This is a genomic window from Fervidobacterium islandicum (assembly GCF_000767275.3).
Taxonomy (GTDB): domain Bacteria; phylum Thermotogota; class Thermotogae; order Thermotogales; family Fervidobacteriaceae; genus Fervidobacterium; species Fervidobacterium islandicum.
Map to the genome: position 1 here is coordinate 1580459 of NZ_CP014334.2, position 115343 is coordinate 1695801.

The 115343-nt window shown below is 40.5% G+C and carries 100 protein-coding genes, 3 tRNA genes, 3 rRNA genes, 2 pseudogenes and 2 CRISPR repeat arrays (1 of these 110 cut by a window edge); of the genes and pseudogenes, 48 read left to right on the forward strand and 60 right to left on the reverse strand.

Annotated features, from left to right (window positions below):
• Window positions 1–68 precede the first annotated feature (68 nt).
• Window positions 69–1181: an ABC transporter substrate-binding protein gene (locus NA23_RS07640; RefSeq protein ID WP_033192089.1), complete on the reverse strand. Its 1113-nt coding sequence runs from the start codon at window positions 1179–1181 to the stop codon at window positions 69–71.
• Window positions 1182–1269: 88 nt separating this feature from the next.
• Window positions 1270–2388, reverse strand: coding sequence for an ABC transporter substrate-binding protein (locus NA23_RS07645; protein ID WP_033192090.1), 1119 nt, complete (start codon window positions 2386–2388; stop codon window positions 1270–1272).
• A 397-nt stretch (window positions 2389–2785) separates the two neighbouring features.
• Between NA23_RS07645 and coaBC the strand changes: the two genes are divergently transcribed.
• From coaBC to coaE, 13 genes are all read left to right on the forward strand, one after another.
• Complete coding sequence (coaBC, locus tag NA23_RS07650) at window positions 2786–3961, forward strand: bifunctional phosphopantothenoylcysteine decarboxylase/phosphopantothenate--cysteine ligase CoaBC (RefSeq protein ID WP_033192091.1); 1176 nt, start codon at window positions 2786–2788, stop codon at window positions 3959–3961.
• Entirely contained in the window at window positions 3940–4980 is a 1041-nt protein-coding gene (locus tag NA23_RS07655; RefSeq protein WP_033192092.1) for a PQQ-binding-like beta-propeller repeat protein, read from the forward strand. Before coaBC ends, NA23_RS07655 begins: the two co-directional genes overlap by 22 nt.
• A gap of 47 nt (window positions 4981–5027) precedes the next feature.
• Window positions 5028–5633, forward strand: a complete 606-nt coding sequence (locus NA23_RS07660; protein ID WP_033192093.1) for a CBS domain-containing protein — start codon at window positions 5028–5030, stop codon at window positions 5631–5633.
• A gap of 9 nt (window positions 5634–5642) precedes the next feature.
• Window positions 5643–6329, forward strand: a complete 687-nt coding sequence (locus NA23_RS07665) for a segregation and condensation protein A (protein WP_033192094.1) — start codon at window positions 5643–5645, stop codon at window positions 6327–6329.
• Window positions 6307–7020, forward strand: coding sequence for an SMC-Scp complex subunit ScpB (locus tag NA23_RS07670; protein WP_052107207.1), 714 nt, complete (start codon window positions 6307–6309; stop codon window positions 7018–7020). Before NA23_RS07665 ends, NA23_RS07670 begins: the two co-directional genes overlap by 23 nt.
• A 27-nt stretch (window positions 7021–7047) precedes the next feature.
• Entirely contained in the window at window positions 7048–8088 is a 1041-nt protein-coding gene (locus NA23_RS07675; RefSeq protein WP_033192095.1) for an AAA family ATPase, read from the forward strand.
• 136 nt (window positions 8089–8224) lie between these two features.
• Window positions 8225–8611: a DUF1292 domain-containing protein gene (locus NA23_RS07680; RefSeq protein WP_033192096.1), complete on the forward strand. Its 387-nt coding sequence runs from the start codon at window positions 8225–8227 to the stop codon at window positions 8609–8611.
• A gap of 88 nt (window positions 8612–8699) precedes the next feature.
• Window positions 8700–8776: transfer RNA gene (locus NA23_RS07685), tRNA-Thr, on the forward strand.
• A 201-nt stretch (window positions 8777–8977) separates the two neighbouring features.
• The gene (locus NA23_RS07690; RefSeq protein ID WP_033192097.1) at window positions 8978–9919 is read left to right on the forward strand and encodes an inorganic phosphate transporter; all 942 of its coding nucleotides are present in this window, start codon (window positions 8978–8980) and stop codon (window positions 9917–9919) included.
• A gap of 44 nt (window positions 9920–9963) precedes the next feature.
• Window positions 9964–10476 carry an adenine phosphoribosyltransferase gene (locus tag NA23_RS07695; RefSeq protein ID WP_033192700.1) on the forward strand — a complete coding sequence of 171 codons (513 nt, stop codon included), beginning with the start codon at window positions 9964–9966 and terminating at the stop codon, window positions 10474–10476.
• A 121-nt stretch (window positions 10477–10597) separates the two neighbouring features.
• The gene (locus NA23_RS07700) at window positions 10598–11959 is read left to right on the forward strand and encodes a glucose-6-phosphate isomerase (protein WP_033192098.1); all 1362 of its coding nucleotides are present in this window, start codon (window positions 10598–10600) and stop codon (window positions 11957–11959) included.
• Complete coding sequence (locus NA23_RS07705; protein ID WP_033192701.1) at window positions 11959–12177, forward strand: hypothetical protein; 219 nt, start codon at window positions 11959–11961, stop codon at window positions 12175–12177. The genes NA23_RS07700 and NA23_RS07705 overlap by 1 nt, the downstream gene beginning before the upstream one ends.
• Before the next feature lie 15 nt (window positions 12178–12192).
• Entirely contained in the window at window positions 12193–12726 is a 534-nt protein-coding gene (gene coaE / locus NA23_RS07710) for a dephospho-CoA kinase (protein WP_033192099.1), read from the forward strand.
• Between the two features lie 20 nt (window positions 12727–12746).
• On the opposite strand, the gene NA23_RS07715 is transcribed toward coaE, so the two are convergent.
• Complete coding sequence (locus NA23_RS07715; protein ID WP_033192100.1) at window positions 12747–13127, reverse strand: hypothetical protein; 381 nt, start codon at window positions 13125–13127, stop codon at window positions 12747–12749.
• Window positions 13128–13254: 127 nt separating this feature from the next.
• Between NA23_RS07715 and nadE the strand changes: the two genes are divergently transcribed.
• From nadE to NA23_RS07745, 6 genes are read left to right on the forward strand one after another with little or no spacing between them, the layout of a single operon-like run.
• Window positions 13255–14115 (forward strand): NAD(+) synthase, encoded by an 861-nt coding sequence (gene nadE / locus NA23_RS07720; RefSeq protein ID WP_033192101.1) that lies wholly within the window; start codon window positions 13255–13257, stop codon window positions 14113–14115.
• On the forward strand, window positions 14102–14617 hold the full coding sequence (locus NA23_RS07725; RefSeq protein ID WP_033192102.1) for a Mut7-C RNAse domain-containing protein: 516 nt from the start codon (window positions 14102–14104) through the stop codon (window positions 14615–14617). Before nadE ends, NA23_RS07725 begins: the two co-directional genes overlap by 14 nt.
• Window positions 14607–17339: a sensor histidine kinase gene (locus NA23_RS07730; protein ID WP_033192103.1), complete on the forward strand. Its 2733-nt coding sequence runs from the start codon at window positions 14607–14609 to the stop codon at window positions 17337–17339. The genes NA23_RS07725 and NA23_RS07730 overlap by 11 nt, the downstream gene beginning before the upstream one ends.
• A gap of 29 nt (window positions 17340–17368) precedes the next feature.
• Window positions 17369–17722: an aspartate 1-decarboxylase gene (panD, locus tag NA23_RS07735; protein ID WP_033192104.1), complete on the forward strand. Its 354-nt coding sequence runs from the start codon at window positions 17369–17371 to the stop codon at window positions 17720–17722.
• Window positions 17723–17769: 47 nt separating this feature from the next.
• Entirely contained in the window at window positions 17770–19155 is a 1386-nt protein-coding gene (locus NA23_RS07740; RefSeq protein ID WP_033192105.1) for a flagellar assembly protein A, read from the forward strand.
• Between the two features lie 27 nt (window positions 19156–19182).
• Window positions 19183–20037 (forward strand): type I phosphomannose isomerase catalytic subunit, encoded by an 855-nt coding sequence (locus NA23_RS07745; RefSeq protein ID WP_033192106.1) that lies wholly within the window; start codon window positions 19183–19185, stop codon window positions 20035–20037.
• Window positions 20038–20083: 46 nt separating this feature from the next.
• On the opposite strand, the gene acpP is transcribed toward NA23_RS07745, so the two are convergent.
• The 11 genes from acpP to cas7i form a co-directional block, all read right to left on the reverse strand.
• Window positions 20084–20335 (reverse strand): acyl carrier protein, encoded by a 252-nt coding sequence (gene acpP, locus NA23_RS07750; protein ID WP_033192107.1) that lies wholly within the window; start codon window positions 20333–20335, stop codon window positions 20084–20086.
• Between the two features lie 143 nt (window positions 20336–20478).
• Entirely contained in the window at window positions 20479–22218 is a 1740-nt protein-coding gene (locus NA23_RS07755) for a M3 family oligoendopeptidase (protein WP_033192108.1), read from the reverse strand.
• A 31-nt stretch (window positions 22219–22249) separates the two neighbouring features.
• A complete protein-coding gene (gene lepA, locus NA23_RS07760) occupies window positions 22250–24064 on the reverse strand; it encodes a translation elongation factor 4 (protein WP_033192109.1) in 1815 nt (604 codons plus the stop codon).
• Between the two features lie 37 nt (window positions 24065–24101).
• A complete protein-coding gene (locus NA23_RS07765; RefSeq protein ID WP_249477014.1) occupies window positions 24102–24902 on the reverse strand; it encodes a mechanosensitive ion channel family protein in 801 nt (266 codons plus the stop codon).
• The gene (gene trpS / locus NA23_RS07770; protein ID WP_033192110.1) at window positions 24903–25886 is read right to left on the reverse strand and encodes a tryptophan--tRNA ligase; all 984 of its coding nucleotides are present in this window, start codon (window positions 25884–25886) and stop codon (window positions 24903–24905) included.
• Window positions 25887–26351: 465 nt separating this feature from the next.
• Window positions 26352–29005: a CRISPR direct-repeat array (repeat unit 29 nt; unit sequence ATTTACATCCCACATAGTTAATATAGAAC).
• Between the two features lie 222 nt (window positions 29006–29227).
• Entirely contained in the window at window positions 29228–29530 is a 303-nt protein-coding gene (gene cas2 / locus NA23_RS07775) for a CRISPR-associated endonuclease Cas2 (protein WP_342636987.1), read from the reverse strand.
• Entirely contained in the window at window positions 29493–30470 is a 978-nt protein-coding gene (cas1b, locus tag NA23_RS07780; RefSeq protein ID WP_033192112.1) for a type I-B CRISPR-associated endonuclease Cas1b, read from the reverse strand. The genes cas2 and cas1b overlap by 38 nt, the downstream gene beginning before the upstream one ends.
• Window positions 30467–31003, reverse strand: coding sequence for a CRISPR-associated protein Cas4 (gene cas4 / locus NA23_RS07785; protein ID WP_033192113.1), 537 nt, complete (start codon window positions 31001–31003; stop codon window positions 30467–30469). Before cas4 ends, cas1b begins: the two co-directional genes overlap by 4 nt.
• 36 nt (window positions 31004–31039) lie before the next feature.
• Window positions 31040–33223 carry a CRISPR-associated helicase/endonuclease Cas3 gene (locus tag NA23_RS07790; RefSeq protein ID WP_033192114.1) on the reverse strand — a complete coding sequence of 728 codons (2184 nt, stop codon included), beginning with the start codon at window positions 33221–33223 and terminating at the stop codon, window positions 31040–31042.
• A 43-nt stretch (window positions 33224–33266) separates the two neighbouring features.
• Entirely contained in the window at window positions 33267–33953 is a 687-nt protein-coding gene (cas5b, locus tag NA23_RS07795; RefSeq protein WP_033192115.1) for a type I-B CRISPR-associated protein Cas5b, read from the reverse strand.
• Between the two features lie 6 nt (window positions 33954–33959).
• The gene (gene cas7i / locus NA23_RS07800) at window positions 33960–34880 is read right to left on the reverse strand and encodes a type I-B CRISPR-associated protein Cas7/Cst2/DevR (RefSeq protein WP_033192116.1); all 921 of its coding nucleotides are present in this window, start codon (window positions 34878–34880) and stop codon (window positions 33960–33962) included.
• A gap of 128 nt (window positions 34881–35008) precedes the next feature.
• Here cas7i and NA23_RS07805 point away from each other — a divergent pair.
• Window positions 35009–35937, forward strand: a pseudogene (locus NA23_RS07805) (DDE-type integrase/transposase/recombinase).
• A 119-nt stretch (window positions 35938–36056) separates the two neighbouring features.
• The gene (locus tag NA23_RS07810) at window positions 36057–36986 is read left to right on the forward strand and encodes a DDE-type integrase/transposase/recombinase (RefSeq protein WP_033192800.1); all 930 of its coding nucleotides are present in this window, start codon (window positions 36057–36059) and stop codon (window positions 36984–36986) included.
• Window positions 36987–37007: 21 nt separating this feature from the next.
• Here NA23_RS07810 and cas8a1 read toward each other — a convergent pair whose 3' ends face one another.
• Both cas8a1 and cas6 read right to left on the reverse strand, forming a co-directional pair.
• Complete coding sequence (gene cas8a1, locus NA23_RS07815) at window positions 37008–38738, reverse strand: type I-B CRISPR-associated protein Cas8b1/Cst1 (RefSeq protein ID WP_033192118.1); 1731 nt, start codon at window positions 38736–38738, stop codon at window positions 37008–37010.
• 1 nt (window position 38739) lies between these two features.
• Window positions 38740–39459, reverse strand: coding sequence for a CRISPR-associated endoribonuclease Cas6 (gene cas6 / locus NA23_RS07820; RefSeq protein WP_236938692.1), 720 nt, complete (start codon window positions 39457–39459; stop codon window positions 38740–38742).
• 677 nt (window positions 39460–40136) lie between these two features.
• Between cas6 and NA23_RS07825 the strand changes: the two genes are divergently transcribed.
• Window positions 40137–40301: a hypothetical protein gene (locus NA23_RS07825; protein ID WP_249477016.1), complete on the forward strand. Its 165-nt coding sequence runs from the start codon at window positions 40137–40139 to the stop codon at window positions 40299–40301.
• Window positions 40302–40740: 439 nt separating this feature from the next.
• Here NA23_RS07825 and NA23_RS07830 read toward each other — a convergent pair whose 3' ends face one another.
• The 3 genes from NA23_RS07830 to NA23_RS07840 form a co-directional block, all read right to left on the reverse strand.
• Window positions 40741–41325 (reverse strand): M15 family metallopeptidase, encoded by a 585-nt coding sequence (locus NA23_RS07830; RefSeq protein WP_249477020.1) that lies wholly within the window; start codon window positions 41323–41325, stop codon window positions 40741–40743.
• A 467-nt stretch (window positions 41326–41792) separates the two neighbouring features.
• Window positions 41793–42077, reverse strand: coding sequence for a hypothetical protein (locus tag NA23_RS07835; protein WP_062946238.1), 285 nt, complete (start codon window positions 42075–42077; stop codon window positions 41793–41795).
• A 50-nt stretch (window positions 42078–42127) separates the two neighbouring features.
• A CRISPR array of direct repeats spans window positions 42128–44444; the repeat unit is 36 nt; unit sequence CTTTCCATCTCTTTCAGAGAGAATCACCTTTCCTAC.
• A 608-nt stretch (window positions 44445–45052) separates the two neighbouring features.
• A complete protein-coding gene (locus NA23_RS07840) occupies window positions 45053–46492 on the reverse strand; it encodes a TIGR02710 family CRISPR-associated CARF protein (RefSeq protein WP_033192120.1) in 1440 nt (479 codons plus the stop codon).
• A gap of 588 nt (window positions 46493–47080) precedes the next feature.
• Here NA23_RS07840 and NA23_RS10720 point away from each other — a divergent pair.
• Window positions 47081–47247 (forward strand): annotated as a pseudogene (locus tag NA23_RS10720) (IS5/IS1182 family transposase); the annotation flags it as partial.
• A 461-nt stretch (window positions 47248–47708) separates the two neighbouring features.
• Here the strand turns inward: NA23_RS10720 and NA23_RS07850 are convergent.
• The 11 genes from NA23_RS07850 to NA23_RS07900 all read right to left on the reverse strand — a co-directional run bounded on the left by NA23_RS07850 (window position 47709) and on the right by NA23_RS07900 (window position 65042).
• A complete protein-coding gene (locus NA23_RS07850) occupies window positions 47709–49709 on the reverse strand; it encodes a S9 family peptidase (RefSeq protein WP_033192122.1) in 2001 nt (666 codons plus the stop codon).
• Between the two features lie 260 nt (window positions 49710–49969).
• The gene (locus tag NA23_RS07855; RefSeq protein WP_203225709.1) at window positions 49970–51706 is read right to left on the reverse strand and encodes an HD domain-containing phosphohydrolase; all 1737 of its coding nucleotides are present in this window, start codon (window positions 51704–51706) and stop codon (window positions 49970–49972) included.
• Between the two features lie 171 nt (window positions 51707–51877).
• The gene (locus tag NA23_RS07860) at window positions 51878–52255 is read right to left on the reverse strand and encodes a hypothetical protein (RefSeq protein WP_249477023.1); all 378 of its coding nucleotides are present in this window, start codon (window positions 52253–52255) and stop codon (window positions 51878–51880) included.
• A gap of 167 nt (window positions 52256–52422) precedes the next feature.
• Complete coding sequence (locus tag NA23_RS07865) at window positions 52423–52617, reverse strand: hypothetical protein (protein WP_033192124.1); 195 nt, start codon at window positions 52615–52617, stop codon at window positions 52423–52425.
• 278 nt (window positions 52618–52895) lie between these two features.
• Window positions 52896–53321: a M15 family metallopeptidase gene (locus NA23_RS07870; protein ID WP_249477025.1), complete on the reverse strand. Its 426-nt coding sequence runs from the start codon at window positions 53319–53321 to the stop codon at window positions 52896–52898.
• A 102-nt stretch (window positions 53322–53423) separates the two neighbouring features.
• On the reverse strand, window positions 53424–56864 hold the full coding sequence (rgy, locus tag NA23_RS07875; RefSeq protein WP_203225710.1) for a reverse gyrase: 3441 nt from the start codon (window positions 56862–56864) through the stop codon (window positions 53424–53426).
• Between the two features lie 10 nt (window positions 56865–56874).
• Window positions 56875–57903, reverse strand: a complete 1029-nt coding sequence (recF, locus tag NA23_RS07880) for a DNA replication/repair protein RecF (RefSeq protein ID WP_033192126.1) — start codon at window positions 57901–57903, stop codon at window positions 56875–56877.
• Between the two features lie 362 nt (window positions 57904–58265).
• Window positions 58266–59318, reverse strand: a complete 1053-nt coding sequence (locus tag NA23_RS07885) for a hypothetical protein (protein ID WP_033192127.1) — start codon at window positions 59316–59318, stop codon at window positions 58266–58268.
• A gap of 167 nt (window positions 59319–59485) precedes the next feature.
• On the reverse strand, window positions 59486–61801 hold the full coding sequence (locus tag NA23_RS07890) for a methyl-accepting chemotaxis protein (RefSeq protein ID WP_033192128.1): 2316 nt from the start codon (window positions 61799–61801) through the stop codon (window positions 59486–59488).
• 529 nt (window positions 61802–62330) lie between these two features.
• Window positions 62331–64118: a molecular chaperone DnaK gene (gene dnaK, locus NA23_RS07895; RefSeq protein WP_033192129.1), complete on the reverse strand. Its 1788-nt coding sequence runs from the start codon at window positions 64116–64118 to the stop codon at window positions 62331–62333.
• A gap of 159 nt (window positions 64119–64277) precedes the next feature.
• Complete coding sequence (locus NA23_RS07900; protein WP_033192130.1) at window positions 64278–65042, reverse strand: lysozyme family protein; 765 nt, start codon at window positions 65040–65042, stop codon at window positions 64278–64280.
• A gap of 170 nt (window positions 65043–65212) precedes the next feature.
• Between NA23_RS07900 and NA23_RS07905 the strand changes: the two genes are divergently transcribed.
• Complete coding sequence (locus NA23_RS07905; RefSeq protein ID WP_033192131.1) at window positions 65213–66463, forward strand: hypothetical protein; 1251 nt, start codon at window positions 65213–65215, stop codon at window positions 66461–66463.
• Between the two features lie 48 nt (window positions 66464–66511).
• Here the strand turns inward: NA23_RS07905 and NA23_RS07910 are convergent, their stop codons facing one another.
• The 13 genes from NA23_RS07910 to NA23_RS07970 all read right to left on the reverse strand — a co-directional run bounded on the left by NA23_RS07910 (window position 66512) and on the right by NA23_RS07970 (window position 80037).
• On the reverse strand, window positions 66512–67711 hold the full coding sequence (locus NA23_RS07910) for a pyridoxal phosphate-dependent aminotransferase (RefSeq protein WP_033192132.1): 1200 nt from the start codon (window positions 67709–67711) through the stop codon (window positions 66512–66514).
• 25 nt (window positions 67712–67736) lie between these two features.
• Window positions 67737–68339 (reverse strand): IMPACT family protein, encoded by a 603-nt coding sequence (locus tag NA23_RS07915; RefSeq protein WP_033192133.1) that lies wholly within the window; start codon window positions 68337–68339, stop codon window positions 67737–67739.
• Entirely contained in the window at window positions 68303–68902 is a 600-nt protein-coding gene (gene yfcE, locus NA23_RS07920) for a phosphodiesterase (protein WP_090223239.1), read from the reverse strand. The genes NA23_RS07915 and yfcE overlap by 37 nt, the downstream gene beginning before the upstream one ends.
• Before the next feature lie 38 nt (window positions 68903–68940).
• On the reverse strand, window positions 68941–69831 hold the full coding sequence (locus NA23_RS07925) for an RNA polymerase factor sigma-54 (RefSeq protein ID WP_033192134.1): 891 nt from the start codon (window positions 69829–69831) through the stop codon (window positions 68941–68943).
• A complete protein-coding gene (locus NA23_RS07930) occupies window positions 69786–70694 on the reverse strand; it encodes a pseudouridine-5'-phosphate glycosidase (RefSeq protein ID WP_033192708.1) in 909 nt (302 codons plus the stop codon). Before NA23_RS07930 ends, NA23_RS07925 begins: the two co-directional genes overlap by 46 nt.
• A gap of 153 nt (window positions 70695–70847) precedes the next feature.
• Window positions 70848–71675 carry a protease complex subunit PrcB family protein gene (locus NA23_RS07935; RefSeq protein ID WP_033192135.1) on the reverse strand — a complete coding sequence of 276 codons (828 nt, stop codon included), beginning with the start codon at window positions 71673–71675 and terminating at the stop codon, window positions 70848–70850.
• Window positions 71676–71713: 38 nt separating this feature from the next.
• A complete protein-coding gene (locus NA23_RS07940) occupies window positions 71714–73270 on the reverse strand; it encodes a GGDEF domain-containing protein (RefSeq protein WP_033192136.1) in 1557 nt (518 codons plus the stop codon).
• A gap of 268 nt (window positions 73271–73538) precedes the next feature.
• A 5S ribosomal RNA gene (gene rrf, locus NA23_RS07945) occupies window positions 73539–73655 on the reverse strand.
• 24 nt (window positions 73656–73679) lie between these two features.
• Window positions 73680–76605, reverse strand: a 23S ribosomal RNA gene (locus NA23_RS07950).
• A 35-nt stretch (window positions 76606–76640) separates the two neighbouring features.
• Window positions 76641–76716, reverse strand: a tRNA-Ala gene (locus NA23_RS07955).
• Window positions 76717–76721: 5 nt separating this feature from the next.
• Window positions 76722–76798: transfer RNA gene (locus NA23_RS07960), tRNA-Ile, on the reverse strand.
• Between the two features lie 41 nt (window positions 76799–76839).
• Window positions 76840–78347, reverse strand: a 16S ribosomal RNA gene (locus NA23_RS07965).
• Together the 16S, 23S and 5S rRNA genes with 2 tRNA genes alongside form the textbook arrangement of a ribosomal RNA operon.
• A gap of 490 nt (window positions 78348–78837) precedes the next feature.
• Window positions 78838–80037 carry an IS110 family RNA-guided transposase gene (locus NA23_RS07970; RefSeq protein ID WP_236938321.1) on the reverse strand — a complete coding sequence of 400 codons (1200 nt, stop codon included), beginning with the start codon at window positions 80035–80037 and terminating at the stop codon, window positions 78838–78840.
• A gap of 211 nt (window positions 80038–80248) precedes the next feature.
• Here NA23_RS07970 and NA23_RS07975 point away from each other — a divergent pair, with 211 nt between their 5' ends.
• The 3 genes from NA23_RS07975 to NA23_RS07985 are packed head-to-tail and all read left to right on the forward strand — an operon-like array spanning window position 80249 to window position 82763.
• Window positions 80249–80956, forward strand: a complete 708-nt coding sequence (locus NA23_RS07975; RefSeq protein ID WP_033192138.1) for a DUF429 domain-containing protein — start codon at window positions 80249–80251, stop codon at window positions 80954–80956.
• A complete protein-coding gene (locus tag NA23_RS07980) occupies window positions 80953–81348 on the forward strand; it encodes a GIY-YIG nuclease family protein (RefSeq protein ID WP_033192139.1) in 396 nt (131 codons plus the stop codon). The genes NA23_RS07975 and NA23_RS07980 overlap by 4 nt, the downstream gene beginning before the upstream one ends.
• Window positions 81349–81362: 14 nt before the next feature.
• Window positions 81363–82763, forward strand: a complete 1401-nt coding sequence (locus NA23_RS07985; RefSeq protein ID WP_236938346.1) for a deoxyribodipyrimidine photo-lyase — start codon at window positions 81363–81365, stop codon at window positions 82761–82763.
• Here the strand turns inward: NA23_RS07985 and NA23_RS07990 are convergent.
• The 3 genes from NA23_RS07990 to asnS all read right to left on the reverse strand — a co-directional run bounded on the left by NA23_RS07990 (window position 82760) and on the right by asnS (window position 85031).
• Window positions 82760–83338 carry a LysO family transporter gene (locus NA23_RS07990; RefSeq protein WP_052107210.1) on the reverse strand — a complete coding sequence of 193 codons (579 nt, stop codon included), beginning with the start codon at window positions 83336–83338 and terminating at the stop codon, window positions 82760–82762. The genes NA23_RS07985 and NA23_RS07990 overlap by 4 nt on opposite strands.
• A 1-nt stretch (window position 83339) precedes the next feature.
• The gene (locus NA23_RS07995; protein WP_033192142.1) at window positions 83340–83651 is read right to left on the reverse strand and encodes a LysO family transporter; all 312 of its coding nucleotides are present in this window, start codon (window positions 83649–83651) and stop codon (window positions 83340–83342) included.
• Window positions 83652–83732: 81 nt separating this feature from the next.
• Window positions 83733–85031 (reverse strand): asparagine--tRNA ligase, encoded by a 1299-nt coding sequence (gene asnS, locus NA23_RS08000; protein WP_033192143.1) that lies wholly within the window; start codon window positions 85029–85031, stop codon window positions 83733–83735.
• A 148-nt stretch (window positions 85032–85179) separates the two neighbouring features.
• Between asnS and NA23_RS08005 the strand changes: the two genes are divergently transcribed.
• From NA23_RS08005 to NA23_RS08055, 11 genes are all read left to right on the forward strand, one after another.
• Entirely contained in the window at window positions 85180–85722 is a 543-nt protein-coding gene (locus NA23_RS08005; RefSeq protein ID WP_033192144.1) for a C40 family peptidase, read from the forward strand.
• Between the two features lie 213 nt (window positions 85723–85935).
• Complete coding sequence (locus NA23_RS08010; protein WP_033192145.1) at window positions 85936–86529, forward strand: hypothetical protein; 594 nt, start codon at window positions 85936–85938, stop codon at window positions 86527–86529.
• A gap of 193 nt (window positions 86530–86722) precedes the next feature.
• Entirely contained in the window at window positions 86723–87733 is a 1011-nt protein-coding gene (gene glpX / locus NA23_RS08015) for a class II fructose-bisphosphatase (protein WP_033192146.1), read from the forward strand.
• Between the two features lie 186 nt (window positions 87734–87919).
• Entirely contained in the window at window positions 87920–88528 is a 609-nt protein-coding gene (locus NA23_RS08020) for a GNAT family N-acetyltransferase (protein WP_033192147.1), read from the forward strand.
• A 42-nt stretch (window positions 88529–88570) separates the two neighbouring features.
• Window positions 88571–89695: a ribosome biogenesis GTPase YqeH gene (gene yqeH, locus NA23_RS08025; RefSeq protein WP_033192148.1), complete on the forward strand. Its 1125-nt coding sequence runs from the start codon at window positions 88571–88573 to the stop codon at window positions 89693–89695.
• A gap of 31 nt (window positions 89696–89726) precedes the next feature.
• Window positions 89727–90317 carry a phosphate propanoyltransferase gene (locus NA23_RS08030; protein WP_033192149.1) on the forward strand — a complete coding sequence of 197 codons (591 nt, stop codon included), beginning with the start codon at window positions 89727–89729 and terminating at the stop codon, window positions 90315–90317.
• A 32-nt stretch (window positions 90318–90349) separates the two neighbouring features.
• Entirely contained in the window at window positions 90350–90538 is a 189-nt protein-coding gene (locus NA23_RS08035) for a ubiquitin family protein (RefSeq protein WP_033192150.1), read from the forward strand.
• A gap of 58 nt (window positions 90539–90596) precedes the next feature.
• Window positions 90597–91745 (forward strand): HD-GYP domain-containing protein, encoded by a 1149-nt coding sequence (locus NA23_RS08040; protein WP_236938348.1) that lies wholly within the window; start codon window positions 90597–90599, stop codon window positions 91743–91745.
• A 30-nt stretch (window positions 91746–91775) separates the two neighbouring features.
• Window positions 91776–92879 carry a DNA polymerase III subunit beta gene (gene dnaN, locus NA23_RS08045; protein ID WP_033192151.1) on the forward strand — a complete coding sequence of 368 codons (1104 nt, stop codon included), beginning with the start codon at window positions 91776–91778 and terminating at the stop codon, window positions 92877–92879.
• Between the two features lie 32 nt (window positions 92880–92911).
• Window positions 92912–93307, forward strand: coding sequence for a type II secretion system protein (locus NA23_RS08050; RefSeq protein ID WP_033192152.1), 396 nt, complete (start codon window positions 92912–92914; stop codon window positions 93305–93307).
• A gap of 26 nt (window positions 93308–93333) precedes the next feature.
• Window positions 93334–94176, forward strand: a complete 843-nt coding sequence (locus tag NA23_RS08055; protein WP_033192153.1) for an ABC transporter ATP-binding protein — start codon at window positions 93334–93336, stop codon at window positions 94174–94176.
• 29 nt (window positions 94177–94205) lie between these two features.
• On the opposite strand, the gene NA23_RS08060 is transcribed toward NA23_RS08055, so the two are convergent.
• Window positions 94206–95405, reverse strand: a complete 1200-nt coding sequence (locus NA23_RS08060) for an IS110 family RNA-guided transposase (RefSeq protein WP_062946239.1) — start codon at window positions 95403–95405, stop codon at window positions 94206–94208.
• 214 nt (window positions 95406–95619) lie between these two features.
• On the opposite strand from NA23_RS08060, the gene NA23_RS08065 reads away from it, so the two are divergent.
• The 5 genes from NA23_RS08065 to NA23_RS08085 all read left to right on the forward strand — a co-directional run bounded on the left by NA23_RS08065 (window position 95620) and on the right by NA23_RS08085 (window position 100369).
• Window positions 95620–96162 carry a GNAT family N-acetyltransferase gene (locus tag NA23_RS08065; RefSeq protein ID WP_033192154.1) on the forward strand — a complete coding sequence of 181 codons (543 nt, stop codon included), beginning with the start codon at window positions 95620–95622 and terminating at the stop codon, window positions 96160–96162.
• Window positions 96163–96200: 38 nt separating this feature from the next.
• On the forward strand, window positions 96201–96881 hold the full coding sequence (locus NA23_RS08070; protein ID WP_033192155.1) for a zinc metallopeptidase: 681 nt from the start codon (window positions 96201–96203) through the stop codon (window positions 96879–96881).
• 291 nt (window positions 96882–97172) lie between these two features.
• Window positions 97173–98438: an extracellular solute-binding protein gene (locus tag NA23_RS08075; protein WP_033192156.1), complete on the forward strand. Its 1266-nt coding sequence runs from the start codon at window positions 97173–97175 to the stop codon at window positions 98436–98438.
• A gap of 112 nt (window positions 98439–98550) precedes the next feature.
• The gene (locus NA23_RS08080; protein WP_033192157.1) at window positions 98551–99465 is read left to right on the forward strand and encodes a carbohydrate ABC transporter permease; all 915 of its coding nucleotides are present in this window, start codon (window positions 98551–98553) and stop codon (window positions 99463–99465) included.
• 34 nt (window positions 99466–99499) lie between these two features.
• Window positions 99500–100369, forward strand: coding sequence for a carbohydrate ABC transporter permease (locus NA23_RS08085; RefSeq protein ID WP_052107211.1), 870 nt, complete (start codon window positions 99500–99502; stop codon window positions 100367–100369).
• 23 nt (window positions 100370–100392) lie between these two features.
• Here NA23_RS08085 and NA23_RS08090 read toward each other — a convergent pair whose 3' ends face one another.
• The 3 genes from NA23_RS08090 to NA23_RS08100 are packed head-to-tail and all read right to left on the reverse strand — an operon-like array spanning window position 100393 to window position 102584.
• Complete coding sequence (locus tag NA23_RS08090) at window positions 100393–101208, reverse strand: Rossmann-like and DUF2520 domain-containing protein (RefSeq protein ID WP_052107212.1); 816 nt, start codon at window positions 101206–101208, stop codon at window positions 100393–100395.
• A gap of 2 nt (window positions 101209–101210) precedes the next feature.
• Complete coding sequence (meaB, locus tag NA23_RS08095; RefSeq protein ID WP_052107213.1) at window positions 101211–102179, reverse strand: methylmalonyl Co-A mutase-associated GTPase MeaB; 969 nt, start codon at window positions 102177–102179, stop codon at window positions 101211–101213.
• Between the two features lie 3 nt (window positions 102180–102182).
• A complete protein-coding gene (locus NA23_RS08100) occupies window positions 102183–102584 on the reverse strand; it encodes a cobalamin B12-binding domain-containing protein (protein WP_033192158.1) in 402 nt (133 codons plus the stop codon).
• A 455-nt stretch (window positions 102585–103039) separates the two neighbouring features.
• Here NA23_RS08100 and NA23_RS08105 point away from each other — a divergent pair, with 455 nt between their 5' ends.
• The 5 genes from NA23_RS08105 (at window position 103040) to NA23_RS08125 (ending at window position 108906) form a co-directional block, all read left to right on the forward strand.
• Window positions 103040–103798, forward strand: a complete 759-nt coding sequence (locus tag NA23_RS08105) for a hypothetical protein (RefSeq protein WP_062946240.1) — start codon at window positions 103040–103042, stop codon at window positions 103796–103798.
• Between the two features lie 29 nt (window positions 103799–103827).
• Window positions 103828–104613, forward strand: coding sequence for an AfsR/SARP family transcriptional regulator (locus NA23_RS08110; protein ID WP_033192160.1), 786 nt, complete (start codon window positions 103828–103830; stop codon window positions 104611–104613).
• A 39-nt stretch (window positions 104614–104652) separates the two neighbouring features.
• Window positions 104653–106023 carry a hypothetical protein gene (locus tag NA23_RS08115; RefSeq protein ID WP_249477027.1) on the forward strand — a complete coding sequence of 457 codons (1371 nt, stop codon included), beginning with the start codon at window positions 104653–104655 and terminating at the stop codon, window positions 106021–106023.
• A 256-nt stretch (window positions 106024–106279) separates the two neighbouring features.
• On the forward strand, window positions 106280–107428 hold the full coding sequence (locus NA23_RS08120; protein WP_033192162.1) for a hypothetical protein: 1149 nt from the start codon (window positions 106280–106282) through the stop codon (window positions 107426–107428).
• On the forward strand, window positions 107425–108906 hold the full coding sequence (locus NA23_RS08125) for an STN domain-containing protein (protein ID WP_033192163.1): 1482 nt from the start codon (window positions 107425–107427) through the stop codon (window positions 108904–108906). Before NA23_RS08120 ends, NA23_RS08125 begins: the two co-directional genes overlap by 4 nt.
• Before the next feature lie 7 nt (window positions 108907–108913).
• Here NA23_RS08125 and NA23_RS08130 read toward each other — a convergent pair whose 3' ends face one another.
• The 10 genes from NA23_RS08130 to secA all read right to left on the reverse strand — a co-directional run.
• On the reverse strand, window positions 108914–109171 hold the full coding sequence (locus tag NA23_RS08130) for a hypothetical protein (protein WP_033192164.1): 258 nt from the start codon (window positions 109169–109171) through the stop codon (window positions 108914–108916).
• A 238-nt stretch (window positions 109172–109409) separates the two neighbouring features.
• Window positions 109410–109847, reverse strand: a complete 438-nt coding sequence (locus tag NA23_RS08135; protein ID WP_033192165.1) for a hypothetical protein — start codon at window positions 109845–109847, stop codon at window positions 109410–109412.
• A gap of 98 nt (window positions 109848–109945) precedes the next feature.
• Window positions 109946–110398, reverse strand: a complete 453-nt coding sequence (locus tag NA23_RS08140; protein WP_033192166.1) for a hypothetical protein — start codon at window positions 110396–110398, stop codon at window positions 109946–109948.
• 171 nt (window positions 110399–110569) lie between these two features.
• Window positions 110570–111025: a biotin/lipoyl-containing protein gene (locus NA23_RS08145; RefSeq protein ID WP_033192167.1), complete on the reverse strand. Its 456-nt coding sequence runs from the start codon at window positions 111023–111025 to the stop codon at window positions 110570–110572.
• The gene (locus NA23_RS08150; RefSeq protein WP_033192168.1) at window positions 111019–111543 is read right to left on the reverse strand and encodes an OadG family protein; all 525 of its coding nucleotides are present in this window, start codon (window positions 111541–111543) and stop codon (window positions 111019–111021) included. Before NA23_RS08150 ends, NA23_RS08145 begins: the two co-directional genes overlap by 7 nt.
• Window positions 111544–111596: 53 nt before the next feature.
• Complete coding sequence (locus NA23_RS08155; protein ID WP_203225746.1) at window positions 111597–113135, reverse strand: acyl-CoA carboxylase subunit beta; 1539 nt, start codon at window positions 113133–113135, stop codon at window positions 111597–111599.
• Between the two features lie 47 nt (window positions 113136–113182).
• On the reverse strand, window positions 113183–113590 hold the full coding sequence (mce, locus tag NA23_RS08160; RefSeq protein ID WP_033192170.1) for a methylmalonyl-CoA epimerase: 408 nt from the start codon (window positions 113588–113590) through the stop codon (window positions 113183–113185).
• 92 nt (window positions 113591–113682) lie between these two features.
• A complete protein-coding gene (locus NA23_RS08165; RefSeq protein WP_033192171.1) occupies window positions 113683–114006 on the reverse strand; it encodes a Crp/Fnr family transcriptional regulator in 324 nt (107 codons plus the stop codon).
• Window positions 113993–114724 (reverse strand): cyclic nucleotide-binding domain-containing protein, encoded by a 732-nt coding sequence (locus tag NA23_RS08170; protein ID WP_033192172.1) that lies wholly within the window; start codon window positions 114722–114724, stop codon window positions 113993–113995. The genes NA23_RS08165 and NA23_RS08170 overlap by 14 nt, the downstream gene beginning before the upstream one ends.
• A 51-nt stretch (window positions 114725–114775) precedes the next feature.
• Window positions 114776–115343: the 3' portion of a preprotein translocase subunit SecA gene (secA, locus tag NA23_RS08175; protein WP_033192173.1), read on the reverse strand. 2045 nt of this gene lie beyond the right edge of the window; 568 of the gene's 2613 nt are visible here — the last part of the coding sequence; its start codon lies beyond the right edge, outside the window; it ends in the stop codon at window positions 114776–114778.

Consider the following 115343-nt stretch of genomic DNA (forward strand, 5'->3'; position numbering starts at 1 on the left):
AATTCAAGCACCTCCTTAAGCCAAATTAAGCCCTGCCCCACTTTAAGCGGGGCAGGGGATTTTTCTAACTACTGCAAATCTTTCGGCTCTATCCTTGTTTCGTACTTGAACTGTCCATTCTGAACCTTGACTATGATTACGTCTTTTATAGCATTTCCATTCTCATCGATTGTGATTGTTCCGCTGACTCCTTGGAACCCTTTTGTTGATCTTATGGCTGTGTTTATCTTCACAGGGTCTTTAGATTTTGCACGTTCAATTGCATCAACAATAAGCATATAGGCATCGTACCCGAGCGCTGCATTCATTGCCGGCATAGTTCCGTACTGTTTTTTGAAAGCTTCAACGAAATCTTTTGCGAGCTTCGTTGTGGCAGCTTCGGGAACATAGTGAGTTGTGAAGTAAAGCCCCTCTACAGCCTTGCCACCAATTTTTACAAGTTCCGGAGCATCCGCACCGTCACCTGCGATGAAATATCCCTTGTATCCCATAGAACGTGCCTGCTGGGCTATTAAAGCAATCTCGTTGTAGTATCCAGTCATCATGATGACATCACTTCCAAAAGCTATTGCCTGAGAAATCTGCGCGCTGAACTCCTGGTCACCTGATTTGTATTGAACTTTCAGTACTTGTCCTTTGTATTTCTTTTCAAATCTTTCTGTGAAGTAATTAGTCAAACCCACACTATAATCTTGCTCTATATCCACAAATATGGTGACCTTCTTAGCTTTTAAATTCTTTGCTGCGAACTCTGCGAGCGCAGTTCCCTGTAGCGGGTCGATAAAGCAGACCCTTGAAACAAATTTCTTGCCCTGAGTGACAAGTGGGTTAGTCGAAGTAACTGCAACTTGCGGAACTTTCCTTGCTTCCGCAATTTCGGCTGCAGCCATTGAGTTGCTACTTGCTATCTCTCCAATAACTGCAACAACCTTTTCCTTATCAATCAACCTAGCCATGGCGTTTGCCGCTTCTGTTTTTTCACTTCTTGTATCAGCGTACACAAGTGTTATCTTTTCGCCAAGAGCAGTACCTTTTTGCTTGTGTGCAAGTTCTATACCTTTTTTAGTCCAGTCTCCGAAAGCAGAAATACCGCCGGTCAGCGGTAACAATACACCAATCTTAATCTCTGCAAAGATACTGAGGGCAAGCAGAAGCACAATAAAGCTAAGTAGCTTCCTCATACACCACACCTCCATTTATAAAGATTTTGAGACTTTTTACCTAAAAATGGGGGGGAAGTCCCCCCATATTTTTCATACCACTGTTAAATTATTTCAGATCGCTTGCAGATATCTTAGCAGCAAATGCAAATTGCTGATTTTTGACTGTTAGAATGACAACATCTTTCGTGGCATTTCCATTCTGGTCAATCGAAATGACACCTGTTGCCCCTTGGAAATTCTTGATCGATCTGATAGCGGTAGCTATGAGTTCTGGCTTTGTTGTCTTTGCCCTTTCAATTGCTTCAACAACAAGCATGTATGCGTCGTATCCAAGAGCAGAAAGTGTAGATGGCTTCACGCCGTATTTCTTCACAAAAGCATCCACAAACTTCTTTGAAACTGGAGTAATCGGTGCATCCGGATGGTAGTGGTCAGAGAAGTACATTCCTTCTACAGCCTGACCTCCAATTTTTATCAATTCTGGCGCATCCGCACCATCGCCCGCAAGTATGTAACCTTTGTATCCCAGAGACCTCGCTTGCTGTGCGACGAGTGCTATCTCATTGTAGTATCCGGTGACAACTATGGCCTCGCTTCCAAACGCAAGAGCTTGTGAAAGTTGTGCGCTGAACTCCTGGTCACCTGATTTGTACTGAACTTGGAGGACCTGACCACCATATTTTTTGAATCTTTCTATAAAGTAATTCGAAAGTCCAACGCTGTAGTCTTGTTCAACATCAGTAAATACCGTTGCTTTTTTAATTTTTAACGTCTTAACGGCAAACTCTGCGAGTGCAGTTCCTTGGAGTGGGTCAATGAAACAAACTCTTGAGACAAATTTCTTACCTTGTGTCACGAGCGGATTTGTAGACGATGGACTAACCATTGGGACCTTTTTCTTTTCCGCAATTTCACCAGCAGCAATAGAGTTACCACTGATGACTTCACCTATAACAGCAACGACGCCTTCCTTATCTATTAACCTTGCGATACCGTTTGCCGCTTCCGTCTTCTCGCTACGCGTATCCATGTATACAACTTCTATCTTCTCTCCAAGAACTGTTCCTTTCTCCTCGTGAGCAAGCTCGATACCTTTCTTGACCAAGTCACCAAAAGCCGATACACCACCGGTAAGTGGTAAGAGCGCACCTATCTTGATAACGGCGAAAATACTAAGTGAACTGAGTAGAAGAGCGACCACCAAAAGTTTTCCGAACTTCCTCATACCTAACCCCTCCCTTGAAAAGATTTAGAAAAATTTGGAAGAAAAACCACTTCTTCCAATATTGAACGTATGGAAAAGTAACAGACTTAACTTTTTTGTTTGTATTTTAACACAAAGTACGGTTTTAAGTCAAGCTAATTTTATTGCAATAATGCATAATGCTAAGAAATAAGATAAAATAAACTTATGGACAACTTTTTCTATGAAAAAGTATTATTTTTCAAGAAAATCAGAGATACGAAATCTAAAATAACAACGTTACTCTTGCAAAGTGAACTTCTTTATGCTTTATTTGAGAAAAAGTATCCTATGATAAAGAAGTCCTTTCCAGGTGGTATAATTGAAACAAGGGTGCTTTAAATTCAAAAAAGAAAGTCGATCTAAGAGGTGAGCAGCGATGAATATATTACTTGGTGTTTCGTCTGGTATAGCCATCTACAAAGCTGTAGACTTGGCGAGTAAGATAAGAAAAGAAGGATGGAATTTGAAAGTGATAATGACAGAGCATGCAACAAAACTCATAAGTCCCATCGTTTTTTCATCAGTTGGCAACTGTGAAGTTTTCACTGACACTTACGAAATCGAACAAGGTTGGATCATCCATACGGAAGTTTCAAAGTGGGCAGATGTTTTACTTATCGCACCTGCAACAGCGAATACTATTGCAAAATTGGCACATGGGTTTGCCGATAATCTGTTAACAACAACGGCGCTCGCATTTAACAAATCCAACAAAGTAGTTGTTCCAACAATGAACACACGAATGTATGAAAATCAGGTAACACTGGAGAACATTGAGAAATTAAAAGAACATGGCTGGAAGGTGTTGGAACCAGAAGCTGGGCACCTTGCCTGTGGTGAAGTGGGGAAAGGTCGGTATCCCGAGAATGAGAAAATCATCGAATTTGTAAAAATACTCTCCGAAGAAAAACCCCTCTCCGGTAAAAAGGTATTGATTACAGCAGGTCCTACAAGGGAAGCTATCGACCCTGTAAGGTACATCTCAAACCATTCAAGTGGTAAGATGGGGTACTCAATAGCAAAAGTAGCCAAAAGACTCGGGGCCGAAGTATGCCTAATATCTGGTCCTACTTGCTTGGAGGTTCCTTATTTTATTGATTCATATATTCGTGTCGAAAGTGCAAAAGATATGTTCGAAGCTGTTTTGGAAAAATACAGAGAATATGATATACTAATAATGTGCGCCGCTGTCGCAGACTACACACCCACCCAAAGCTCACAAGAAAAGATTAAGAAGACTCAGGACAAGCTGGTACTGGAACTTTCAAAGACACCAGACATATTGGATTTCTTAGGTCATAACAAACAACCGGGGCAAATAGTTGTCGGATTCGCCGCTGAAACGCAGAACATCGTTGACAATGCGTATGAAAAACTTTTGAAAAAGGAAGCCGATGTTATTGTTGCAAATGATGCAAGAAGAGCCATGGGAAGTGATGAAAATCAAGTGTATTTAATTTTTAAAGATAAGCCTACGGTAGTGATCGAGGGCAAAAAAGAAGAAGTAGCAAAGGAGTTGTTGAAAAGGGTATGCGAGCTATTAGAGAAATGAAGTTGAGAAAGCCACAACGCCAAACATCTAAAAGTATTAAAGTTCTTGTGCTCGCTTTTATTGTCCTACTATCATTGATCTTCTCAGGTACAGCATTCAGTTTAGTAGTCGAAAAAGTTTACGTTGGTATCAAGTACTCATTTAGAAATTATCGAACCAACGGTGACGTTATTTTCATTGATCCATTCAGTAGAAAAATGGCACTTTACGAGCTTTCAAGCAAGCAAATTCTTGGTTTTTATAACTACATCGGAAATTTTGTAATTGCTGTATACGATTTAAAAGATAGCTACATTGTTGTGGATCGCACAGGTCCGAATCTTTCCAGAATGGCACTCAGCGGAGAATTGATTTCTAATGCAAAGTTTGATAGAAGGATACAAAGCAGCCTTTTCGATGGTGATAAAATATACGTGCTTCTTGAAGGAGGAACGGTCTACGCTTTTGATAAGAACCTGAACCAGATATTCAAAAAGTCATTTACTGGTTCTCCTGCTTATCTGTTTCTGTGGAGAGGGCAACTTTTAGCAACCTACCTCTGGAATGATAACTACGATGTGGAATTTCTCGGAGAACAACCAGTGAAGACTGGATTGACAACCCCGTCTATTCTTGCAAATGATTTGCTTGTTGATACAAGGGGAGGAAAGGTCTACAACCTAGCAACTGGTAAAACAACAAAGCTCGCAGCGTACATATCAAGTGCTCATTACGACAAAGATACTGGGCAATATTACATTTCATCAATGTCAAATTCGACTGTATACGTACTGAAAGACGATGCCGTAATGAACTCGTTCCAAGTACCTTATACACCAACGCAAGTTTCAAAGATAGGTAACTACATCGTGGTATTAAGTGCACCTTACAATAAGGTCATGGTAACAACAAATGGCAAGGATATTATGGTACTCGATACAGGTGACTATCCACTTGAGGTCTTCAAGATTGGGGCTTCAACAACATCGTTTGCTGTTTACTGTTCAGACAGCGGAGAAGTGTATTACTACTATTTCTAAAAATTTACCAACTCACAGTAAAGAAAACCAAAAGGGAGGTATAAAAAATGAAGGCAGTGAGATGGGTTAACACATTCTTTCCAAAGGTAAAAAACACACAAACGATAGCAGAGGCACTTCATGAAATGAGGAAACACTCATGCGACTACTGTATAGTGATCGATGAAGATGGTAAATTTGACGGCTTGCTCCACAAGTCTGTAATTAAAGAAGTTGAAATGGAAGAAAAAGTGGGTCCGTACGTTGTATTCCCAGACTTTTACATAGTTGAAGACTCAACAATTGAAGAAGCCGCCATGATGCTGATCGAGAACAAAGAAACAATACTACCCGTTGTGAATTCAAACAGTGAAGTAATAGGAGTACTAACCATTCAAGAAGTCCTCGAGGCAATGACCGAAATGGCAGCAATGGATGAGCATGGTATAAGAATCAACCTCACACTACCAGACAAACCTGGTGAGCTTAAGAAGGTCATCGACGTGCTTGCAAATAACAAGATTAACATTCTGTCGATTTTGACAATCAAAGATGGTGAATCAAGGCTGGTCTCGATAAAAGTTGATAGCAAGGATGCGGAAAGCGTTGCAGGTATTCTTGAGATTTACGAAATTGCATACGAATCCATAGTGGAGGAAGAAGGTTTCTTCTGATAATCGAACATGGAGCTACTTTTTAAACTTGAGCAACTCGAGTTTGAAGGACCGCTTGATTTACTCCTTTATCTAGTGCAAAAGAAAAAAATAGACATCCGTCAGTTGTCGATATCACAACTGGCGGATGAGTTTTTGTATTATGTCAACCAGATGGAGGAACTCAACCTCAACGTTACATCCGAATTCATCGCGACAGCTGCTTATCTTCTCGAACTGAAATCGAAAAGCTTGTTACCAATGAGTGAGAAAGAAAAGAAAGAGTATGAATACAAAAGAGAGTTGCTCATAAAACGCATCGAAGAATATGCAAGGCTCAAAGAGCTTACCGAAGAGATTATGACCAAAAGCTCTGCAGATCAATACCCTGTTAAGGTACCGTATTCGTTCCCAAAAGTTGATGAGAAGAAATTGGTCAAAATCGTCAAAGCCGCACTCCAAGAAGTCGAAGTTAAGCAGAAAGTGTATATCATAAAGAAGGAAAACTATTCATTGGAACGTATCATGGAAGAAATCGAGGAAAAATACGATGTCGTTAATTTATTGGAAATCCTTAGGGACAGCTCGTCCAAATACGAAATCATCGTGAAGTTCTTAGCTGTTCTGGAATTAATCAGATTCGAAAGATACATAATAGATGATGACCTTGTTTTGAGAAAAGTGGTGAGGCCAGATGTCTCGGGCATTCGAGCGTGAATTAAGTGATTTAGTGGATGAATCCACAAAAACCTTGCAACCTGATAAGATATCGCTTGTTGAAGCTATTATCTTTGCTTCAAGAGGCGTATCTAAAGCGACTCTCGCCGAATTAACTGACATCCCCGACGAGGAACTTGATAAAATCATCACTTATCTTAAGAAAAAGTACGATTCAGACGAACATGGCATCGAACTAAAACAGATAGAAGATTACTATCGATTCTACACGAAATCGAAGTTTGCCGATGTAGTGTCAAAAGTAGCCAAAAGAAGAAATCTTGGTAGCCTGTCACCTGCTCAACTTGAGATTGCAGTATTCCTAGCCGTTCGAAGACAAGCAACCAAACTTGAGATCGATAGCATGCGTGGTAAAGATTCCTCCAACTTGATAAAACAGCTACTCGTCTCCGGAGTTATCAAAAGAAGAAAACTCGGTCGAACGTTTGTTTATAGCCTAACAGATACATTCAAAGATGAAAGCATGATCGAAGAGTTGGTAAGGCAAGCCGGCGGAGCTTCATTTGAAAGCATAGGCAAAATGCTCTTTGAAACCCCCGAAACCATACAATCACAAGATACGCAACAAATCCAGCAAGATACTTCTAACAGTGATGAATCAAAAGATTTTCACAGCGATGCATTTGAGGTCATCCGAAAAGAAGAAATAGAAATCCCTCCTGAAGAATAAAATACGTGCTAAAAGAAGGTGGAAATTTTGACAGTCCGTGAAGCAAAGTATCTATCAAAGAAAATAATGGAGGCAGGGGAAATTCCCCTGTTGATTGGTCATTTTGGCGTGGGAAAGACCGATATAGCACGGGAAATCGCTCAAGAAACACAAAGAAAACTAATCATACTCGTTCTTTCACAAATGGAGCCGGGCGATTTGATTGGTCTGCCTGCAAGGGATGAGAACAAGACAAGATTTCTGGCTCCAGACTGGTGGCCAGAGGATGGGAACACCATAATCCTTTTGGATGAGATAAACCGCGCACATAGAAGCATCAGAAACGCCATTATGCAACTTCTTGTTGACAAAAGAATACACAACCACATCCTCCCGGATGGCACATGGATAATGGCTTCCATGAATCCACCAGACGAAAACTACGACCAAGTCGAGCTCATTACAGACCCAGCATTTCTGAGCAGGTTCTTCATTCTTGAGATCCATCCTGATCCAAATGAATGGGTCGAATGGGCGAAGAAAAACCACATAGAAGAGGAAGTAATAGACTTCATATCGAAATATCCGGAATTTCTTTCCGTTCACGAAACTGTATCACTCAAAGCGTCTATTAAGCCCAGTCCAAGAAGCTGGCACAAACTGAGCAGAGTGCTATCGCTTATGTCTGAAGACGACAAAAAAGAATATCTCTACATCCTTGCAAGCGGTATCGTGGGACCAGAAGCAGCAAAGGTGTTCATTGACAAAACCATTACAGGCCAACTCAACACTCCATCGGAGATACTCATAGAAGGTAAGATTCCAGAATCTTTAGACATCCACCAAGCAAACGGCCTACTAATTCGCTTGGTGGATTACCTGACAACAGTCGATGATAAGGAATTGGAGAAACTCTCAAACAATGTGGAAACTATCGCCCTGAACCTTATAAGACTCTCCAACGTCGTACCAAAAGATTCGTTCGAGGCATTCATTAGAATGTTGGTTAACCTATCGAATTTGCCAGGACTGAAAGGCGAGTTCTCTGATAAACTGCTTAGAAAGTTAGTCTCACAATCGAACAACTGAAAACTATAGACCACAAAAGCGCAGTGTGTATTAAGACAAACAAAACGTAATGTTAACTCAAACTTAAATAAAAAAATTCATTCTGTGGTATCATATGAACGTGTATTTTCATCTTTTTAAGGAAGGAGAGATTAACATGTTTGATCACGAACACCATCACCACCATCATCACGATCACGATCATGATCACGAACACGATCATGACCACATTGACGCATTCACTCTTATGGACGAGGAAGGTAACGAACATCACTTTGTTCTTTTAGGAGAAGTTGAAAACAAAGGAAAGACATACTGGGTATGTGAAGAAATCTTCGTAGAAAATGATGAGGTTTCCGAATTTGGAGATACATACCTTTTCATCAAAACAGAAGACGATGAAGGTAACGTCTTCCTCGACTCAATACAGAGTGAAGAAGAATTCAACGAAGTTGCAAAGCTTTGGGAAGACATGATGGGTGGAGAGGACTTCTTCATCGATTTAGATGAAGAAGACGAAGAAAACGAAGAAGACGAGCAGTAAGTTTTTTCAATCTCATCTTCACAGTCTTGACCAACCACTGAAGATTTGGTAAAATAGACTTCGGTCAAAAATCCAAAATTCAGCTGGTGCAGGCGTAGCTTCAAGCGGTGGAGCGCCTCCTTGGTAAGGAGGAGGGTGTGGGTTCGAGTCCCACCGCCTGCTCCAAAAGTGAGAAAAATTGCGAAAGAGGGTACAAAAGTGAAACGTACCCTCTTTTGTTTTTATATCCCTCGAAAAAACACTTGTAACCAAATCATTTAGGCTATCAGTGTTGTTCAAACGCCACAAAACACGTAGTATAATAGTCTTCCATAACCATTTACATAAGCAAGAAACGAGCAATCTAAGAGGGGGCAGTTATAAACAATGAACGTACTCGATGTTCTATTATTTTTACCTTCAATATTTCTTGGAATAATAATGGGTGGAAATGATGCAGGAAATACATTAGGAGTCACTATTGGAAATGGTGTGTTCAAAGCAAAAAAGGCAATAACAATTGCCGCTATTGTGGTGATCATAGGGGCTTTTCTTGGGGGTAAACCCGGTCTTAAGTTAGCCTCCGGAATAGTTAAGGTTGACTTAGCAGGGATGGTTATAATTAATCTGTCTGCAGCAGTTGTGACACTTTTCTTTCTAAGGAAAGGCCTTCCCATCTCTATGACGCAAGCAATCATTGGAGCAAACGTCGGCGTTGGTATCCTGCTCAAGAATATCAATACCCAGATTTTGTTGTACATAGTTTTAGGATGGTTCTCAACTCCCGTTGTGGCATTTATTCTTGGATTCACCCTTCAGAAAGTTTTATCGACTATGTTTAGAGGCATACGTAATTTGCAAGTTAGGTTCTACATTCTGAGGGTTTTCTTGTGGTTTTTTACAATTTACGGAGCATACTCAATGGGTGCAAACGATGTTGGAAAAATTACTGGAATACTCTACCAGAGAGGTTATAATTCTTATCTGCTCTTGTTCATAGGTGGATTGTCGTTAAGTGCTGGGATAGTTTTGTTAAGTAAAAAGACAATCTACACGCTCGGACGAGAATTGATTGCGCTTGACGATTTCACAGCCATGGTGACTGTAGCAACTCAAGCCTTAACTATTTGGCTTTATTCACTTGTTGGACTCCCAGTTTCACCGGCTCATGCGATAATTGGCAGTTTGGTTGGCGTGGGCTATTCAAAAGGTACAAGGCTACAGAATCCGAAGGTATTTCAGAAGATACTCTTCTCATGGATAGAAGCCCCACTATACGGTGGAATATTCTCCGCTTTGATGTATTCAATATACAAACTTTTGTGGTAGAATATATACGTGAAAATAGAAAAAAGACGGAGGTGTATATGGACATGGACTTGAAGTCATTCATCAGAGACATTCCAGATTTTCCACAAAAGGGGGTTATATTCCGCGACATAACACCGCTTATCAAAAACCCAGAGGCATTTAAGTATGCTGTTGATACTATAGTCGAAGAAGTTAAGAAATTCGATTTCGACCTCGTTGTTTGTCCAGAAGCCCGAGGATTCATCATCGGAGCTCCCATAGCGTATCTTTTGGGTAAGGGATTTGTTCCTGTTAGAAAACCTGGAAAGCTTCCGTACAAAACCGTCAGTGATACATACGAACTGGAGTACGGAAAAGCAGAGTTGCACATCCATGAGGATGCAATTCAGCCAGGTCAGAAAGTCTTGATAGTAGATGATGTGCTTGCAACAGGAGGTACAGCTTTGGCACTGAAAAGGCTCGTTGAAAAAGTCGGAGGAGAAGTTGTCGCAAGTGCTTTTTTAATTGAGCTCACTTATCTGAATCCAAGAAGATTGCTCAACAACCTGCCGATAATTGCGCCAATTAAATACTAATTCGAGTATAATAATATAAATAAAGACGAATTTCAAAAACAATCGGAGCAAATCAACGAAACAATCCATCGCTGAAAACAGTAAAGAAAAGCACCGTATGAATGTTGTGGAGGTGTGACTCGTGCTAAAATTTGATTTCACGTACACGCTTGCGGAAAACGTGCAAGGCGGGCTTGATACTGAGGAGATCGATTCGTATTCTGAAAAAGTACACGAATTTCTCAAAAAACTCGATGAAAACAAGCCGGGCTTTGTTAATGCTGTACTTACTCGAAAATGGGTTGATTCAGTCAATGAACTGAGCGATTTCATATTCACATTCGACAACCTCGTCGTACTTGGGATTGGAGGTTCCGCACTCGGCAATATAGCAATTCAAAACGCTCTAAGACCTGCGAACTGGAATTCGATGAGTGTGGATGAACGAAACGGATACTTAAGAATTTTCGTAGTCGACAACGTTGATCCGGACTTCTTGTCCTCTGTTCTTGACTGCGTTAATCCAAAGACCACGTTGTTCAACATCATCTCGAAATCCGGAACCACGGCAGAGCCCATGGCCAACTACCTAATTGTGCGCAGCATACTTGAATCGTACGGTCTTGACCCAAAAGAACACCTCATTTTCACAACAGACCCAGAAAAAGGTGTCTTGAGAAGACTCGGTAGGGCGGAAGGTATAAGAATGCTCGAAATCCCGCCAGACGTCGGGGGAAGGTTCAGCGTATTAACGCCTGTCGGACTTCTCTCAGCTAAAGCAGCTGGAGTTGATATTGAAGAACTCATAATCGGGGCTAAGGATGCATATGAAAAGACCATAAAATCACCTCTTTGGGAAAACCCGGCAGCAATGATCGCTGTGACACACTATCTGCACTATTTGAAGAAGAGAAACATATCGGTGATGATGGCATATTCTAACAGACTTTATTATCTTGCCGATTGGTACAGGCAACTGTGGGCAGAAAGCCTTGGGAAGATGTACGATAACGATGGAAACAAAGTAAATGTAGGACAGACACCGGTGAAAGCTCTCGGTGCAGTCGACCAGCACTCCCAAGTCCAGCTCTACAACGAAGGTCCAGACGACAAAGTAATAACGTTCCTCAGAACAGAGCAGTTTGACAGAGAAATATTAATACCAAAATTGCACGAAAACGAACCAGAGCTCGCTTACCTTGGTGGTAAGAAACTTTCCATGTTGCTCAACAGCGAGCAACTCGGCACACAACTTGCACTTGCCAAACACGGCCGACCTTCGTTAACTGTCACATTCCCGAAAATCGACGAATACCACATCGGTCAATTCATAATGTACTACGAGCTTGCAACCGTAATCGCTGGTCACTTGTTCAACATCAACCCGTACGACCAGCCTGGCGTTGAACTTGGAAAGAAGATAACTTACGCTTTGATGGGACGTCAGGGATTTGAAGAATACAACTATTCAGACAGTGCACAGAAAAGAGTTGAGGTCGAATGATGAAAGAATATGTAGAAATCCTTAAGAGCATATTCGACCCTATAGCGGTATTCTTGAGAGACGAAGAATTCATCGTCGTTGTTAAAGACGAGAAGAACTTGCAGCAAGCCATCTCTGAACTTTCCAAAAGTATAGATGACGATATAAGCTTAGTAGTACTCAGTAAAGAAGAGTACGAAAAAATGGAGAAACAGGACCTTGGTGAACGACTGATCTGAGCTTGGTGAACGAGCGTGGTAATCTGCGTAACCGGAAAGATAGCAACCGGTAAGAGCACAGTTTCACAGTTCTTCGCCCAAAGAGGTTTCGAATACATTAACGTGGACAAGCTCGGACACATCGCATTTGAAATGAACAAAGAGAATATAAAGCAAACTTTTGGAACCTGCGATAGAAAAGAAATAGCAAAAATCGTCTTTGCAGATCCACAAAAGCTCAAATTACTCGAAAGCATTGTACATCCAACGATGATGCGATTGCTAAAAGACGAGTTGGAAACAAGAAAAGGAAAAGATATCGTTATCGAAGCCGCAATCAAGCGTAGGTTGGGAATAGACTGCTGTGATATCACAATTACGGTGGTCTGCGATAAGAAAGTTATAAAAGAAAGGCTGAAAGAAAGATACGATGAAGATTTAATAGAAGAGATTCTTGAAAGACAGAGCGACATAGAGCCAGAAGGTATAGTTATTGAAAACAACTCATCACCCGAAGAACTGCAAGCGCAACTTGAAAAAATATACCAACAAATAAAAGCGAAGGGTTAGTCCCTTCGCTTTTTTCAACCTCAGTATTCCTTATTCCCATTCCCCTTTGAGAACAACAAATTCGCTACACTCCCGATCACAACCCCAACCAACATCCAAGCAACTCCAAACCCAACTGCTCCTCTTGCCAGAACCGTCAGCAAGATTTGATACGTCGTGTACTGTTTAAAATTAACAAAAGCGAGTATCTGAAGGATGAAAAACGAAACTATCGGTGAAACGACTGCCACCGTCAACAATTCTTTCATTCTCGTTCCCAAACCCGTTATAAAAAAGGTGATCACCACAAATATCACCGGCAACGCCCCTACTGAAAAGTTTGGGAACAGAAGATAGAACGTAGCATAAGACTCTATCAATGAAACAACCAATATCTTGACAATCAATTCAGCTAAGAGCATAACTACCCTTCCCTTTACACAGAATCGTTATCCTATATATTTTAACATATTTCACCGAAATGTGCTAAAATATTAATAGAAAAAAGTGTACTTGGTAAACAATCCGGTGGTAATCGAGGCGATGTGCATGTTTACTTTCGACCCATCCATTGAAACTGAAAAGATCGTCGGCTTTATAAATTCAACAATAAAAAAATACAACTTCAGAGGTGCAGTGATAGGTGTCAGTGGCGGACTCGATTCTGCCGTCGTTTTAGCTCTGCTTGTGAAAGCATTAGGCCGCGATAAGGTAAAGGCATTCATTCTTCCGGAACGTGACAGTTCGAAATCCAGTACAAAAGATGCAGAAATGGTTTGCAAACACTTTGACGTTGAATACAAGATCATATCTATTGCCCACGTACTGCGTGCTATGGGAGTTTACAAACTCTTCCCACCCGCATTATTCATACCGGAGAAGGTGAAAGCAAGTTATGCAAAGAAAAGATGGCAAAGGTACCCAGATCCGTACTCCATGGACCTTAGAAATGAAGGTGACGAATTGTTCTTGAAAGGCATTGCATACTACAGGGCAAAACACAGGGTGAGGATGTGCAAATTGTATTTCGAAGCTGAGAAACTGGGATACTGCGTGGTGGGAACTACTAACAAGACAGAACTTGCACTTGGCCTGTATGTCAAATGGGGTGATGATTCCGTCGATATTGAACCGATCAAACACCTTTACAAAACGCAGGTCTACGCACTGGCGAAATATCTGGGCGTACCAGAAAAGATAATTCAAAAACCCCCAACACCAGACCTAATTCCTGGTCTAACGGACGAAGAAGCCTTTGGTTTAACCTACCCTGAAATAGACGATATTCTCATGAAATTAGATACAGGTATCGATGTGGATACGGAAAAAGCAAAGAGAGTTAAGACCTTGTTGGAATTAGCCAAACATCGAGAACTCAAATCGCTGGGAATCGAAGATGTGCAAGCATAATGATAGCAATGAACTGAGATTTCTCTGTGATCTGACCGTTGTAAAGCTGGGAAAGAAATTGAGAATCCTGGGATTTGACACTGAGATAACAAGGTCCATAAGAGTTGATGAGATCGGTGAAATCATAAGACAGACATCGCGAAGACTTATCACAAAATCAAGAAACCTTGCTAATACCTTTGGCGGGATACTCGTCACGAAAAATAGGGTATCCGAACAGGTTATTGAACTATTTGCAATCCTGAAAAGCTTGAACATAGAAATAACAAGAACAGCTGCTCGTTGCGTAAACTGCAACGAAGTATTGGAAGATTGCTCTAAAGAAGAAGTAATCGACAAAGTCCCAATATACATCTTTGAAACTGTTGAAAAGTTCAAAAGATGTCCAAAATGCGGAAAGGTGTATTGGCAAGGAACGCATCTAGCACATCTTCAGAACTTAAAACAGCAAACGCTCCGAAGAAAAGAAACAGACATGCGAGGTGAGAACAATGATAGGTAAGAAGATCTGCTATGCATTAACCGAGATATTTGAGAAAGATAAATACTCAACAGAAGCAGAGAATACGGCAAACTTATTGGCCGAATTCGTTGGCGTTGACAAAATATCGGTCGCCATTTATGAAAAATCCAAAGACATTTACAGAGTTCTCATAAGTAATTTCCTTCCCCTTCAAACTAAAGTACCAGTATCAGAAATAGGTGATAGAAATTCACTCTCAAAGCTCACCTTAAAGCTTAAAGATGGAATAACCGTAGATGCATACGTTGAACAGCTCATCCACAACACCCCGGAAACTGGTGATGAAAAAGTCGGAATCGTGATGACAAACCAAATTCCAAAAAAGATGGCGAACTTTGCCGAAATCGTAGACTTCCTTGCGTACAGTTTGTGGTTTATTCCATCGTACGAAAAATCGAAGAGCTACCTTTCCAAGTACCGTTCCTTGTGGATGCTTACAAATTTGTTCGAATCCGCCAAGTCGCATGAAGAGCTTTTGGATGGATTTGTAAAGGTGATTTCTGAAATCATTGAAGCAGAGATAACCGCCGTTCTGAATTTCTCAGAGAGCTCTGACGAAGGACTTAACATAATAATTTACGATAGCCAAACGTCACGATTTGTACACAAGAATTTGGATATTTCGAAACTTACTGATGAAGCGATGCGCTATTTCAAAGGTATGGAAAAAATCGTCTACAAACCCGACGGACTGAGCGAACTATTTTCCACAAAAGTCCTTTCCGCTCTCATCGTTCCTGGCGGTGACTACTGGTTCATCTTTGCTAATAAGAAAAGCAAAGAAATTTACTTACAGACTAAATCTTTTGATTCGATGGATTTAGACCTCGCGCGCGATTCGGTTAAACGATTTTTACTTGCTAAAGGGCGTATAGAATTTGAACAAAAGCTGGAGGAAGAGGTCGCAAAATTAAGAGAGCTTCAAAAAATGCACGAAGCACTCATAGAAGACCAAAAAGAACAAATCAAAAGAATGAACGCTGTACACTACATCAGCCAAGCTATGCGGACAATGTACAGTGTGAAGAACGTCTACAAGACTCTTTTGCTTGGTCTAACATCCGGAAGATTACTTGGTTACAACCGTGCGTTATTGCTAACATACGACGGGCAGCGAGACGTTTTGATTGGTAAGATGTGGCTGGGACCTGATACGGAGAATGTTGAAGAAGACTGGAAAAAAGCCAATCTCAGAGCAATGCGATACGCCGACGTCGTTCAATATCTGCGCGAAGAAGCAATGACTCTAGAGATCAACAACAAGCTCACTCAGCAGATCGAGAATAGGATATTCCCATACAAAGCGCATCCGATACTTGAAAAATGTGTGGTGAGGAAGAAAATATTCGTTGCAAACGAAAGAATTATCGATACAATGGGATTAGAGGCTGCTGATTTAGTAAACTTGTTGGGAACAAAGGAATTCGCTGCATTCCCTCTCGTTGGAAGAGAAGGTGTCTTTGGCGTCGTAATCGTTGACAACTACTTCACAAAAAAGCGCATTAAAGAAAGCGACATTGATATCCTAAAAATCTTGTCAGATAGCGCCGGTTTGGCAATTGAAACTGCTCAAAACTACGAAGAGCTTAGAAACAAAACGATTTCGCTGGAACGCCAAAAGAGCCTTATAGAATACCTTAGAGAATTCTCTGATTCCATCTTGCAGAACATGTCCTCCGCAATTATCGTTATTGATAAAGAAGGCAAGGTAACAGAATGGAATAAACGTGCAGAAGTCTACTTCAACCGTCCAAAAGAGCAGATGACCGGCGTTGAGCTTAGAACTCTTGGTTCTGAATTCGAAGATATCGAAGAGATGGCCATCCAAAGTATGAAAATCAAAGAAGAAATCACACTAAGCAACTACCTTATCCAAACCGGTGGCCGAGAACGATACTACGATGTAAAAATTACACCGTTCTGGGATGCCGACAAGCTCATGCTAAGAGGTGTTATCATTACACTTGATGACGTCACCGAGCGTGTTAATTTGGAAAAAGAACGCAAAAAGCAAGAAAAACTTGCCGCTCTTGGTGAGATGGCTGCGAGGGTAGCCCACGAGTTGAGAAATCCTGTTTCAGTGCTAGGAGGATTCATCAAAAGACTTGAGAAAAACGTTGATAATCCTGAAGCAAGAAACAGATACATAAAGATTATTGCGGATGAGATACTGCGATTAGAACAAATAGTAAATGAGATTCTCGACTTTAGCCGTGAGCCACGGTCACTTGAGTTTAGGTATTTCAATCTAAACAAACTTGTCAATGACGTTTACATATTGCTCGATGAAAAAATTCGTGAGAAAAACATCCTTTTCACGTTCGAAACAGATGCCGAAGAAATCATCGTGTATGCTGAATATTCAAGGATGAAACAGGTTGTAATCAATCTTCTTCAAAACGCAATTGAAGCAACTCCAAAAGATGGTAAAATATTAGTTGAAACGCGCGTCAAATTTGATAAAATCGTGTTGTCTGTATGGAACGAGGGAACACCTATCGATAAAGAGACCGCTGAAAAGCTTTTCACCCCGTTCTTTACAACCAAAGTCCAGGGCACAGGCCTGGGATTGGCTATCTGTAAAAAAATCGTTGAAGATGAGCATAAAGGAAAAATCTACCATGAGGCAACGGAGGATGGTAATAGATTTGTAGTTGAGCTGCCGAAACCAGAAATCACTCCAGATAATGAAGAAAAATAGAAAGAACAAAAATAAAAGGAGGAACACACATGATGGAATTCATGCTGAAAGCCAAAATCCATATGGCTACGGTAACAGAGAAAGAAATAGAATACGAAGGAAGTATCGGTATTGATGAAGAACTATTAGAATTGGCAGGAATAAAAGTTAACGAGATGGTATTGGTATCCGACGTAAACAACGGTAACAGGCTGGTCACATACGTTATCCCCGAACCACGAGGGTCAAAGAAAATTTCATTGAACGGGGCAGCCGCAAGACTTGTTGAAAAAGGTGACCGGATAATCATCATGGCCTTTGCTTTGTACAACCCGGAAGAATATCCTGGACCCAAAGTAATAATTCTCAACCCAGATAATAGCGTAAAAGAAGTAAAGAAATAAAGAAACGCGTCACAATATAGACTCCAACAAATCCAAGGGGGATACCGATGGTTGTAAACATCTCCACAACACCGGACAAGATGGAGGCATATATCAAAATATCGAACATACTGCCCGGAGAACAGGTCACTCTCGAAAAATTGATGGAAGAAATAAGAAATGCCAAGATAGTGCACAACATTGACATTGCTGCACTCAAACACCTGTGTGAAAATCCAGTTGAAAATACACCAATTCTATTTGCAAAAGGCGATGAACCAAAAAATGGAGAAGACGGCAGAATTGTATTCGAAGTTTTTCAACACAAGCCTTCATTTACCACATCTGGTAACCGTGTTGACTTCAGGGAATTCCCCGTCCAAAAAAGAATCATCGTCAAAAAGGGTCAAAAAATAGCAACCGTTTATCCGCCTACTGAAGGCGTTCCTGGAAGAAATGTGTACGGCGAACCTGTTCCAGCAAAGCCTGGCAATGAAGCAAAAGTTGTACTGGGAAAAAACGTCGCACTGAGCGAAGATGGGGCTCACATAATAGCTACTTCGGATGGTATACTGAAAGTAGATCCAGAAAAAGGTGTCGTTGAAGTAAGTGAATACTTGGAAATAGAAGGAAACGTTGACTACGCGACCGGTAATATTGAATTCCCCGGTGTTGTTTTCGTCAAGGGCGATGTAAAGCCAGGGTTCATAGTTAGGGCAAGAGGTGATATCGAGATACAGGGGGTAGCGGAAGCCTCTACGATAATTTCCTTGGAAGGCAGTATCAAACTCACAGGAGCGAAAGGAAAAGATAAAGGGTTGATCAAAGCAAAAAAGAACGTACACGTCAAATACGCCGAATCTGTAACGATAGAATGTGAAAATCTCTATTTCGAGTCCAATTTACTCAACTGCATGGTTCGAGTTACAAATGCCGTTATTGGACAGGGAAGAAGTAGTGCGATCATAGGTGGCGAATGCATCGCTTCGACGCGTATCGAAGCTGATGAATTGGGCTCGGACTTCGGTGTCAAGACCTATCTCGAAGTTGGCGTGAATCCATACCTTAGAGAGGAGCTTAAACTAGTCAACACTCAAATTGAAATTGACCGAACAAGCATTCAAAAACTTGTCAACATAGTCAAGCAGTACAAAGAATTAAAAGAACGAGGAGCTAAACTCACACCAGACAAAGAGGAACAATTTTCAAAAGCCGCAAGAACCCTAATCAACTTGCGTGAACAACTCGAAAAGAATTTACAAAGAAAGCAAGAACTGGAAAAAAAAATCTCGGAAATGCGATACCATTGTGAGATAGTAGCACGAAAAATGCTTTATCCCGGAGTCGAAGTCTACATTCACGATGCAAAATATTTAGCAGACAGACCTCTTCCGAAAGTCGTCTTGAGATACGAGGACGGAAAAGTTGTTGCCGGTGGCTATTCTGGAACTTGATAGTATTTGAATAACAGGAGGTTTCATATGTCTTTGCGATTAGTAAAAATCCTTCCAAAATTCCGCCCAATGGTCTGGGGGAATTCTGAACTAAACAAAAAATTCGACCTTCCAGTATCCGAAACAACTCAACCAATTGGAGAAATCTGGCTTCTTTCCGGCCATCCATTGTACGAAACCATCTTGGAAACCGGTTTAACGATTAACCAATTTGGACAGAACCTGTACAACAACAAATATCCTCGCTTTCCTATTTTAATCAAACTCGTTTCCACAAATCAATGGCTCAGTGTTCAAGTTCACCCAGATGACTCTTTTGCGCGCAACGTGGAAAACGAACCGTGGGGAAAAAGTGAGGCATGGTACTTCTTAACAGATGGAGAATTTGCCGTGTGCGAAGATGTGGAAAAAATGAAAGAATACATAAATTCTGGGCGTATTAATCATCTTAATGAAGCACTCACCTTTGTGAAGGTTAAAAAAGGCACTTTTGTAAACATCCCAGCTGGTACTGTCCACGCACTTGGTCCCAACAGCACTGTTATCGAAGTCCAGCAATCATCCGATTTGACTTACCGCATATACGACTGGGGCAGACCGAGGGAAACACACTTAGAAAAAGCTTTACAAGCTAGTAAAAGTATCTCATTGAGTGAGATCGTCTTTGAAAGTACCGATTCACTCAAAACACCGTACTTTTACATGAAAAAATATCTATCTCATATCGACATAGACGAAAATAAAATCATGGTGCACATACCCTTTGAAATCTCAAAAGACTACCATGCTACATTAATAATCAACGAAAACAACAAATCAGACAAATCTCAACTCAAGATGTTCGGTGATGGACTCTTCATAACAAATTTTGTCTCACTCTAAAAAACAAAGCGGGCACGTTGCCCGCCTTGATTTTCAGCTTCTTAACTTACTCTCTGTCTTTCAACTTCTCTTGCAGCAAATCAACTATATCTTTTACCGTCATTAACTTTTCAATCTCATCGTCCTCGAGCTTGATTCCAAATTCGTCCTCAAAGACCATAACCAAATCAAAAGCATCAAGAGAATCTGCTCCGAGGTCTTCAATCAGATGACTGTCTTCCTCGATATCTTCGATAGGAACGTTAAGCTTTTCGGAAATAATTTCCGCAACCTTTTTGAAAAGTTCTTCTCTCTCCATATTTTGCTCCCTCCTAACCTACGAATATTTTTGGAATATTCTGACTGATCACAAAACTCGACAAAGCTCCAAGACAACTTTCCAAAAAAGAGAACGAATTTTCTTGGTATATTTTAATCAAACACATCGCCTTTGTCAATATTCTATTGCTCATTTCCCATACCGATTAGTTCTTCGACAAGTCCATCTACGAATTCGAAAGCATTCTCCCAAAATCCTTCTTTACTCACGTCTATTCCCACTTTTTCAAGCAGTTCTTCCGGAGAATGCCTTCCTCCACTCTCCAAAAGCTGCAAATATTTGCCTACAAACGCTTTTCCTTCCTCTAAGTATTTCTGATACAAAGCGATAACCAAACACTGAGCGAAATTGTACGCGTATACATAGAACGGAGTTTCGTAAATGTGTGGTATCGAAGACCATTCATGGTTGTACCATTCCGGAATCTCGACAACATTTCCAAAGACTCTCTCAAGTTCCTCGTGGTATATTCCACTCAGCTCATCCCAACCTGCGTACCCATTCTTGCTTATCAACTCGTGCGCTCTAATCTCAAAGTTTGTAAACATGTTCTGCCTAAACGTTGTGGCAAAGATATCTTCTATCTTTGAAGCTATCAGTGCCATCTTCTCTTCCTTTGATAACTTCCTCTTAAGATTGTCGAATACCAAAAACTCCCCAAACACGGAAGCGAGTTCGGCAAGTGTAAGAGGTGTGTCGTGGTTGAAAAACGTCTGCTTTCTGGACAACATGCCGTGCAATCCATGACCAAGTTCGTGAGCAAGTGTCATAACATCGTACATGTTATTCGTGAAATTTGTCAGTACGTACGGTGGAAGCTTTGTCGTAGAGTATATACAATAAGCTCCGCTCACTTTCCCTTTTCTCGGGTACAAATCTATCCGCTCTTCCTTGAAAAATCCATCAACAACACTGCCAGCTTTTTCATCAAACGCATAGTAAGACTCAAGTATTATATCCCTCGCTTCTTCAAAAGTGAATTCCCTTTTCTTATTCGAAATCGGAGCATACACATCCGCCAAAGTCAGCTTTTCACCCAGCATCTTGGACTTCCAGTCGTAGTACTTCCTTAGAATTTCCGTCTTCTCGTTCGTCACAGCAATAAGCCTATCAACAACCTCATCACTCACTTCATTTGCAAAATTCATCATCGAGATAGGTTTTGGAAACCTTCTAAGCCTACTTTCCGTATCGTAATCTTTCACTACGAGGTTGTAAACTTCCGTCATCACTATCGAATCTTCCTTAAACCTTTCAAAAAACACCCGCATCGCACGCTTACGTAAGTCACTATTAGTAGACCTTCTCAGTGCCTTTATCTCTTCCACGGTAAGAACCTTTTTCTCACCGTCAACCTCCAGCTCGAATGTATAAGAACTCTCCAGACGGCTGTGTATCTTAGCAATCCCGTCCCTTCTTGAAACCGAAGTGAGCGCAAGCACTTGCTCTGCATCTTTTGAAAGAAGGTGCTTTCTTCTCTCAATGATGCGTCTTATCAAGTGTTCGTAATTATCGTCGAATTTGATTACCTCTTCAAGGGCTGAATCGTCCAAAGCTGCCAATTTAACCTCTACAATCGCATCCTGTTCGTGTACTTGCGAAGCCAACTGCTGGATAACGCCCAAAACTTTCTGACTCTCAGCACTCTCAGTATCAATCGAATACCTCATCCACGCGTACTGGATGGATTTCGCGAATTCATCCATATGCTCCTCAAAATCCCTAATCAACTTCGCTAACCTTTCCGGAGCATTTTCACGCTCTATTTCACTTGCAATTCTTTTAACCTCTTCCAGTTGCACCCTTGCATTTTCTATTGCAGCTTCATCGTTTTCAAACAGCTGTTCAAGTTTCCACTCCAAAGTAATCCCCCCTATCAGAATATCAAAAACTTTATTCCTCTTCCTCGCCGATTCTAAGCATCGCAAGGAACGCTTCCTGAGGAATCGTCACGTTGCCTATTTCCCTGAGTTTCTTCTTACCTTCCTTCTGTTTTTCCAATAGCTTCATCTTTCTGGTAACGTCCCCGCCGTAACACTTTGCAAGAACGTCCTTTCTAAGTGCCTTAACAGTTGACCTCGCAATGAACCTACCGCCGGCTTTCGCTTGAATCGGTATCTCGAACTGATGCTGTGGAATAAGCTCTGCGAGTTTATCGACCAACTTCCTTGCTATCGTATAAGCCTTTTCCCTGTGTGCAACGAACGAAAGTGCATCAACAGGTTCCTTGTTTACGTATATAGTAATCTTCACAAGGTCGCTCTTTCTGTATTCAAGAAATTCATAGTCCATCGAAGCATATCCTCGGCTAACCGCCTTCATCTTATCAAAGAAATCAAAAATAATCTCGGCAAGCGGAACCTCAAAGTGCATCACAACACGCTCATGACCAGCATTCTCTGTTGAAACCAACGTCCCGCGCTTTTCATTTTGCACCAAATTCATCAACTTTCCAATATATTCAGGTGGAGTGATTATCGACAACTTCACGTAAGGCTCGTATATCTCCCTTACCTCACCTTCTTCAGGAAACTTCGCTGGGTCGTTGATAAAGACCTCCTCACCGCTGTGAGTAACAACCTTGTACTCAACGTTCGGTGCGGTCAATATAACAGCCATGTCGAATTCCCTTTCAAGCCTTTCCCTCACAACATCCATATGCAAAAGTCCCAAAAATCCACACCTAAAACCAAATCCCAGTGCAGGTGAATGGTCCGGTTTAAAAACCAGCGCTGCATCGTTCAACTTGTACTTTTCCAGAGCTTTCCTTAGCTCTTCATAGTACTCGGGCAAACCGGGATACATACCTGCGTAAACCATCGGCTTGACCTCTTTGTAACCTGGTAATGGCTCTGGGGCTGGATTATCAGGTTTGGTAATTGTATCACCAATTCTTGCCTTCGAAACATCCTTCAATCCGGCAATGACATATCCAATATCTCCAGCCTTCAAAACATCAACAGGAACCATATCGGGCGTAAACGTTCCAACCTCAACAACCTCGTACACCTCGCCCGAAGACATCATCATTATCTTATCTTGCGCCTTTATCTCTCCATCAAATACCCTCACATACGCAATCGCACCACGGTACTTGTCGTACTTTGCATCAAAAATCAACGCCCTCAAATGCCCATCATCGGACGTCTTTGGTGGTGGAACCAACCTAATAACAGCCTCAATCAGCTCCTTTACACCAATACCTTCCTTTGCGCTGATTCTAAAAACATCCTCACCCGGGATACCTATCAGATCTTCAATCTCAGCAACCGTTTCCTCTATATTCGCATTTGGCATATCTATCTTATTCACCGCAGGAATTATCTCCAAGCTATGTTCCAGTGCCTTGTACGTATTCGCAACCGTCTGAGCTTGGACTCCTTGAGTTGCATCAACAAGCAAGATCGCACCCTCAACAGCTGCCATACTCCTGTCTACTTCGTACGAAAAATCCACGTGCCCTGGGGTGTCGACGATATTGATCTCATACTCATTCCCATCGTCTGACTTGTAAAACACCCTAAGCGGATGCGACTTTATCGTTATCCCGCGCTCTCGCTCAATATCCATACTATCCAAATACTGCTCTCTCATCTTGCGCTTCTCAACGGCATTCGTCATCTCCAAAATTCTATCGGTCAACGTCGTCTTACCGTGGTCGATATGTGCGATAATACAAATATTCCTTACGTTCTCTACCTTTCTCATCTACTTTCATCCCTCCAAAACTTCACCAAGTCAATACTCATTCTGGTTTCCTAACTTCCACAACAGTAAACGGTATCTTAATTCGAGAACCATCAAATTCCCTCTTAATTCTATGCGCTACAGCATTGAGCGCATCTAAGTAAGTTTCTCGCTCCGCCCAGAATCGAACCGTATACGTTACACCATTCGAATCAAAAGACTTGAAAACGACATTGTTTTGTACCGATTCATCCTTAACAACAAGTGGTTCCTCTTCTAGGACCTTCTTCAAAATAGCAACGACTTTGTCCAAATCCGACGAATAATCAACCGTAACATCAACATCTATCCTTCTATACCTTCCAGGCCAGAACTTCGTAACCGTACCAGACCAGACCTTTCGGTTAGGAATTAGAATCAACTTCCCATCGAACGTACGCAGGTGCACGTGATTCATCTTCACCACATCAACAATCCCGGTTAGGCCGTCCACATCAACAACTTCACCTTCAAAAACTTTCCTTGTCACCAAGACCAGAATACCGGACATGAAGTTCGTCAAAGGTTCTTGGAGTGCAAGACCGAGCACGATACCTGAAATTCCCAAACCGGCAAGGTACGGCGCAAGATTAACGTCCCAAATTGCCAAAATACCAGCAATTGCAAAACCATATATCAAAAACCCAAGAAGCACAGACAACGTCTTCGGTGCCTTAACTTCCTTTCCTATACTCGACACAAACCTGTTAATAGAACTCATGATAATCTTGTGAACCACGTAAGCGATTACCAAAGCAACAATCGACCAAAAGATATCCATAACCACTGCCATGGGCATACGATATTCCACTCCTTTCATTTAAAACATTATCTGCACAGCTTCCCTAACCTCGTTCATAGTTCTTTGGGCAACCTGCCTTGCTTTTTCATTTCCCTCTTCCATCTTTGCCTTGACCTCATCATCTGAAATAGAATTGTACCTATCCCATATCGGCTGAAGTTTGCCGAGCATATTCTTCAAAAGCAACCTCTTACAATCAATACATCCGATCTTCGCCTGCGTACATCCTTCGTACACCCACTGCTTTTCCTCTGGATTATCAGCTGTTCCAAACGCCTTGTGATAATCCCAAACTGGACACACTTCCGGATTACCCGGGTCGCTTCTTCTTTTCCTATTCGTATCCGTGACCATCGGCATTATCATCTTCGAAAGCTCCTGCTCGGTTGTGATCAGCGGGATCGTATTTCCGTAGCTTTTGCTCATCTTCCTACCGTCGGTACCAAGAAGCTTTGGCACCTTGGAAAGAAGCTCCTTAGGTTCCGGGAAGACCTCTTTCTTGAAAATATAATTAAACCTTCTTGCGATCTCACGAGTCAGCTCGATGTGGTACACCTGATCTTCCCCAACTGGCACCCCATCGGCTTTATAAATCAAAATATCCGCTGCCTGCAAAACTGGATACATCAAAAAACCTGCATTCGAAAGGTCTCTGTTTGTAACCTGCTGGCGCATCTCCTTGTACGTAGGCACTCTCTCAAGCCAAGACAGTGGAGTTACCATCGCAAAGAGCAAAAACAATTCAGCGTGCTGCTTAATAGCGGACTGGACAAACAGAGTTGACTTCTCAAGCCCAACTGCCATCATCGTCTTCACAAGCTCAAATGTATTTTGCCTTAATTCGCTGGTATCTTCATAGTGCGTTGTGAGTGCGTGCCAATCGGCAACAAAATAAAAAGTATCGTGCCCTTCGTTCTGGAGTCTTACCCAATTCTCAAAAACACCCACATAATGACCAATATGAACCTTTCCGGTAGGCCTAATACCGCTCAATATACGCATTGATGATTCCTCCTCACAGCATACAAAGTTCGCTTTGAGAATATTATACCATAACGAGAGGAATCTTTCATCTTACAATACAAAAAACAAGCAGGGCAAAAACCCTGCTTGTTTGGATGATTAAACCCTTATAGGCACGATCAAAAGTTTTTCCAACTGTATCATATCATACACTTACCGAAAAAACCAGCAGACTTGTATAAAAAATGCAAGTTTCAACAGACTGAACGTACCTATAAATAGGCAAGCTCATATAAGTTTTCACTTTTTTTACGTCTTAAATATTTAATATACCGTCTTGTTTGACATGATTTTAGCACTATTTTGCATCAAACTTTACATCGCACCAGGTTCATATAAAACGACCAAAATTTGCACCCTGAAGCTCAGTGAGTGTAGTCTTTCCATCCAAATACTTATAAAAAAGAACACGATGGACGGTTGATGATGTAAAACGTTACCCAAATTGACATCCCACATAGTTAATATAGGACGTTACACCTACCAGCAACTTGTATCACCGAAGCCATATTTACATCCCACGTAGTTAATATAGAACCAAAATTCCCTGACTTCACCAGGCTTTCTATCTCGCATTTACATCCCACATAGCTAATATAAAACTTTCTTTTCCAACTTGCTGAGGAACGAGAAGTTGTTATTTACATCCTACATAGTTAATATAAAACCACAAGATCTGGACTACAAGCTAATCAAACCATTAATTCTTTACATCCCACATAGTTAATATAGAACTTGATTTGTTCCTCGAGTTTGCTTTTTGCTTCAACGAAATTTAAATCCCACATAGTTAATATAGAACATATGTTACAGATTTTAATTCATACTCACGAACAAAATTCACATCCCACATAGTTAATATAGAACTTGTGTTCGGTCTCTGACCAACAAGCCCATCTAACTGATTTACATCCCACATAGTTAATATAGAACACATTCACTCTGAACTCTATCTCGGTTCGGGTTACAATTTACATCCCACATAGTTAATATAGAACCGAATTACCTACCCGGACTACCCACTTGGATTACTAATTTACATCCCACATAGTTAATATAGAACTAACAGCAGCTTCTGCCCAACTCTCATGCCGGCTTTTATTTACATCCCACATAGTTAATATAGAACTCGCAAAAAAAGAACTCGGAAAATTTGTTGACCAAGTATTTACATCCCACATAGTTAATATAGAACAATCATCGCTCTTGGACTTGCTGGAATACTTAGAAATTTACATCCCACATAGTTAATATAGAACTGGTTAGAAACGACTTTCTCGGTTTATACGAGAACAATTTACATCCCACATAGTTAATATAGAACTTATAAAGGCGATGAGGAGTGGGACGTCTATGCCTATTTACATCCCACATAGTTAATATAGAACTGGGACGACAGATACGCTGTATACAGAACCACTAAATTTACATCCCACATAGTTAATATAGAACTCCTCGCCTGAGCTCGTTAATCTGACTAAGCTTTTCTCTATTTACATCCCACATAGTTAATATAGAACATACTGTAACAGACACAGACAATCCGTTGAAGAGGCATTTACATCCCACATAGTTAATATAGAACTTAAAACAATTTTTTACACCTTCTGGAATAACAAAAATTTACATCCCACATAGTTAATATAGAACACAGCTAATGTAATCTTTTCAGAAAGATTTTTATACAAATTTACATCCCACATAGTTAATATAGAACTTGAATTTGACTTCTATAATCTTCTGTATTTGCGATATTTACATCCCACATAGTTAATATAGAACTTGACTTCGTCAAGCACACGTTTGTCGCCTTCATAGATTAACATCCCACATAGTTAATATAGAACATTGGTGAGCATAGGAATGCCTGTAGAGACCGTTTGTATTTACATCCCACATAGTTAATATAGAACGCTTTAGCGTGGATAGCAACGGTGATGGTCTGGCGGAATTTACATCCCACATAGTTAATATAGAACTTTTCAGCCAGCAGCAAACGAGCATCAAGATCACCTATTTACATCCCACATAGTTAATATAGAACTATACAGTGTGTTTTGGATGGCATTTGTTACTAATATTTACATCCCACATAGTTAATATAGAACTCATAAGCCAGCGCAGGAGACTCCATCTTCTGTAAGAATTTACATCCCACATAGTTAATATAGAACTCACACCGGCAAACCGGTTACCAATCCAAAGTTCTAATTTACATCCCACATAGTTAATATAGAACTTGGATCCGTGATGGTAACTTCTATACTATTAGTTTCAAATTTACATCCCACATAGTTAATATAGAACAAGGACGGGTATTGCGTTGTTAAATCCCGTTGAGGTATCATTTACATCCCACATAGTTAATATAGAACAGAAAATACGACATCAACGCAACACTGTTAAACACGATTTACATCCCACATAGTTAATATAGAACTTGCTAAAGCTGTTGTAAGAGCAGCTGTGCTAGCCGATTTACATCCCACATAGTTAATATAGAACGCTAATGTTACAAGCTGGACTGGTGTAGAATACGACTTATTTACATCCCACATAGTTAATATAGAACCTATTCCTTCTGGTAGCAGTGCGAAAGTTAATGCACATTTACATCCCACATAGTTAATATAGAACTTGCAAGTTGAAGGCTGGGCAAAGAACTGGATTGGCAGATTTACATCCCACATAGTTAATATAGAACTTTGATAGCTCTTTTTAAGAGCAAAAACTGGGCGAATTTACATCCCACATAGTTAATATAGAACTATAATTATACGTCTGTGCGCTATAGAATTCGTTATAATTTACATCCCACATAGTTAATATAGAACCTGCTTTGAATACGTCATATTCCTTTAGTGCTTCTTATTTACATCCCACATAGTTAATATAGAACTGAATTGGTGCTTGAACGCTTGCTGTTTTATCAAAATTTACATCCCACATAGTTAATATAGAACACGTGAGCTTAAGAATGTTCACATCGTCTTGCTCTTTCATTTACATCCCACATAGTTAATATAGAACTTGGTACCTTGTAAACACGGAACTTTCAAACTTTTCATAATTTACATCCCACATAGTTAATATAGAACAGTTTCACAAAGTACTTAATTTTATCCTAATCAAAACAAATTCGGAAGATACTTTATAAGCCGTCGTATATCAAGTGATAAGATAACTGAAAATGGTGTCATGAGCAGCAAACCAAAAGTCAGTACATAGAAAATTTCAAAAAAATAATCGATAATTATCGATCTATTCAGTGTTTTCTGGTATTTTTTTTACTGGAGAAAGTTCGCTGCACTGGTTGTTGGCTATATGAATTCGTCGTTAACACTTTTTTCGAGTCCAATTATCTTCTTCTCAAATCTACCGTTTCCGTATATTTTATAAACGAAAATAGAATCTTCCTCTTCTATAATTACTTTCTTTATTTCGTTTATGCACTTTTGCAACTTTCCCTCTGTTATTTCGCCTTCAAAAACCGAATTTTGAACCCAAAACAGATACTTGCGTATAATTTTTCTTACTTTCGTTATTCTCTTTTCACCAATGTCATAAGTAATTATTACAAACAAGCTACCACCACGCCTTAAGTGGTTTGTAAATTTCATCATTCAACACATGCCTTATAAGTTTGTAACACTCAAATCTGATCATTTCTCTGTAACTTACGTTTCTCTTCAGGGTTCTGTGGTATATTGTGGTTAAAAGCTTGTCTGAAAATTCCTTGATTACCTTCTTCTTGCCGTTCTCAGTTAGATAACAAATATCATTTTCGCACTCAATATCTTCTTCCTTGATCATACCCAAATTTGTAAGTCTAAAAAGAACTTTATCGCAAACCATAGGCTTAAAGATCTCAGCTATATCAAGTGCTAGTGAATACCTCTTCTCCGATGGTTCATGCAAGTAACTGATTGTCGGTTCCAAATGCGTTTTATATACTTCAGTTAGAACTGTTGTGTACATAAGCGAGTTCAAGAACGAAATGAGTGTATTAACAGGATCCACGGGTGGCCTTTTAACTCTTTTCTGGAAGGTAAAATTCTTAATTATCTTCGAGAAACTTTTGTAGTATAATTTTCTAACTGCTCCTTCCACACTCATGAGTTCTTCTATGTTTTGTACCTCGTTAATCCTGCCCCATATCTTTTCTATTTCTTTCACCTCTTCGAAAGTGGAATCATATTCCTTCATGTTTCGCACCATGTTAAAAATCGCACCGTCGACAAAAGCTTTCGCAAGGTATAGTCTCTTTTCCGTATCAAGATAATGCCGGACTTGTTCTACAATTAAGTAACCAGAAATGTTACGTTTTCGTGGCATGAAGCTGCCTGTATAGAAACCATAATAATTAAAGAAATGTACCGGTATTTCGTACTGCGAAATTAAATTTAAGAACTTTGTTGTAATGCTCAAATCGGAGAAAATATTTATCTCATCAACTGTTTCAATAGGAATTCGTCTTTTTACACCATCCTTGCTTTCATGTAATATCGAATTTTCATCTCTCGATAAGGTCCCTGAACTTACTATGTTGTATGATTTTCTCACATATCTGCACCTCCGAAACATAGCTCATAATAAGCACATTCGTCGCATTTTTTAGTTTTCTTCTGTTTTGGAGGAGCGCTTGCTTTCACAATTCTTTTAATGTCTTGAATAACATCTACGAGTTTCTGTTCTTCCTCTGGTGTTAGTTCGACGTATTCCCTTGAATTTTTCAAAACAAGAACACCTGTTCTTTTTATACCTTTAAGCTTCAAAACATAAATATAGTAGAGCAGCTGGTACTTTGCGGCTTCTTTCATGCTCTTAGTTGATTTCAGTTCGAAGACTCTTTTAGCATCTAATCTGTCAAGTTTGATCACACCATCTATTTCGACATCCGCGCGTGTCCCATACTTTTCTTTCTCCTCTTCGTGAAAGAGCTTACCTAAAAGCACAGAATCATCGTTTTTCTCCATAGTTATGCCTTTACTATAAAACCACAGCTTACGCTTACACACAAAGTAGTAATTCACTTTTGTGCCTTGCATTAAAATCTCTTCGTAGTTATCAAAATCTTTGAAAGAATCGTTCTCCATATAATTTACAACACAACTCCTTCCTAATAACTACTTTTATATGAATTCCACGCTTTCCTGTTTAACTTCTTCGCTAAATATCAGTCCGAGTTCTTTATCGTATCTTACGTAAAGCTTAAAAACATCAAGTTCTTGGTCGTATTCAAGCTTGTCTTTTAATTCACTTAGCTTGAAGAAAGGCACTTCCACCGTCAAAGGTGAGATGTTGCTTATGTACATTTCAAATCTCTTAACTTTATCCTTCTCCATTTTGAATTGCTCAATTAAATCCTTGTGCTCTTCGAACACTTGAACAGGTATGACTTTCAACTTTGCACTATCTCTCAGCTCTTTATGTACATCTTGTTTACTTAGTTCACAAGTTGGAAGTCCCGTGAGAATCATCTCCAATGCTTTTTTGAACTCATTGTAGTACCTTGTGTTTTCGAGCCTTTCTTTACTATACGCTTCACGAACCGATTGTGCTTTATCTTTGCCAAATATGAACCTGTTGTCAAACTCATAAAGCAAATCCTTCCCTAAATTGTGCAATTCTCTGTCGTAAATCCTTCCGACACCGCTACAGTTACGGGTATAAACGTAAACATTGGGTATCTTACCCATGTAAGTTCTTTTTCTGTAGCATCTTCCCATTCTTTGGAACAAGCTGTCAAGTGTTGAGAACTCTGTAAACAAAAAATCGTAGTCGATGTCCAAAGATGCCTCGACTATTTGTGTTGAAATCCAAATCCCAGGTCTTTTCATCTTCATGATTTGCTCTTCTTTTTCAAGTCTGTCTTTTTTGAGAAACATGCTGTGCAACAGGTTTACGTTGCATTCTGGGGAGGTCTCCTTAATCCTCGTATAGAGTTCAACAGCTTTCTTAATTGTATTTGTGATTATCAAACATCTATGTTTCTTGGAAAGCTCAGTAACTCGGCCAAGGTCATTCGCTATTTCATCCTCAATTACTGCCATCATGTTTCTTGGTTCAAAGTCATAGAATTCACTGACCTCAAATCCTATCCCTATTCTTTCCAGCTCATTAATGTAGATGTTTGGGATCGTAGCACTCATTATTAAGAATCTGCCGCCGTAATCAGTTATCTCTTTAAGACCAGCGATGATAGTGGCGACAATTTTCGGAGTGTAGGATTGTATCTCGTCTATCACAACGTTTGAATAAGCTAAAGTAGATAAAATCCTCTCATATCCGCAATGTCTAAATGGGAATGTGAATATTTGGTCAATCGTACAAACTGTAATCGGATAAGATAGCTCTTTAGATAACTTGTATACATTAAAGTAGTCTTCCACTATTTCGGATTGTTTCTTGGAATCTTCGTACAGGAACTCTAAGCTAGCAGAGTGTAACAATCCAACATCTTTGAAACCGATCAACGCTTTGATACGCTTGTATATAGCGTTTATCGACGTACGTATCGGCAACGTGAAGAACGTCTTTCTTGCATCACTCCACAAAAGTGCTGCTTCAGTCTTTCCCATACCCGTTGATGCAACAATGACCAAATTCTTCTTTGAGTTTTGAATTGCAAAATCTTGTACATCTCTGAGGTTAAAATTTTGTCTTTGCATCCATTCGATTGTTTTCTGCCTGACACTTCTTGCTGGACGGATCTCTATTGGAACATTTGCAGATGCTGAGTAATCAAGCCTGTTCAACAATCCTTTCACTAATATGTACTTTCTCTTTATATCTCCCGATATTTCAAAGTCTTTTTTCAAAATGACGTTGAGATATCTCTTATACTCCTTCGGACAATATTTCGCAATCGGCTTCCCAAAATGCTCGTTTAACACATCGGCAAGGTCATCAAGCTCTTTCAGTACGCTAAGTAATTTTTTTGCATCTGGAATATCCCTATCGTGATGGTGAGCAATTACATGAACAAGTAACTTAGCTTCATCATCAGAATATTTTTTGTGAATTGTGTCGTAATCCAGAAAAACAGGTGATAGGAAACCATGCGGAATTTCCTTACCATTCTTGCTATGTTTTTCATCCTTCAATTTTTGCTGAAAATCTGGCGCTGCTTTCCCGAAATCGTGATACAAGGCTGCGTAATAAACTAAATCCCAATCTTTATCGTGAAAACCAGATTCCTCAAGGTCGTTTGAGTAAACTTTTCTCAGAATGGAGAGATTTTTCAAAAGTTTATTAGTATGCACCTTAAGGGTTTCTCCATTACTTTTCGCAAGCAGATTAACCCTTTCATTCATGTATTCACCCTCTTAAATTTTAATCGTACTGAGCCCTTCAAATTTAAGAGCTTGTAAGACTCTCAGGTTCCTTATGGAAGAAAATCAAATCGTTTTCATTGTCGATGTATGCAGTAGCAGAGTTTAGAAAGGTGCCTTTTTGCACATGGTAAACGTCTACAAGCTCCTCCCACGTTCTTATCCCGTTTATTATCTGATACTTGTATGGAATTTTGTAGAATACACCTTTGTCAACTGCGTTGTAGAACGTAGGTATGTAGAACGAATTTTTTAAAAATCTCAATTCATCCTCAAGATCATCTATCGAAACCTTTTGAAAGTCAACGAAGTCGGCTCTCTTCAAAACAACAAGGTCCTCCGCTCTTCCAAGAGATATTGTTTCATTAGTTGAACGTAGTGCTTCTAATATCCTTTCCAAAATAGGTTCGTGGCTGTAGACATGAATAATAAGTTCAACGTTATACAAAAGCAGGACGTTTAAAGGGAACTTTGAAGGTTTTTCGTTGTCTGATTTAAATGAATAAAATGTCACGTAGTTATTGAAAATTGACTCATAGGTTCCTTGAACACTTACACTCATATCAATAAATCTATCCGCGTTTAAAAGCTTGTGCATCATACCTTTTATTGTTGAATACGGCGGTAGCGGGTATGTCTCAGCGACTTTGAAAGCGAACGGTTTCTTGTAACACGCTGTTTCCTGATACAAATGGAGTTTTAAACATTTCATACTAAATCACTTCCCATTTGAGTTATAGTATTCCCTCACCTTCGCTTTCAGAAGTTCGAAAAATCTATAAATATCCCCGTGATTGCTGTCCTCTACCAATTTAGCTATTTCATCTTCATTATCAAACAAAGAACGTTTTATTCCTACCAACGTATCATGCTTTGGTGTATATCCATCGCCAATGAGTTCAAACTTTGCATTAAGAACTTCTTCCAGAGGTTTGCAATCTATGTAAAACTTTCCAAGCGAGGTTTTCAGTTTCAAACTTCCCAAAAACAGCGGACTTGGTATTGGGTAAACGCCACCGATTGAAAAAACTGGAGCCAAATTTTCAATACGTCCTCTAATTTTTCTGTTTAAAACCTTCAAAATCTCAAGCAACTGCAGAACCCTTTCCAATCTTTGTTGTTTTTCAAGCACAATATCACCGTCCACTCCTACTTTATCAAGATCTATAGAAACCGTGTAGCTATAAAAACTCAAATGATTTTCAATGTTCGCAAGATTCGGATTTTCCCCGATCCTATCGGCCAATCCTTTGTTCGTTAGTAATTCTAAATCTCCTTTATATGGCTCAAGCGAGATTGCATGCGTTAGTCTTACGACTGCCGATCTCGTAACACCAGCCTCATTTTTTTGAGTCTTCATATATCCGAAAAGATCCATCTCAACAGAATCCTTTATAGTTTTCTCTTTACTGAACTGTATCACGTCTTGATTTTTGTCCACAACATTCAGGTCCCAGCCGTACATTTCCGCTCCAAGCCTTACAATATCGTACCGCAAGGCCTGTCTGGAGATGTATGTGTACATCTGTCCGTTCCCACGAGTTAATTTTTTGAGCTCAGAGTAATTTCCAGTACCTTCCCCATAGTTCAAACTTCCCGCTTCGAAGATGAACGTCGCTGTTAAGAACTTCTTTTCCATGATTTCGCCCCCCATTATTTTTTTGATGCTGTTAACTAAAAGTATTGAAAATTTCCAAAAACCGTATTATCTTCTTATTAGTGGAACACCCCCCACCATCAATTCTCACAAAAAGGAGGTACTCCACTATGCAAAATTCTGTAGTCTCTTGCCCCAAATGCGGCTCTACCAACATCTACAAAAACGGTCATGATAAGTACGGTAACCAACAATACTTTTGCAAAGACTGTAAGCGCACTTTCAGACTTGTTCATTCAAAAAAACACAAGCTCTTCTCTTTCCCTTATCCTAAATGCCCTGTCTGTGGAAAAACTATGCAAATCCACAAAATCAAAAAAGCCTTCGTTAAGTTCCGTTGCCGTTCTTGCCATACCAGAGACGAAATCCCAACTAACTTACCTCAATTTGTCCCTCTTCCTTTCGACTCTTTCAAGTTCTTCCGTTTCCCTATCTTTATTGTCCTTAAAGCCTTCGTCCTTTATTTCAAAGCTGTGTCCTTGCGTTCCATCAGAGACTCACTTAATATCAAAGTCTCTCATGTCGCTATCTACAAGTGGATCCTTAAGTTGTCTTGTTTCTTTTCCATCCTCGTTCCTGTAGATGCTTTCAAAGTCCATGGTGATGAAACTGTCGTTTTGTTTAAATCCAAAAAGTACTATGTTTGGTTCTTAGTTGACCATGAGACGAATCTTATTGTTGCTTGGCATGTATCCAAATATCGCGATATGGGTCAAGTGAAGATATTGTTAGAGAAGTTCTTTGGTAACAACGAAAGAACAATCGAACTAATTACAGATGGACTTGGTGCGTATGGTGCAGTGAAGATACTATACAAGAATATCAATCATATTGTTGTGAGACTTGGGCAAAACAATCAATGTGAATCGAAGTTTTCCTTATTCCAAGACTTTGTACGAGCCAAGCGTGGATTTAAGAATATTGAGAATCTTCCAATGTACGTAAATAGCTTTTGTGTAGTGAGAAATCTCTTGAAACTGAACGGAATGATATTGCGCGTGTTATGAGTGTTCTATTGTCTTCCATCACTACAAGTTAACAGGATCATTTTTTTGATGCTGTTAACTAAAAGTATTGAAAATTTCCAAAAACCGTATTATCTTCTTATTAGTGGAACACCCCCCACCATCAATTCTCACAAAAAGGAGGTACTCCACTATGCAAAATTCTGTAGTCTCTTGCCCCAAATGCGGCTCTACCAACATCTACAAAAACGGTCATGATAAGTACGGTAACCAACAATACTTTTGCAAAGACTGTAAGCGCACTTTCAGACTTGTTCATTCAAAAAAACACAAGCTCTTCTCTTTCCCTTATCCTAAATGCCCTGTCTGTGGAAAAACTATGCAAATCCACAAAATCAAAAAAGCCTTCGTTAAGTTCCGTTGCCGTTCTTGCCATACCAGAGACGAAATCCCAACTAACTTACCTCAATTTGTCCCTCTTCCTTTCGACTCTTTCAAGTTCTTCCGTTTCCCTATCTTTATTGTCCTTAAAGCCTTCGTCCTTTATTTCAAAGCTGTGTCCTTGCGTTCCATCAGAGACTCACTTAATATCAAAGTCTCTCATGTCGCTATCTACAAGTGGATCCTTAAGTTGTCTTGTTTCTTTTCCATCCTCGTTCCTGTAGATGCTTTCAAAGTCCATGGTGATGAAACTGTCGTTTTGTTTAAATCCAAAAAGTACTACGTTTGGTTCTTAGTTGAGCACGATTCGAATCTTATTGTTGCTTGGCATGTATCCAAATATCGCGATATGGGTCAAGTGAAGATATTGTTAGAGAAGTTCTTTGGTAACAACGAAAGAACAATCGAACTAATTACAGATGGACTTGGTGCATATGGTGCAGTGAAGATACTATACAAGAATATCAATCATATTGTTGTGAGACTTGGGCAAAACAATCAATGTGAATCGAAGTTTTCGTTATTCCAAGACTTTGTACGAGCCAAGCGTGGATTTAAGAATATTGACAATCTTCCAATGTACGTAAACAGTTTTTGTGTAGTGAGAAATCTCTTGAAACTGAATGGCAATGATATTGCGCGTGTTATGAGTGTTCTATTGTCTTCCATCACTACAAGTTAACAGCATCATTTTTTTGTTTTCCTACTCAATACTCTCATCGTTATTCTTCTGTTCTCCGAGAAGCCCTGATACATAAGCATATGCTAACGTTTCAAAATCGACTTTTGATTCATTTATCATATCAAGCACTATCTGCGGCACAGGTAATGATTGACTTACATGCATACGAATCAAACTGTCCACAAAACCGTTCTTATCCCCAGCCCTGGCAAAATTTAGAAGTCTGTAACTTACTCCTTGAATCTTATTTTCTGCAGCTCGGTTTCTAAGTACCCTGTGCAGTTCCTGACCGCTGTTATACGCTTTGTTTACAATCGCAAATACAACCCTCTTTTCTTCTTCCATACCATCCCCTCCTCGGTATTTTCTATACAAATCAAGCAGTGATTTCAAAATAACCATTTTGTATCCATCGTACGCTGCATTGCCCTTTTGCTCCACAGTTTCCTCACGCAATCTAACGTATATAATGTCGGATAAAGAACCACCGAAAAGAATTCTTGAAAAGAAGGCATTCCTATGTTTTACACTACGGATTTTTTTGAATTCATCTACCTCGTTGATAAGAAATTTTGCTGTACCCTCGTCGAAGTGAGTGTACTTTATAACTGACTTTTTAGATTCGTACCTTGACAGAAACTCAAAGACCATAATATCGTTTAAGTAAAACTTTGCCCTTTGCTGATGGTACTGAATAGCACTTTGCACAAAACTTTCAAAGAAATGTTCATCACCGCTTTGTAACCTTAGTAAGTTATTATATTCGATCAACTTCTCCAGATTGTCACTAACGTTGATAAATGCGAAAAAATCGGTTTGACCAAATTGCTGTGTATCGCTGCCCACAATAGTCGCGAGCGAATCAAAATCTCTCACTTTTGTTGCCCCTGCTGGTGTGCACATAAGTACAAGAATGCACAAATTACAAATAGGATACGCGACGTTGAAGTTCCACATAAAATTGCGTGCCACCTTTGTCATTCCAAGTGGAACAAAGAAATTACCGAAAAAACTATCGTCACTCACCTCGGCTTTGTGACTTTTACATAACATACACGTATGAACGGGCTTTGACTTTCTTGATCTTGAATTCTCTTCAAAAAACCTTTCATCGCTTGTTTCTTCTTTAATTAACTGCTTCACAGGTTCCACAAAGTCTTTCTCAAAGACCTCAACGTGCTTTTTAAATCCCTTGGATGCCATCGTCTTTTGCAGAAAGCTTATTTGACCAAAGAAGTTATCATAAAAATCATTTCTCAAGTAAGTAAGACCTATTTCTCTTCTCAAGCCATCTTCCTTTAAAACAAGTCTCAAAATCTCTTCCAGATACTCACACGCTTCAGAAACCTTAGGTTCTTCTGCGTCTGATTCTAATTTCTTTGAGCTTTTGCGTTTGGCAGAAAATACAGTGACTATTTCCGACAATCTATTTTTATACTTTTCCTCAATCATGGTCGATACCTTATCTAATAAATTTTTTACAGACCTACTCGTCAAAAAGTTTCTCAAACCCTCAGCATCTTCCACACTCTTGATTTTAGAAAGTCTATTGAGCATTCTACTAAGCTGTCTGTCTGTGTAAACTTTGGTAAAATAATCAAAGTAATACTCCCCAAACTTATCTAACACCTTCTCATCAAAGAGCAAATAATTATCAATAACCTCATATCTCGCTCCGACATACTCTAAGATTCTCTGCAATCCCAATAATCCCATATTGAAAAACCATTCATTCATATAAACTTTGACCACTTTACATCACCTCGACTACCTCAAGTAAGCCGAAAGCCTCTGCACGCCTACAAGAAAGCCCAAGCTGGTATATCAAATTTAAGTCCTCAGGATCACCGGACAATAAAAATTCACCATACCAAGAGTTGACATAGTATTTCTTATTTTCAATTAAGTCGTCTCCAAGCTTAACCACTCTCTTTTTCATATCAATCGGTTGAAACTCAAGAGACTTCTTAAGTCCCCTTTTACGAAAGTTTTTCAATATTAGATCTGCATAGTAGTTCAAGTTCTCAACAAACTGGGCATCTCCTACATCCAAGTACCTGCCTTGTTTATCTTTTATACAAATTGGCGAGATCGTCTTAAAGACGACCTTCTCAGTCAGTATTAACTTCTCATTCAACATAGAAGCACTTATCAAAGAGAATTTCATACCCTTGTAATCAAAAGACTTTAATGAAATCATGCCGTTGTAAAGGTGAGTAAAAAAAGTAGGATCTGGTGTCGACAACCAGAACTCGAAGGGGCTTTCAAGTCTAAATAGTTCATTTTCAATTTTGTAAGATCTTAAGACGATTGCAGTGCAAAAGGGTTTAGCTTTCTTATTGTTCTTTTGTTCATAGTAGAACAGTTCGCTATAGTAATCATAACTAGAATTCTTAAGAGCTTCCTTAACTATACCAAGTGTCAAAAAGTTGTACGAAACAGGAAATACTTCCCCACGCATAACAAATTTCACTCTCAATGATATCACCACCTTAAATGGATGTTACTAAAATATTCAGTTACAGTTCTAATATACTCTTTTTCTGTAACGCCAATATTACTAACATGTTACTCATTGTTGTTCCAAAGCCCTGAATGTGCATTTTAACGTAAAATCAGCGATTGAAGACCTGGCTTGATAATAAAAATCTTCGCTACCCATCACAAATTCATGTCTTCTAAGTATTATAAACGACCAAATTATATAATTCTGACACCTACCGCCTATTTCATCTCGTTTAAGAATTAAACCTTTCCTATTTAGTTCAATCTCCTTTTGTGGTTTGAGCTGTACTCCATAGCCTTAACTCATGCCTAAGCAATTGCTTCGAACATGTACAAACCTTGGTCATCGGACACGAGACACAAAAACAAAAAAGCTGGGCGAATTATTCGCCCAGCTTTTGTTTTATCTTCCAGTTATTCTAAATAACGCCCTTCTCAAACCATACAACTATTTCTTCCAACCTTCTCAGTCTGTGTATTTGAAAAGTCTCAATCGTTTCTTGTTCGTAAACCCAGAACCGTTAGCCCAGAAAGGTATTTCATCAACGACTTCGTAGTCTTTTTCTTCTTTCAAAATCTTGAGAAGCTTTTCTTTCTCTTCGCCGTTTAATTTCCAAAACTCACCAGCTTTTAGAATGAGATATTATGTCAATATACGGTCCAAAAATTGGAATTATGGGCAATGCAAGCCTCTCAGGTAAAATAGCAAATACAATAAATGGAATGGTATTAGTGTACACTGCAACAGAAAACATTTTATCCCAAGTTACATACTCTATTCCTATACCAAGGTATGGAATCAAAAAGTAGACGTTTCCAGATTAGAGGAAAAATTCCACCCAGGCCCAGGAGGGTAATCAAAAAGTCTTGATAAAAATCCTTGAAACAAGAAACCGATTACTTGATAAAGAAGCGTCTTATCTTCTTCAGCTTTTGGCAGTAAGAAAGACAGTGAGAGTATTCCTATCTTAACCGGGTACTATTTGTTTTGTTTATTTTCTTCATTGAGTGAAAGTTTCGCAGCTACGATGGAGCGCTGAACTGCTTACATCACTTTTGAAGAACTAACGAGTGTTAAATAAGCCTTATCGTTGATAAGTCTTAGACGATATTGGAGAAATCCAAAAGATACTTCTTTTCATTCACCCAGGTCGAGGTTCAAATAACTATCTTTCTATCAAATAAAAAACGACAAAGTACTCACAAACATTTTTGTTGAACACCTTGGTTAGATGTGGTCTTTTAGGTTTTACTCAATTATCAACCTATCTAAATGATTGAAGGTCGCCACTTTGCGCCAGTCTTTCATCTGAATGTGGACTTTGTCTGAAAGCCCTTTCCAAGTACCGCCCCATTCCATACCTAATCTTAACGCAACTTCGCCACATCTTTGCCAAAGTTCATTATTGTTCCACTGAGGTCTGCCATTAACAACCGGAACAAAATCTGCTGCCAAACCGTAGTTATGTGCTGAAACACGGAGTCTTGTGACAATATATCTATTTTCTTTTTCTCGTAACAAAGGAAGACCTACTTCTTTACGCTTTTCATTTACTATCTCTAGTGGTTGTCTCCCTTGAGCATACAAAGCCTGCTGCCTTTTTTTCGAACGCCAAGTTTCATATATCCACACACTGATTCCTTCCTTTGAACACTCTCTAACAAAATCTTCAACATATTTTCTAAATTGATAATTTAAACTACTTAATCCTATCTCCAACTTAACCTCCCAAACAGCTGGTTCCAAGAGTGTTGGAATTAGAAGAAGAATGATGACCACGATTACTATTTCTGAGCTTGCATATCTCAAATCCTCATCCCGTCCTTTATACAAAGCCTTTCAGAAGTATTTTATACCCCACAGCACCTCCTTTCAACAGATGAAATTAAACACAAATGAGTACAAATAATTTAATTAGGAAGAATATAGCATAATAATTGCCATGCTCTCTAAGATATAACCTTTCTGGCTCTTGCTGTTGTACATATCCTCCAAAGTGCTCCATTTTATCAATTTCTCGATTTTCAGTTGACACAATAAACTTGAATTTTTCACCATCTTTTGTGATGTAGTGGTATGACGACGACCCTGTATCTGTTAAAATCGTACTCACGATATGCTACCCTGATTCGGTCAGTGAATCTGAAACTTCCACGTTTGTGAGCTATTTTACTGATAGTATTGAATAATATTCTTTTGAACTCTTGGTAGTCTGGTGCGGTAATACCGAATGAAGACTATTAATGCAACGTGACATCGAAATCCCCGCGGCAATTATCAAGCTCATCTAAATATCTCAGTCAAATATAAAGTATCTTCTCATATGCTTCGTCAAATTCTTCGTCTGTGCTGACAAACAAAGCAAGAATTTCATAGCTGTATTTATCAGTCACTGTATCAAGCAAAAGCTTGGGTTCACGGAAAGCATTTACTACTTCATCAATCACAAATTCTACTATTGGGATAATATCTTTAAACTTCTTCAAATACCTTATAGCCTTATTCGTATACTTCACACCGTAACTTTCAGCCAGTGCAATCAGCCCGCTGAGTGCTACGATATCTCTGTACGGCCAGAACGCCATACTCCCACATTCCCCGATAATGTGTAGGTTTTCAGATATATGACCTGCGCGTTTCCATCTCTTTCAGAGAGAAGTGCCTTTCCTACGGTTCCTGGAGGAATGATTTCCTCCAGGAACCTTTTTTTCGGTTTCCATCTCTTTCAGAGAGAATCACCTTTCCTACAAGTAATCGTATGGATTTTATTCTTCGCAATCGTTATTTTCGTTTCCATCTCTTTCAGAGAGAATCACCTTTCCTACGGGCTCTAGTATTTGAAGCCCTCAGAACTTATGCTCGTGGTTTCCATCTCTTTCAGAGAGAATCACCTTTCCTACTTTTCGTTGAAAAGTCAAAAGTTTATAAAACCAGCAAGCAGTTTCCATCTCTTTCAGAGAGAATCACCTTTCCTACCGTTTGCTGACTTCTTAAGAATTGTAAGACTAATCAAAAAGTTTCCATCTCTTTCAGAGAGAATCACCTTTCCTACAAAAAGACACTGATTTTTGAGGGTGCAGGATGGGCAGGTTTCCATCTCTTTCAGAGAGAATCACCTTTCCTACAAAAAGCCAGAAGGTTTTTCGAATTTAAAGACGGCATCGCGTTTCCATCTCTTTCAGAGAGAATCACCTTTCCTACATTTGGAACCATATTCCCATGAATGGTACGTTTCTATGCTTTCCATCTCTTTCAGAGAGAATCACCTTTCCTACCTTCATCGTTCTGTGGTACGTTTACGAGACAAGATTAAACTTTCCATCTCTTTCAGAGAGAATCACCTTTCCTACTCGAACCATATTCCCACGAATGGTATCCCACAATGCGATGCTTTCCATCTCTTTCAGAGAGAATCACCTTTCCTACTGAAGGACAATACGGTTAAGATTGTTGCATACGTTTTACGGCTTTCCATCTCTTTCAGAGAGAATCACCTTTCCTACAAAATTCGGCATTAAGCTAATATCAACACACATTCACAGTCTTTCCATCTCTTTCAGAGAGAATCACCTTTCCTACAGCGAAATTCCAACAAAAGCCAGAAGGTTTTTTGAAGTGACTTTCCATCTCTTTCAGAGAGAATCACCTTTCCTACCCCATGAATGGCGTCTCTCAATGCGTTGTTTCGAGCTCTCCTTTCCATCTCTTTCAGAGAGAATCACCTTTCCTACGAATCGGAGTGCCTGTTGATATAGCAAAGAAACTAGATGGCTTTCCATCTCTTTCAGAGAGAATCACCTTTCCTACAAGTACCTCGCACTGAAGGGCAAACCGGAATAAATTACATCTTTCCATCTCTTTCAGAGAGAATCACCTTTCCTACAAATGTTGCAGACTGGTGATTACCAGTCTGCAATAGGGCACCTTTCCATCTCTTTCAGAGAGAATCACCTTTCCTACTTTTATTATTTTGTGGTACGTGTACGAATCAAGATTAAACCTTTCCATCTCTTTCAGAGAGAATCACCTTTCCTACGGTGCAAACTATCAAGGTAGTACCAACATTCGAAAGTTACCTTTCCATCTCTTTCAGAGAGAATCACCTTTCCTACGCAAAAAAAATAAAAAAAGGAGGTGAAACCCCATGCGGCGGCTTTCCATCTCTTTCAGAGAGAATCACCTTTCCTACATGAATGAATTAGTAGAATTAGCGCGCCACGACGGCGAGTGCTTTCCATCTCTTTCAGAGAGAATCACCTTTCCTACTCGTACCTGAGAGAACCCATGCTTAAAGCCATAGAAATCTTTCCATCTCTTTCAGAGAGAATCACCTTTCCTACTCGTAGTAAGTGAGATGTTGGGAATCGAGGTGATTCCCAACCTTTCCATCTCTTTCAGAGAGAATCACCTTTCCTACAAATAAAGTTCAAGAACAAGTATATTGGAAATGTAGATTTACTTTCCATCTCTTTCAGAGAGAATCACCTTTCCTACAAGACAGTTGGCTGCGCGGATAATCACCGAATTAGATTACACTTTCCATCTCTTTCAGAGAGAATCACCTTTCCTACGAAACTTTTGAAGATTCGTATGTAGAAACTCAAGGATATCACTTTCCATCTCTTTCAGAGAGAATCACCTTTCCTACGCGTGCTATTAGCTTTGCCATCTTCTGCGTCTGTATACCATCTTTCCATCTCTTTCAGAGAGAATCACCTTTCCTACAACAGGATCAGTGTGTCCCTCGAAAGAGGTGATACACTGCTTTCCATCTCTTTCAGAGAGAATCACCTTTCCTACATCGACATAACTGGCAATCAGATGCTGATGGGACTGGATGGCTTTCCATCTCTTTCAGAGAGAATCACCTTTCCTACTATATACTGCAAACGGTTAGGCAAGCTACTCATAGTCATCTTTCCATCTCTTTCAGAGAGAATCACCTTTCCTACCGTATCCTTCCAAAATAAGCATAAATAAATATATTCTGGAATGCGATTTTCCCTACCCCCAATCTTAGCGTGTTTAAAATTTGTTTGTGGTTGACTAACAGTTGCAGATCTTCTAATATCCATGCTGATTCCCTACCGGTACTTTGACTTGTTACCACTTGCATAAGCATCAATTCTAACCGTTCGTTAGTTTTTCACTTTGAAATATTGTTGTAACAATAGGTAGGGAAAAGTTGTTCGTGATGCGAATGAAATTTTGGAACGCTGATGAATAAACGCTTTTTGTAAAAACATACTTTGAAAATAGTTCAAAAATGAGCGAGTACCAGCACAAATACGTGATTTTCGACATATTAGAGGTGATAATTTTGTTGTTGTCAATGACCGTAGGTATTGATAAATAAACGATGTTCGGAGTTTATCTCATTTACTGGCTACCACTATGCTGGGCGTTTCAACAGATGTTTTGGTACAATCAAATTTTAGCATTTTTTGAGTGGTGATGTCAAGTTGAAGATGATGGAAAAAAAGACAGCCCGTTCTCTGAGAGTTCAACCAGAGAATGGGCATAAGTGAGCGGAAGAAAATTAACGGTGTATAATTAAGGATTATAATTCTTCAAATCTTAAGATCCCTTTGTCAATTTTTAGCGCTTCTACAGAGAACGAAACATCTTCTGATTTTTTGATTGTTTTCGCCAGTTTTTCGGCCTTTTCTTGCAATCTTTCATTTTCCCTTTCGCTTGGAGTTTTTAGACCGTGTATTAATAGCGATGCATTTCTTGCCTCCAAGTTCCAGCAGAGTTTCTTTATACTTTCTTGATCGAATACTTCTTTTACTGCGTCATCATTTAGAATGCTTAGGTAAACGACTAATTCAAGTAGTCCAAGTTTGGGTTTGAATTTTATTGAATCAGGTGGCTGGTTAAGGAGCGTTGATAGTTTTTGTTTAAGCATTTCCAGTTCTTGTGAGGGAATTTTTTCTGTTTCAATTGGTTTGTCTAATTCATGTATTCTGTGCTGGAGTAGTAGTTCTAAGGCTCTGTAAGAGTACAATGCTGATAATGCCAGTTCTTCGTTTTTTGATGCTTCTTTACTTAGCTTGAGCAGAGTCTCAGATAGTCCTATAACACCTATTTTGTTTTTGTAATTCTCTGTTTCAATAAATTCGTTCATGTGTTTGAGTAACTCTGATTGTTCGAAAAGATAATTGTAATTAAGTATTTTTAAATGTTTTGAATGTTTTTCGTCGTTTAATTTTTCAATGATCTGAACTGATTTTTTATACGCTTTTTGGAAGTTTAGGTTATACCAAAATGCGTACATAAGGCTTATGTCTTCATATATTTCGTATTTTTTGCTACCTGTTTTTTCTCTTGCTTGTAGGAAGTATCTTTGAGCTGAGATGTAGTCTCCTTTTTCATAATGTTCAAGAGCAAGTAGTAAGTCTACATCTGCTAATACTTCGTGAGGACTTTGGAGTATAACCATGCGTTCGCTTCCTGCTTTTGGTCTTCTTACTTCAACATCGTATAGGTCGTTGTCAACATAGACTACTCGCAACTTGTCAAAAAATCTTCTGAAAAAGAAACCTGCCGCTCCTAAACCTGAACTCATTGCTTTCGTTCCACTTGTGAGGTCAAGCGCTACCCATTTGTCCGGATTCTTTTCAAGTATTTTTATTACTTCATTGTATATTGCTGCAACGTCGCTTTTACCTACTTCGATGGGATAAGTCTTTTTGCCCGTTTCGTTTTCAAGTTTGGCTATAAACGCCTTTGTCTCCGGAGTGTGTAGTATATAAATCTCATCAGCCTGCGTACCAAGAATAGCAAGAATCGTCGCTTCTGGACTGGTGCCCAAAGTGTGGATCGATATGTCGAATTTCTTTGGTGCTGGAATAACCTTAGGTCTTTCTTTCCAGAGTTGTAAGAGTATGGGCCATACTTCTTCTTGGTATATTTTTTGAGCGTTACCACCCTCCTTCACTTTGGTTTTGTACTCTTCCCACTTTCTTTCAAGTATTTCCTCAAGCGGATGGTTTTCCATACCTATGCACCTCCAGGTTTGAGATACTATTAAGAGCCGAACTCCACATTTAGAAAAGACATTTGAGCTTGCATGAACAATAACTGCTGTTTATAAAACCACTCCAATATTGTAAACTCTTAAAACGTTTAAATCTGACTTCCTGATGGTGTGCTCTTTGTACTTAGTATACCAAATAGTTTACATTTTTCACTCATTCTCAGTAATACCGAACATTTTTGCCAATTCAGACTGCTCTTCGAGCTTATTTTCCAAAAAAAGTAAACTGCTGTTTGTATCTTTTATGAGTATTTCAAAAGGAACCAAAAAAATTGCAATTTTCTACTCTTCGCATGTTCATTCTTTATCATACACAGTTTGTTAATTTGCATTTTAAGTGGCTTTCTACAAAACCCATTCTCTTCTTTAGGACTCAAAGTGTTGATAAAGTAAAGCTTTTTCGAGTGTAGTTACACACAAGAAGAACTTTTTCAAAACAGGCTCTTATTCTTTGTGTCACAAAGGTTAAATCACGCACAGAACTTATCAAATTCATCTTTGTATAGTAGGTTGCCACTCACAACCATTTTGTTAAAAAATCGAAAAGGTATTGATTTTAATTTCAGATAGACTTTGTTGAAGACAAGTGCTGCTTGAACAATTGTAGACCAAGTTGGCTTTGTTGTGTTAACTAAGCTTACCATAATCACATATATTCTCAGCGCAAAATCCGTGTGCCAAACCATAAAGGAAGTACAAACAAAATTGCATATAGATGATTTTTTGCATTTTCTGATACTGTTCCTCACTTCAATACGTTTAGTAAGAATTAGGTTTGTATTCAACAACGAAGACAAAAGGATACAAAGAATTCAAATGGATCAAAAGTATGCTGAAAATATGAAGATTTAGGTAGGTGTATAGATATCAAGAATCACACGAAGGTAATCATTCGATATGTATGGGAAAAATATAGAAAGCACGGAATGAGGTCGATGATAGGTATAGAAAAGATGCATACGCAAGTGTTATTGGTTTGTGTTTCAACATAAAGAAATCTAAAATAGAAAAAGGAAGCTTTGGGAAGGGCAAAAATTTGCGAGTTTTATTCGGAATTTTTCTCAAAAGTGCTTTTGGCGATGATAAAACCACACTTTCATTTATCGAAAAGTGGGGTTAAAAGTCAGAAACATCCCTTGGCTTTTCACCAAGGGATGTTTTGCGGTCTTTGTATAGTTTACTTCAGATAATTCTCAAACCACCCTACAATTTCCTTCAACCTTCTCAACCTATGCAGCGGCTTACCACTCCTGCTCAGGTCGTGGTTTTCTCCTTTGAATATCACTAATTTTGCTTCAACTCCGTGGTATTTGAGCGATGTAAACATCTGGATTGCTTCAACAAGCCAGCAGCGGTAGTCTTCATCAGAGTGGATGAAAAGTGTTGGTGTTTTAGCTTTGTCTGCGTATTTCATCGGTGAGTGCCACCAGAGTTTTTCAAAGTCACTCCATGGTGTTGCTAATTGCTGGTCTTCGACAAAGAAGTATCCAATATCCGTCGTTCCGAATTTGCTTATCCAGTTTGAAATGCTTCTTTGGGAAACTGCCGCCTTGAATCTATCCGTGTGGCCGATAATCCAATTGGTCATAAAGCCGCCGTACGATCCACCAGTTACTCCTATCCTATTCTCATCAATGAATTCGTATTTTGCTATTGCCTCATCCACAAATTGCATGATATCTTCGTAGTCTATTGTGCCGTATTTTCCTCTGATGTCTGCGAATTGATTGCCTCTTCCGTCACTACCACGCGGATTGCAGAACATGACAACGTATCCTTCACTTGCAAGTAGCTGCATTTCGTGCATGAAGACTTCTCCATAGGCTGTCTTCGGTCCACCGTGGATTTCTAAGATGGCAGGGTATTTCTTCCCAGGTTCGAAGTTAAAGGGCTTCATAACCCAGCCTTCGATTGTTGTTGTTTCATCTTTTGTGGTGAATGTAAATCTTTCTGGTTTGGATATGTATTTCTCCTTTTGCACCCATTCGTTGAATTGTGTGATTTGCCTTTCCTGTTTTCCAACAAGCTCGTAGATTTCTTGAAGTTTCATGTTTCGCAATCCAACAAAGAAAATCTGTCCATTTACAACATCAAAACCATCGACCGAACCAGTTTCGAATGTGAGCTGCTCAATGGTTCCAGAGAGGTCTATTCTAAACAACTGAGCATCGTGCCATTGCGTGCTCACAAAATACAGGTACTTACCATCAATTTTAATAGCTCTGTTTCGACCAAATCTGCAGTCGCTGTTCACACTGTTGCCGATGCTCGCATCAAAATCAGGCGCTATCGGTTCTACCCGATTACTTGAGATATCGAGTATGTAGAATTGCGGATTTTCGTTTATTCCATATCTTCGCATGTCGCTTCCAGCGAAGATTACCTTCCCATCCACAAACTCAGCAAGTTCGTACATGAAGTGGTCGTGGTGAGTCAATTTAATCGATTCATCTTTTTGCGCATCGTAAAGGTACAAATCATTAGGCATTTTCATGACGTCTTTGAAGGTATTGGAAATGTACAGGACAGCATTTCCATCGGGGCTGTCAGAGATGTACTCTACGTTGGAATATTCGTCGGTGATGGGGCTGATTTGTTGGGTTTGAATATTGTATTTGAAAAGTCTCAATCGTTTCTTGTTCGTAAACCCAGAACCGTTTGCCCAGAAAGGTATTTCATCAACGACTTTGTAGTCTTTTTCTTCTTTCAAAGATTTGAGTAGCTTTTCTTTCTCTTCATCGCTCAATTTCCAAAACTCACCAAGTCTGTGGTCGTACACTGCTGTGAATAGAAAGACCTCATCGTTCAATTTCTTTAAGCGCTCGACAAAGAACGGCAGTTCGAAAGTGCGCTTTGCTTCGCCACCTTCAACGGTTATTTCGTAAAACGGTGTTACTGGCTCACCGTTTTCTTTCCTCTTTCTGTCTTTTTCCTCTCTCCATGAGACAAAGAGAATCCTTGAGCTATCCAACCAAATTGGTGAGCTGTCTTTGTTTGAAGATGTGAGCTGCGAGAGTTTACCTTTCTGAATATCGTAAATCCAGATGTTAGAGGTATAACCATTCTCATCTTTATTCATATCATGAACAACAAAAGCAAGTTTCAGTCGATCAGGAGAAAGTGTTAATCCAGAAATAAACTTGAATTTCAACAAATCATCGAATGTTATTTTTTCCACAAAAGCCACCCCCAATTAGTTCGTTGTTCGTACTATTATACCATATTTTCTCGCAAGAACAAAAAATGCTCAGAGTACATCTTATTGATTCACATATCGCTCTTTAAGCGTTCGCACATTCTTGAAAACAAACTGACGGACTGTTAAGAAAAAAAGGACGGTTGAAAGCACCGTCCTTTTGAGCGTTTTCCAAAAATTTTGTACAAAAATGTGGCGCAAGTTTTTTGGATATGAGACGTTTCAAATGCGCAGAATTTTTTTCACTGCTGATTTTTTGCTTCGTCAGAGTCGATAATTTTTACTGTTTCTTCTTCTACGTCTTTTAATTCATTGTAGATGTTGTATATCTTATCAAGATTTTCTAAAAACAACTCAACTAACTTGGGATCGAAGTGTTTTCCAGCTTGTTCTTGAATGATCTTTACTGAATCTTCGAACGAAAATGCATTTTTGTATGGTCTTTTCGTAGTTAACGCATCGAAGACATCTGCGATTGCAACTATTCTGCCTTCTATGCTTATCTCCTCGCCTTTCTTTCCTCTCGGATAGCCGCTGCCGTCCCATTTTTCGTGATGGTCAGCTACTATATTTATTGCTGTTTGCAGGGCTTTTTCACTTATAAATTCCTGGCTGTTCTGTGCAAAATTTTTGAGGATCATCTCACCTATACCGACGTGCTTTTTCATTATTTCCCATTCATTTTCATCGAGTTTTCCAGGCTTGAGCAGTATTCTATCTGGTATGCCAACCTTTCCTAAATCGTGTAACGGAGAGAATTCGTATATTTCCCTAATCAGCTTGGGTTCCAACTTTAGTGCCTGCGCTAATATTCTGGAATATTCTGCAACTCTTTTGATGTGGTTTCCCGTTTCGTTGTCTCTGTACTCCACAAGGTCAAGGAACGACCCACCAAGGTTGGCTATTATTTTCTGGAGAGTCAACGCGTGGTAAAGCTTGGGAGAAACCAACAACGATATTATGTAAAACAGTTTTCCGTCTTCCTCTGTGAAGTGGTTTGGTTCGCTGGCGGATAAAAATAAAAATCCTATCACACGATTGTTTACAACAGCAGGTACTGTCATATTCGACAAAAATCCCTCTTTGACTATGAGCTTTGCACTTATCGAGTCGACTTTTCTTAAATCTTTTATTATCCTGTATTTTATATCTTCTTTAATTATTCTTCCAAGGGAAGTCTCATCCAATTTCTGCGCAAAACCTTTGTTAAGAAATGGTACTTTGTCTTTTTCTACAAAATACACGCTTTCGGCAATGGCTAAATCCCCAGAAACTAAAGCAAATGAGAACCTTCCTGCATCGAAGAAACCACAAACATGTTCGCCTATTACTTTTACGTAGTCCTCGAGTGTCTCGACGTAAGGAAGTGACCTGAAATACTGGACTATATCGTATCGTAAATTCACTTCTCTTACTAATTCGTTTAAAATTGCATCTTCTTCAGATACTTCTGGTTCGATTTGTGGAATCTTATCTATGTACAGCGATTCATAAGTATTTTTAATTGTATTGTATATCTTGGAAGCTTGTGAAATAACTTGCCGGTAAATTAACTCGAAGAGAAAGTAGACGAAAGCAAACAAAAAGAAATAAAACACCAAGGACCACATGAAACTTCTGAAGCGGTTTGTCAGCATCTTTTGTTCATAACTGGTCATGTGCTTTGCAAATTCTCTGATTTGCTCATCAACGACTTCCATTTGGTTTGACTTTAAAGCATTTTCGAAAACTGTGTAGTCGTATTTATATTTTTTCATATAATCTATCAAATCCGCTGCGAATGATTTATCAAGAACAGCACGGTTGATTATCCTGAACGTTTCTTTAATCTGCTGGTATTCTTTATTGGCTTTCAGTTGAAATATACCAGCTACGGATATGCTTAATAACAGTAGTATGGCAAGTAAGAAAAGTGCTCTTCTAATCTTCTCCAAATTCTTGAACACAGACTTTTTCTTGTTACTTTCAGATTTTCTCATCATATTCTTACCTCCATCGGATTGTGTTACCTACGAAATATCCGTATCTTACTTAACTCAAAGCGTATTGCTCATTCTTAAAAAGTAAGGCAAAAAAAGATTTTTTTAATTATACCACAAGATAGTGCAGAAAAATATTTATTTTTATTTAACATACGTTGAGTGAGAAATTCAAGAACACACGAAATCCAATAGATTTCTGAAATAGCTATATCCAATCGCATAAGAATAAAGGTACACAAGCAACGTTATCCCCAACCTCCAGCCACTTATCTTGTTGAATTTCTTCAATATCGAATTCACACTTCCCACCGGTTGTCTTTTGCTTTTCTCTTCCTTTTTCTCACATACGTCCACTACCAAGCTTCCTCTGTATCCTTTGTCTCCTATTACCTGTTTGCTTTCTATCGCTTTCTTCAAGCATCCACTTTTCTTTAGCTTTTCTCTCAACGATGTTAGTTCATGCTTGCTTCCTGGATGATACCATATGTCGTATACTACACCTTCTTTATCGCTCAACACCATCACTAAAACTTTGCAGCTTTTCAAATTCAATCTGTTTTTGATAAGGCACACTGTATAATTTCCTTCTTACCCAGAAACTTTTGCCTGACAGCCTTCTTATTTTATGTACTCTTGCTCTATTTGTACTTGCTACCGGCATTATTGTTCCATCAACTATCAGCCAATTTACCTTCCCTAACCTATCTTGTGCTTTATACCTCAGCTACTGCTGCAGTAACTTGTGTTCTCTTTGTGTTCGTTCTTTTCGAAAGATGTTTTATGATTTCACCTAATAGCCTTGCTACTTTGAATACTGGTGATGAGATAACGTATGAAAGCACATACAACGTAGCAATCTGGGCATCTGTTAGTTTGGGTTTTCTACCAGTACGGTTTTGCCCTTTCAAAACCTTCCTCTCAAACAGTTGGAATTCGTGAAAGATTGTGTGGTATAATTTTTCTAAGTACCTCCCTTGGGGTGATTTTTCGGTTCAGATATATTTTACTTTTCCCAAGGGAGGTTTTTACTACCTTTCTAATTTCTCACTCAACGTATTTGTTACTGAGTATTATATAATATAACTTTAAAGAAATGCAATAAGAAAAGTTCGTAAAACAAACTTTTAGTAGTTCCAATCTTACCTTTAAACAAAAAAGCCCATCCTGTGTCGGATGGGCTATATTTTTATTTCACATATCTTTTCCAATTTCTCATCTGTAAATGCGGATAATCCGGGAAATCCTTCCAACTTCCGCCCCACTCTATGCCTAAGCTCTGAGCTATTTTGCCACATTTGTTCCAAAGCTGGTAATCATTCCAAACCGCTTTTCCATCGATCAGTGGTACGAAATCGGCAGCTAAGCCGTGGCAGTGTGGGGAGTCTTTGAGCATCGTTACAACCTTGTTTTCGATTTCCTTAATCGGTCTTAATCCTGCCTTTCTTCTTGCTTGGTTCACCACTTCAAGAGGTGCCCTGCCTTGCAGATAGAGAGCGTACTGTTCTTCTTTGCTTCGGTACGTGTTGTAAATCAATACTTCTATATTTTCCATTCTGCACTTTTCAACAAACCGTTCGACAAGAATTCTAAATTCTGGCTTTAACTTTTGCAAACTCCTGTCCATGCTTTCACCCAAGAAGATGTATCTACCAATGTAAAAAGAAAAAGCCCGTCCACGTTCGGTATGGGACGGGCCTTTTTGCTTTTTTGCGTACTAAATTTTCTCCAGCTCTGCTTTTAAACTTCTCAGTATTTCTTGGTAGTTTGCTTGTGCAGTTTCTACTTTGTCCATAAGCTTTTCCAATTCGCGCGTGAAGTTTTCGCTGACGAATTTGAATTTTTCTTTGTCTGAATTGAAGAACTGGTAGACCCTTTCTCCCAGTGGGGTTGGGAGCAAGAAACCATTTCTTTCTATCACATATCCTCGTTCAAGCAACCTACTCACGATTGTTGCGTACGTGGAAGGCCTGCCAAGTCCACGCTTTTTCATTTCTTCAACGAGCGAACCTTGTGTGAATGGATAGACCTTTGGAACCGCTCGAATGAATTTGTTGTTAGAAACGTCGATGCTTCCTTCCGGAACTTTCACAAGTTTTATCGGGAAGAATTTATTGAATCCTTCTTCTACAATATCTTCGTATACTTCCATCTCTTGCGTCTTGTTGACTACTTTGAATGTAACGTCGTAACCTTTTAGGATAACGTTCTTCATTTGAGAAGCGATGAAACGCTTGAATATGAGGTCGTAGATAGCAATGTGGTCTTTTGTGAATCCTTCAAGTTCGCCAGAATAAATCATGGATTTGATATCTTCAATATCCAAGGCTCTTGTTGGCCTGATACATTCGTGTGCGCCACCTTCGCCCCAAGTTCTTGGTTTGAAGAATGTCTCACCGAAATTTTCTGAGATGTACTCTTTCGCAACGTTGATACCAAAGTCGGAAACGCGTGTTGAATCTGTCCTGTGGTAGGTTATAAATCCGCGTTCGAAGAGGTCTTGTAGCACTTCCATCGTTCTGGAGACCGAGAGTCTGTATTTTTCCGATGCATCTTTCAAAATCACGTCTGTTGTGTAGGGAGGTAGAGGTGCTTTCTCAATTGTTTTTTCTTCACCTTTTATTACTTCAGCTGTTTTTATTTCGTTATAGAACCTTTCAGCTTCTTCTTTGTTTTCGAATTCAAATTTCAACTCTAATCCGTCTTTTGAAATTGTCACGAGATATTTTTTCTGCTGACTTTCTTTTGCTCGTTCTATCACCCATCCAAGAACAGGTGTCTGAACCCTTCCAGCTGACAGGTTGCTGCGCCCAAATGTTTTTTGGAGCAGTTGGGATAGTTCAAATCCGACCCACCTGTCCGATATTCGCCTGACAACCTGCGCTTTTACGAGGTCTTCATCGACGTCCCTATGCTCCCGCAGTGCGTTCAAAATCGCACGTTTTGTAACTTCATGAAATTCCATACGCTTTATATTCATCGCATACACACTGCACAAGTTTTTCAAATCCCACGAGATCTTTTCACCTTCGGTATCAGGGTCAGTTGCGATGAGTATCTGCTCAAATTCTTTGCTTGCCTCTCTGATTGCATCAACGATGTTTTCTTTCCCTTCGATGGTTTCGTATATAGGGACGTATTTAACACGGCCGTTGGATGCATTTTCTAATACTCCGAAATAACCTTCCTCTTTGTTTAGGTCGAATACATGCCCGAAGGACGCGGTGATGACAACGTATTTGTCTTCGGTTATCACTTCGTATAGTTCATGCCCTTCGAGGCTTCTGGAAATTGGCTTTCCAAAGAAGTTTGCAATGGTTCTTGCTTTGTGCGGTGATTCAACGATAACAAGCACAGGCTTCAAGAAGTCGTCTCTTCTGCCTTCTTTCTTCCTCACACGTTCTCTATCGCTGTTGATTTGCTCGATGATACTTTCCAAATCAACGCTTTGTGCATCTTTGAACACGACATCCGAGCTGAACCACCAGCGCAGTTTTCTGATGAGGTTGTTGAAGACTTTCTTGTCGTCCACAAGTAAGTAGCTCAAACCCTTCGAGATACCACCAACGAAGAGTCTTGAAGTACGGCCTGAGGCTTGGAGATAACCGGTGACGTCAGCCACCACCAGATACCACTTGCCATCCTCTTGCCTAAGTGAAATATCGTCAGCGGATTTTATCTTTGAAGCAACCTTTTCTGAAAGGATGAAATTCTTAATCTCTTCTCTCAGTTTCTCAACACGTTCTTTTGGCGGATTTGCAATATTCCCAAGTTTACTGAGCTCTTTCATCCACCTATCTACCGTTGGTGTCCAGTTTTCCAATTCTCTATCCCTTGCTATAAGAGGTCTTAGTGTGGAAAGAGCAAGGAGGATGTGCTTTACATTTCCTTCCAAGTCCAAGCTCACTACGATTTTCGGAACGCCGTAGAATACGGCGTACCGAATTATTTCTGGAAGGTCCAAACCTCGTGCTAATGGGTTTCTGTAAGAAGAGATGCCTATCAGCACTTGTATTTCTTTATTTTTGTACTTCTCCAATATTTCTTCCGAGAAATTTTCATAGCTTTCGCTTGTGATTCCAAATCTTTGGAAAAGTGCTTTTAATTCGTCAACTTTTTCTTTTCCGTAGTCCGAAGAAACAAAAACAAGCCCACCATCACCGAATTGCTTTATCTTTTCAACGAGTACGCTTTCCAATTTGGCTTGGTCTGGACCGACATGCTCGTAGATATCCTCTACGTTTCTTAAATAAAACACTGGCCTACCTACGTCGAATGCAAGAAGTTCTTTGAAGAGTTTTATCCTTTCTGATTTTGGATTGCTCGTAGCTGATGACACAACCATTACACCTTTCGCTTTCTTTGAAATTCTTCTCACTTGCTCTCTTAATGAGTTAATCTCTTCAGTATTTTCTTCTGTGATATTTCTTCTCATTCTAATGTATTTCATCGCCAATTCAATATCCCTTGGCTCAAAGCCAAGCAAATACAACGCTTTGTCTATGTTCTTCGCTGTCTTCAAAAATGAATCCACATCGTCGACGAAAATGAAGCTGAAATCTCTGGGGATAAGGTCGACATTTTTGTAAAGGAACATGGACGTAGTGACAAGGACTTTGAATTGGCCATTTGCAAGTCTTTCTTTATTCTGGTCCTTTTCTTTCTTCGACTCTTCTATTCCAATAACGAGCAAGTCTTTATCTGGAACTTTGCCTTTTAGTTTTTCATAGCTTTGCAAAAGCAAAAGCCTTGTAGGAAGGACGATGTACGATTTTTTGTTGTGCTTTGCAAAGTATATTGCGGAGGCAAAACCCCAGGATGTCTTACCAATGCCGGTTGGTGCAAGAAGTGCAAATGACCTTTTCAAAAGCAATTTTTTCGCCCAGAATTTTTGCAATTCCCATGGCTCAAATCCTACGTATTTTTTGAATGTCTCTTCCCATTCGGTGTACTCTTGGTTTAGGTTGCAGAACTCTTTCAACCCTTCCAGATTACTTAAACGGCAAAGGGCTCCCTTGCCATCTATTTCTTCGCTTAAACACTTTTCGCAAGGAAGCCCTTTAATTAACCTTATTGAAGATATGTCACCACTGCAGTTCGGACAGAGGTTTTTGAATACAGCTTCTAATGTCGCATTCATTGACTGATTGTCCGCCATTTTCACACCTTCACTCCCCAAGCGACAAACCTATGTTGTGTGCACCGAGCAGTGGTGTTATCGAAGCGATAATCACCTGACCAGAGAGGTTCGATATGAACTTCTCAAGTAAGTGCGTATCAAGCACGTTGAATGGTTCGTCAAACAAGAAGACAGGTTCGTAGTGCTTTGTCTCTTCAATCAGTTTCTTGAACGCAAGCACTATTGAGAGGTAAAGCAAACGTTTCTGACCTTCGGAAGCATAGTGTCTTGCAAGAAGCTCTTTGTAGTACAGTAAATAATCATCCTGAGAATGCGGACCTATTGTTGTTACCTGCTCGGCTATGTCTTGGTCAATGTAATCCAAGAAATTCTTCCCTTTGAATTCGCTTTTGTATTCAATTCTAAAGGTTTTGTCAAGGTATTTTGAAAGTTCTTGAACCATCTGTTCTCTTTTTTCCACAATCTTGTCAGCCATAATCTGCAGATCTTTAGCTGTTTCAATCAAGTATTCTCTGTCAATCATCGAAGGATCTTGTTTTAGATATTCATTCCTTTCATCCAAAAGTTTTTCATATGCACGAAGAGTTTCGTAATAGTCCAGGTCAAGCAAAGAGAATATCTCATCAAAGAATTCCCTTCTCTGAGCAGGACCGCCATCTACCATCGAATAATCCCTGAAGCTGAAGGGGATAGCGATAAAGACTTCTTGAATATCCCTGAATCTTTTGACCTTCGAACCATCGAGGTAAGCAACCTTTTCCTTCTTGTCATCTTCTTGCACGTAGACGATCTCTATCGTGTGCTTTTCATCACCGCTGACTATCCTACCTTTAATCTCGAAGTGCTTCTCTCCCATCTTCAAAACTTGGTAATCTCTCGCGCCTCTGAAAGAGCGGGGGTTGGACAAATACGCAACGGCCTCCAAAACGGAGGTCTTACCTGAACCGTTAGGACCATAGATAACGTTTATCCCGTCACTGAAGTGAACAGTATGCTCCGAAAAGTTCCTGAAGTTTTTCACCGTGAGTTCTTTGATAACCATCTTTTTCTTTTCCATCCCTGTCACCCCCATACTCGAAAGTTTATCCGCTTATTCATTCCGAAACATATTTTAGCATTTTTATTCAAAAATTCAAAATGCGTACGAAATCTTGAGTTCTAAGTCTCTCATAAATCCGTGCGCTCCAAACACTTAACTTTCAGACTCGAATGATTTTTGAGCAATCTGAAATATTTCTACACCAAGATTTTGAGGGTATATTACCAAAAACTTTACCAAAGTGTTGAATCCCAATAGCTTAGGATAAAGAGGAAAGATTAGAAAGGTTGGACTTCAAACTTTACAGTACGTTAGCAAAACTATTCACATGGCTCTTCAAACGTTTAAAAACACCGGGCATCTCTGCCCGGTGCTGTTTTTTATCTAGCAATTCTGCCTTGTTGATAGCCCATGCTCGTTCTGAATATGTATTGTAACAAGAGTCCATTTTGTGCATATTCATATGATGCGATTTTTACTCCTTGAATATATACTCCCGTCTGTATTCCGCCCATCTGTCCTTGACCTTCAACCATCCATCTAAGCCCTATTTCAGGTATGCTTAGTATTTCGCCTTTCAGTAACTGCGGATTTATGTAGTTTGGTCCTATTAGGTCCGTTCCCAATACCTTAGACCGAGAGCTTGTGTAGTTTGTGATAGCATCGCTGTCGAATGAGTAGATTCCATCGGAGACTTGTTTGTCGAAATTTATATTGACCTGAAAGTAGGTCATTATCATCCCCGTCATTCCTTCGATTATCGCCCCTTGGTAAGTGTAATTATTTCTGAGAATTTCTTGCGGAAGTCTGGAAATTGGGAATTGGACATTCGTTATTTTTATCAAATCCAATTGTCCAACTGATGAGCTTGTACCGGAAGTGTTTTCAAGAAAACCACTTGAAACTAATACTCCTTCTTTGCTGAGAGTATAGTTGTATCTGGTAAATCCGTAATAATCTCCGCTTGCGTAGGCAAAGTAAAAACCACCGTCTGGTAAGTATCCTCCTTGGACTTCGACACCCACAGGTGAAACACGTGCGATTTGTGAGAGAAATTCAGCGAGCGATTCTAATTCAGCAAACTGGATTTGTGCAATCTGTGAACTGAAATCGATGTTCCCTCTAAGGTCAAATGTGATGCGCCATTGCAAACCAACAACAAATCCGCTATTTTTATCAATACCTACCACTATTTTTACGTTATATCCTTGCGTGCTGTATGCATCTACCCCTTTTGTACCTGTTCCTACCTGCTCTTGATATACGAAAACCGTTCCCACTTTAACCCAGTCGGGCGGTTTTGGAAATCTACCGTAGGCTTTGTAGTATTCTTGGATATAGAGTGGTAGTGGTTCAACGCTCTGAGCAAGCAAGCTTACTACGACAAATAGGAAAATCAAAAGTACCGATATTTTTGCGACCTTCCCTACCATGCTCTCCACCTCCACGTACTTCAAAGTGGTTCTTCTAATCATTTAGACCAAATTTTTCTGCGAACCGTTCTTTGAGAACATGAAAAAGATAAAAGCCAGTGGCTTTTGACCACTGGCCTTAGTTTGTTCGAGCGTTTTCAGATTAGATAGCTTTCGATATTTATCCTTTAAAGTGAACTTTTAATCTCCTCTAGCGTGGATATGATTTTGTTGGCAACTGATTCAACTTCTCGGAACAATTTTTCAGCTTCAGATAACTTTCCTGAGTTTATCAAGTCCATCACTTGTTTACCAAGCGTATGAACATCGTGATGCAACTTGTCTATCTGTGTCCATTTATCTTCTTGACCTTTTGGTGCTACTAGAAAATCATACATAGTGCCAAATGCACACCTATGCGGATTGAACTGTAATCTGACAGGTTTACCGGTTCTCACTGAATCACGAAGTTTTCCTAACCAATCTTTGTGATCTTTCAAAGCGTTATCGATAAGCGTTTGGTAATCATCTTTAGTGAACAGCCTAAAATTATTCTTTATACTCGCGGCAACTTTCAATACAGTATCTTCCACTTGTTTGTCCGCACTTTGAATCTCAGGCACCATATCAACAATTCCGGTCATAGCTCTCGTTAATTCCATCATCGAGTGCGCTATTTCATTAACACGATTTGTAACATCTTGAACAGCTGAACTTATTTCTTCTAACGAAGCATTTTGCTCTTGACTTGCCGCTGCCAAAGACTGTGCCTTTAAGTTTATATTCTGTGACATGTTATATATTTTCTCAAATGTTTCCTGTGCCCTGTTAACGCTGTCTCTTGATGCACTTAGTTTTTGAGCATTTGACCTTACCACTTGATCAACTTGTTCGACTCCTTCTTTTATGTTTTTCAGTATGTTCTGTATATCGCTCGTTGATTTTTTACTTTCTTCTGCCAATTTTCTTATTTCATCAGCTACTACTGCAAATCCCCTACCAGCTTCTCCCGCCCTTGCAGCTTCTATTGCTGCATTCAAAGCAAGCAGATTAGTTTGTTCGGCTATTGAATTGATAGTGTCTACTATCGTTTGTATCTGAGATGAATATGCAACCAGAGAATTTGTCATCTCCAATGAATGCTCTGAAGACGCTATTGTTTCGTCGATCTTGCTTACAAGCTCTTTGATGGAGTTCATGGAGCTTTCTATCTGCTCAAAAGTTGAATTCGTAAGCGTTGAAATCTCCTGCGCACTCTCTGCTACGTTTTGTGCGGCTGCCGAAATCTCCTCCACACCTGAAGTTGTTTCCTCAGTAGCAGCGGAAACAGTCTGCACAGAAGAGTTTACACGTTCTACTATTTTCTCAACTTGCTTAGCCAATTCTTCGAATTTCTCTGAAATCATTGAAAATCCGCTGATTGACGTATTTATATTAACAAAACCATCGGCAACATTCACAAAAGAAGCCCTCAATTTTTCGATGGCTTGTGAAACTGAACTTACCGCTTCACCAATTTCATTTTGTGAACTGGAAGCAAGTTTAACAGTCAAATCCCCTTTTTCTACATCTTTCAATGCAGATTTTAAGATGTTCACTTGTTTTTGGATACTTCCGACGAATAGAATTGTAACGATGATGAGTATTATTAGAACAGTTAATTCCAGCACTGCTGATATGACTTTTGCACGAGTACTGAGATTGACAGCTTCTGTTAGTGGTACTTTTGACAACAAAATCGCAACAGTTTCACCATCAACACCTCTGAAGTGAGTGGAAAGATAAAGGTGTCCGTTCTTAATTTCGTAATAGTTTTCGTCTTTAATGAACTTTGATAAATCTATTTCGCTTGCAATCTCACCTTTGCCCGGTAAACGGACAAACTGAGGTTTTTCAAGCTTGCCCTTATCATCTGCAAGAAGCACCAGTTCATTCATGTTCGAGAATTTCTTCAAGAACTCATCGTCAAGATTCACACCAAGTTCTAACAAACCCAAATACTCATTGTTGTCAAATATTGGAGCAAGAACTCTAAATGCAACACCAGACCGGCCGGGTTCAACTGCGGTTACCTTTTGCTTTGTGGTGTTGACTTTCGTTATTGTCTTTCTAAAGGACAAATCGTCACCGAAACTTTCAGGTTTGTGCATTCGCAAAAATGATTTGTTATCCGGCTGTGTAAATTGCATGATTTCTACATTGTATTTCAAAAGGTCTTGATAATAGTCTTTTAGCCCGTTATACAACTCTTCTCGATTGCCTGATTTGAAAAGTGAAATGACCTCTCCATCCTTTATAATTCGTTCAAGATGCGAATTCAAGAGCGTCTCGTATCCCTCAAGCACATGTTCTATGCTGTGCTTTGCAGACTCATCACTGGTTTTGATCCAGACTTTCTGGACCGCGTTTGAAAAGAAGTTGTTGACAAAAAAAACGACGACAAAACCAACTACCAATATAACGGACAAAATCAGTGGAAGATACTTCAATTTTAGAGATAACATATTCCCTGACCTCCCTTCGCCTCCTGTATGTTGTTTCCCAATTGTGTACAATTTGAATATCGTACTATTATTTGCGCTACTTTGCTCAGTGGAATGCTTTTTCAATTTTACCAAAAAAGTTCACTAAAGATATTATATCACGTATAATATTATATCATGAAGGACAAGAAATCACAACAAAAAAATAGGACTGATCTAATGATTCTTTCATTACATTTATTCTTTTCATGGTTTTCCTTGATATCTGAGTAATTTTGTAAAACAGTTCTACCCAACAAACCTCTTTCAATGAAAAGATAGCAAGTACCTCGATTCTTGAAATCCGAAGAAGCTAAAGTAATATCACTAATAATCGAGTATCGCCTCCATGAGATAAGTGTAACGCGTATTTCTATCTTGAACAATTTTGATCGACCCGTAGTTTCTTTTGTGTGATTGTCTATACGATCCTGCACTCACTTTAGTGAGAGGTCCGTAAAAAAAACAACGGGCATTTCTGCCCGTTGTGTCAGTTTTACTTAATTATTGTTTATTGTTGCTCTGGTGCTCCACCCTGAGCTTGCTGTTTGTAGAGGTATTCGCCTATCTTCATGCTTTCTCTCTGCAAATCGTCAAAGAGTATCTTGACTTTTGCAATGTCATCTCTGTTGATTGCATCTTTCAAGTCTCTAATGATTTCTTCGAGTCTGTTCTTTGTATCTTCTGGTATCTTGTCACTGTTTTCTTTGAGCACTTTTTCAATGTGGTATGCAAGGTCGTCTGCTTTGTTCTTGAGTTCGACTTCTTCGCGTTTTCTTCTGTCTTGTTCTTCGTACATCTGAGCTTCTCTAATCATTCTTTCGATTTCATCACTGCTGAGCTGGTGTCTACCTGTGACAACCATCGATTGTTCTTTACCAGTTCCGAGGTCTTTTGCAGAAACGTGCACTATACCATCTGCGTCGATATCGAATGTGACTTCGATTTGTGGTACTCCTCTCGGTGCTGGTGGAATGCCTACGAGTTGGAAGCTGCCAAGGAATATGTTGTCCCTTGCCATTGCACGTTCACCTTGGTAGACTCTGACTTCAACGCTTGTCTGTCCGTCTTCAGCTGTTGTGAATATCTTGCTCTTTTTAACTGGTATGGTCGTGTTCCTTGGAATTATTGGTTCGAGTAATCCACCTTTGACTTCAACACCAAGTGTCAGCGGTGTAACGTCTACAAGCACAACGTCTTTGTCTTTTGCACCTTCTGTTCCAGCCAAAATGGCAGCCTGTATTGCAGCACCGATAGCAACTGCTTCGTCTGGGTTGACGCTCTTGTTCGGTTCTTTTCCGAAGATGTCCTTGATGAATTTCTGAACCATTGGAACTCTTGTCATACCACCGACAAGGATGATTTCATCGATGTCTTGTGGTGATAGTTTCGCATCGCTAAGCGCCCTTTCTATTGGTTCTCTTGTCTTTTCAACGAGGTCTCTTGTGAGCGATTCGAACATAGCTCTTGTGAGTTTCATTTCAAGGTGCAACGGACCTTCAGCCGTTGCTGTGATGTATGGCAAGCTTATGTCCGTTTCAAGTTTTGTAGAAAGCTCAATCTTTGCTTTTTCTGCAGCGTCTCTGATCCTTTGCAGTGCCTGTTTATCGTTTCTCAGGTCAACTCCATGCTGTTTTTTGAACTCGTCGATTATGTAGTCCATTATCCTCTGGTCGAAGTCGTCACCACCAAGGTGGTTGTTACCGCTTGTTGCGATAACCTGAATAACACCTCCACCGATTTCGAGTATGGAAACGTCAAATGTTCCGCCACCAAGGTCGTAGACAAGAACTTTTCTTTCGCCTTCCATCTTGTCAAGACCATATGCAAGTGCTGCAGCCGTTGGTTCGTTGATGATTCTGAGTACTTCCAGTCCAGCTATGATACCAGCTTCTTTTGTAGCTTGTCGCTGAGCGTCGTTGAAGTAAGCTGGACAAGTAATAACTGCCTTTTTAATTTCACCACCGAGGTACTCTTCTGCGTCTTTTTTGAGCTTTTTGAGTATGAGCGCACTGATTTCCTGTGGGGTGTACTCTTTATCATCGATCCTCACCTTGTAGTCTGAACCCATCTTTCTTTTGATAGATTTTATGGTTCTCTCCGAGTTCAAAATGAGCTGACGTTTTGCCGGTTCACCGACAAGAATCTCACCAGTTTTCGTAAACGAGACTATAGATGGTGTTGTTCTGCTACCCTCTGCGTTTGGAATGACCTCAACGGTTCCATCCGGTTTCATCCACGCAATGACCGAGTTGGTCGTTCCAAGGTCAATTCCAACAACAAACTCCTTCTTAGCCATATATATCCACCTCCGTTATATTTTTGTTTTCTTTTGCTTGGCAGTTATATTCTACCAGATTAGCACTCTTTTGTCAAGAGTGATAATTGAAATTTTTAAAAAAATTCGTCCTGGAAATTTGGACGGTGTAAGTCGTTTGTACCTTTATTAATTAGGCGATCAGCCTATGTAGAATACTTTGTCTATTCGGTTTAGCCAACCGTTTAGATATCTTGGATTTTTGATGCCAAGCTGTTTGGCATGTTGTCGAAAGGCAAGTCTGAGCTGTTCAATTACCTGTGGGAACTCGGGATCGGAATCTCGTAGGATGATGAGTTTGCTTTTTGGTACTATAGAATAAGCAATGGAAAAGGCTTTGTTGCCGAAGAGAACACACATGTGCATGAGAGCAACCTGGAGTCTAACACTATGGTACTCATATAGTTTGTTTGGAACATAGTAGCGAACGTAAAGGATGTTGAAGGCGTCTTTCCTTGTAACTCTGAAGACGTCAATGTCTGGGTTGTGCTTTGAAGAAATCCCATACTTTGTAAAACCACCCAGCTCATCAAAAGTGAGTTCGTCTCCTTCGTAGTCAACCACACTGTAGATTACGTATTCGACTGTTCTATCTCTTGCCAGTGCTTGCTTTATTCTTTCCAATTCTTCGCGTATTTGGTTGTACTGCTCAAGTAGTGTTATTGTGTCTTCTTGAATATCAGTTTCAAAATCAGTCTTGCTAGAAACAATGCTTTCTTCGGTTTCTTCAGTGGGACTTTCTGTTGATGAAATATACAGTGCAGCAGTGGCAAGCTCAGTAGGTTCGGCTTGGGCTTGCGCAGATTTGTTGTTTAGGAAGATTAAAATAATTGAAAAGATGATAATTAGGCTTCCTGTGATTATTGCATAAAAAAGGATATTTTCAAGCTTTTTGGAATCGCCCACTCTTTAACCTCCGAACATGCACAATTTGGAGTTTTTCAGTATTTAAGATTATACCATAACACGCAATGTTGGAAAAAACTGAACGATTCTTCCTCACACAAGGTCAAAAGTTATATAGGGCCATGTGGAGCAACCACGTGACCCAAAAAACTACGAAAGAAGGCGATAGTATGTTGAACCGTGGCAAGTTTAAGGTTGTTTTTGGAGTTTTAGCTATTGTTTTCGCTGTTGTCTTGGTGTTCTTTTCTTGTGTTCCTGTTACCCCGCCTGCTGCTTCCAAAGAGGTGGTTATCCAGACATCAAGGCACGGGCATATTACAAATGCGCACCTTGTGTATGCAAGAGATGGGTTAACAGGGACATGGACAAAGTTGACAGGAACAAATGGGATTTACAAATTCAATGTAAATGATCCAAACGGTATCTATTCTGTCGCTGTTGCGGAACCTAAGGTGGGGTATTCAGAAAAGAGGGTTTATTTATTTAATGCAAAGCTCAATGAGACCAACTTCATTCCCCTGGATGTTGGAAATCCAACCGACGAAGATGCTGCTACGTTGACCATTAATGTACCGACTCAATATTCAGGAAAACAATTGAGCGTTTTCTTTTCGCATGAGCACAGATTTCCAGAAGTAGAAGATGGAAAAGCAGTAGCTTTCGGATTGCCAAAAGCAAAAGGTGATTTAGTGATTTTTGTGGGTAGTCCGTGGAGTGATGAAGGTTTTGAAAAAATCGCAATAAAGCGTGATTTTGTACTGGACTCAGATAGGAGTTTGTCTATCACGGAGTCCGACTTGAAAGATATTGAGCTTGCGCCAGCTTTCACAGATATTTCAATGAATTGGCTCATCGGCGGAAATTGTTATGTTTTCGGTGGATACAAGATACCAACTTCGTTGAAGAGCGATAAAGATCTATATGTCTTCAATTATACCGATTATTCAGTGAAGCGTTTTTCTTATTCTGAATACAGAAAAGACTTCCCAACAACTACACCGTTCGCAACAAGTTCCATTAATCCTGCGAATTATCCTACCACTCCTTTTAGCACTTCAACCACATCTAATAGTGTGAAAGTTACCGTAACTCCTTACTCCCCCGGAATTAGCGGAATAGACACGATTTTGTACAGTTTCATACTTTATTCATACACCGGTGTCAATGAATGGGGCTGGCCAATTAGGGATGTAACGTATGTTGTATATCTGTCAAGCGGATATCTTGCTGCGCTCACGAATAATGAATACACACTACCTGTTATAGGCGGTGATTTCGCTTCGTTTGATATCGATTTAGCTAAGAGTATAGCTCTTGATGAGTCATTTTACTTTCCTAATTACATCGCTTCGAATAAAACATTGAAAGATTATTTAATTCCAGTTGACGGATTGAAGGTACTGGAGAAATTTAGGGAATAATCAAAGAAAAGCGGCATCGCCCAACGATGCCGCTTGCTTGTTTTTATCTTATTTTCTTGAATTATACGCCTTTATTCCTTCTCCAAGTATTTTTACCGCATCTGCGAGTTTTTCCGCTTCAAGTACGTAGGCTATCCTTATCTCACTCATTCCAGCTCCAGGTGTTGCGTAGAATCCGCTGAGTGGTGAAACCATGGTGGTTTTGCCGTCCACGTTGAATTCTTTTAGCATCCAGATGATGAAGTCCTCGGCGTTATCTACGGGAAGTTTTGCAGACAGGTAAAACGCACCTTCTGGTTTGTGGACTACGACACCGGGGATTTCTTTCATAGCTTCGTAGGTTGCATCTCTTCTTTTTTGGTATTCATCGCGCACTGAGTCGGTATAATCTTCTCCGAGCGTGAGCAAGCCTATGGCTCCAAACTGCGTTGTTTCCGCTGGGCAAAGTCTTGCTTGAGCAAATTTGAGTGCGTTTTTGTAGAATTCTTTGTTTTTGGTGACAAACGTTCCTATTCTTGCACCACATGCACTGTAGCGCTTGGATATGCTGTCAACCATTATTACTTGTTCTTCGATACCTTCGAAATGGAATATCGATACGTGCTTTCTGCTATCGAATGTGAATTCTCTGTATACTTCATCGGAGATTATAACCAGCCCGTGTTTTTTTGCAAATTCAACGATTGTTTTCATTTCTTCGTACGTGTATACGGTCCCTGTTGGATTGGACGGGTTTGAAAAGAGTATGGCTTTTGTTTTCGGGCTCACTACTTTTTCGAATTCGCTCAGTGGAGGAAGTCTGTAACCATCTTCCGGATGTGCTGTGACAGGAACGAGTTTGACGTTTAAATAGGATGCAAAGCCGAGGTAGTTCGCGTAAAATGGTTCGATGGTTATAACCTCATCACCCGGGTCACATACAACCCCGAGGGCAAACATTATAGCTTCACTTCCGCCGTTGGTAACCATTATCTCATCTGGTGTGACGTGTATATTGTGCCTTGCGTAATATTTAGAGAATGCTTCTCTTAATTCCAACAAGCCTTGCGAATGAGTGTACGCCACAACTTCGGGTTTGTATTTTTCTATGTACTCATACCAAACCTTTGGAGTTTTGATGTCCGGTTGGCCGATGTTTAGATAATAAATCTGGATACCCCTCTTCTTCGCCTCATCGGCGTACGGTACTAATCTTCTTATCGGACTTGCTGGGGTCTCTATTGCCCTTTTTGATATCTTAGAAACCATGCCAAATTCCTCCTTGTATTTGCTGTTATATATATACTAATTCATTACTTAGAACTTCTGGCATGTCCAGTGGCTCAGAGTGAAGCAGTTCAATTAAAGCATATTCTTCGGTATACGAAATATCAAGTATGGTAACCCCTATATAGCTCAGTTGTTGCATTCTTTTGCCGTACGAAAGGAAATCAATCTTTAGTTTTTGCTTGTATGCTCTTTTTTTCTCATGTATACGTCCCTCATTGTGCGCTCGCTCGATAGCCATTTCCACCGCTTTTGAATACGCATCTATGAGTCCTCTAACACCAAGCTTCACTCCACCGAAATACCTCGTCACTACGACTGCCACGTTGAGCAGTTGGTGTTTCCGAAGTGTGTTTAACATCGGTAGACCTGCAGTTCCAGAAGGCTCACCAGCATCTGAGGAAAATTCGATGATGCTACCGCTCGAAAGTACCCTGTAAGCTGGGCAATTGTGCGTTGCATCTGGGTATTTTTTGTTCATCTCACTGATGAACGATTTTGCCTCTTCTTCCGATTGAACCTCACAAATAGTAGCGATAAATATTGAACGCTCTATATTTATCTTGGCCTCAATTATTCCTTTAACAGTTTTGAATCTATCAAGCTCCATTTTGATTCCATATACACCTGCCCGGTATCAAGGTTATAGAACTTCGCAGCTAAGTTGTTATTATCGATTTCAAGAACAAGAACGCTCCTTGGAGAGTTATTCTTTGGTAGGGAAGTGCTGCCTGGGTTTAGAACGTATTTACCGTTTATTTCTTCTACCTTCGAGACGTGCGTGTGGCCATGGATGATGAACTGAGCATGGCTATTTTTTGTAAATTCCGCAATATCGTTTTCTTCAAAAAGCTCGCCGTGGACAAGTATGAATAAGAAATCGCCAAAAGATTCCATAGATATCCTGGGCATCTCTGGTATTTCGAGCACTTTCAAATCGATATCTGCATCGCAGTTCCCTCGTATGTAGTTGATTTTGTATTTCCTGAGTTTGTCAACCAATTCTTTGGGGTTGTATCCCTCTGGAAGAGGGTTCCTTGGGCCATGGTAGAGTATGTCACCCAAATGGAAGATGCTTGTGAATGAAGTTAGATCGAATAATTTCTCTATTTCTTCCCAAGCCTTCACCGACCCGTGCGTGTCACTTACTATCAACACTTTCATCCGTTCCATGCTTCCATCCTCCTGATTCGTGTGCGTTTTTCTTTTCGCTATTTGATTTGTCTTCCTTTTTGGCTTTCGATTATTTTTCTGTACTTATTTACCGTTCTGCGCGATATTTGTATGCCTGCCGATTTGAGAACGAGTGTGATATGAAAATCTGTAAGATTGTCGTCCATATTGAGGAGTTTTTCAATCTCCTGCAGGACGATCTTTTTATTGATTGTTCTTCCAAAGAAGAACCTCAGCGGAAGTATCCCAAATGGGGTGCTGACGTACTTATTCCTTACTGCCCTGCTTACAGTTGAAACGTGCAATCCGAGAAGTCTTGCCATGTATCTCATGGTGAAGACCTGTGGATATTTCCTGTAACCCCTTAGGAAATACTCGTTCACCTTCCGTATTTCTTCGCAAATCTTTGCGATGGTCTCTTCTCTCATATGCAATGCTTTAGCTATTATCGGATCTCTCACGTCTATTTTCCTTACCTCAACCTTCTCAGGAGTCATTATCACATCGGGCTCGATGTACGCTTGATCTTCGTTAAATGTATGTTGGGCAATTTCTTCAGAGAATTCTGTGAGAATCAGCTCAACCATTTTTTGAGCATGCAGAAGGTCTATCGAAAATTTTTCGGTTAGTTCTTCTGGTGTTATCCTTAACTTCCCCGTACTGTCAATGTTGTAGATTATGTATTCAGCTATTTGTTCTTCTTGATCAGACAATCCAAGGTATGGCAACAACTTAACTAAGACCTCGTGCAGGTCTTCCGCATGTGGGTGATATGTATCATCCAATTCCACCACAGGTAGATACTTTTCGCGCAATACATGGTAAGGTGCCTCGAGTATGTTGAGATAGAGTTTTTCTGTTCTTGTGAGTAAAAGCTTCTGTTCTAACCTTGGACCTTGAGATTGACTATTTCTTTTGCTATCTGGCATGCTAACCTCACATTATTTTTTAAAAGTTCAATATTCGCTCGCAGTGTTTTGTAGTTGCTCAGCTCAGCTACGCGGGAAAGAATGTACGGTGTGACCTGTTTACCCGTGATGCCCTTTTCTTCGCATTCTTTCAAAGCCTGCTCTATGTACTTTTGAACTTCGCTTTCTTCAATTGCATATTCTTGAGGGATTGGATTGGCAACTAAAACCGCCCCTTCTATTCCAAGTTCCTTCTTTGTTAGATAGATCTTCGCAACCTCATCTGGTTGTTGGACTACATGTTCCAGCGCAAAAGAAGATAGCCCTTCGTAGAATATTGGGAACTTATCGGTTCTGTATCCAAGAACAAGTATCTGGAAAGTCTCCATGAACTCGACGGTCTTTTTTACATCGAGTATAGACTTACAACCGGCGCTCACAACAACCAGATCCGTTTTCGCCATTTCCGTTATGTCCTGCGAAACATCCCAATCACCTACGTGTACACCTCCGATTCCACCTGTTGCAAAAACATCGATACCTGCCATCTTTGCTATGCGCATCGTCGCACTGACCGTTGTTGCTGCACTCTTTTTCATCGCAACCACGTACGGTATCTCACGCGTGCCTATCTTCAGTGGTTCATCGTTCAGCATTTCATTGATTTCTTCCTGAGTCATTCCTACGATGATTTCACCCTTAAGTACTCCTATCGTGGCTGGAACAACACCGTTTTCGGCGCATATATCTTCCAAAAGCTTTGCTGTTTCGACATTGTGAGGATAAGGCAAGCCATGTGCTATTACCGTGCTTTCAAGAGCTACAACTGGTTGACCATTTTCAAGTGCTTCTTTAACTTTCTTTGCGATTCTTAATTCTACCATCTGAATCTCACTCCTAAATTTTTCGAGTATTTTTCTTGCTTTCCCGTTGTTAATTATAGCATATGCAAAGATGTTGGGCAAAGATTAGGAAGTTAAAAAAGGAGCCGAACCACTCGGCTCCATACTGCACTCGGAATTTATCCAATTAGCATATTACTTTACATTAAAAATCGTTCTGAACTCACCTAAGTTTTTTACATTAACAACCAGCTCGTATTGCCCGGCAGGAAATTTGCCAAGTTCTATCGTTTTTGTTGGTGTTGTAAACGCCTGAGTTACCATATCACCGGGACCTGGCTTGTAGAATGTTCCTGTCAGGGTTATTTTTCCTGGATTATTTCCAACTGGATACACGATATCCGGTTCATCCAGTTCGATTCTGTAGCCACCCGTTGGGAAAGTACCAGCTATGATTTGGAGAAGTACAACATCATCTTTTGATATTGTTTCACCTTCTGAAATAGCTCTGTATCCGCTTTGTGTTTTGACCAAAAGCACCATTCCTGCTTCTGATTTATCACCAAAGATTGGCACGTTGACATCACCACCTGAAGTTTGTTTGGATTGCTCAACGATCTGGTTGTCGACGTACAATGTATAATTGGAAGGCATGATAACGAGGACAAGAGGTAAGCGAAGGTACAGCTTGTCACGTTCTGCTTTGAGCTCTTCGACGTATTCTTTTTTACCATCAGCACTAACAGCTCGGATTTTGAAAGTGTTTTTTGTTTCCTGAACATTTACAGATTGGAATAGCCAAGCTTTCAAGATATAACCTTTGCTTTCTTTATCCTCATATAACTTGATGTATTGCACAGAAAACGTTTTAGTTCCAACAGATTTAAAAAGTGGGTCTGGGAAAGTGACAGTTAATTTCTTGACAATAAACTGAGTGTTTTGTGCTAACGATACAGTAGAGAACGCAAACAGCAGCATCAAAATCAGCACTCCAACCAAACCGAAAAATTTCTTTCCTCGCATTTGAGCACCTCCTCCTTGTTGGTCTTTTAAATACCGTTTCATCTTTTTTCTCGCTTTTTCAGTTCCTGAGCATACTTTTCCATCTTTTTTTCGTACATCACTTTATCAGCCGTTTCGTACGCTTTATCGAAATCATCGAACGGAGCTGTTCCGTACGAAAAGCCTAGGTTGAGTTCGTTACGACAGTCGTTGTACAAGCGAATGATGATTTTATGCACATCTTTTTCCTCTACCGAATTAAAGATCAGACAGAACTCGTCTCCTCCCAACCGTATAAAGTAATCTTCACTTCTAATGTGCGATTTCACAATCTCAGCGAACCTTTTCAAAACTTGGTCACCATAAACATGGCCATACTTGTCGTTTATAAGTTTAAAACCGTCAAGATCAAGAAGTACGAACGTTCCCTTCTTTGGAACAAGGTCTATTACCTTTCTATTATACACCCCTGTGAGTGAATCAATAAGGTTTTCATTTTTCAGTCTTTCGTGAGAAGCAGAAATCTTTTTGAATCTTCCCATAGTTACAGTCCCCACGTACACTAAGAAAACAAAGCGACCGTAGTGGATCATGAGTTCATTTGATTTGTTGAATGAAAGCACGTACAAAGTTTCGATACCAGTCATCACCAAAAACGAAATAGGAAATACGAAATCAAGGATTTTGTACCTAAAAACAAAAAATAAAACAGAAAAGATAAGAGCTAATGAATAAAGTTCTGAAAGCGTACTTGCAATGTGAATGTATTTTACCTTAGTGGAAAATAGAGCCAATGCAAGCAAGACCACAGGGAAATATTTCAAGAATGCCTTTAGCTTTCTGTTAATTGCTTTATCAGGTACTGAAAGAGTCCTTATGGCAAAAAATAGGTAAGTAATAATAAAAGGTGAGGCAGTTACTCCCAACTCTTCAAAAATTAAATACATCTCGGGACTCCCAGAACTCTCACGATAGACAAACTGAATGAGGGAGGCTATCATGAAGCTGGAAGCTATCATCAAATAGCGATAAACAAGCTTTTCATCTCTGCTTAAGCTTTGATAAGCAATAATCAGTAAGTATAGTATTAGAGCAGTCATTCCTATCCCAATAAGAGTTATATTATTTCTAAACAAATCTATCAAAGCAGCTCTCTGGACGGCTACTTGCGGAATTGTGGCATACGGTTGTCCATATATCCCAGCTCCGACCAAACCGTAGAGTGTAACCTTTATCTTATTAGTTCTATTCTCTTGCAATAGTACTTTTGGCACTCTAACAACACGAGACCTTGGCCAAAGATTGCCAGTCCCATCACCAAACGAAACAACATGGTAACCGTTGATGTAGACATCCATCTTCGTTGCCAAGACTTTTTGAAAAACAATATAGTTATTAACCCCATCGAACTCGAAGGTTCCATTCAAAACGATTTTGGAAGGTTTGTGAAATTCGTAGTACTTTCCCAGCTCCTGATTCCATTCAATAACTGTTCCGCAAGGTGCATTAACTATTCCTAAGGTGATGTAAAGTACGAAGAAAAGCGAAAAAGACAAGAGTATCAAGAGTACAGCTCTGAAACGAAAAGAACTCCTGAAGTTGTTCTTAGCAAGCACTTTGACTTCCCCCACTATTCCACCCCGACTCAGCTCTTCAAGAAAGTCCCTTTAAAACTTCTTATTTTGTCGTGGTTTGCTACCCCTCGATTGTAATTATACCACTTCTTACCTTGATGGGACATTGTTCATACATTCTTAACATTTTTGAGTTCACTAGAAAAACTTTCTGATATAACATTAAGAGCTGATTTTCTTTTTGACAGAAACCAACAAAAAATAAAAAAGCCTCTGCGATATGCAGAGGCTTTTTTGAGCATATAGGAATCCTGGGCACTACCTACTCTCGCAAGGGGTCGCCCCCTTACTACCATCGGCCCACGGTGGCTTAACGGCCAGGTTCGGAATGGAACTGGGTGTTTCCCACCGCGGTATCGGCACCCAGGGTCATTCAAAAGTGCATAGGGTCAAGGTGAAGGAGTCGGCCTATTAGTACCGGTTGGCTCCACACATCGCTGTGCTCCCACCACCGGCCTATCAAGGTCCTCTTCTCGGACCGGCCTTGGAGGCCTCATCTTGGAGCGCGCTTCCCGCTTAGATGCTTTCAGCGGTTATCGCTCAGGAGCGTGGCTACCCAGCGTATGCCCTTGGCAGGACAGCTGGTACACCAGAGGCTCCCTCACCCTGGTCCTCTCGTACAAAGGGCGACCCTCCTCAAGCCTCCTGCGCCCGCAGCAGATAGGGACCGACCTGTCTCACGACGGTCTGAACCCAGCTCACGTACCCCTTTAATAGGCGAACAGCCTAACCCTTGGGACCTGCTTCAGCCCCAGGATGGGATGAGCCGACATCGAGGTGCCGAGCCTAGCCGTCGATGTGAACTCTCGGGCTAGACTAGCCTGTTATCCCCGGGGTAACTTTTGTCCGTTGATCGACGACCCTTCCACTCGGAGTCGCCGGGTCACTAGGACCGGGTTTCCCCTCTGCTCGACCCGTCGGTCTCGCAGTCAGCCCGGCTTTTGCCCTTGCACTCTTACGGTGGATTTCCAACCCACCTGAGCCGAGCTTTGCGCGCCTCCGTTACCCTTTAGGAGGCGACCGCCCCAGTCAAACTGCCCACCTGGCACTGTCCCTCGCGTGCTCTCCACACGCGTAGGTTAGAACTCCGCTGCGACGAGGGTGGTATCCCACCGGCGGCTCCCCGCACCCTGGCGAGCACGGTTCTCAGCCTCCCACCTATCCTGTACACGCCGCAACAGAGCACAATACCAGGCTACAGTAAAGCTCCACGGGGTCTTTCCGTCTAGCTGCGGGTACTGGGCATCTTCACCCAGACTGAAATTTCACCGGGTCCCCTGCCGAGACAGTGCCCCAGTCGTTACGCCATTCATGCAGGTCGGAACTTACCCGACAAGGAATTTCGCTACCTTAGGACCGTTATAGTTACGGCCGCCGTTTACCGGGGCTTCGGTTCGGAGCTTGCACCCCTCCCCTTAACCTTCCGGCACCGGGCAGGCGTCAGTCCCTATACTTCCTCTCATCGAGTTTGCAGAGACCTGTGTTTTTGGTAAACAGTCGCCAGGGCCTTGTCACTGCGGCTACCTCGGCCTCCCCCAGTTTCCACCTTTCGGCTTCCCCTGGGTTCAACCTACCGTAGCACCCCTTCTCCCGAAGTTACGGGGCCAATTTGCCGAGTTCCTTGGCAAGGGTTATCCCGCTCCCCTTAGCTTTCTCAGCCCGCCTACCTGTGTCGGTTTGCGGAACGGGCACCCACGTATCACTACACGCGGCTTTTCTTGGCAGTCTGGCGTCAGTCCCGTTGAGCCCTCTCGGGCTCTCCCCTTCACGGCTCAGCTCAGGCTGCGGACTTACCTACAGCCCTCTCCGCCTAACCGCTTGGAGGGATTTGCCACTTATCCCCGGAGCTTAGCCTCCTGCGTCCCCGCCTACAGTATCGATACGCAGGTGGTACCGGAATATTAACCGGTTTCCCATCGGGTACCCCTTTCGGGTTTCCCTTAGGTCCCGACTCACCCTGGGCGGACGACCCTTCCCCAGGTACCCTTAGGCTTTCGGGGGGATGGATTCTCACCATCCTCTCGTATACTCATGCCTGGATTCTCACTTCCGCCTCGTCCAGTAGCCCTCTCGGGTCTACCTTCTCCCTACCGCGGAACGCTCCCCTACCAACCAGCTTCCGCTGGTTCCGTGGCTTCGGGGGGTGGCTTCAGCCCCGCACATTTTCGGCGCAGTGCGTCTCGACCGGTGAGCTGTTACGCACTCTTTAAATGATGGCTGCTTCTAAGCCAACATCCCGGTTGTCTAGGACGCACCACTTCCTTCCTCTTCACACTTAGCCACCTCTCCGGGCCCTTAGCCGACGGTCTGGGTTGTTCCCCTCTCGTCCGTGGAGCTTATCCCCCACGGGCTCACTCCCGGCATTAGTGTGGTGGCATTCGCAGTTTGACAGGGTTCGCAGGTAACCCCACTAGCCCTATCAGTGCTCTACCTCCACCACAGAACTGCCGAGGCTGCACCTCAATGCATTTCGGGGAGAACCAGCTATCACCGGGTTCGGTTAGCTTTTCACTCCTACCCACAGGTCATCCGAGGATTTTTCACGATCCACCGGTTCGGACCTCCAGTGGGTTTTACCCCACCTTCATCCTGCCCATGGGTAGCTCACCCGGCTTCGGGTCTACCGCACCTGACTCACGCCCTATTCGGACTCGCTTTCGCTTCGGCTCCGCCTCTCCCGGCTTAACCTCGCCAGGTACGGTAACTCCCAGGCTCATTAATCAAAAGGCACATCGTCACCCTCTCGGGCTCCGACTTCTTGTAGGCACGCAGTTTCAGGTCTCTTTCACTCCCCTTCCGGGGTGCTTTTCACCTTTCCCTCACGGTACTGGTTGCGCTATCGGTCGGCAGGTAGTATTTAGCCTTGGAGGGTGGTCCCCCCTGATTCACGCGGGATTCCTCGAGTCCCGCGCTACTCGGGATCACAGCCACTCCTGCGCGTTGCGTTTCGCCTACGGGGCTATCACCCTCTACGGCCAGCCTTCCCAGACTGTTCGGCTACACAACGCCTCAGAGCGGTCTCAGCCTAGCTGTGTCCCACAACCCCAGCACTAACGCTGGTTTAGGCTCCTCCCCTTTCGATCGCCTCTACTCAGGGAATCTCGTTTGATTTCTTCTCCTCCGGGTACTGAGATGTTTCACTTCCCCGGGTTTCGCGCCTTTGGTGGCGCACGGGATTGCTCCCGTGCAGGTTGCCCCATTCGGGAATCCTGGGATCAACGCTCGCTTGCAGCTCCCCCAGGCTTTTCGCAGCTTGCCACGCCCTTCCTCGCCTCCTGCCGCCTAGGCATCCACTGCGTGCCCTTAGTACCTTCACCTTACCCTATGCACTTTTCAATGACCCTCCACCCATTGGTGGAGACAAGGGGATTCGAACCCCTGACCCCCTGCTTGCAAAGCAGGTGCTCTCCCAGCTGAGCTATGTCCCCACCCATGGTGGGCTCGGGAGGAATCGAACCTCCGACCTCACGCTTATCAGGCGTGCGCTCTGACCATCTGAGCTACGAGCCCGATCACTCAAATCCGAATAGCAGCCACCATCCTCTCCTTAGAAAGGAGGTGATCCAGGCGCACCTTCCGGTACACCTACCTTGTTACGACTTAGCCCCCCTCACCACGTTCACCCTCAACGGCGCCCCTAAGGGTCACCGTCTTCGGGTGCCCGCGACTCGGGTGGCTTGACGGGCGGTGTGTACAAGGCCCGGGAACGTATTCACCGCGGCGTGGCTGATCCGCGATTACTAGCGATTCCGGCTTCATGTGGGCGGGTTTCAGCCCACAATCTGAACTGGGGGATGGTTTCAGGGTTTTGCTCAGCATCGCTGCCTCGCTTCCCGCTGTCCATCCCATTGTAGCGCGTGTGTCGCCCAGGACATAAGGGGCACGAGTATCTGACGTCATCCCCTCCTTCCTCCGGCTCGTCGCCGGCAGTCCCCTTAGAGTGCCCGGCCTTACCGCTGGCAACTAAGGGCAGGGGTTGCGCTCGTTGCGGGACTTAACCCAACACCTCACGGCACGAGCTGACGACGACCGTGCACCACCTGTGCTGGCTCCCTACCTTGCGGTAGGGTCCCTCACCTTTCGGCTCGGTACCACCAGCATGTCAAGCCCTGGTAAGGTTCTTGGCTTAGCTTCCAATTAAACCACACGCTCCACCGCTTGTGCGGGCCCCCGTCAATTCCTTTGAGTTTCACCCTTGCGGGCGTACTCCCCAGGCGGCTCACTTATCGCGTTCGCTTCAGCACGGAGACTTCCGTCCCCACACCTAGTGAGCATCGTTTACGGCTAGGACTACCCGGGTATCTAATCCGGTTCGCTCCCCTAGCTTTCGTGCCTCAGCGTCGGTTACGGCCCAGCAGACCGACTTCTCCACCGGCGTTCCTGCTGATATCTACGGATTTCACCCCTACACCAGCAGTTCCGTCTGCCTCTGCCGCACCCAAGCCAAGTAGTTTCCAGCGCATACCCACAGTTGAGCCGTGGAATTTTACGCCAGACACACTCGGCCGCCTACGCACCCTTTACGCCCAGTAATTCCGGGTAACGCTCGCCCCCTACGTATTACCGCGGCTGCTGGCACGTAGTTAGCCGGGGCTTATTCGTCGGGTACCATCAGTCCTTTTTCCCCGACAAAAGGAGTTTACACCCCGAAGGGCTTCGTCCTCCACGCGGCGTCGCTGGATCAGGCTTCCGCCCATTGTCCAATATCCCCCACTGCTGCCTCCCGTAGGAGTAGGGCCCGTGTCTCAGTGCCCTTGTGGCCGGCCATCCTCTCAGACCGGCTACCCGTCGTAGGCTTGGTAGGCCGTTACCCTACCAACTACCTGATGGGACGCAGGCCGCTCCCCTGGCGCCTTTCGGCCTCTACTCTCCCGAGTCTACGGCGGTTTACCCGCAGTTTCCCACGGCTATCCGCCTCCAGGGGGCACGTTCCTACGCGTTACGCACCCGTCCGCCGCTATGCAGCCTTCGGCAAAAGCCTCCAGCTGCACCGCTCGACTTGCATGTGTTAGGCACGCCGCCAGCGTTCACCCTGAGCCAGGATCAAACCCTCCAAGCTAATCCTTGTCAGGCTCAACCCTGCTCTTATTTTTTTCGGTGGCTGCTATTCGTATTTCAATGACCGGACTCTTTTTTTACCTTCATCGAGTCGCTGCTGTGCGCTTTGCTAATTTATCACACTCTATTAGTTTTGTCAAGACTCAAATTTTTTCGCTTAATCTTTCTTAAGCGTTCTTAAGCGTTACTTAATTTACCACATGCTTTTGATTTTGTCAACTGCGCTTTTTGTTTTCCTTTTTGCCTGTCTTTTTTCAGACGGCGAAAGCCATTTTACTACGCCTTGTGTTAACTGTAAAGTCCATCTCAGTAACGGATTACACTTATCTTATGTTACACATTCCAAACACTTTCCTATTCCTCAGGCGTTTCGAAAAACTCTAGAATTAGCTTGTTTTGATTCTTGTAAGAAGCCATTATTATTTTGTGCCTTATTTAGGCAATTGGTGTATAATCTTTCCGAAAGTGGTTTTCCTGCACTAAGGAGTCAACTATGCAAAATTAAATTTTTGTTTTGAGTGTGAGATAGCATAATCAATATTGAACTTCTCTTTCTTTCTCAACATTGCGTACAACGTTCGCAATAACTTGTGTACTACTGACATTATCGCTTTTTTGTACGGTATACCTTGCTGCCTTTTTCGTTCATAGTATGTTCGGAAATATTCGTTGTGAATCACTACACTCACTGCCATTAGCCATAGTATTCGTCTTAGGTGGGCATTGCCCCTTTTCGATATGTGTCCTTCTACTTTGCTTTTGCCTGATTGGGCAATGCTTGGATCGAGTCCACAATACGCAATGAGTTTTTTGTATGTACTAAATCTTGAGATATCTCCAACTTCTGCCAAGAAATGCATCGCGCTGTTTTCACCAATACCTGGTATTGACGTGAGTATCTCGATATCAAGGTTTATCGCACTACATTCGCAATATTCTTTCATCATCTTGTCGTATTCTTCAAGCTGTTGCTGTAAAAATTGTAGTTCTTTGATATTTTGCACAAGAATCTTTTCTTTCATCGGCCAATATTGAGCAATCGAGTTATTAGCGAGTTCTTTAAGTTTTTGAGCATTAAGTTTTGTACTTCTGCCACGGTCTTTGGAAAAGAACACATCCAGATTACGAGCCTTTTGAATAGCCTTGGCAGAAGGGAAATGAGAAAGAAGATTGAGGATAGTGTCACTGTAGATATTGGTAACTCTTTCGAGTTCAGGGAAAAGAACGTTGAGCAGTTTTTCGATATTGTCTTTAACTTTTGCGATGCGGTGGATAATGTTTTCGCGTGCTCTGACAATATCACGAAGCTCAGAGTTGACAAAAGCAGAAGAAGGAATTTGATGTTGTAGGTAAAACAAAGCAGTAGCGATAATGCGAGCATCGATTTTGTCGGTTTTGGTCTTTCGAAGAGAAGCAAAGTTTTTAACAGTTAGAGGATTAAAAACAGCGCAAGCAAAGTCGTTGGAAGAAAGGAAAGCCAGAAGGTTGAGATGATAACAGCCAGTAGATTCCATAGCGATGATGATGGATTGTTTTGGGAAGGCAGAGAGTTTGTTTGCGAAGGAGGAAAAGCCTTGCTGGGACATATCGAAAGAAGATTCGAAGATGATGGAACTGGGATTAGAGATAGCGCAGACGTTGAACTTATCCTTGGAAACATCGATGCCGACGAAAACAGGGAAGTTATCCATGAAAAATCCTCCTTTCAATTGATGAGGGCAGGGAGCCTACTGAACCAATCCTCCATGCTGACGAGGGCTGAAAGCCCAACCAACTTATCATGGTTAAAGGCAGGCAACAGACTCCCAAAATGGCTTAAAAGCCAAGGTGACATAAGTTGTCCTGCCCTCAATTTTTTTAAGCTAAATTATTTATACCATATTTTTATGTAGGAGGCTGTTTATGTTTTCAATCCAATATGAAAAAGAGTTTGATTATTTCATAGGCATTGACCCATCTTGGAGTGGAAGAAACCCAACGGCAGTTGTTGTATTGAGAGAAGATAGGGAAACTGGGAAGCTATGTCTTTACAGATATGTATATGCAAAGGCTCTGGAAGAGATTGTTGAAGTTGTTTCGGAGTTGAAGAGACCTTCCGTAATAGGTGTTGACGCTCCATTGATTGTCAAAAATTTGCAAGGTCACAGGGAAAATGAGTTGGAATTCTTGAAGAATTATCCAATAAAGGTGCCGCTTTATCCAGTTAACACGGAAAGGTATCCAAAATTTTTTCCTTCGGCGCTGTACGAAAAGCTAAACGAAATAGGTTTTAGCTTCGCTAATAACAATGTATACGAAGTGTATCCACACGCTACTTTAGCAGCTAAATTCTTTGGGAAGTTGTTCAGTTACAAAAGGGGCAAGAGAAAGGAAAGATTAAGAAAATTGGAAGAGATTGAGCGCAAGCTTTCTGAGTACATAGAATTTTGTGGGACGTCATTTGGCTGTGTTAAGGAACGAGAAGATTTTGACGATGCGCTAATATGCGCTTTGACTGTTTATTTACCAACCAAAGAAACATGCCTTGGGTTCGGTAGTTTTTCAGACGGTATACTGCTTGTGCCAATTCCAACATCTGTTCAGAAAGAACAAAGAGAGGATATTCGATGAGAGGTGCGTATGTTATTGTTCTAACACTCGATGTCTCAATTAAGCTAAATGTAGGAAGAAATTGCTGGAAGTTGAAATCCGGCACGTACGCTTATATCGGCTCAGGAATGGTAAACCTTGAAAAAAGAGTGCTCAGACATTTTTCTTCCAGCAAGAAATCGCATTGGCATATTGATTATTTGACGCAATTTGCTAGACCACTCTTTGCAGTTTTGATTCCTTCCGATAGGAGATTAGAAGAGGAAATTTCGTTATCTTTCCAAAAATTTTTCGAATGCATTGAAGGTTTCGGTGCTTCCGATTTGAAGGTCCCATCTAATTTGTACAGAATCCATGATTTTAAAAAATTCTCAGAAATTTTGCATTCTTTTCTAGACACTGTTGAAAAGTGAGGAGGTGAATGGTTGTGGATTACAAAGAGGTGTTCTGCGACAAAAGAAGGATTCGGAGCCTCGAAGATTTTGAAACCAGCGCTGAGCAATCAAAAGGTCCCGTGGTTTACTGGATGCAGAGAGAGCAAAGGGCGCACGACAATTGGGCATTGTTGTACGCTCAAGAACAGGCCTTAAAACATGGCTCTGAGTTGATAGTGGTTTTCAACATCGTTCCGAAGTTTTTGGATGCCACGCTCAGGCAGTACGATTTTATGCTCAAAGGTATATTCGAAACCAAAGGTTTACTCGAAGAGTTCAACATTCCATTAATATTCACCTTCGGAGAACCTGAGAAGGAAATACTTAACATTGTTGATGTTGTCAAAGCAAGTATGATCGTCACCGATTTCAATCCGTTAAGAGTTGTAAAGAATTGGAAGAGAAATTTAGTACAGAAGTTGAACGTACCAGTTCACGAAGTAGATGCTCACAATGTTGTTCCAGCTTTATTTGTCTCACAAAAGCAAGAATACGGCGCGTACACTCTAAGACCGAAAATTCATAAGTATTTGCAGGAATTTCTCACGGATTTTCCGCAACTGAGAAAGATGCCGGTGTCGAATTTGGAGTATGAAAAGTTAAGTGTGTTTAAGGAAATAGGCGAAGTGTTACCAAAGCTAACCATCGACTTTTCCGTCAAACCTGTCGAATGGTTGAAACCGGGATATAGCTCTGGAATGTCGGTTTTGAAAGAGTTCTTAGAAAGAAAGTTGAAATGGTACGGTGAACAGCGCAACGACCCAACAAAGGATGCAACATCGAACCTTTCCGCTTACCTTCATTTCGGCCAGATCGCTCCGCAACGAGTAGCTTTTGAAACTCTCAAATACGAACACGAATATCCAGAGAGTGTTGCAAGTTTTCTGGAAGAGCTCATAGTTCGACGCGAACTTGCCGATAATTTTTGTTTCTACAACGAAAACTATGATTCTTTCGAAGGATTTCCCGACTGGGCGAAAAAGACGTTGAATGAGCACAGACAAGATAAGCGACCATACATTTATTCTTTGGAAGAGTTAGAACAGGCGAGAACACACGATGAACTGTGGAATGCAGCGCAAAAGGAGATGGTAGTGAAAGGTAAGATGCACGGCTATATGAGAATGTACTGGGCGAAGAAGATTCTTGAATGGACAAGCTCGCCCGAAGAAGCTTTGAAATATGCGATATATTTAAATGATAAGTACGAACTTGACGGTAGAGACCCGAATGGATACACTGGTATAGCTTGGGCAATAGGTGGTGTTCACGATAGACCTTGGCAACCAAGACCCGTCTTCGGAATGATCAGGTATATGAGTTACGAAGGCGCTAAAAAGAAATTCGATGTGGAGAAATACGTTCAGTACGTCGAAAGTTTATCGAAAACTTAGCCCAATAATTTCAAAAAGAAGTTCACGAAAACAGGTACCAATAGAGAAACTATAAACCCATGCCCAAATGAAACTAATGCGGTTTCCCTGTCGCTGTACATGGCGATGATTCCAAGGAGTGTGTCCATCGAAGTGGCACCAGCAACGGATATTGTTCCATATCTTGTGTGCTTTAACGCAAATGGAGATATTACTATGGCTATCAGTTCTCGGAATACGTTTGCAAAAAATGAGATACTACCTATGTAAGCACTGTAACTACTTGTAATCAATATTGCAGACAGACTGTACCAACCAAAACCTGAGGCAGCAAGTAATGTTTCAAGCTTTTTCAGTGGGATGAAGAAAGAAAGTATAAACGCAAATAGTAGCGTTCCCAACAGCGTTGATAAGATTACAAGGAGTATGTCTTTGAAAAACTTCTTCTCAATTTTCTCTTTACTTAAGTCCAATCCTACGAGTGCTACAAGCATGTACAAAACGACTTCAACAGAACCACTTGGGAGTTGGAAGTGAGTTATTCTTCCAACAAGCACACCAACGACAACAGAACTGATTAGAAAAAGGACCGCCACTTTACTGCTCCCCCTCTTCATTTAGAAGTTTCTTACTGTTGTTTTTCGACTTTTCGTTCCCAAATGTTTTTTCAAGAATTAATCCAAAGATGAAGCTTCCCAAACTCCCAGCAACTGCTATCGAAAGTCCGTAGAGTAATATGGTGTCAATTTTTCGGAATAGTTCATCGTTACTGCCGATTTCTAATCCGAGTGAGAAAAGTAATAACATAGTCAATACGAGCACGAGTTTGTATTTACCTATCCAATCCGTTCTTATAAGTTTTCCTACAAAAAAGCCCCCGAAAAATACTATCAACACCCACCATATCATCCCTGTTCACCTCATAATAAGCTTTTTTATAAAACGGGAGGCACAAAGCCTCCCGCTCTTTGTTTTTCCTTCATAACTGTTTTATGGATGCACTCTGTAGAGCGTTCTCGCAAAAGGTATGGCTTCTCGAATGTGCTCAAGACCAGCGATCCACGCTATCGTTCTTTCAACACCGAGTCCAAATCCGCTGTGTGGGACTGAACCAAATTTCCTTAGGTCAAGGTACCAATCGTATTTTTCAACAGGTAGATTGTTTTCTTTAAGTCTTTCGACGAGCAAGTCGTAATCATGGATACGCTGTGAAGCACCTATAATTTCACCGTAACCTTCTGGTGCGAGTAAGTCGTCACAGAGCACAACTTGTGGATTTTCTGGGTCAGGCTGCATGTAGAATGCCTTTGCCTGCCTTGGATAGTGGGTTACGAACAACGGACTGTCGAATTGTTTTGCCAATACAGTCTCTTCATCGCCCCCAAAATCATCTCCCCATTTGATATCAAATCCCTGGTTTTGGAGGAATTTAACAGCTTCTGTGTAGGTCATCCTTGGGAATGGTTTTTGGACTTTTTCAAGCTTTGATACATCTCTTCCAATAGCAACAAGGTCATCGTATGCGTTGTTGAGAACGTATTGGACGATATAGTAAACCAGATCTTCTTGGAGTTTTACGTTGTCTTCGTGCTCGTAGTACGCCACTTCAGCTTCGTTCATCCAGAATTCTATAAGGTGCCTTCGGGTCTTTGATTTTTCCGCTCTGAATGTTGGACCAAGGTTGTAAACCTTTCCGAATGCCATACAAGCAGCTTCGAGGTACAGCTGACCCGTTTGTGTAAGGTAGACTTTACCGTAATCAAAATAATCAACTTCGAAAAGGTTTCCGGCCGTTTCGCCGATAGCACCTGTGAAGATTGGTGTATCTATCTCGACGAAATCCCTTTCCCAGTAGAATTTTCTAATTGCTTTAATGACCGCATCTCTTATTCTCATAATGTGGAACTGGCGCTTTGCCCTGAGCCAGAGATGACGGTGCTCCATAAGGTAGTCGATACTGTGGTCTGGTTTTTGGATGGGGAAATCTTCTGTCGGGATTTGAACGGGGATAACTTCCGTTGCGAGAACTTCAACTCCGCTTGGTGCCCTTTCATCTTTTCTGACCTTACCTTTTATGATAACCGAAGATTCTAACCTCAACTTGTCAGCAGCGGTGAAATTTTCATCACCAACCGTGCTCTTTTCAACAACTACCTGAACAAAACCTGTTCCATCGCGAAATTCGATGAACATTATCTTCCCGCTGGATCTTTTTCTTCTTACCCAACCGCGTAGCTCAACTTCTTTATCAATATAGTCTTTTAGGTTCTTTATATACACCCACTCCATCACCTTAAACCTCCTTTTGTATCTTTTATTGAAATATGTGTTACTTACCTAAGATTATACCACACAACGTGGTTTTTCAACACGGGATGTATGTGGTATAATCCATAGTAGTTATTCTAGTTATTCTATTCCTCGGAGGCTGGATACTATGCGCAGAACGTACATTCTGACTAAGCTCGCACTATTCATCGTCATTTTGTTAATTTTCACATCTTTGAGTTTAGCTTCTCCAACACGTGAGTTATCAAAAACAGAGATAGATAAAATGTTTTCCGAATTGAAGAGATTGCAAGGTCTTCCTTACGTTTGGGGAGGAATCGATAGCACCGGAATGGACTGTAGTGGATTGGTTCTGTATTTGCTTAAGCTCCTTGGTCACGAAAGGTTTATATACCAAGGCTTTCTTGTGTACGACGTGACAGCAGATAATCTATATAAGTACAACACCAAACCTATCTCTGATTTGAAAGACTTAAAGAAAGGAGATCTAATCTTCATTGACACAAACGAAGATACCGTTTACGACCACGTGATGATCTTCGAAAAAATCGATGGTTATGGAAATATATGGGTCTGGGATGCCGCAGAGATGCCGGATGGGATACATCAAAATAAGGTAGACAGAAGACCGATATCCCTGCTTTCCCTCAGAAAATACGTATTCGGCAGGATCGTTGTCTTGAACAAGTAATTCTCGACAAATCCAACAAATTCGCTGTTAGGAGATAACCCAGTCAATCACTCATCGTTGAAGTGACGGGCTTGTGAAAACCTTGGTTAACTACCCTTAGAACGAAAGGTCAGATCGCTACGTCTGGAAAAAGCAAGGCACTGATGTTCGAAAGGAGGGAAGTGGCTGTCTTTTGACACAACTAAAGTCGCATGTGTCGGCAACTACAAGTGTATGAACGAGCTGAATGGGTTCCTCATAAGTTTTTTTGGACTAATCTTGAATTTCTTCAAAAAGTTCTCCAGGTTCTCGAGAATCCTTGGCAAACAAAAAAGCCAAACATTAAATTTAGCTATTATCCATTACGATGGGAGAGATTTGCAAAGTGTGTTGAAGGAATTTTCATTAGAGCTGAACACGGCTGACGTAATTGTAGCACGAAACTTCACTCAAGCAGATTTGAAGACTACGAAAAGACTTTTGAAAAAGGATGTGGTGTTCCTAGATAAAAACGGTGTTTTAATTTTCAAGCATGGAAATAGAGCCAACTTCATATCTTCTTTTGATGTTCACAAACTGCGCAGCTTTGAAAAACACGGAGCTAAGATTGTGGTTAGCCTTGATAAGAAAACTGCATGGATGATTAGTCAGATGTTCCCATTTTACTGCGTTGTCCCAGGTGAACCTTTTCAAGACACCATCATAACCGCTCCTATCCCCCTCACAAGGAACTCGGACGGATTCTATTTCTCAAAGATCGCCTACCGAAATCAGGTAACATTAATCGATCTGAACGTCGACATCTTAAAAGACTTCAAAGCAGGTTAGCTATAGGTTTATATAGCTTTTCCTTCCTTTGTTTTGGTCTAAAAACGGTATTTTTAGACGAACCTGTGTAAAATTTTTCAGTATGCTTTCGTACAGCTTATAATATTCTTGTATGCATCATAATGTAACAATTACATTACTCGCTACTCGAGTGCTACAATTTTATAGTCAGAACAAAAGAGGGGGGAACGGTATGGAAAAGGAGATAACATTAGAACTTGTTAGGGTTACCGAAGCTGCGGCTTTGATGGCAAGTAGATACTTGGGACGCGGAGACAAGGAAATGGTAGACAAAATGGCGTCAGATGCTATGCGCGGTATGCTTGACTATATCGAAATGAAGGGAACAGTTGTGCTCGGCGAAGGTGAAAAGGACAAAGCTCCCATGCTCTACCTTGGCGAGCAAGTTGGTAGATGGGCGGATGACGACCCAGAGTTGGACATCGCAGTTGATCCTATCGATGGGACAAGACTCGTCGCATACGGCCTTCCAAACGCCATCAGCGTCATCGCCGCAACGGAAAAAGGTGGTATTGAATTTTTACCAACGTACTATTCGTACAAACTCGCCGTTGGACCTGAACTAGCTGGAAAGTTGGACATAAACGCAACTATAAGGGAAAATCTCAGAGTAGCGGCGGCTATTTTGGGTATGGAGATTTCGGAACTCACATGCGTTGTGCTGAATAGAGACAGACATAGGGAAATTATAGATGAGATAAGAAGGGTAGGAGCGAGGATAAAGCTCATCAGCGATGGTGACATAGCTGCTGCGATAGCAACCGCTCTTCCAGAGAGCAATGTGAACATATACATCGGTATCGGTGGCTCACCTGAGGCACTTCTCGCAGCTGCTGCATTGAAATCACTTGGCGGTGAAATACAAGTAAAACTCTGGCCTATTGATGAAAACGAGAGAAATAAGTTATTAGAAATGGGATACGATCTTGAGAAGGTCTACAAGACAGATGACCTTATCAAATCCGACAACGTGATATTCGCTGCTACAGGAGTTACTGACGGAGATATGCTCAAAGGTGTCAGATTCTACAAGAATACCGCAATCACAGAATCGATAGTCATGAGGTCAAGAACAAGAACAATACGAAGGATCATCGCACAACATAATTTGAATTATAAAACGATACCTCTGAAGAGCTCTGGAGAAATCAAATACGTTAACGGTCTTAGGAGAAATATGTGAAAAAGTAAAGGCTACTACCAATTGGTAGTAGCCTTTTTTGTTTATAGTTCAAATCACCTTTGAACAATTAGGTGAATTGTTCATCGCTTCACCCTATAACTGATGTATGGTATAATTTTGTTAGTAATGTAAATTTTTTCTCTTCTTTTGTACTTGTTTTTTCACTATCAGCTGAGGTGATTTATTTTGGAAGTTATAAGAAAAGCCGAAATTTCAGATGCTGATGTTATTGCAAGCTTAATTCTTGAAACAGGACGCTCATTTTTGCCATTGCTTTTTGGTCCATATGTGAAGTTGATACTTGGTAGGTTAGTTAAAACTCCAGGGACCGTTTTTTCCTTGGACAACACTCATGTGCTTGAAATCGATGAAGGTAAGGTTGTCGGGATAATCGTTATGTTCGAAGGTAACACCGTTAGAAAACGAGCATTGAAGACCGGATTCGCCCTCTTCCAGTTGATGGGATTCGAGCTTTTTAGAAGATTGCCGATGTTCAGATACGTTTGGATGCGTAATAAAATTAGACCTGATGAGTTTTATATTTCGAATGTTGCCGTTGATAAAAACTACAGAGGTCGAGGCTACGGGCGAAAGTTGATGCTCTTTGCGGAGGAAGTCGCAAAACAAAAGAAATTCAAGAAGATATCTTTAGATGTTGAAAATACAAATGTTCAGGCAATAGAGCTCTACAAAAGACTTGGGTACGTAGGTACCAGAGTGAATAGGATAAACCTTAAGAACGTTCGTTTTACATTCATTAGAATGGAAAAGCTTCTGGTAGAAACGGGAAGTTAAGGACTCTTATCGTTTTAAAAACCTTTAAGGATGGTGAAATTGATGGCTAAATGTCCAGGTTGCGGTGCAGAAATACAGTTCGACCATCCTGGCAAACCAGGTTTCATACCGTACGAAGTCTACACCAAAAGATACGAAGAGGGCAAAGAGATACTCTGTCAAAGATGCTTTAAACTGAAGCACTATGGGATGCTTATAAGTGAAGCGGATGAAGAGGAGATAATGGAGTTTATAATGAAAGTGATAAAAAAGTTTAAGTACATCATCTACATCTTTGATGTTTTTGACTTCGAAGGGACATACAGACCAGAGATCGTGGAGTTATTATCCGATGCTAACGTTGTCTACGTTGCAAATAAGTTTGACACACTACCAAAAACAGTGAGTGGTAGCCAACTAAAAGAGTGGCTGAAAAAACGCATCCCAGCTAAGAATTCCGAGATATTTATCACAAGCACGAAGAACGGATTTGGAATTAGTAAATTAAGAAAAGAACTGGAAACTCTGAAAGGTAGTGCACTGGTGCTAGGTGTTACAAATGTTGGTAAGTCATCAATACTTAAGGCAATAACGGATTCCACAGCAACAGTCTCTCCTTATCCTGGAACAACCATCGGACTGATAGAACACAAATTGGGCGGTCTTAAGCTCTTTGATTCCCCTGGAATTGTTGTTAACGACAGGATGATAGACCTTTTCGATCCCGAATGCCAGTCGAAAATTTTGGCAAAAGGAGAGGTTACAAGAAAGACGTTCAAACCATTCCCGGAAGAGACGATTTTCGTTGGAGGATTGTGTCAATTAAAGGCAGTTATGAGCGGTAATCAACAAGAAACCAAGTTGAGGCCCATATTCCAAATCTTCGCTCCTGAAAACGTTACGTTCCACAAGACGAAAAATCAGAACTTTTTGAGCAACTATTCAAAGCATTTTGGAAAGCTACTTCTCCCACCCTGTGGTAAAATGGATGTTGAGGAAATTACTTTCAAAGAAGAAAAACTCGTGGTTGACGTAAATCAGGAACTTTCTATCTCTGGCCTTTGCTGGATAAATGTAAAGAGGGGACCGGTCGAGTTTACAGTAAGATTGCCGGAAAGTGTGAGGATTTACGTAAGAGAAGCTTTAATGAAGCCGCAAAGAAAATTTAATCAAAATTCCCAAAACTAAACCACGAGATTTCAGAGAGGAGGAGTATTATATGAAGAAGAAGGAGATACCTATCATCGCAGGAGTTAGTAACAGACACGTTCACCTTTCAAGAGAGGATGTGGATATACTCTTTGGAAAAGACTATCAGCTCACACCAATAAAGGACTTGGGACAACCGGGACAGTTTGCGTGTAAAGAAACGGTTATCATCGTTGGTCCAAAAGGTGCTATCGAAAATGTTAGAGTTCTTGGTCCTGAGAGAAAAGAAACTCAAGTGGAGATCTCTCTAACAGATGCTTTTAAACTCGGTGTTATGCCTCCGGTAAGGGACAGTGGAGACCTTGAGGGGACACCCGGTATTGTTATCGTCGGTCCAAAAGGTTCGGTTATAAAGGAAAAGGGGGTAATAATTGCTAAAAGGCATATTCACATGCATACATCAGATGCCGAAAAGTTCGGTGTGAAGGATAAGGATATCGTTAAGGTTGTTGTTGAAAAGGGAGACAGAAGGTTGATTTTTGACGATGTGCTCATCAGAGTTAGTGAAAAGTTCGCTCTTGAATTCCATGTTGATACAGATGAAGCAAACGCAGCATTGTTAAAGACAGGAGATGTCGTCTACATTGTAGAAGAACTATAATTAGAAGAAAAAACAAATTGCGAGGGGAAACCGTGAAGGTTTATTACGAATTCAAGATTTATGAATTTGATGAATCGATGCGTGGTTATGATTTATTAAAGAAGTTAGGACTGAATCCAGAAGAACATTTGATAATCGTAGATGGCGAGCTGTACACCGAAGATAGGGTTATAAAGAAGGACAAAGAAGTAAAAATTGTTAAAGTGACAAGTAGTGGTTAAGAAAATTAAAGCCTATCAGTTTCTTATATTCTAAGATTCCTGCTCGGGAGGTTGCAACGTGGAAATCTCAAACATTATAACCTTAGCTTTAGGAGTGTCGGTTGTAGCAAACGGTTTTCTGGTATCAAAACTGATGAAAAAATCCAAAGAAAATAAATATTTTTCATCGCAGCTACAGAAGTTCAAGGACCTTTCATCAAAGCTAAGAGACATCGTTGTTCAGAGGGAAGAAACCTTTTACAAGAATCTGCATGAAGTCGCAGTTGGATTTTTGGAAAGGGTTAACAAGAGTTATTTTATAGTCCTCGATGGTGAATACGGAAGCACAGTATCTATATTCGGAGACTCCTCAATTAACGTAGCAAAACGTGTGAAAAAGACAGAACTTCCATTTGCAACCGAGCGAGTTTATACCATTGAAAAGGACAAACTTAGCGCTCTTTTTCCAAATTTGGTCAAAGACGGTTCCGAGAAGAAAATGTTGTTGGTTTCCGATATCTTCATCGGAGGGGAGCTCAAAGCAAAGTTACTTTTCGAACGCGATGAACCATTTGCAAAAGAAGAGATGGAAACTATAAAGAGTTTAGGGCCTTTCTTTACATCTTTTATAGCAACACACAGTTATGTGTCCAACCAGGGAAAGTTTCAAAAGGACATGATTCTTACAATCATACGCATCTTAGAATACCACGATCCTTACACGAAAGGGCATTCAAAAAACGTTGCAACCTTGGCTTCGCTTATAGCTGAGAAAATGGGATTATCTGATGAAATGATTCGAAAGACCTACTGGGCAGCTCTTGTACATGATATAGGAAAGATTGTTATTCCTTCAACGATACTGAACAAAGAAGGTAAACTGACGATTGAGGAATTCGAGATTATAAAAAAGCATCCGGTTTACGGGCATGATTTTTTATCCACCTCTTCTGATTTAAGAGAACTTGCTAAGTACGTGTATCACCATCATGAACGATGGGATGGAAAGGGATATCCATCCGGGTTATCCGGAGAGGATATCCCCTTAATATCAAGGATCATCACGGTAGTGGATGCTTGGGATGCGATGAGAAGTGATAGGCCTTACAGAAAGGGCTTACCAAAAGAGGTCGCTATGAAAGAATTGGTAGAACATTCCGGTATTCAGTTTGACCCAAGTATTGTTAAAGTGTTTCTTAGCCTGATCGAAGAGCAAGGAATTGGCTAAAAGATGACAAAGGAAAGGGGGAATTGCTTGATGCTTAAATTTGTTGTGAGTAAGTCAGAAGTCCAAGAAAAGATATCTGTTGCATCATCTTCGATCGGTTCGCGAACAGTTGATCCAATTCTTCAGTGCTTGCTTTTTAAACCCGTTAACGGTCATATCAATATTCACGCAACTGATTTACAAACCTCAGTAATATCGACCGTGAAGGTGGGCGAGTACGAAGGCAGTGAATCATTCGCTGTTGATGCCGATTTAATAGATGATATCGTAAGGAACTTACCGGAAGATGAAGTCATCTTTGAATACGCAAATGGTAAGTTACTGATAAAGAGTGGAAAAGCAAGATACAATTTGACAACCGTATCAGATGTCGAAAGATTTCCGATAATAGAAACAGATGAAGGTGGAATAAAATTCAGTATAGATACATCGATTCTTGAAGAGATGCTTGACAGGGTGAGCTTTTGTGCTTCAAGCGAAAGCGCTATGAGGGCACTGAATGGTGTATACTGGGAGGTTCATGGTGGTTTTTTGAGACTTGTTGCAAGTGATGGTTACAGACTTGCACTTGCAGAACAAAAACTGGACATAGACAACGAATTCGACTTCATTATCGCCCTCAAAAGCGTAAAAGAACTTGAAAAGTTGCTTTCAAGTACAACGGAACCAACGATAAATATTACATTCGACCATTCAATCGTTTCCTTCAACGCAGGCGATGTCACGATGATAGTAAGAACCGTTGAGGAAACATTCCCAGACTACAAACGTGTCTTGCCGAAAGCATTCAAAACCAGAGTTGTACTGAACTCGGACGACTTCTCCGAAGCGCTCAAACGTGTTATGGTGATCGCTAAAAGAGGAACTGAAAAGGTCCAGTTGAAAATATCAGATGACGTAATGGAACTTTCAAGCCAGAGCCCAGATTACGGTGATGCAGTTGAAAACATCCCCGTAACGAAAGATGGAGAAGATCTGATAGTGAACTTCAATCCAAAGTTCTTAAGTGAAGCTATAAAACACATCGACGAAAAAGAAGTTGAGTTTAATTTCGTCGATAATTTGAGTCCACTTCAGATTAACCCGAGGAATGTGGAAGGATACATGTACATAGTTCTTCCTGTAAGAGCGTAAGTACATAGAAATTTAAGAAAGAAGGAGGTAACGTGAGGCGAGGTTTTACCCTTATTGAGTTACTGATAGTCATGTCCATCATTGCAGCTCTGATGGCTGTAGCAACACCTGTTGGAGTGAACGCTGTAGCGCAGGCAAAGGCGACGAATGTAGCTGGAAATTTTCGAACACTTCAGCAGGCCGTTATACAGATGATAACGCTTGAACCTACCCCACCCAAAAGTGGTGATATACTTGAATATCTCTACACAAAAGGTTACATATCGACGAAACCCATAGGTTTCGAAGTTGGGTATGAAACTAATGAAAAAGCTTATATTATAAGGTACACGCAAAGTGATGTTGATGTAGTTAAAGTAAAGAACATCTTCAGTGCTGTTGAAATCAACTCATCGGGTGGACTTGTTTTGCGCATTCCAGCACCATAAATCCTTGTGAATTTGAGGTTGAATGTATGATCAAACTTGAAAATATAACACACAAGTTTAGAGAAAAAACTGTTTTGAAAGAGATAAATGGTTCCATCGATGATGGAGAGGTTGTTGCAGTTATAGGAGAGAATGGCAGTGGAAAAAGTACACTGCTTAATATTCTTGCTACTTTCATCAAACCAACAAGTGGCAAGGTGTTTTACAATAGTACGGACGTTTTTGAAAAGCAAGAAAATACAAAAAGATTCCGAGAACTCGTATCCTATATTTCAGAGAAAAGCACCTTTATTCCGGAACTCGACCTGAGTGAGAATCTTTTATATTTTAAAACGGTCTTCAAATCGTCTAAAGACATTCTTGAAATCGCGAAGCGAGTAAGCATCGACGATCTATTGGGGAAAAAACCTGACAAGCTTTCAAAGGGCCAAAGACAGCGGTTGGCGTTGGCAGTTAGTATGCTTAAAGATGCTAAGATCATACTGCTTGATGAACCAGCCGAAGGCTTGGATGTTGAAACAAAGCAGGTGGTGAAAGATTTAGTCAAAGAATTCAAAGAGAAAGGTTGCACAGTTTTTTACGTTACGCACGATGAGGATGAAGTTGAAGAGGTGTGCGATAAAATTATCGCCTTGAAAGACGGGAAAGTTAAGTTTTTTGGAAGCGTTGACGAACTCTGGAGGACCTATGAAAAATTTTATTCGGTAACCTTCGAAATTCCAGAGAGTCCCGGAAAGAAAGTGACTCGAATTATGAACATCGATGAACTGAAAACTGCTCAGGAAAGTTTTCGGATATTGCATATAAGAAATCTTGGATTAAGGGAGATTATAAACATCAGCGAAGGTCTAAATGGAAGGATTGGTTGATATTGCAATGACAAATTTTTGAGAGTCGACTATGCAAAATTAAATTTTTGTCTTGATTGTGAGATAGCATAATCAATATTGAACTTCTCTTTCTTTTTCAACATCGCATACATCGTTCTTATCAGCTTGTGCACTACTGACATCATCGCTTTTTTGTACGGTAAACCCTGCTGTCTTTTTCGTTCATAGTACTTTCGGAAATATTCGTTGTGAATCACTACACTCACAGCTATCAGCCATAGTATTCGTCTTAGATGGGCGTTGCCCCTTTTTGAGATGTGTCCTTCTACTTTGCTTTTGCCTGATTGGGCAATACTTGGGTCAAGCCCACAATACGCAATGAGCTTTTTGTGTGTACTAAATCTTGAGATATCTCCAACTTCTGCTAAGAAATGCATCGCACTGTTTTCACCGATACCTGGTATTGACGTGAGTATCTCGATATCAAGGTTTATCGCACTACATTCGCAATATTCTTTCATCATCTTGTCGTATTCTTCAAGCTGTTGCTGTAAAAATTGTAGTTCTTTGATATTTTGCACAAGAATCTTTTCTTTCATCGGCCAATATTGAGCAATCGAGTTATTAGCGAGTTCTTTAAGTTTTTGAGCATTAAGTTTTGTACTTCTGCCACGGTCTTTGGAAAAGAACACATCCAGATTACGAGCCTTTTGAATAGCCTTGGCAGAAGGGAAATGAGAAAGAAGATTGAGGATTGTGTCGCTGTATATGTTAGTAACTCTTTCAAGTTCAGGGAAAAGGACGTTGAGAAGCTTTTCGATATTGTCCTTAACTTTTGCGATGCGGTAGATAATGTTTTCGCGTGCTCTGACAATATCGCGAAGCTCAGAGTTGACAAAAGCGGAAGAAGGAAGTTGATGTTGTAGGTAAAACAAAGCAGTAGCAATAATGAGAGCATCGATTTTGTCGGTTTTGGTCTTTCGAAGAGAAGCAAAGTTCTTAACGGTTAGAGGATTAAAAACAACGCAAGCAAAGTCATTAGAGGAAAGAAAGACCAAAAGGTTGAGATGATAACAGCCTGTAGATTCCATAGCGATGATGATGGATTGTTTTGGGAAAGAAGAGAGTTTGTTTGCGAAGGAGGAAAAACCTTGCTGGGACATATCGAAAGAAGACTCGAAGATGATGGAATTGGGATTAGAGATAGCGCAGACGTTGAACTTATCCTTGGAAACATCGATGCCGACAAAGACGGAGAAAGTGGACATACAGAATCCTCCTTTCAATTGATGAGGGCAGGGAGCCTGCTGAACCAATCCTCCATGCTGACGAGGGCTGAAAGCCCAACCAACTAATCATGGTTAAAGGCAGGCAACAGACTCTCAAAATGGCTTAAAAGCCAAGGGATTCTAAGTTGTCCTGCCCTCAATGTTTTAAGCTAAATTATTTATACCATATTTTTATGTAGGAGGGTGAAATGATATGAGAATGGAAGGGAAATTGGCCACACTCAGACCTATGGAAGTATCCGATGCACAGAAGTTTGTACAACTTATCAACGATGAAAAAACGAAAGAGTACTTAAGTCTTGTCTTCCCGATGAATCAATTTTTGGAAGAAGAATGGATTAAAAAGAACGCAATTTCCCATAATCAGGCGAACTTTTCAATAGAGGCAGGTGACAACCTTATAGGCTCAGCGGGTTTAATGGGGATTGATTGGGTTGCACGCAGTGCAGAGTACGGTATTGCTATTTTCGACCCGAATTATTGGAATAAGGGTATCGGAACGGAAGTCACACAGATGATGCTTAGGTACGCTTTTGAATATCTTAATCTAAACAGAGTCTGGCTGAGGGTTTTCGAAAATAATCAAAGAGCGATAAGGGTGTATGAAAAGTGTGGTTTTATTCAAGAAGGTCGAATGAGACAGGCCAGATATTTGAAAGGTCAATACTTCGACGTTATTATTATGAGTATTCTTGCTGACGAATACTGGAGAATTAAATCTGATTATCAATTATAACAAGCACAGTGTATAAAGTGTTGTTAGGAGGTGAAACCATGTATTGGTACTACGACCCAACGTTTTTGCTTTTGATACCCGCTTTACTTTTATCGTTGTGGGCTTCGATAACGGTTCAAACTCGATTTGCGCGTTATTCACAGCTAAAATCAAGGATCGGCATGACGGGAGCACAGCTTGCAAGATTCATTCTTGATTCGGCAGGTTTGTACAATGTAAGAATCGAATCCGTTCCAGGAACACTAACTGACCATTACGATCCCAGAACAAAGGTTGTGAGGCTTTCAAGTTCAACGTACTCTAGTGATTCAATCGCTGCTCTTGGCGTTGTAGCACACGAAATAGGACACGCTATTCAGGATGCAAAAAGATACGTACCATTGGTTGTGCGGAATACTATCGCTCCTGTTGCCCAGTTTTCTTCAAACCTCGCATGGGTGTTCTTCATAATCGGACTCATCACTGGAGCCTTTGGGCTGGCTCAATTTGGAATATTACTCTTCTCTATAGCTGTGCTATTCACAATAATCACGCTACCTGTTGAATTCGATGCAAGCAGGAGGGCACTACAGATTCTGGAGAAGAATCTCTTAATGCCAACCGACGAATTGAAAGGTGTCAAAGCTGTGCTCTCTGCAGCTGCGATGACTTACGTTGCTGCGATGCTCACAGCTGTCTTGCAACTTATTAGGATGATTTTGATAGCAAGAAGAGACTGAAAGATTATCAAAAAACTATTAACTCGCGCTAGTGTGAATGAGAATAATCATATCTCACGATTAAAGGGGACAGAACCATCTGTCCCCTTTGTTTTTTAACCACGTTTAGATTTGCTCAAAAGATAGTCCATACTATTCAATTTGGTCTTTATACAATTCCATAAAGTGCGTGTTCATAGGCTTTTCTATTCGATTTTTCTTTAAGATGAATTCCTTGCAGTTCTAAAAAACAATGTCTCTTTTCGGAAAGAAAAGTAGTATAATTAAATTATCTGACAAGGGGGTGATGGTATGTTTAGGAAAGTGCTGTTCGTACTTCTCTTGGTTTCGGTAATCATATCTTTCGGTGCCAAGATACAGATAACCATTTGGACGCATGAAGATCCTAACCGCACAAGGATAGAGGAAAAGTACATCAAAGAATTCATGAAAATGTATCCCAACGTCGAGGTAAAAAGAGTCACTTACCCATCAGATAAGATTCGAGACATCGTACTTACCGCTTTCGCTGCAGGAAAAGGTCCAACAATTTTTAACTTGGAGATCCAGTACGCTTATCCGTATATTACCAACAGAAGAGTTGTACCCGTGGACTTAAACGCAATAGGTTTGAAAAGCTACGATGAGCTGAAGAAATTGTACGTAAAGGGTACACTCGATGCAGTGACTTACGGAAATATGATTTACGGTCTACCTTTGGAGATAACAAACTGGGCACTTTTCATAAACAAGAAATATTTCAGAGAGGTCGGACTTGACCCTGAGAAAGATTATCCGAGAACTTGGGAAGATCTTATGAGAATAAGCGAAAAGCTTACTATCCGAGAAGGAAACATAATTAAAAGGCGAGGCTTCGACTTTAGGTATCCTTATTACCTAACTTTTTTCCTCCCGATGGTAGAACAGCTGGGAGGTGCTCTATTTGACAAGAAAGGAAACCCAGTGGTCATCAACGACCAAGCATGGATCAAAGTCTTAAACTTTATGAAAGAATGGGGACCAAATGGGAAGAACTTAGGTTCTCCAACATATCCTGCAGCACGAAAAGAATTCAACAAGGACAACAACACCATAGCGATGTGTGAATCTGGACTGTACCAGATTCTTAGAATCAAAGAAGAAAATCCTAAATTTTACAACAGCAACGAGTGGATGGTAGTGAATTGGCCGATCTGGAAAGATGCGGTGAAAGATGTAAGATGCAATTACTATGGGCACTACTATATGGTAAACATGCAAGCTTCTCGCCCAGAACGTGAAATGGCTTGGAAACTGATATGGTACATGCTCAGCCACCCAGAAGAATATCTCACAGAGGTTGGGTTGATTCAACCAAGGCTCTCCTTAATGCAATCAGAAGTATTCAAAAAATTCCCGTACGCTAATGTGTTTCTTGAAGACCTGGAAAAATCGCATATGATACCGCTACATGAAAAAGATCCACAAATCGAACAGTTACTTAAAGAAATGGTCGAGTCCGTGATGTTGAGTAACGTTTCACCCGAAACCGCGTTGAATACTTTCAAGAAAAAACTAGCACAACTTATGGAAGAATGAGGTTTGTTCGTTAAAAAATTGTGCGGGGGCGTAGCCCCCGCTTTTGGTGAGATAACTTGAGCTATCTGATTAAAAACATAAGAACAGCTGTTAGCCCAAGGGGGAGTTTGCATTGAAAGGAAATAAGAAGAGAAAGCTATCATTGGAGAAGAAGATTGGATTGTGGGGCATTATTTTTGTGATGCCTTCTATAGTACTGTTTTCCGTATTCAGTTTTTACCCCATTGCTTACGCCTTTGTCGTCAGCCTCTACAAGAAGGAACTTCTATCGCTTGAAGCACCTAAGTTTATCGGGCTAAGGAACTACATACGACTTTTACAATCGGAAAGTTTCTGGAATTCAGTTGTTGCAACACTGAAATTTTCAGTCGGGACGTTCATCCCGATGGTTGTTTTTAGTTTATTGCTCGCAACTTTTATTCTTGGAAGGAAAAGATTTCAAAAGCTTTTCCAAATGATGTACTATTCTCCAGCGATCATGCAGTCTGCCGTTGCTGCACTTGTATGGCTCATAATATTTGACCCAAGAAGTATAGCAAATCAATTTATGAATTTTATCCTTAGAACAAGGGGCGTGGATTATAAGTGGCTAGTAAATGAGAATATGCTGATTCTGTCGACAATAATTGTTTACTTTTGGAAGTACATTGGTTACTTTACAGTGCTATTTCTTGCAGGTTTGGCAAGCATACCCAAAGAAATTAACGAAGCAGCAAGAATCGATGGAGCCAGCAGATTCCAGAATTTTATTTATATCACTTTGCCACTTTTGAAACCTACAACAACCCTTGTATCCATAACCGCAATGATCCAGTGCCTTAGAACGTTTAGTACACAATATCTATTTGTGCAGGCTGGTGCGAGCATAAAACCTATAGAAGTTATAACACTTAACATTTACAATACTGCGATCAGGGATAGAAACATAGGTCGAGCAAGTGCTATGAGCGTTCTTTTGTTTCTTGTAATAATGATTCTAACAGTTATTCAACTGAAAATATCGAGATCTGAAGAAACTTACTACTGACCGTAGGAAATTAGCAAGAACTGGAGGTAATAGAATGCGCCGTGTTGATACTAAGAATACTTTCTCAAAGCTTCTATCTTTGGTTATCGATGTAGCAATCTGGTTTTTCTTAATTGGTTTTGCTGTATTCGTCCTAATACCTGTGGTCTTTATGTTTACCGCATCACTTATGCCTGCGAGAGATATAATGAGTATTCCATATCCGTGGATCCCGCGCACTCTACACATCCAGAACTTCTGGCAAGCAATAAAAGGGAACGACGGTAAGTTCCTCTTTCCGCGCAGCATATTAAACAGCCTTATTGTAGCTTCCCTCACAACTTTGGGAACAGTTCTTCTGTCGGCTTTGACAGCATTCGGATTGGCAAAGTACAAGTTCAGAGCAAGGAATGTAATTTTCTTGATCATATTGAGCACTATGATGATACCATTCGAAGCAATAATGATTCCGTTATATCTGCTCATTGTGAACATAGGCTGGCAGGATACGTATACTGGTTTAATTGTTCCTTTAATTGCAAGTGCCTTTGGTATATTCATCATGAGGCAATTTTTTATAACATTTCCAGACGAGCTAATAGACTCAGCCAGGATAGACGGCGCAAATGAATTCATGATTTTCTGGAAAATCGCATTGCCAAATAGTAAACCAGCCATCGCCGCACTTTCTGTTCTAACTTTCAGAGCTCAATGGGATAACTTAATCTGGCCTTTATTGGTTGTTCAAAGCCCTGAGAAGAAAACAATCCCATTATATATCTCTCAATTTGCCTCGGAAAAGTATACGAACGAGGGTGCATTAATGGCAGCAGCGGTAATTGCCAGCATACCGATGATAATTATTTTCCTTTCTTTCACAAAGTACTTCATAACCGGAGCCGAGCTATTTACGGGCAGGAAATAGAATAGTATGGATAGAACGGGGCTTCATTGTTCATTAATTTCTCTTAGTATTTCAACCATAATCTCGTAAAGTGTTTTGTACTCGGGAAACTTTGCGTTGAATATTTTCCGCTCGCTTTCGACAACTTCCCAATCACCACGTTTTATAGGTCCTGTAAGTGCGTCTTTTAGTTGCTTAGACCCTATGTTTTGACTAACGCTTTCAAGTAATTTCGAAATGACTTTTCTTGATAATTCTTCTGAGAAACCGATATCCATGTAAAGTCTTTGCGATAGGTAAGCTAATGCAACGGGGAAATTACTCGCAATAACCGCTGCCAGATGATATTCTGCCTTTTTCTCTTTAGGTATTACGACGTATTTAGCACCAATGAGCTCCACCAAGCATTTCGCTATCTGTAGCCCTTTCTCAGCTCCTTCAATGCCGAAAACTACATCGTTGAATTTTTGCCATTCATTTGCGACAGCACAATTCGGATGCATAGAAGCAGGGGACCAATCCTGTGGCAGTATATCTGAAGGTAGGAAACCGCTGAAATGTATTGCTATTACATCGCTTCCGACTTTCCCCTGAAGCATTTTTGGAATATCTGCCAGGACTGAATCACCCACACCTATCAGCAACACTCCATTAAGCAGAAAGTCGTCATCGTACGTTTTGGCTTCGGCACTTATCTCTTTGGCCAAACTTTCGGCTTTTCTTTTATCCCGCGATATAACGTATCCGAATTTAACTTTCCCTGAGAGGTTTCTTGTTAGTGAAGATGAAACCCGCCCAACTCCTATCACATTTACGACGATATTGGATAGAGCCGAAATACCTTCCCCAACAAGATGCATTCTCAGGACTTCCCTTCATTTTGCGTTCGATTTAGACAAAATTGTTCAACAACATCTTTAACGAGTTCGGAAACCTGCGTTGAATCTGCTAAATCACGTTTCGATAAAATTTCCGCAATACTTTTGTTTATAATCACCTCCGCATGCTTTTTAATCCGTCTCTTAGCCCTTTCTTTTATCTCACCTGTTTCGTTTAGCTTCACTTTGTGATTCTCTATCTCTTTGTAGAGCTCTTCGATACCTTTTCCGGAAGTAGCAACAGTTAACACTATTGGTTTTGAGGATTCTGAAAACTGAAGAACCATTTCGAGGTTGACTTTGAGTATGTGCGCACCTTCCAGGTCGGATTTGTTGATTACGAAGATGTCTGCTATTTCCATAATTCCCGCTTTCATGAGCTGGATTTCATCTCCAGCAGCTGGTGATAGCACCAAAACAACAGTGTCAGCAACGTAGGCTATGTCCACTTCACTCTGCCCAGCCCCTACGGTCTCAATGATAACGTAGTCGAAACCGTAAAGTTTGTAGAGTGTGATCACTCCAAAGACCGAATCGTTTAATCCCCCGACATTCCCTCTACTACCCATGCTTCTGATGAAAACGTTGTCGTCTGTGAAGTGCCTTTTCATCCTTATGCGATCACCAAGTAAAGCGCCCCCTGTGAAGGGACTCGAAGGATCAACAGCTATTATTCCTACTTTCTTACCATTTGCTCTTAGTTTTACAACATAGGCATCGGTCAGCGTACTTTTTCCTGCACCAGGGCTACCAGTGAAACCTACGATATGAGAGCTGTTTTCTGCAAGTACGTCTTTGTACCTTTCTTCAACATTAAAAACAAGCTCTGGATTGTTTTCAATAAGTGTAATAGCCCTTGCAAGAGCCAGCTGGTCTTTTACAATTATTTTGTCACAGAGTGACAAAAGTTTTTGAATTTCGTTTTCTAAAGAACTTGCCGCTTTGTTTACCATCTATCAAGCTACCCCTTGCCCAACAACCTCTTGAACTTTCTTTACGATTTCCGATATAGGAGTCCCGGGCCCGAAAACAGCTGCAATGCCCATTTTTAATAGTTGTTCTGCATCATCGGGAGGGATGATTCCACCGACAAAGACAGGAACGTGGAAGTTGTACTGGTCCATCAACTCAAGCACTTTTTTGCATATACTCAAATGCGCACCGGATAAGATGGACAGGCCAATTACGTCCACGTCTTCTTGCATTGCTGCTTTGACTATTTCTTCGGGTGTTTGCCTCAGGCCAGTGTAAATCACTTCCATTCCAGCGTCCCTCAGACCTCTTGCAACAACCTTCGCACCTCTGTCGTGCCCATCAAGACCAGGTTTTGCTATCAAAACTCGAATTTTCTTTTCCATATCCCGACTCCCCCTTTCTTTCAAAGTTCACGTTTTTCCAAATATCTCTTGTTTCTATTTTAGCACGAAATAAGACCTTTTCAAACGTTGATATAATCGGCACAAGATGTTTTTGAAATGAAGGTGTACGAAAACTTTGCTTAGCTCCATTTTCTTCAAGATTTAACAGTGCTGCGATCGGATAATTTAAGGAGCAAACCTTCGGCGTTCTATGGTTATTTAACAGTCCTAATGCCAACACGAGTGAATTCATTACTGTATAACTGTAATGTTATGGAAAATTAATCAATGTAATGTTTGAACTTAAGAGAGCGGAAGTATAATAATAGCAACAAGTTTGAACATTGTTTGAGTTCTTCAGTAAAACTAATAATTTCATTCATAATTTTCTCTTTAATTCCACTTCATGCAACTATTTCATCAATACATCGTGTTTTTCAGGGGAGTGGTTGGATTTGATTCATTTTTTGGGAGATTTTTTTGTCGATGAAGTTCCAAATTGTAAACTTTCTAAGAGTGAACTCGTCACACTCGTTTATCTTATAACTAAGAAGAGTGCCTATTTGACAGAGATTGTTAACATCCTTGGAACAGCAAATTTGTATGATGAGTCCTATGCACGCAAGATATTAAAGAAACTTCCAGAAAAACTGGGTAATCAAGTTCGAATACTTAGTAGTGGGAGGTCAAAGGTTAAGATTGAACTTTCGACCGATGCTGACTTTGAAATCATTGAAAACACTATCGAAGCAATCCATGATGGAAGGTTAGATTACCAAAAAGGTGTTATGGAAATTGTTGAACTTTACAAAGGAGACCTTCTACCATTCTTAGACAACCCTTGGATTGTTTCGTATAGGAATCTGCTAAAATCTCTTGTTTTTCCAGTACTTTCAAAATCTTACGCTGATCCGGATACGCCAAGTCATATAAAGATTAGACTTTTAAAGATTCTCCCAGAACTTTACTCATCAACCATTAATATTGAGCTTTTCAAACTGATTTCAGAAAAATTCGAAGTCTCCTTGGCCAGTACCGTTTTTGATCTTTCAGATGGTTTGACGGCTGTGAAGTTGAGAATTAAAGAACCGGAGACCCTTCGACAAATACTGGATAATGTCAAGAAAGCTTCCTTACTTGGTGACACCGAACTTCTTCTTCTCGTCGATTCAGAGGTGGCTAAAGAGTTTCTTTCAGTACAAAGAACTAAATAACCAAAAAGACTATCGAACGAGGTGAGAACGTGATCTACATTAAATTTTTTGGTGATTGGAAGGTTTATAAGGATGGTAACGAGTTCAACAGTTTTAAATCGAAAAAAGCTCTGAAGTTGCTCTTTTATCTTCTGCTCTCATCAAGAAGTAAAGTTTCCATCGAAGAATTAATTAGAACTTTTTGGTCTGGATACTCCTCTGAGTACGCACGGAAAAACTTAAATACACAGCTGTACTACATAAGAAGAGATTTAGGCATTCCGTATAAATACTTGAGAAACGAAAGAGACTTTGTGTTTATTGATCACTCCTATTTTCAAAGCGATTACAATGATTTTATTAAAGCTATTGAAAATGCTGATACCAGGAAGGTTTCGGAAGTTTACTCGGGAATATTGCTTGATGGTCTTGAAGATGATTGGATAAGAAAACATAGAATCAAATGTCAAAAACTTTACGAAGAGCTGCTGAAGATGAGTTCAGAGTCTCGAACCGAGGGCTATAAAGGTGTTTCTGAACTTATAGCAAAAGCCAAGGTCTTGATCGAGCATCAAAAGATCACACGTGAGAAATACTTTATCCCTGTTGAACTTCCAAAAATGGAATGTTGTAAAGAAATAAGGGTAAGAAAAGGGGACATAATTTTCGATTTGAGTGACAAACTTTTGATAATACTTGAGCGAGGAGTAAAGAGTTTTGATGATACAGTACGCGGTTTTGCCAAGAGGTTGGGAATAGACCTAAGTGAGATCAATATTTTAACTGAGGAGGACGTTCTAAACATTCTTAGTTCTTTCAATTCCAAAACTGCTTAGAATAAGTTCAAAGTACTAGTAAAAGGGGAGAAGTTGATGATGAGAAAACTTATCTTAGTCTTTTCATTTTACGTTGTGCTACTAATTACAAGTGGATTCTCTCTGGAAATATCTCCCAGTTTGATATACCAAATAGACACTGCAAAATATCAATTCACATACGAGTTTTATGTGAAAAATGATATTCCTATCGATTCGCGAATAACCATTGAAATAATAGACTTTATAACAGACGGCAGAAGTTATTCATTCGACGACCCTGATTACAAGTACAGTCTTAAAAAGTACGTTCGTGTTGCGGATGCGTCTCTAAATTTGTCGGTTAACGAGCAAAAACCTATTAAGGTAGTGTTCGACGTTCCTCAGAATTTTCCAGGCGCGGTCGGAATTTTCGCTTTGAAGATAACACAAGAAAGTTCTTCTAGTGGAAAGGTCCAGCTAAGATTAAATTACATAGTACCGTTTTTTGTTAGGTTTACTAACGTGCCTGTTTACCAGTCTGTGGCAATTAGAAATATATCTGTCAAAGATCTCCTGAATGAACCAGATGAAAAATATGGTGACTACGGTTCACTGATAACTCTCGAAATTGAAAATACCGGAAATATTGCGTTTATCCCGAAAGGGAACATGCAGATTTCATCTAAGGTCTTAAGAACGATCATCACAGAGGTTCCTATTGATTCCTTTGACCTTGTTGTTTTCCCAGAAAGAAGAACTTTCTATTCTGTATACATACCTTACAGTTTACCTTCTGGGAGTATTGATGTGTTGCTAACGGGCAAGTCTTACGGACAAGAGTTTAGCATCAGCGCTTCGAAAGAGTTAAACACAAGCAATCCATTGTTAATTATCCAGAGCCAACCAATGATTATCCTTTTTACGGAAGGTACAAAAAATACTACACAGAGTCTTGTTTTAAAGAATCTTTCTTTTTATAAGGAGACATTGCAGTCAAGTACTACAGAAAACATATTCTCATTACTACCTAAAAAAGTCACACTTTATCCGTATAGAGATGTTAGTATCAATATCAAAAGTGACATTAAGGATTTCAACTTCACTGGTGACAAGATATATTTAGTAGAGTTTTCTGCAGAGTCTGGACGAAATACCTATAATGTTTCCCCAAGTTACGTTGTATTACGCGGAAAAGTTATAAATCCGTCACTAAATGCTACAGTTAGCTCTTCGCAAGCAAGTTCCGTATTAATCGTCCAAAACACTGGAGATTGTATTTTAGAATTCAATGTGGTTTATAACAACCAAATGCTCAACGAAAAACCTTTGGTAATATTCCCTAACCAAGTCATAAATTTAGACTTTGGAAGAGTTGTCAGAGCAAATTTACTAAAAATAGAATATTCCGCATATGGTGACCAGAAAAAATACATCTACGATGGTTTTTAATTTACTTTGATCGAGACTGTTGATTTGTAGCGGTAAAACATATAAGCTTACTTAATATTGTTATTGTTATGCTTCAAAAGGTTTCACGCTACACAAATGTATTTTGGTAAGTTCTCCATGTTTTCGTCAGCACTTAGACCGTTGAAATCCTTTGAACACCAAAAAATTCGGTGGGGATGTTTTGAACTTTAGAAAATGATATGATTTTTGGATATTTTTATTTCAAAAGTATTCTTGATTCTTTGGGGGGTAAAAAATGTACAAGAGATTGTTTGTTTTTCTGAGTTTTGTTGTTCTCCTAACCATTGTTCAAGCAATTGAAGTTTCGTTCTTTAATACTAATATAAAGGACGCACTAAACATGCTCTCTGTAGAAACGGGAGTTGTTATTATATATGAACCTTCCGTTAGCGGAGCTGTCAGTATACAGACCGAAGATGAATCGATCGAGAAAATTTTGGATCTCTTGCTCATGCCATACAGCTATTATTGGACTAAAGTGGACGGTGTGTATTTCATAGGCAGTACAAATCCAAATTCAAGTGGTTTTACAAACGTTGCAAGAGTTTATCAAATTCCTCTTAAGTATAACCCTGCAGAGATGATAATGGGTGCACTTCCAAGGATTTTCCAAGATTATATGCTAAAGCCAATTAATCAAAACAGCCTACTTGTCTACGCACCTCCCCCGATAGCCTCAAAAATTGCTTCTTTTGTTTCCCAAATAGATTTACCAATTAAGACAGAGGAAATTTACGTAAAAATATTGGACATTAGCGAGAGGTTTTTAAATACGCACTTAATCGATATTGGAATACAACCTTACGTTTCTGGTGTTGCTTATGTGCCTAACATTTTTCAGATACCTCTTTTTGGCACAAACCTCTATCTGCTTTTGAATCTCTCAAACTCTGAAGGTGGCAACTCTGAGGTAGAAGTGCTTTACGAGGGTAAAGTTAAGGCAACGAATGGAGTTCAAAGTAAACTAACCGCTCAGCGCAATTATACTACAATGCGATACGTCGATGGAAAACTGACCAGTGTAATAAACCAAGCCATTGTTGAAATGAATATAACCCCAAAATTTTTGTATAATAGATGCGTGTTGGATTTATCACTCAAAATAGAGGGTTTTCCGTTTACAAATGAACTGAATTTCGAAACTCGTGGTACCTCTTTGCAGACAACTTTGAATTTAGAATATTCTAAACCCTATCTTGTTGGTTCGTTCAGTTACGAAAGAACTGTCCAAAAAGAAGGTGGAATTAGTTTTCTAAAAGATCTACCCATAGTCGGATGGCTTTTCAAGAAATATTACAACGAATCTGAAAAACGTTATATTATCTTCTTGGTATCCGTTGGTACGAACATGGAAAAAGATGTACTGGTCGGTGATTCAAGATGAAGAGAATTGCACTCTTAGCTTTTATTCCTCTAACGTGTTTCGGTGCACGCATTTTATCGATCACTCTCGACTTTTCAAATGCAGCACTCTCAGATGTTCTTAATCACCTATCTAATGAGTCGAATGTGAATTTTGTGTACTCATCAGAATTTGGTAGCAGGTCTGTTTCAGTATCCCTACAAAATGTAGATCTCGAAACTGCATTGAGAATGGTTCTGTTACCCTTGAATCTCGATTTTGAAAAAATCACCAAAGACACTTATGTGATACTCAACCTTTCGAAATACGGTTCTATGCCAAGATACGCAGCTACATATGATCCGCGCTACGTATCTCCAGAAATGTTATCAAAAATTCTTGATAAGATGAAGATAGAAAACTACGTGCTGGGTGGTAGATTAACGTATTACGTATTTAGCCATAATCAGCTTATGCAGGTAAGAAACGTTTTATCAAAACTTGATACTGAACATGATGAAAATTCACAATCAGTATTGCTCAAAATAACCTATCTTTCTACTTCTGAACTTAGAACGCTTAAGGAATTGTCAATTGAAGACCTTGGAAAGATACTGTTCACCGAAAGATATACAACCTTCTCCACCACCACACACTATGTCTTGTTTAATTACACCTTAAAACAATCGAATTCCACACCGTATTCTCTTAATGATCCTACCGTAACTACTGAGGAAACGACTTTAGGAAGATATGAACTAAATGAAGGGGATTTTAGAATAAGTCTAATTGTCTTAGGAAAAGGTAATAATGTGATTATTAATGCGTCAAACGAGTTTTCGCAAGTTGAGGTTCCAGTTTTAGAAAACGTACGGGAGGAAAACCTTTCAGGTGCCGTCCTAAAGTCCGGGAATTTCTTAGTTTTTATAGAAGCCAACAGAATTGACAGTTCCATGTGGACTGGTAAGAATGGTCTGACAACTGAAATTGAGAAAGTTAAGAAAGCAACGGATGGTAAGTTATTATTAAATTCTTTTGAAGTGTTTCTCAACGAAACCAGAGCAAAAATATCACTATCAAACGATAATAAGAGATTTTCTTTAGAGTTGGCAAACAGCACGGAAACGGGAATGATCGGTTGGAATGTTGAATCCTCAAGCATGTTTGTTAATATCCTCAGCGGAACTTACATTGGTATATCTTACAATTTTCCTAAGAACTCGTTTCGTCTTTTGTTAGAAGATGAGATTAAGATTTTTGATCAACTGTCTGTAACCCCGCAAATTTCGTACGATTTTACGAATGGCTCTTTCTCAATAAAGGTGTGGGCAGATTTTACTTTATCGTTTTCACAAACGAGGCTGCTACTAAGTACAAGAATCTCAAGAGAGTATACCGCTAATACGGTTAACTTAGGTTTCACAGCAGCCCTGGGTTTTGGAATAAACACGGGAGAATATTGGGTTGGTCTTTATGTAGAGGATAGAAAGCTAGGGTTCTATGGTTCAGTCAAGTGGTAAGTGTCCTTTAAAACGGGTAAAAAGTAAATTCTAAGGTCACGGGAAACTCTTCGGTCTGGAGGTTTCCCCAATCTATATCGAAAGCAACCGAGAGATTTCCTTCCAACTTCTTCGAGGGGACTGAGATAGTTTGACCAATGTTGATTGGCTCGGAGCCAATTCTTAACTGCCTTGGTGCAACAACGGTTTGAATTGAATTTTCAGGAACGTACACGTTGACAGAAATTTTGAATCGCTTATTAGATTGTATACTTATGAATCCCACGACACCTTCGGAACTTTCCGGATCCAATGGAATGGGATGAGATTCGTTGTATTCCCATTGAACTTTTACAGTTTGCTTGACTGTGAATGTGAGAACCTGACTCCAAGTTAATCCTCCTGGTTCAAGCAGTGCGTAAAAAATACCGGAACCGAAGGTGTTGACTGCATATACGATAAGTAAAAAAAGATAGATAATTTTCTGTTTCTCCGTCGTTGATCACTCCTCAGATCTTAATAGCTCAAAACGGCAAGAACACAAACGTCAACAGCAACGTAAAGTCATCAGGCAACTCAGTAAATGTAAAGTATATAACCAAATCTCCGTATAACCAACGATTGGAAACAGAAGTGGGATACGCAGAATTTAGGGATATCCAGTCGTTTTTTATCCTGATTCGGCTTACATTAATACCTGTTGCATCAAAAATCTGCGCAACTGCGTAGACTTTGAATTTGATGTCTGAATATATGTATATCCTTCCTATTGTTGCAAGTTTGTTTACGTCATCAAAAATAAATCTCTGGTTTTCATCGTAGAACCACTGAATGTTTATAACAGCCCCAAACGTTGATAGAGCAAAAGAAGTTACAAGAACAACTATGGCAAGTGTTAACGAAAAGTTTTCTACAATCAAGTAACGCATACTTACAATAGTCTTAAAATTATCGTTGAACAAATTCATCACCACCTTTATTATACCACAACTTTCAAAAAACTAAGAGGGGCCTTAAGCCCCTCTCAAATATTTTAAACCTTTCACTGAAGTATTAAGTATTAGAACGGAAGGAATGTGAAGTCAAATTTCACTTGAAAGTCGTTTCCCACATTCAAAACCTCGGGGTTAAACACAACAGCAAATGCTCCTGACAAAATTTTTGTTGAAACTTGCGTTGGAGAAGCACTTGAGTTTGATAACGTTGTTGAACCAACTTTAAGAGAGACTACTTGAACACCTGTTGGTAAGGTACTACCAACGCCATAGTAAACTTTGAACTGTTTGTTTGACTTAAATTCGATGTTCCCAACTGTAGCCGTATAGTTTGTGTCGTCAACCGCAAAAGTTTGATTTTCATCATAGTCCCATGTAACTCTAATCCACTGTCTCACAGAGAATGTCAAAGTCTGGCTCCAAGCAGTGCTTTGGTTCAATTGCAAAGTTACACTTCCAGCCGCAAGCATAAGCCCCGTAAGTAACACCATCAACGAAACTACAAAAATCCTTCTCATATCACTACCTCCCCTTTAGTGTAGTTTTGCATCTGTTTTTTAACCGACACTTGGGATTATAATAACGCCGGACGGAAAAAGAAAGGAAAAAGTGAAAAAAAACAATAAAAAACACCGATGGCCAAAAAAGCGACCATCGGTGTTTCGATAGTATATTTTTTTGAAAAAGATTTACTCTAGTTCCACCAGTACCTGCCCTGTGTCTACTGTGTCGCCTTCCTTCACATGTATTTTTTTGACGGTACCAGGCCTGTCTGCAACTATGTCGTTTTCCATCTTCATTGCTTCAAGAATTACAACTTTTTGCCCATATTCTACCTTCTGGCCTTCGCTAACTAAAACTTTGAGGATAACGCCCGACATCGGAGAGATTATTTTCGCACTTAGACCTGATGAGCTCACTGCCGGTTCTTGTGTTGATTGTGTTGGTCGTGGTACTTTTGTTTCTACAACCGCAGGACTTTTTTCTCCAAGGGCTTGCGATTGTGTTTGGACAGGTTGTGAAACTGTCTGGACGCTCTGAGTTATGGTGTTCTGAACACTTTGAGTTTGCTGAACAGCTCCGAGCTCTTCAACTTCAACCACGTACTCTTTTCCATTAACCCTGACAACGAATTTTCTTACCATCTATTTCCACCTCGCCATCCGTATGTTCTCCATTCTTCCCATCCACGCTGTCCTTTGATTCTTGTAGTCCTTGTTGCACTTGGAGGAACCTTGGTTACAGACCTAACAACAACGTTTGTTCCAAGTACAGCATAGATTGCGCCAAAAACGGCCGCTATTTCTTCAGATTCATCTACTTTCGTTTGTGAAGTAGGTTGAATGCTTTTTTCCGAGATATTTTGCGTAGTTTGTACAGATTGTTCTTCTCTAGTTTCACCAGGTGCTTTTACTGATGGAATTTTCATCTGCTTATTCTTGCTTACTCCGAAATATTCCATCAGTTTAAATATCGCGTAAAGTATTACAAAAGCAAGGAAAACAGTCGTTATTCCAACAATTGTCACCGTGAGTTCTATTGGCAATAATGTTGTCTGTGTAGCGGTTTGAGCTGTTGTTTGAACCAATGACGCCGCCTCGTTAATTAGTTGAGTAGCTTGGAGTGTTTGAGATAATTGTGTTACCGTAGCTTCAATAGGCATTTGTTTATCACCTCGTTAGTGTTTGGAAACTTCGAATCAGAAAGTTACGAGTATTACAGCGGTATGTTTCCGTGTTTTTTTCTCGGTCTTGACTCAACTTTTGTCGCACTGTACTCAAGTGCTTTTTCGATCCACGTTCTTGTTTCTACTGGATCAATTACGGCATCTATATAACCTCTTGATGCTGCGACATATGGATTTGCAAAGAGTTGTCTGTACTCTTCTATTTTCTGCTTTCTTGTTTCTTCTGGATTTTCGGAAGAGTCAATTTCTTTTTTGAATATGATATTGGCTGCGCCATCCGGACCCATAACAGCAATTTCTGCCGTCGGCCAGGCAGCTACAAAATCAGCCCCTAGGTGTTTACTGCCCATCGCGATATACGCCCCACCGTATGCCTTTCTCAAGATTATCGTTATTTTTGGAACCGTAGCCTCACTGTAAGCGTACAGCAATTTGGCGCCATGCCTGATTATTCCTCCGTGCTCTTGTTTTGTTCCTGGTAGATATCCCGGTGTATCAACAAATGTGATAATCGGAATGTTGAACGCATCCAAGAACCTTATAAACCTTGCCGCTTTGTCAGAGGAGTCTATATCAAGCACACCAGCAAGGTAGTTTGGTTGGTTTGCAACAATTCCAACAGACCTTCCGTTGATTCTTGCAAAGCCAACAACTATGTTCTTTGCAAAATGTTCGTGCACCTCGAAAAACGTTCCTTCGTCGACAACTTTCTTTATCACATCACGTACGTCAAAACCTTTCTTAGGATCAACAGGAACTATCGTATGAATATCTGAACTATTTGGAACTGTCACTTCCCCTTCAAAAGGTGGTTCTTCCATATTGTTCTGCGGAATGTAAGAAATTAGTTTTTTAACCATTTCTATAGCTTGTTTATCATCTGACGCTAAGAAATGCGCGTTTCCGCTCTTGGTGTTGTGAACGAACGCACCTCCGAGGTCTTCTTTTGATATGTCTTCGCCTGTAACAGCCTTTATGACGTTTGGACCGGTGATAAACATCTGTGCCGTTTTGTCAACCATCACGACAAAATCTGTTATTGCTGGAGAATAAACCGCCCCTCCGGCGCATGGACCTGCGATAACGGTGATTTGTGGTATTACACCGGAAGCTATTGTGTTCCTGAAGAATATCTCTCCGTAGCCGTAAAGTGAATCAACACCTTCTTGGATTCGCGCACCGCCAGAATCGTTTATCCCAACAAGTGGGATGCCCATTTTAAGCGCCAAATCCATTACCTTCATTATCTTTTTTGCGTGCATTTCTCCAAGTGAACCACCCATTACTGTAAAATCCTGTGAAAACGCGGCAACAGGTCTTCCATTGACTTTTCCAATGCCCGTTACAACACCATCGGCCGGCAACTTCATCTTATCAAGACCAAACATCGTGTTTCTGTGTTTTACGAATTTATCAATCTCTTCGAAAGTTCCCTCATCAAATAAGAGTTGGAGTCTTTCGCGAGCTGTCAATTTCCCTTCTGCATGTTGCTTTTCTATTTTGTCCCGGCCACCACCTTGTTCAACTTCAGCTTCCATGGATTTGAGCTGCTGTATAAGTTCTTCCATCTCCATCTAATCCACCCCTTTTATTAATCTATTACCATGCATCGTAATCAATGCTCGCCTTCCACGAGCTCAATTAAAACTCCTCCTGTTGTTTTCGGATGTAGGAACAAAACTCTTGTTCCACCAGCGCCAGGCTTTGGTTCTTCAGATAGTGGTTGAAGCCCGTGAGACTTTGCCAAAGCCACGGCTTCGTCGATACCGTGTACGTTAAAGGCAATGTGATGGATTCCCTCGCCTTTCTTTTCAAGGAAGCCTGAAACTTCCGAATTTTCATTCATCGGTTCAAGCAATTCGATTCGTGTATCTCCGACTTTTATAAAGTAAACTCTTAGCCCCCGCTCGGGAAGTTCCTCAATTTCTGTAACTTCTAATCTCAGAAAATCTTTGTACAGTTTTAGCTTTTCTTTTGCATCTTTAACCGCTATTCCAATATGGTCTATTCTGTTTGTATGCATACCTTAGTTCACCCCCGAAAGTAATTTTACTGCTTGTCTTCTAATTACATTCTACAGATTTTTCATAACTTCTCAAACCCTTTTAAAGCTGTTCATAACCATCCTAAGGCTTTTGCAGTTCTTCTCATAAAGCTTTTGAGTGCTTCCTTTCCAACTTCAGTTTTTACGTATATGTCTTTGAATTCGTTTTTTTCGCAGCGTATTACTTTCACATCGCCAACGGCAATGCAGGTTTCTGTATAAGGTTCATCAACCAGGGCTTCAAGTCCAAACACATCTGGAAGTTCCTCGGAAAGTATTGTCTCATATGCGCCCAAGGAAACCTTTACCTTCCCAGACTTCACGATATACACGTACGGCTCTTTCTTGTCTTTTTCAATTATCTTATCTCCATCCTTGAATTCAAGAGTTTCCACGTAGCATCACCTCTAAAACTCTTGCCATTTTGGCGTACCTTCTGTATATGATGTTACCTTCTTCTCTATATATGCTCTCCAACGTCTTTATTGCCTCGTAAGAGTAGTCCAGAAGATGTGAGTAGTAGAGCAAAACCTTTTTCAGCAAGGCTTTAGCAACGTATCTGTCATTTAGAACAATATAAACCTTTGCAGCTGTTTCAATAAGAAGCTTCCCACCGATTTGTTCTTCTGGAAAGCGTTCAACGAATTTCTTCACCAAATTGACTTTAGTGAGCAATTTGTCATCCTCAAGGCTTTCTATCAATTCTACAGCTTCGTCTTTATCTTCAGGCAATTCTCCACCAGAAAGAGTTAAGAGGGCTTCTATTTGATTAAGGTATTCATCCATGTTTTCCGTTTCAAAATTGAAGTCATCTAAGACAAGATTTTCCAAATCTATCGATGTCTCGTATATGATTTTTCTCAAGGCGATAATACTTCGGATAATTCTTTCGTATTCATTTTCTAAGTTTGTTTCGACAATTTCAGATTCTTCTAAGGCTATTACGTCATCCTCCAAAGGGATTTGAAGTAAGTACTCAACAAGTGCCACGTAGTCGCCTTTCGTCAAGTCGTGATATGTATCATGTCTTGTTTCTCGGATTGTACCTGAAATGATCTTGAACAGTGTCTTGGGTACTTCTCCTTTTCTAAAGATTACTCCCTCGACCTTCATCTTTTCACCTTCTTTGAAAAGATGTACGTGTTTTTAGTACTTTGGCATGCGCTATCCTCTCTTAATCTTTAGCTTCGGCTTCCTGTTACCTGACTTATCTTGTTTACTTTCCTCAATAAGTTTGAACTCTTCATGGATTGTGCTAACCCTTGCGAGCTCTTTTTTCGATTCTTCCTCGGCTTTGTTGTCAACTCTCCTGAGGTTGAGTAGGTAAGAAACGGCCAGCTCGTAATTGCGCATCATCATGTCTGTGAACATTTCATAAGTTTCCTTCTTGAACTCCAAAACAGGATCCTTTTGGCCGTAACTTCTTAATCTAACAGATTCCTTGACGTGTTCGACTTCTTCAAGATATTGTCTCCAATTCTCGTCTATGATCCTCAACACTATGAATTTTGCGACGTGTTCAAAATCTTCTTCTCCGAATTCTTTTTTCTTCGATTCATAGGCTTGTTTGATGCGATTTATGAGTTCTTCCTTGAGCTTTTCTCTGTCGTCGTATTTTTCTATAATTTCATCGACGTTCACATAGTCTTTTATTATGGCAAATGAGTCTTTAAGCCCTTCCTTGTTCCATTCAGGTGTTGAACAGAATTCCTCCAATCTTGATTCTACAAAG

Bases quoted from the DNA above. Each gene is read 5' to 3' on its own strand.
- NA23_RS07640 (WP_033192089.1), bottom strand. From the start codon at position 1,181: ATGAGGAAGCTACTTAGCTTTATTGTGCTTCTGCTTGCCCTCAGTATC.
- NA23_RS07645 (WP_033192090.1), bottom strand. From the start codon at position 2,388: ATGAGGAAGTTCGGAAAACTTTTGGTGGTCGCTCTTCTACTCAGTTCA.
- coaBC (WP_033192091.1), top strand. From the start codon at position 2,786: ATGAATATATTACTTGGTGTTTCGTCTGGTATAGCCATCTACAAAGCT.
- NA23_RS07655 (WP_033192092.1), top strand. From the start codon at position 3,940: ATGCGAGCTATTAGAGAAATGAAGTTGAGAAAGCCACAACGCCAAACA.
- NA23_RS07660 (WP_033192093.1), top strand. From the start codon at position 5,028: ATGAAGGCAGTGAGATGGGTTAACACATTCTTTCCAAAGGTAAAAAAC.
- NA23_RS07665 (WP_033192094.1), top strand. From the start codon at position 5,643: ATGGAGCTACTTTTTAAACTTGAGCAACTCGAGTTTGAAGGACCGCTT.
- NA23_RS07670 (WP_052107207.1), top strand. From the start codon at position 6,307: ATGTCTCGGGCATTCGAGCGTGAATTAAGTGATTTAGTGGATGAATCC.
- NA23_RS07680 (WP_033192096.1), top strand. From the start codon at position 8,225: ATGTTTGATCACGAACACCATCACCACCATCATCACGATCACGATCAT.
- NA23_RS07690 (WP_033192097.1), top strand. From the start codon at position 8,978: ATGAACGTACTCGATGTTCTATTATTTTTACCTTCAATATTTCTTGGA.
- NA23_RS07695 (WP_033192700.1), top strand. From the start codon at position 9,964: ATGGACTTGAAGTCATTCATCAGAGACATTCCAGATTTTCCACAAAAG.
- NA23_RS07705 (WP_033192701.1), top strand. From the start codon at position 11,959: ATGAAAGAATATGTAGAAATCCTTAAGAGCATATTCGACCCTATAGCG.
- NA23_RS07715 (WP_033192100.1), bottom strand. From the start codon at position 13,127: ATGCTCTTAGCTGAATTGATTGTCAAGATATTGGTTGTTTCATTGATA.
- nadE (WP_033192101.1), top strand. From the start codon at position 13,255: ATGTTTACTTTCGACCCATCCATTGAAACTGAAAAGATCGTCGGCTTT.
- NA23_RS07725 (WP_033192102.1), top strand. From the start codon at position 14,102: ATGTGCAAGCATAATGATAGCAATGAACTGAGATTTCTCTGTGATCTG.
- NA23_RS07730 (WP_033192103.1), top strand. From the start codon at position 14,607: ATGATAGGTAAGAAGATCTGCTATGCATTAACCGAGATATTTGAGAAA.
- panD (WP_033192104.1), top strand. From the start codon at position 17,369: ATGATGGAATTCATGCTGAAAGCCAAAATCCATATGGCTACGGTAACA.
- NA23_RS07740 (WP_033192105.1), top strand. From the start codon at position 17,770: ATGGTTGTAAACATCTCCACAACACCGGACAAGATGGAGGCATATATC.
- NA23_RS07745 (WP_033192106.1), top strand. From the start codon at position 19,183: ATGTCTTTGCGATTAGTAAAAATCCTTCCAAAATTCCGCCCAATGGTC.
- acpP (WP_033192107.1), bottom strand. From the start codon at position 20,335: ATGGAGAGAGAAGAACTTTTCAAAAAGGTTGCGGAAATTATTTCCGAA.
- lepA (WP_033192109.1), bottom strand. From the start codon at position 24,064: ATGAGAAAGGTAGAGAACGTAAGGAATATTTGTATTATCGCACATATC.
- NA23_RS07765 (WP_249477014.1), bottom strand. From the start codon at position 24,902: ATGAAAGGAGTGGAATATCGTATGCCCATGGCAGTGGTTATGGATATC.
- trpS (WP_033192110.1), bottom strand. From the start codon at position 25,886: ATGCGTATATTGAGCGGTATTAGGCCTACCGGAAAGGTTCATATTGGT.
- cas2 (WP_342636987.1), bottom strand. From the start codon at position 29,530: ATGATGAAATTTACAAACCACTTAAGGCGTGGTGGTAGCTTGTTTGTA.
- cas4 (WP_033192113.1), bottom strand. From the start codon at position 31,003: ATGGAGAACGATTCTTTCAAAGATTTTGATAACTACGAAGAGATTTTA.
- NA23_RS07790 (WP_033192114.1), bottom strand. From the start codon at position 33,223: ATGAATGAAAGGGTTAATCTGCTTGCGAAAAGTAATGGAGAAACCCTT.
- cas5b (WP_033192115.1), bottom strand. From the start codon at position 33,953: ATGAAATGTTTAAAACTCCATTTGTATCAGGAAACAGCGTGTTACAAG.
- cas7i (WP_033192116.1), bottom strand. From the start codon at position 34,880: ATGGAAAAGAAGTTCTTAACAGCGACGTTCATCTTCGAAGCGGGAAGT.
- NA23_RS07810 (WP_033192800.1), top strand. From the start codon at position 36,057: ATGCAAAATTCTGTAGTCTCTTGCCCCAAATGCGGCTCTACCAACATC.
- NA23_RS07825 (WP_249477016.1), top strand. From the start codon at position 40,137: ATGTCAATATACGGTCCAAAAATTGGAATTATGGGCAATGCAAGCCTC.
- NA23_RS07835 (WP_062946238.1), bottom strand. From the start codon at position 42,077: ATGGCGTTCTGGCCGTACAGAGATATCGTAGCACTCAGCGGGCTGATT.
- NA23_RS07840 (WP_033192120.1), bottom strand. From the start codon at position 46,492: ATGGAAAACCATCCGCTTGAGGAAATACTTGAAAGAAAGTGGGAAGAG.
- NA23_RS07855 (WP_203225709.1), bottom strand. From the start codon at position 51,706: ATGAGAAAATCTGAAAGTAACAAGAAAAAGTCTGTGTTCAAGAATTTG.
- rgy (WP_203225710.1), bottom strand. From the start codon at position 56,864: ATGGCGGACAATCAGTCAATGAATGCGACATTAGAAGCTGTATTCAAA.
- recF (WP_033192126.1), bottom strand. From the start codon at position 57,903: ATGGAAAAGAAAAAGATGGTTATCAAAGAACTCACGGTGAAAAACTTC.
- NA23_RS07885 (WP_033192127.1), bottom strand. From the start codon at position 59,318: ATGGTAGGGAAGGTCGCAAAAATATCGGTACTTTTGATTTTCCTATTT.
- NA23_RS07890 (WP_033192128.1), bottom strand. From the start codon at position 61,801: ATGTTATCTCTAAAATTGAAGTATCTTCCACTGATTTTGTCCGTTATA.
- dnaK (WP_033192129.1), bottom strand. From the start codon at position 64,118: ATGGCTAAGAAGGAGTTTGTTGTTGGAATTGACCTTGGAACGACCAAC.
- NA23_RS07905 (WP_033192131.1), top strand. From the start codon at position 65,213: ATGTTGAACCGTGGCAAGTTTAAGGTTGTTTTTGGAGTTTTAGCTATT.
- NA23_RS07910 (WP_033192132.1), bottom strand. From the start codon at position 67,711: ATGGTTTCTAAGATATCAAAAAGGGCAATAGAGACCCCAGCAAGTCCG.
- NA23_RS07915 (WP_033192133.1), bottom strand. From the start codon at position 68,339: ATGGAGCTTGATAGATTCAAAACTGTTAAAGGAATAATTGAGGCCAAG.
- yfcE (WP_090223239.1), bottom strand. From the start codon at position 68,902: ATGGAACGGATGAAAGTGTTGATAGTAAGTGACACGCACGGGTCGGTG.
- NA23_RS07925 (WP_033192134.1), bottom strand. From the start codon at position 69,831: ATGCCAGATAGCAAAAGAAATAGTCAATCTCAAGGTCCAAGGTTAGAA.
- NA23_RS07930 (WP_033192708.1), bottom strand. From the start codon at position 70,694: ATGGTAGAATTAAGAATCGCAAAGAAAGTTAAAGAAGCACTTGAAAAT.
- NA23_RS07935 (WP_033192135.1), bottom strand. From the start codon at position 71,675: ATGCGAGGAAAGAAATTTTTCGGTTTGGTTGGAGTGCTGATTTTGATG.
- NA23_RS07970 (WP_236938321.1), bottom strand. From the start codon at position 80,037: ATGGATAACTTCCCTGTTTTCGTCGGCATCGATGTTTCCAAGGATAAG.
- NA23_RS07975 (WP_033192138.1), top strand. From the start codon at position 80,249: ATGTTTTCAATCCAATATGAAAAAGAGTTTGATTATTTCATAGGCATT.
- NA23_RS07980 (WP_033192139.1), top strand. From the start codon at position 80,953: ATGAGAGGTGCGTATGTTATTGTTCTAACACTCGATGTCTCAATTAAG.
- NA23_RS07995 (WP_033192142.1), bottom strand. From the start codon at position 83,651: ATGATATGGTGGGTGTTGATAGTATTTTTCGGGGGCTTTTTTGTAGGA.
- asnS (WP_033192143.1), bottom strand. From the start codon at position 85,031: ATGGAGTGGGTGTATATAAAGAACCTAAAAGACTATATTGATAAAGAA.
- NA23_RS08005 (WP_033192144.1), top strand. From the start codon at position 85,180: ATGCGCAGAACGTACATTCTGACTAAGCTCGCACTATTCATCGTCATT.
- NA23_RS08010 (WP_033192145.1), top strand. From the start codon at position 85,936: ATGAACGAGCTGAATGGGTTCCTCATAAGTTTTTTTGGACTAATCTTG.
- glpX (WP_033192146.1), top strand. From the start codon at position 86,723: ATGGAAAAGGAGATAACATTAGAACTTGTTAGGGTTACCGAAGCTGCG.
- yqeH (WP_033192148.1), top strand. From the start codon at position 88,571: ATGGCTAAATGTCCAGGTTGCGGTGCAGAAATACAGTTCGACCATCCT.
- NA23_RS08030 (WP_033192149.1), top strand. From the start codon at position 89,727: ATGAAGAAGAAGGAGATACCTATCATCGCAGGAGTTAGTAACAGACAC.
- dnaN (WP_033192151.1), top strand. From the start codon at position 91,776: ATGCTTAAATTTGTTGTGAGTAAGTCAGAAGTCCAAGAAAAGATATCT.
- NA23_RS08055 (WP_033192153.1), top strand. From the start codon at position 93,334: ATGATCAAACTTGAAAATATAACACACAAGTTTAGAGAAAAAACTGTT.
- NA23_RS08060 (WP_062946239.1), bottom strand. From the start codon at position 95,405: ATGTCCACTTTCTCCGTCTTTGTCGGCATCGATGTTTCCAAGGATAAG.
- NA23_RS08065 (WP_033192154.1), top strand. From the start codon at position 95,620: ATGAGAATGGAAGGGAAATTGGCCACACTCAGACCTATGGAAGTATCC.
- NA23_RS08070 (WP_033192155.1), top strand. From the start codon at position 96,201: ATGTATTGGTACTACGACCCAACGTTTTTGCTTTTGATACCCGCTTTA.
- NA23_RS08075 (WP_033192156.1), top strand. From the start codon at position 97,173: ATGTTTAGGAAAGTGCTGTTCGTACTTCTCTTGGTTTCGGTAATCATA.
- NA23_RS08085 (WP_052107211.1), top strand. From the start codon at position 99,500: ATGCGCCGTGTTGATACTAAGAATACTTTCTCAAAGCTTCTATCTTTG.
- NA23_RS08090 (WP_052107212.1), bottom strand. From the start codon at position 101,208: ATGCATCTTGTTGGGGAAGGTATTTCGGCTCTATCCAATATCGTCGTA.
- meaB (WP_052107213.1), bottom strand. From the start codon at position 102,179: ATGGTAAACAAAGCGGCAAGTTCTTTAGAAAACGAAATTCAAAAACTT.
- NA23_RS08100 (WP_033192158.1), bottom strand. From the start codon at position 102,584: ATGGAAAAGAAAATTCGAGTTTTGATAGCAAAACCTGGTCTTGATGGG.
- NA23_RS08115 (WP_249477027.1), top strand. From the start codon at position 104,653: ATGAGAAAACTTATCTTAGTCTTTTCATTTTACGTTGTGCTACTAATT.
- NA23_RS08120 (WP_033192162.1), top strand. From the start codon at position 106,280: ATGTACAAGAGATTGTTTGTTTTTCTGAGTTTTGTTGTTCTCCTAACC.
- NA23_RS08125 (WP_033192163.1), top strand. From the start codon at position 107,425: ATGAAGAGAATTGCACTCTTAGCTTTTATTCCTCTAACGTGTTTCGGT.
- NA23_RS08140 (WP_033192166.1), bottom strand. From the start codon at position 110,398: ATGAGAAGGATTTTTGTAGTTTCGTTGATGGTGTTACTTACGGGGCTT.
- NA23_RS08145 (WP_033192167.1), bottom strand. From the start codon at position 111,025: ATGGTAAGAAAATTCGTTGTCAGGGTTAATGGAAAAGAGTACGTGGTT.
- NA23_RS08150 (WP_033192168.1), bottom strand. From the start codon at position 111,543: ATGCCTATTGAAGCTACGGTAACACAATTATCTCAAACACTCCAAGCT.
- NA23_RS08155 (WP_203225746.1), bottom strand. From the start codon at position 113,135: ATGGAAGAACTTATACAGCAGCTCAAATCCATGGAAGCTGAAGTTGAA.
- mce (WP_033192170.1), bottom strand. From the start codon at position 113,590: ATGCATACAAACAGAATAGACCATATTGGAATAGCGGTTAAAGATGCA.
- NA23_RS08170 (WP_033192172.1), bottom strand. From the start codon at position 114,724: ATGAAGGTCGAGGGAGTAATCTTTAGAAAAGGAGAAGTACCCAAGACA.